Origin of the sequence: Pseudomonas sp. H11T01 (assembly GCF_048515765.1) — a bacterium.
Taxonomy (GTDB): Bacteria; Pseudomonadota; Gammaproteobacteria; order Pseudomonadales; family Pseudomonadaceae; genus Aquipseudomonas.
Map to the genome: position 1 here is coordinate 110314 of NZ_JBLYED010000010.1, position 112482 is coordinate 222795.

General features: G+C 58.4%; 106 protein-coding genes and 4 tRNA genes (2 of these 110 cut by a window edge). 55 read left to right on the plus strand and 55 right to left on the minus strand.

From position 1 onward, the window contains the following. The 9 genes from mrdA to ACN1C3_RS15475 form a co-directional block, all read left to right on the plus strand. Positions 1 to 1474 carry the 3' portion of a penicillin-binding protein 2 gene (gene mrdA, locus ACN1C3_RS15435; RefSeq protein WP_419116645.1) on the plus strand. Its footprint begins 422 nt before the window's first position, so the window shows 1474 of its 1896 coding nt (coding positions 423-1896); its start codon lies off the left edge, out of view; its stop codon occupies positions 1472 to 1474. Between the two features lie 31 nt (positions 1475 to 1505). Further along, positions 1506 to 2609 (plus strand): rod shape-determining protein RodA, encoded by a 1104-nt coding sequence (gene rodA / locus ACN1C3_RS15440; RefSeq protein ID WP_419116759.1) that lies wholly within the window; start codon positions 1506 to 1508, stop codon positions 2607 to 2609. Between the two features lie 17 nt (positions 2610 to 2626). After that, complete coding sequence (gene mltB / locus ACN1C3_RS15445) at positions 2627 to 3637, plus strand: lytic murein transglycosylase B (protein WP_419116646.1); 1011 nt, start codon at positions 2627 to 2629, stop codon at positions 3635 to 3637. Next, positions 3637 to 4647, plus strand: a complete 1011-nt coding sequence (locus ACN1C3_RS15450) for a septal ring lytic transglycosylase RlpA family protein (protein WP_419116647.1) — start codon at positions 3637 to 3639, stop codon at positions 4645 to 4647. Before mltB ends, ACN1C3_RS15450 begins: the two co-directional genes overlap by 1 nt. Positions 4648 to 4829: 182 nt before the next feature. Beyond that, entirely contained in the window at positions 4830 to 5987 is a 1158-nt protein-coding gene (locus tag ACN1C3_RS15455) for a D-alanyl-D-alanine carboxypeptidase family protein (RefSeq protein WP_419116648.1), read from the plus strand. An 81-nt stretch (positions 5988 to 6068) separates the two neighbouring features. Then, positions 6069 to 6344, plus strand: a complete 276-nt coding sequence (locus ACN1C3_RS15460) for a DUF493 domain-containing protein (RefSeq protein WP_419116649.1) — start codon at positions 6069 to 6071, stop codon at positions 6342 to 6344. Beyond that, positions 6344 to 6991 (plus strand): lipoyl(octanoyl) transferase LipB, encoded by a 648-nt coding sequence (lipB, locus tag ACN1C3_RS15465; RefSeq protein ID WP_419116650.1) that lies wholly within the window; start codon positions 6344 to 6346, stop codon positions 6989 to 6991. The genes ACN1C3_RS15460 and lipB overlap by 1 nt, the downstream gene beginning before the upstream one ends. Before the next feature lies 1 nt (position 6992). Next, complete coding sequence (gene lipA / locus ACN1C3_RS15470) at positions 6993 to 8015, plus strand: lipoyl synthase (protein WP_419116651.1); 1023 nt, start codon at positions 6993 to 6995, stop codon at positions 8013 to 8015. A gap of 181 nt (positions 8016 to 8196) precedes the next feature. Next, complete coding sequence (locus ACN1C3_RS15475) at positions 8197 to 9144, plus strand: S66 peptidase family protein (RefSeq protein ID WP_419116652.1); 948 nt, start codon at positions 8197 to 8199, stop codon at positions 9142 to 9144. A 40-nt stretch (positions 9145 to 9184) separates the two neighbouring features. On the opposite strand, the gene ACN1C3_RS15480 is transcribed toward ACN1C3_RS15475, so the two are convergent. The 5 genes from ACN1C3_RS15480 to leuS all read right to left on the minus strand — a co-directional run bounded on the left by ACN1C3_RS15480 (position 9185) and on the right by leuS (position 15218). Continuing rightward, positions 9185 to 10507 carry a lytic murein transglycosylase gene (locus ACN1C3_RS15480; RefSeq protein WP_419116653.1) on the minus strand — a complete coding sequence of 441 codons (1323 nt, stop codon included), beginning with the start codon at positions 10505 to 10507 and terminating at the stop codon, positions 9185 to 9187. Between the two features lie 61 nt (positions 10508 to 10568). Next, positions 10569 to 10733: an alternative ribosome rescue factor ArfA gene (gene arfA, locus ACN1C3_RS15485; protein WP_419116654.1), complete on the minus strand. Its 165-nt coding sequence runs from the start codon at positions 10731 to 10733 to the stop codon at positions 10569 to 10571. A gap of 105 nt (positions 10734 to 10838) precedes the next feature. After that, positions 10839 to 11876 (minus strand): DNA polymerase III subunit delta, encoded by a 1038-nt coding sequence (gene holA, locus ACN1C3_RS15490; protein ID WP_419116655.1) that lies wholly within the window; start codon positions 11874 to 11876, stop codon positions 10839 to 10841. 39 nt (positions 11877 to 11915) lie between these two features. Continuing rightward, the gene (gene lptE / locus ACN1C3_RS15495; RefSeq protein WP_419116656.1) at positions 11916 to 12521 is read right to left on the minus strand and encodes an LPS assembly lipoprotein LptE; all 606 of its coding nucleotides are present in this window, start codon (positions 12519 to 12521) and stop codon (positions 11916 to 11918) included. A gap of 90 nt (positions 12522 to 12611) precedes the next feature. Next, positions 12612 to 15218: a leucine--tRNA ligase gene (gene leuS / locus ACN1C3_RS15500; protein ID WP_419116657.1), complete on the minus strand. Its 2607-nt coding sequence runs from the start codon at positions 15216 to 15218 to the stop codon at positions 12612 to 12614. 270 nt (positions 15219 to 15488) lie between these two features. Between leuS and ACN1C3_RS15505 the strand changes: the two genes are divergently transcribed. Next, positions 15489 to 15809 (plus strand): hypothetical protein, encoded by a 321-nt coding sequence (locus tag ACN1C3_RS15505; RefSeq protein ID WP_419116658.1) that lies wholly within the window; start codon positions 15489 to 15491, stop codon positions 15807 to 15809. A gap of 130 nt (positions 15810 to 15939) precedes the next feature. Continuing rightward, a complete protein-coding gene (locus ACN1C3_RS15510; RefSeq protein WP_419116659.1) occupies positions 15940 to 16701 on the plus strand; it encodes a YdcF family protein in 762 nt (253 codons plus the stop codon). A 43-nt stretch (positions 16702 to 16744) separates the two neighbouring features. Here ACN1C3_RS15510 and lnt read toward each other — a convergent pair whose 3' ends face one another. The 5 genes from lnt to miaB all read right to left on the minus strand — a co-directional run bounded on the left by lnt (position 16745) and on the right by miaB (position 22180). Beyond that, positions 16745 to 18268: an apolipoprotein N-acyltransferase gene (gene lnt / locus ACN1C3_RS15515; RefSeq protein ID WP_419116660.1), complete on the minus strand. Its 1524-nt coding sequence runs from the start codon at positions 18266 to 18268 to the stop codon at positions 16745 to 16747. A gap of 8 nt (positions 18269 to 18276) precedes the next feature. Continuing rightward, positions 18277 to 19116 (minus strand): HlyC/CorC family transporter, encoded by an 840-nt coding sequence (locus ACN1C3_RS15520; protein WP_419116661.1) that lies wholly within the window; start codon positions 19114 to 19116, stop codon positions 18277 to 18279. A gap of 5 nt (positions 19117 to 19121) precedes the next feature. Beyond that, complete coding sequence (gene ybeY, locus ACN1C3_RS15525) at positions 19122 to 19616, minus strand: rRNA maturation RNase YbeY (protein ID WP_419116662.1); 495 nt, start codon at positions 19614 to 19616, stop codon at positions 19122 to 19124. Continuing rightward, entirely contained in the window at positions 19609 to 20625 is a 1017-nt protein-coding gene (locus tag ACN1C3_RS15530; protein WP_419116663.1) for a PhoH family protein, read from the minus strand. The genes ybeY and ACN1C3_RS15530 overlap by 8 nt, the downstream gene beginning before the upstream one ends. 226 nt (positions 20626 to 20851) lie before the next feature. Continuing rightward, complete coding sequence (miaB, locus tag ACN1C3_RS15535) at positions 20852 to 22180, minus strand: tRNA (N6-isopentenyl adenosine(37)-C2)-methylthiotransferase MiaB (RefSeq protein ID WP_419116664.1); 1329 nt, start codon at positions 22178 to 22180, stop codon at positions 20852 to 20854. A 132-nt stretch (positions 22181 to 22312) separates the two neighbouring features. Here miaB and ACN1C3_RS15540 point away from each other — a divergent pair, with 132 nt between their 5' ends. Then, positions 22313 to 22639, plus strand: a complete 327-nt coding sequence (locus ACN1C3_RS15540; RefSeq protein WP_419116665.1) for a DUF1820 family protein — start codon at positions 22313 to 22315, stop codon at positions 22637 to 22639. A gap of 188 nt (positions 22640 to 22827) precedes the next feature. On the opposite strand, the gene ACN1C3_RS15545 is transcribed toward ACN1C3_RS15540, so the two are convergent. The 4 genes from ACN1C3_RS15545 to ACN1C3_RS15560 form a co-directional block, all read right to left on the minus strand. Further along, positions 22828 to 23382, minus strand: a complete 555-nt coding sequence (locus ACN1C3_RS15545; protein ID WP_419116666.1) for a tetratricopeptide repeat protein — start codon at positions 23380 to 23382, stop codon at positions 22828 to 22830. 225 nt (positions 23383 to 23607) lie between these two features. Beyond that, on the minus strand, positions 23608 to 24891 hold the full coding sequence (gene hemL, locus ACN1C3_RS15550; RefSeq protein ID WP_419116667.1) for a glutamate-1-semialdehyde 2,1-aminomutase: 1284 nt from the start codon (positions 24889 to 24891) through the stop codon (positions 23608 to 23610). Positions 24892 to 24922: 31 nt separating this feature from the next. Beyond that, positions 24923 to 25546 (minus strand): thiamine phosphate synthase, encoded by a 624-nt coding sequence (thiE, locus tag ACN1C3_RS15555; protein ID WP_419116668.1) that lies wholly within the window; start codon positions 25544 to 25546, stop codon positions 24923 to 24925. 18 nt (positions 25547 to 25564) lie between these two features. Next, the gene (locus tag ACN1C3_RS15560) at positions 25565 to 26362 is read right to left on the minus strand and encodes a hydroxymethylpyrimidine/phosphomethylpyrimidine kinase (protein WP_419116669.1); all 798 of its coding nucleotides are present in this window, start codon (positions 26360 to 26362) and stop codon (positions 25565 to 25567) included. A gap of 290 nt (positions 26363 to 26652) precedes the next feature. Here ACN1C3_RS15560 and ACN1C3_RS15565 point away from each other — a divergent pair, with 290 nt between their 5' ends. The 4 genes from ACN1C3_RS15565 (at position 26653) to ACN1C3_RS15580 (ending at position 33001) form a co-directional block, all read left to right on the plus strand. Continuing rightward, entirely contained in the window at positions 26653 to 29043 is a 2391-nt protein-coding gene (locus tag ACN1C3_RS15565; RefSeq protein WP_419116670.1) for a 7TM diverse intracellular signaling domain-containing protein, read from the plus strand. 74 nt (positions 29044 to 29117) lie between these two features. Continuing rightward, entirely contained in the window at positions 29118 to 30767 is a 1650-nt protein-coding gene (locus ACN1C3_RS15570; protein ID WP_419116671.1) for an acyl-CoA dehydrogenase family protein, read from the plus strand. A 21-nt stretch (positions 30768 to 30788) separates the two neighbouring features. Then, on the plus strand, positions 30789 to 32288 hold the full coding sequence (gene amn / locus ACN1C3_RS15575) for an AMP nucleosidase (protein ID WP_419116672.1): 1500 nt from the start codon (positions 30789 to 30791) through the stop codon (positions 32286 to 32288). A gap of 71 nt (positions 32289 to 32359) precedes the next feature. Further along, on the plus strand, positions 32360 to 33001 hold the full coding sequence (locus ACN1C3_RS15580) for a pseudouridine synthase (protein WP_419116673.1): 642 nt from the start codon (positions 32360 to 32362) through the stop codon (positions 32999 to 33001). On the opposite strand, the gene ACN1C3_RS15585 is transcribed toward ACN1C3_RS15580, so the two are convergent. The 5 genes from ACN1C3_RS15585 to ACN1C3_RS15605 all read right to left on the minus strand — a co-directional run bounded on the left by ACN1C3_RS15585 (position 32996) and on the right by ACN1C3_RS15605 (position 37345). Beyond that, a complete protein-coding gene (locus ACN1C3_RS15585; RefSeq protein WP_419116674.1) occupies positions 32996 to 33205 on the minus strand; it encodes a DUF2788 domain-containing protein in 210 nt (69 codons plus the stop codon). The genes ACN1C3_RS15580 and ACN1C3_RS15585 overlap by 6 nt on opposite strands. Positions 33206 to 33464: 259 nt before the next feature. Further along, positions 33465 to 33944, minus strand: coding sequence for an Lrp/AsnC family transcriptional regulator (locus tag ACN1C3_RS15590; RefSeq protein ID WP_419116675.1), 480 nt, complete (start codon positions 33942 to 33944; stop codon positions 33465 to 33467). A gap of 353 nt (positions 33945 to 34297) precedes the next feature. Next, a complete protein-coding gene (locus ACN1C3_RS15595) occupies positions 34298 to 34792 on the minus strand; it encodes a GreA/GreB family elongation factor (RefSeq protein ID WP_419116676.1) in 495 nt (164 codons plus the stop codon). A 118-nt stretch (positions 34793 to 34910) separates the two neighbouring features. Then, the gene (locus tag ACN1C3_RS15600) at positions 34911 to 36764 is read right to left on the minus strand and encodes a DUF4105 domain-containing protein (RefSeq protein WP_419116677.1); all 1854 of its coding nucleotides are present in this window, start codon (positions 36762 to 36764) and stop codon (positions 34911 to 34913) included. Between the two features lie 92 nt (positions 36765 to 36856). After that, positions 36857 to 37345 (minus strand): DUF3015 domain-containing protein, encoded by a 489-nt coding sequence (locus tag ACN1C3_RS15605; RefSeq protein WP_419116678.1) that lies wholly within the window; start codon positions 37343 to 37345, stop codon positions 36857 to 36859. 278 nt (positions 37346 to 37623) lie between these two features. Here ACN1C3_RS15605 and ACN1C3_RS15610 point away from each other — a divergent pair, with 278 nt between their 5' ends. Both ACN1C3_RS15610 and ACN1C3_RS15615 read left to right on the plus strand, forming a co-directional pair. Next, on the plus strand, positions 37624 to 40074 hold the full coding sequence (locus ACN1C3_RS15610; protein ID WP_419116679.1) for a Lon protease family protein: 2451 nt from the start codon (positions 37624 to 37626) through the stop codon (positions 40072 to 40074). Positions 40075 to 40279: 205 nt separating this feature from the next. Beyond that, positions 40280 to 40603, plus strand: a complete 324-nt coding sequence (locus tag ACN1C3_RS15615) for a hypothetical protein (protein WP_419116760.1) — start codon at positions 40280 to 40282, stop codon at positions 40601 to 40603. Between the two features lie 24 nt (positions 40604 to 40627). On the opposite strand, the gene ACN1C3_RS15620 is transcribed toward ACN1C3_RS15615, so the two are convergent. Continuing rightward, entirely contained in the window at positions 40628 to 42460 is a 1833-nt protein-coding gene (locus ACN1C3_RS15620) for a hypothetical protein (RefSeq protein WP_419116680.1), read from the minus strand. 161 nt (positions 42461 to 42621) lie between these two features. Between ACN1C3_RS15620 and ACN1C3_RS15625 the strand changes: the two genes are divergently transcribed. The 3 genes from ACN1C3_RS15625 (at position 42622) to ACN1C3_RS15635 (ending at position 44295) form a co-directional block, all read left to right on the plus strand. After that, positions 42622 to 43110, plus strand: a complete 489-nt coding sequence (locus ACN1C3_RS15625) for a TIGR00645 family protein (protein ID WP_419116681.1) — start codon at positions 42622 to 42624, stop codon at positions 43108 to 43110. A gap of 133 nt (positions 43111 to 43243) precedes the next feature. Continuing rightward, positions 43244 to 43546, plus strand: coding sequence for a DUF6482 family protein (locus ACN1C3_RS15630; RefSeq protein ID WP_419116682.1), 303 nt, complete (start codon positions 43244 to 43246; stop codon positions 43544 to 43546). 131 nt (positions 43547 to 43677) lie between these two features. Then, positions 43678 to 44295 (plus strand): FKBP-type peptidyl-prolyl cis-trans isomerase, encoded by a 618-nt coding sequence (locus tag ACN1C3_RS15635; protein WP_419116683.1) that lies wholly within the window; start codon positions 43678 to 43680, stop codon positions 44293 to 44295. Between the two features lie 134 nt (positions 44296 to 44429). Here ACN1C3_RS15635 and ACN1C3_RS15640 read toward each other — a convergent pair whose 3' ends face one another. From ACN1C3_RS15640 to ACN1C3_RS15650, 3 genes are all read right to left on the minus strand, one after another. Continuing rightward, positions 44430 to 44687: a hypothetical protein gene (locus ACN1C3_RS15640; RefSeq protein ID WP_419116684.1), complete on the minus strand. Its 258-nt coding sequence runs from the start codon at positions 44685 to 44687 to the stop codon at positions 44430 to 44432. A gap of 209 nt (positions 44688 to 44896) precedes the next feature. Continuing rightward, positions 44897 to 45238, minus strand: coding sequence for a zinc ribbon domain-containing protein YjdM (locus ACN1C3_RS15645; RefSeq protein ID WP_419116685.1), 342 nt, complete (start codon positions 45236 to 45238; stop codon positions 44897 to 44899). Positions 45239 to 45415: 177 nt separating this feature from the next. Continuing rightward, positions 45416 to 46384 (minus strand): polyprenyl synthetase family protein, encoded by a 969-nt coding sequence (locus ACN1C3_RS15650; protein WP_419116686.1) that lies wholly within the window; start codon positions 46382 to 46384, stop codon positions 45416 to 45418. A 241-nt stretch (positions 46385 to 46625) separates the two neighbouring features. Between ACN1C3_RS15650 and rplU the strand changes: the two genes are divergently transcribed. The 5 genes from rplU (at position 46626) to ACN1C3_RS15675 (ending at position 50421) form a co-directional block, all read left to right on the plus strand. Beyond that, entirely contained in the window at positions 46626 to 46940 is a 315-nt protein-coding gene (rplU, locus tag ACN1C3_RS15655; protein WP_003443915.1) for a 50S ribosomal protein L21, read from the plus strand. 35 nt (positions 46941 to 46975) lie between these two features. Further along, the gene (gene rpmA, locus ACN1C3_RS15660; RefSeq protein ID WP_150641122.1) at positions 46976 to 47251 is read left to right on the plus strand and encodes a 50S ribosomal protein L27; all 276 of its coding nucleotides are present in this window, start codon (positions 46976 to 46978) and stop codon (positions 47249 to 47251) included. Positions 47252 to 47446: 195 nt separating this feature from the next. After that, positions 47447 to 48670 (plus strand): Obg family GTPase CgtA, encoded by a 1224-nt coding sequence (cgtA, locus tag ACN1C3_RS15665; protein ID WP_419116687.1) that lies wholly within the window; start codon positions 47447 to 47449, stop codon positions 48668 to 48670. A 123-nt stretch (positions 48671 to 48793) separates the two neighbouring features. Further along, entirely contained in the window at positions 48794 to 49912 is a 1119-nt protein-coding gene (gene proB, locus ACN1C3_RS15670; protein ID WP_419116688.1) for a glutamate 5-kinase, read from the plus strand. A gap of 44 nt (positions 49913 to 49956) precedes the next feature. Next, a complete protein-coding gene (locus ACN1C3_RS15675; RefSeq protein ID WP_419116689.1) occupies positions 49957 to 50421 on the plus strand; it encodes a CreA family protein in 465 nt (154 codons plus the stop codon). A gap of 181 nt (positions 50422 to 50602) precedes the next feature. Here the strand turns inward: ACN1C3_RS15675 and rpsT are convergent, their stop codons facing one another. Continuing rightward, positions 50603 to 50881: a 30S ribosomal protein S20 gene (gene rpsT, locus ACN1C3_RS15680; protein WP_003215870.1), complete on the minus strand. Its 279-nt coding sequence runs from the start codon at positions 50879 to 50881 to the stop codon at positions 50603 to 50605. 250 nt (positions 50882 to 51131) lie between these two features. Here rpsT and murJ point away from each other — a divergent pair, with 250 nt between their 5' ends. Beyond that, a complete protein-coding gene (gene murJ / locus ACN1C3_RS15685; protein ID WP_419116690.1) occupies positions 51132 to 52670 on the plus strand; it encodes a murein biosynthesis integral membrane protein MurJ in 1539 nt (512 codons plus the stop codon). A gap of 24 nt (positions 52671 to 52694) precedes the next feature. Here murJ and ACN1C3_RS15690 read toward each other — a convergent pair whose 3' ends face one another. Beyond that, positions 52695 to 52892, minus strand: a complete 198-nt coding sequence (locus ACN1C3_RS15690; protein WP_419116764.1) for a hypothetical protein — start codon at positions 52890 to 52892, stop codon at positions 52695 to 52697. On the opposite strand from ACN1C3_RS15690, the gene ribF reads away from it, so the two are divergent. The 5 genes from ribF to ispH all read left to right on the plus strand — a co-directional run bounded on the left by ribF (position 52800) and on the right by ispH (position 58644). Then, the gene (ribF, locus tag ACN1C3_RS15695; protein ID WP_419116691.1) at positions 52800 to 53738 is read left to right on the plus strand and encodes a bifunctional riboflavin kinase/FAD synthetase; all 939 of its coding nucleotides are present in this window, start codon (positions 52800 to 52802) and stop codon (positions 53736 to 53738) included. The two genes, ACN1C3_RS15690 and ribF, sit on opposite strands and share 93 nt — an antisense overlap. Positions 53739 to 53751: 13 nt before the next feature. Continuing rightward, positions 53752 to 56583 (plus strand): isoleucine--tRNA ligase, encoded by a 2832-nt coding sequence (ileS, locus tag ACN1C3_RS15700; protein WP_419116692.1) that lies wholly within the window; start codon positions 53752 to 53754, stop codon positions 56581 to 56583. Further along, positions 56576 to 57088, plus strand: a complete 513-nt coding sequence (gene lspA, locus ACN1C3_RS15705; protein WP_419116693.1) for a signal peptidase II — start codon at positions 56576 to 56578, stop codon at positions 57086 to 57088. The genes ileS and lspA overlap by 8 nt, the downstream gene beginning before the upstream one ends. A 7-nt stretch (positions 57089 to 57095) precedes the next feature. After that, entirely contained in the window at positions 57096 to 57533 is a 438-nt protein-coding gene (locus tag ACN1C3_RS15710) for an FKBP-type peptidyl-prolyl cis-trans isomerase (RefSeq protein ID WP_419116761.1), read from the plus strand. Between the two features lie 163 nt (positions 57534 to 57696). Continuing rightward, on the plus strand, positions 57697 to 58644 hold the full coding sequence (gene ispH, locus ACN1C3_RS15715; RefSeq protein WP_419116694.1) for a 4-hydroxy-3-methylbut-2-enyl diphosphate reductase: 948 nt from the start codon (positions 57697 to 57699) through the stop codon (positions 58642 to 58644). On the opposite strand, the gene ACN1C3_RS15720 is transcribed toward ispH, so the two are convergent. Continuing rightward, a complete protein-coding gene (locus ACN1C3_RS15720; protein ID WP_419116695.1) occupies positions 58621 to 59169 on the minus strand; it encodes a GspH/FimT family pseudopilin in 549 nt (182 codons plus the stop codon). The genes ispH and ACN1C3_RS15720 overlap by 24 nt on opposite strands. A 135-nt stretch (positions 59170 to 59304) precedes the next feature. Between ACN1C3_RS15720 and ACN1C3_RS15725 the strand changes: the two genes are divergently transcribed. From ACN1C3_RS15725 to thiO, 7 genes are read left to right on the plus strand one after another with little or no spacing between them, the layout of a single operon-like run. After that, positions 59305 to 59778 carry a GspH/FimT family pseudopilin gene (locus ACN1C3_RS15725; protein ID WP_419116696.1) on the plus strand — a complete coding sequence of 158 codons (474 nt, stop codon included), beginning with the start codon at positions 59305 to 59307 and terminating at the stop codon, positions 59776 to 59778. Beyond that, positions 59775 to 60242 (plus strand): type IV pilus modification protein PilV, encoded by a 468-nt coding sequence (gene pilV, locus ACN1C3_RS15730; protein WP_419116697.1) that lies wholly within the window; start codon positions 59775 to 59777, stop codon positions 60240 to 60242. The genes ACN1C3_RS15725 and pilV overlap by 4 nt, the downstream gene beginning before the upstream one ends. Next, positions 60239 to 60952 (plus strand): PilW family protein, encoded by a 714-nt coding sequence (locus ACN1C3_RS15735; RefSeq protein ID WP_419116698.1) that lies wholly within the window; start codon positions 60239 to 60241, stop codon positions 60950 to 60952. Before pilV ends, ACN1C3_RS15735 begins: the two co-directional genes overlap by 4 nt. Positions 60953 to 60963: 11 nt before the next feature. Continuing rightward, on the plus strand, positions 60964 to 61440 hold the full coding sequence (locus ACN1C3_RS15740) for a pilus assembly PilX family protein (protein WP_419116699.1): 477 nt from the start codon (positions 60964 to 60966) through the stop codon (positions 61438 to 61440). Beyond that, entirely contained in the window at positions 61427 to 64558 is a 3132-nt protein-coding gene (locus ACN1C3_RS15745; RefSeq protein ID WP_419116700.1) for a pilus assembly protein, read from the plus strand. Before ACN1C3_RS15740 ends, ACN1C3_RS15745 begins: the two co-directional genes overlap by 14 nt. A 14-nt stretch (positions 64559 to 64572) precedes the next feature. Continuing rightward, positions 64573 to 64974 (plus strand): type IV pilin protein, encoded by a 402-nt coding sequence (locus ACN1C3_RS15750; RefSeq protein ID WP_419116701.1) that lies wholly within the window; start codon positions 64573 to 64575, stop codon positions 64972 to 64974. Between the two features lie 54 nt (positions 64975 to 65028). Beyond that, positions 65029 to 66129 carry a glycine oxidase ThiO gene (gene thiO, locus ACN1C3_RS15755; RefSeq protein WP_419116702.1) on the plus strand — a complete coding sequence of 367 codons (1101 nt, stop codon included), beginning with the start codon at positions 65029 to 65031 and terminating at the stop codon, positions 66127 to 66129. Between the two features lie 4 nt (positions 66130 to 66133). Here thiO and ACN1C3_RS15760 read toward each other — a convergent pair whose 3' ends face one another. The 4 genes from ACN1C3_RS15760 to ACN1C3_RS15775 all read right to left on the minus strand — a co-directional run bounded on the left by ACN1C3_RS15760 (position 66134) and on the right by ACN1C3_RS15775 (position 70439). Beyond that, complete coding sequence (locus ACN1C3_RS15760; RefSeq protein WP_419116703.1) at positions 66134 to 67480, minus strand: sigma-54-dependent transcriptional regulator; 1347 nt, start codon at positions 67478 to 67480, stop codon at positions 66134 to 66136. Then, positions 67477 to 69066 (minus strand): sensor histidine kinase, encoded by a 1590-nt coding sequence (locus ACN1C3_RS15765; protein ID WP_419116704.1) that lies wholly within the window; start codon positions 69064 to 69066, stop codon positions 67477 to 67479. The genes ACN1C3_RS15760 and ACN1C3_RS15765 overlap by 4 nt, the downstream gene beginning before the upstream one ends. Beyond that, positions 69056 to 69292 (minus strand): PP0621 family protein, encoded by a 237-nt coding sequence (locus tag ACN1C3_RS15770; protein ID WP_419116705.1) that lies wholly within the window; start codon positions 69290 to 69292, stop codon positions 69056 to 69058. The genes ACN1C3_RS15765 and ACN1C3_RS15770 overlap by 11 nt, the downstream gene beginning before the upstream one ends. 124 nt (positions 69293 to 69416) lie before the next feature. Then, positions 69417 to 70439 (minus strand): outer membrane protein assembly factor BamD, encoded by a 1023-nt coding sequence (locus tag ACN1C3_RS15775; protein ID WP_419116706.1) that lies wholly within the window; start codon positions 70437 to 70439, stop codon positions 69417 to 69419. Positions 70440 to 70589: 150 nt separating this feature from the next. Here ACN1C3_RS15775 and rluD point away from each other — a divergent pair, with 150 nt between their 5' ends. The 7 genes from rluD to ACN1C3_RS15810 all read left to right on the plus strand — a co-directional run bounded on the left by rluD (position 70590) and on the right by ACN1C3_RS15810 (position 75683). Next, positions 70590 to 71552: a 23S rRNA pseudouridine(1911/1915/1917) synthase RluD gene (gene rluD, locus ACN1C3_RS15780; RefSeq protein ID WP_419116707.1), complete on the plus strand. Its 963-nt coding sequence runs from the start codon at positions 70590 to 70592 to the stop codon at positions 71550 to 71552. Then, positions 71549 to 72274, plus strand: coding sequence for a peptidoglycan editing factor PgeF (gene pgeF / locus ACN1C3_RS15785; protein ID WP_419116708.1), 726 nt, complete (start codon positions 71549 to 71551; stop codon positions 72272 to 72274). Before rluD ends, pgeF begins: the two co-directional genes overlap by 4 nt. 131 nt (positions 72275 to 72405) lie before the next feature. Further along, entirely contained in the window at positions 72406 to 74970 is a 2565-nt protein-coding gene (gene clpB, locus ACN1C3_RS15790; protein ID WP_419116709.1) for an ATP-dependent chaperone ClpB, read from the plus strand. Positions 74971 to 75269: 299 nt separating this feature from the next. Further along, positions 75270 to 75345: transfer RNA gene (locus ACN1C3_RS15795), tRNA-Asn, on the plus strand. Between the two features lie 9 nt (positions 75346 to 75354). Continuing rightward, positions 75355 to 75431: transfer RNA gene (locus ACN1C3_RS15800), tRNA-Pro, on the plus strand. A 5-nt stretch (positions 75432 to 75436) separates the two neighbouring features. Beyond that, a tRNA-Lys gene (locus tag ACN1C3_RS15805) sits at positions 75437 to 75512 on the plus strand. 94 nt (positions 75513 to 75606) lie between these two features. Next, positions 75607 to 75683: transfer RNA gene (locus tag ACN1C3_RS15810), tRNA-Pro, on the plus strand. Positions 75684 to 75833: 150 nt separating this feature from the next. Here the strand turns inward: ACN1C3_RS15810 and ACN1C3_RS15815 are convergent. The 4 genes from ACN1C3_RS15815 to ACN1C3_RS15830 all read right to left on the minus strand — a co-directional run bounded on the left by ACN1C3_RS15815 (position 75834) and on the right by ACN1C3_RS15830 (position 78823). Beyond that, entirely contained in the window at positions 75834 to 76241 is a 408-nt protein-coding gene (locus ACN1C3_RS15815) for an EF-hand domain-containing protein (RefSeq protein ID WP_419116710.1), read from the minus strand. 337 nt (positions 76242 to 76578) lie between these two features. Continuing rightward, a complete protein-coding gene (locus ACN1C3_RS15820; RefSeq protein WP_419116711.1) occupies positions 76579 to 77877 on the minus strand; it encodes an NAD(P)/FAD-dependent oxidoreductase in 1299 nt (432 codons plus the stop codon). A gap of 60 nt (positions 77878 to 77937) precedes the next feature. Next, a complete protein-coding gene (locus ACN1C3_RS15825) occupies positions 77938 to 78111 on the minus strand; it encodes a DUF3094 family protein (RefSeq protein ID WP_419116712.1) in 174 nt (57 codons plus the stop codon). 85 nt (positions 78112 to 78196) lie between these two features. Beyond that, positions 78197 to 78823, minus strand: coding sequence for a DUF1780 domain-containing protein (locus ACN1C3_RS15830; protein ID WP_419116713.1), 627 nt, complete (start codon positions 78821 to 78823; stop codon positions 78197 to 78199). Positions 78824 to 79071: 248 nt separating this feature from the next. Between ACN1C3_RS15830 and ACN1C3_RS15835 the strand changes: the two genes are divergently transcribed. The 3 genes from ACN1C3_RS15835 to ACN1C3_RS15845 all read left to right on the plus strand — a co-directional run bounded on the left by ACN1C3_RS15835 (position 79072) and on the right by ACN1C3_RS15845 (position 83111). After that, entirely contained in the window at positions 79072 to 80415 is a 1344-nt protein-coding gene (locus tag ACN1C3_RS15835) for an aromatic acid/H+ symport family MFS transporter (protein ID WP_419116714.1), read from the plus strand. A gap of 137 nt (positions 80416 to 80552) precedes the next feature. Then, complete coding sequence (locus ACN1C3_RS15840; protein WP_419116715.1) at positions 80553 to 81764, plus strand: benzoate/H(+) symporter BenE family transporter; 1212 nt, start codon at positions 80553 to 80555, stop codon at positions 81762 to 81764. A gap of 78 nt (positions 81765 to 81842) precedes the next feature. Beyond that, entirely contained in the window at positions 81843 to 83111 is a 1269-nt protein-coding gene (locus tag ACN1C3_RS15845) for an OprD family porin (RefSeq protein WP_419116716.1), read from the plus strand. 116 nt (positions 83112 to 83227) lie between these two features. Here the strand turns inward: ACN1C3_RS15845 and ACN1C3_RS15850 are convergent, their stop codons facing one another. Further along, the gene (locus tag ACN1C3_RS15850; protein WP_419116717.1) at positions 83228 to 83473 is read right to left on the minus strand and encodes a DUF2790 domain-containing protein; all 246 of its coding nucleotides are present in this window, start codon (positions 83471 to 83473) and stop codon (positions 83228 to 83230) included. Between the two features lie 121 nt (positions 83474 to 83594). On the opposite strand from ACN1C3_RS15850, the gene ACN1C3_RS15855 reads away from it, so the two are divergent. From ACN1C3_RS15855 to ACN1C3_RS15865, 3 genes are all read left to right on the plus strand, one after another. Next, positions 83595 to 84527, plus strand: coding sequence for a LysR family transcriptional regulator (locus ACN1C3_RS15855; protein WP_419116718.1), 933 nt, complete (start codon positions 83595 to 83597; stop codon positions 84525 to 84527). Positions 84528 to 84689: 162 nt separating this feature from the next. Further along, on the plus strand, positions 84690 to 85382 hold the full coding sequence (locus ACN1C3_RS15860; RefSeq protein WP_419116762.1) for an energy-coupling factor ABC transporter permease: 693 nt from the start codon (positions 84690 to 84692) through the stop codon (positions 85380 to 85382). 95 nt (positions 85383 to 85477) lie between these two features. Next, positions 85478 to 85693: a hypothetical protein gene (locus tag ACN1C3_RS15865; RefSeq protein ID WP_419116719.1), complete on the plus strand. Its 216-nt coding sequence runs from the start codon at positions 85478 to 85480 to the stop codon at positions 85691 to 85693. Between the two features lie 8 nt (positions 85694 to 85701). Here ACN1C3_RS15865 and yacG read toward each other — a convergent pair whose 3' ends face one another. Genes yacG through pilB form a run of 5 tightly spaced genes read right to left on the minus strand, consistent with a single transcriptional unit; the run spans position 85702 to position 90318 of the window. After that, positions 85702 to 85905, minus strand: a complete 204-nt coding sequence (gene yacG, locus ACN1C3_RS15870; RefSeq protein WP_419116720.1) for a DNA gyrase inhibitor YacG — start codon at positions 85903 to 85905, stop codon at positions 85702 to 85704. Further along, the gene (gene coaE, locus ACN1C3_RS15875; RefSeq protein ID WP_419116721.1) at positions 85902 to 86525 is read right to left on the minus strand and encodes a dephospho-CoA kinase; all 624 of its coding nucleotides are present in this window, start codon (positions 86523 to 86525) and stop codon (positions 85902 to 85904) included. The genes yacG and coaE overlap by 4 nt, the downstream gene beginning before the upstream one ends. Beyond that, complete coding sequence (locus ACN1C3_RS15880) at positions 86522 to 87394, minus strand: prepilin peptidase (RefSeq protein ID WP_419116722.1); 873 nt, start codon at positions 87392 to 87394, stop codon at positions 86522 to 86524. The genes coaE and ACN1C3_RS15880 overlap by 4 nt, the downstream gene beginning before the upstream one ends. 2 nt (positions 87395 to 87396) lie before the next feature. After that, positions 87397 to 88614, minus strand: a complete 1218-nt coding sequence (locus tag ACN1C3_RS15885) for a type II secretion system F family protein (RefSeq protein WP_419116723.1) — start codon at positions 88612 to 88614, stop codon at positions 87397 to 87399. Between the two features lie 3 nt (positions 88615 to 88617). Continuing rightward, positions 88618 to 90318 (minus strand): type IV-A pilus assembly ATPase PilB, encoded by a 1701-nt coding sequence (gene pilB / locus ACN1C3_RS15890; protein ID WP_419116724.1) that lies wholly within the window; start codon positions 90316 to 90318, stop codon positions 88618 to 88620. A 227-nt stretch (positions 90319 to 90545) separates the two neighbouring features. Between pilB and ACN1C3_RS15895 the strand changes: the two genes are divergently transcribed. From ACN1C3_RS15895 to ACN1C3_RS15905, 3 genes are all read left to right on the plus strand, one after another. Beyond that, positions 90546 to 90962 (plus strand): pilin, encoded by a 417-nt coding sequence (locus ACN1C3_RS15895; protein WP_419116725.1) that lies wholly within the window; start codon positions 90546 to 90548, stop codon positions 90960 to 90962. A 363-nt stretch (positions 90963 to 91325) separates the two neighbouring features. Continuing rightward, on the plus strand, positions 91326 to 91682 hold the full coding sequence (locus ACN1C3_RS15900) for a BON domain-containing protein (protein WP_419116726.1): 357 nt from the start codon (positions 91326 to 91328) through the stop codon (positions 91680 to 91682). Positions 91683 to 91943: 261 nt separating this feature from the next. Beyond that, the gene (locus ACN1C3_RS15905; protein WP_419116727.1) at positions 91944 to 92300 is read left to right on the plus strand and encodes a BON domain-containing protein; all 357 of its coding nucleotides are present in this window, start codon (positions 91944 to 91946) and stop codon (positions 92298 to 92300) included. Positions 92301 to 92479: 179 nt separating this feature from the next. Here ACN1C3_RS15905 and ACN1C3_RS15910 read toward each other — a convergent pair whose 3' ends face one another. The 15 genes from ACN1C3_RS15910 to gluQRS form a co-directional block, all read right to left on the minus strand. Then, positions 92480 to 92782, minus strand: a complete 303-nt coding sequence (locus tag ACN1C3_RS15910; RefSeq protein ID WP_419116728.1) for a DUF2845 domain-containing protein — start codon at positions 92780 to 92782, stop codon at positions 92480 to 92482. Further along, a complete protein-coding gene (locus ACN1C3_RS15915) occupies positions 92779 to 95697 on the minus strand; it encodes a DUF748 domain-containing protein (RefSeq protein ID WP_419116729.1) in 2919 nt (972 codons plus the stop codon). The genes ACN1C3_RS15910 and ACN1C3_RS15915 overlap by 4 nt, the downstream gene beginning before the upstream one ends. A 98-nt stretch (positions 95698 to 95795) precedes the next feature. Beyond that, complete coding sequence (locus ACN1C3_RS15920; protein ID WP_419116730.1) at positions 95796 to 96809, minus strand: class I SAM-dependent rRNA methyltransferase; 1014 nt, start codon at positions 96807 to 96809, stop codon at positions 95796 to 95798. 90 nt (positions 96810 to 96899) lie between these two features. Then, positions 96900 to 97772, minus strand: a complete 873-nt coding sequence (locus ACN1C3_RS15925) for an oxygenase MpaB family protein (RefSeq protein ID WP_419116731.1) — start codon at positions 97770 to 97772, stop codon at positions 96900 to 96902. 38 nt (positions 97773 to 97810) lie between these two features. Then, the gene (gene acs, locus ACN1C3_RS15930; protein ID WP_419116732.1) at positions 97811 to 99748 is read right to left on the minus strand and encodes an acetate--CoA ligase; all 1938 of its coding nucleotides are present in this window, start codon (positions 99746 to 99748) and stop codon (positions 97811 to 97813) included. 187 nt (positions 99749 to 99935) lie between these two features. Then, positions 99936 to 101600: a glucose-6-phosphate isomerase gene (pgi, locus tag ACN1C3_RS15935; RefSeq protein WP_419116733.1), complete on the minus strand. Its 1665-nt coding sequence runs from the start codon at positions 101598 to 101600 to the stop codon at positions 99936 to 99938. Positions 101601 to 101842: 242 nt separating this feature from the next. Further along, on the minus strand, positions 101843 to 102223 hold the full coding sequence (gene panD / locus ACN1C3_RS15940) for an aspartate 1-decarboxylase (RefSeq protein ID WP_003228271.1): 381 nt from the start codon (positions 102221 to 102223) through the stop codon (positions 101843 to 101845). 214 nt (positions 102224 to 102437) lie between these two features. After that, positions 102438 to 103292, minus strand: a complete 855-nt coding sequence (gene panC / locus ACN1C3_RS15945) for a pantoate--beta-alanine ligase (RefSeq protein WP_419116734.1) — start codon at positions 103290 to 103292, stop codon at positions 102438 to 102440. Beyond that, a complete protein-coding gene (gene panB, locus ACN1C3_RS15950; RefSeq protein WP_419116735.1) occupies positions 103289 to 104089 on the minus strand; it encodes a 3-methyl-2-oxobutanoate hydroxymethyltransferase in 801 nt (266 codons plus the stop codon). Before panB ends, panC begins: the two co-directional genes overlap by 4 nt. Positions 104090 to 104429: 340 nt before the next feature. Continuing rightward, positions 104430 to 104915, minus strand: coding sequence for a 2-amino-4-hydroxy-6-hydroxymethyldihydropteridine diphosphokinase (gene folK, locus ACN1C3_RS15955; RefSeq protein ID WP_419116736.1), 486 nt, complete (start codon positions 104913 to 104915; stop codon positions 104430 to 104432). A gap of 4 nt (positions 104916 to 104919) precedes the next feature. Continuing rightward, positions 104920 to 106323: a polynucleotide adenylyltransferase PcnB gene (locus ACN1C3_RS15960; RefSeq protein WP_419116737.1), complete on the minus strand. Its 1404-nt coding sequence runs from the start codon at positions 106321 to 106323 to the stop codon at positions 104920 to 104922. Positions 106324 to 107155: 832 nt separating this feature from the next. Then, positions 107156 to 108592, minus strand: coding sequence for a sigma-54-dependent transcriptional regulator (locus ACN1C3_RS15965; RefSeq protein ID WP_419116738.1), 1437 nt, complete (start codon positions 108590 to 108592; stop codon positions 107156 to 107158). Between the two features lie 22 nt (positions 108593 to 108614). Next, on the minus strand, positions 108615 to 111569 hold the full coding sequence (locus tag ACN1C3_RS15970; RefSeq protein ID WP_419116739.1) for a sensor histidine kinase: 2955 nt from the start codon (positions 111567 to 111569) through the stop codon (positions 108615 to 108617). Continuing rightward, the gene (locus tag ACN1C3_RS15975) at positions 111553 to 111729 is read right to left on the minus strand and encodes a hypothetical protein (protein ID WP_003176118.1); all 177 of its coding nucleotides are present in this window, start codon (positions 111727 to 111729) and stop codon (positions 111553 to 111555) included. Before ACN1C3_RS15975 ends, ACN1C3_RS15970 begins: the two co-directional genes overlap by 17 nt. Positions 111730 to 111806: 77 nt before the next feature. After that, positions 111807 to 112482, minus strand: partial view of a tRNA glutamyl-Q(34) synthetase GluQRS gene (gluQRS, locus tag ACN1C3_RS15980; RefSeq protein ID WP_419116740.1) — the 3' portion only. Its footprint extends 221 nt past the window's final position; 676 of the gene's 897 nt are visible here — the last part of the coding sequence; its start codon lies off the right edge, out of view; it ends in the stop codon at positions 111807 to 111809.

The window sequence follows — 112482 nt, forward strand, 5'->3', positions numbered from 1 at the left end:
AGAGCAAATTGCCCGGATCGCTGTCAACCAGTTCCGCTTGCCAGGGGTGGAAGTAGTCGCGCAACTGGTGCGTCACTACCCGCAGGGCGCGCATTTCGCGCACTCGGTGGGGTACATGGGGCGGATCAACGAGAAAGAGCTCAAGACTCTGGATCCGGTGGGTTACAGCGGCACCCATCAAATCGGCAAAACCGGTATCGAGCGCTTCTACGAGCCGGAGTTGCATGGTCAGGTGGGTTACGAAGAAGTCGAGACCAACGCTCGGGGCCGCGTGCTGCGGGTGCTCAAGCGTACTGATCCGGTTCCCGGCAAGGACATTGTCCTGAGCCTGGACATCAAATTGCAGGAAGCTGCCGAGCTTGCGCTGGGTGGCCGACGCGGCGCGGTGGTGGCACTGGACCCAAACACCGGCGAGGTTCTGGCGATGGTCAGTCAGCCGAGTTTCGATCCGAATCTGTTCGTCACCGGCATCAGCTTCAAGGCTTATGCCGAGTTGCGTGACTCCATCGATCGCCCTCTGTTCAACCGGGTCTTGCGTGGCCTGTATCCTCCGGGTTCGACGATCAAACCGGCCGTGGCGATTGCCGGGCTGGACTCCGGAGTGGTGACTGCCTCGAGCCGTGTGTTCGATCCCGGATACTACCAACTGCCCAACTATGATCACAAATACCGCAACTGGAACCGTACCGGCGACGGTTATGTGGATCTGGACACGGCAATCATGCGGTCCAACGACACCTACTTCTATGACCTGGCGCATAAGCTGGGGATCGATCGGCTGTCGGCGTACCTGGGCAAGTTCGGCATCGGCCAGAAGGTTTCGCTGGACATGTTCGAAGAGTCGCCGGGGCTGATGCCGACGCGTGAATGGAAGCGGGCGACTCGTCGCCAGGCCTGGTTCCCGGGCGAGACGCTGATTTTGGGGATCGGTCAGGGCTACATGCAGTCGACGCCATTGCAATTGGCTCAGGCCACAGCGTTGGTGGCCAACAAGGGCAAGTGGAATCGCCCGCATCTGGCGAAAACCATCGAAGGTGAGAAACCGGTCGATGCGAACCCGATGGCGGATATCATCCTGCGCGATCCGTCCGATTGGATGAAGGTCAATCACGGCATGCAGCAGGTAATGCACGGGGCCCGCGGCACTGCGCGCAAGGCGGCCATCGGCTCGCCATACCGGATTGCCGGCAAAAGCGGTACAGCCCAGGTCGTGGCGATCAAGCAGGGCGAGAAGTACGACCGTTCCAAGGTTCAGGAGCGCCACCGTGACCACGCCTTGTTCGTTGGTTTTGCTCCGGCCGATAACCCGAAAATCACAGTGGCGGTCATGGTCGAGAACGGCGAGTCCGGCTCCGGCGTCGCCGCACCAGTAGTGCGTCAGGTGATGGATGCCTGGCTATTGGGCCAGAACGGCCAACTCAAGCCTGAGTTCGCCAGCCCTATCAGCGCGGAGGCTACGGCCCGTGAAGAGTAATTTTGATCGCATCCTCTCCAGTGAGGATGTGATGCGTCGCCGCGCGACACTGTTGCAGCGCATGCACATCGATGGCCCATTGCTGATCCTGCTGCTGACGCTCGCGGCGGGTAGCCTGTTCGTGTTGTATTCGGCCAGTGGCAAGAGCTGGGATCTGCTGATCAAACAGGCCACCTCGTTTGGTATCGGCCTGGTGTCGATGGTCGTCATCGCTCAGCTCGAACCCCGTTTCATGGCGCGCTGGGTGCCACTGGCCTATGTGCTGGGCGTGGTGCTGTTGGTGGTGGTGGATGTCATGGGGCACAACGCCATGGGCGCCACGCGCTGGATTAACATTCCCGGGGTGATCCGCTTTCAGCCCTCGGAATTCATGAAGATCATCATGCCGGCGACCATCGCATGGTACCTGGCCAAGCGCACCTTGCCACCGCAGCTCAAGCATGTGGGGATCAGTCTGATGTTGATCGGGATTCCATTCATCCTGATCGTGCGCCAGCCCGACCTCGGCACCTCGTTGCTGATTCTCGCGGGCGGCGCATTCGTGCTGTTTATGGGTGGCCTGCGTTGGCGATGGATCCTCAGCGTGATCGCCGCTGCCGTTCCCGTGGCGGTCGCCATGTGGTTCTTCATCATGCATGACTACCAGAAGCAGCGGATTTTGACCTTCCTCGATCCAGAGAGCGACCCGCTCGGCACCGGCTGGAACATCATTCAGTCCAAGGCCGCCATTGGCTCAGGCGGGGTGTTCGGCAAAGGCTGGTTACTTGGTACCCAGTCCCATCTGGACTTTTTGCCGGAAAGCCACACCGACTTCATCATCGCGGTCTTGGGCGAAGAATTCGGCCTGGTGGGCATCTGCGCGTTGTTGCTGATTTACCTGCTGTTGATCGGTCGTGGATTGGTGATTACCGCCCAGGCGCAGACGCTGTTCGGCAAATTGCTCGCCGGCAGCCTGACCATGACGTTTTTTGTTTACGTTTTCGTCAACATCGGTATGGTCAGTGGCCTGTTGCCGGTAGTAGGGGTGCCCTTGCCGTTCATTAGCTATGGCGGAACTTCGCTGGTGACGCTGCTGTCAGCGTTTGGGGTTTTGATGTCGATCCATACCCATCGTAAGTGGATCGCTCAGGTTTGAATAAGGTGAAGATTTCAATGCAAGTAATGCGTGGCTGGGCTACTCGATACGCTCCGTGGGTCGGCCTGGTAGGCATCCTTGGCGCGGCGCAGGAAGCACTGGCCGGTGATTATGAAGGCTCGCCGCAAGTAGCCGAATTCGTGGGTGAAATGACCCGCGACTATGGTTTCGCCGGGGAACAGCTGATGGGCGTGTTCCGCGAAGCCGAGCGCAAACAATCGATCCTCGACGCGATTTCCAAGCCTGCCGAGCGGGTCAAACTATGGAAAGAATACCGCCCGATGTTCATCACCGACGCGCGCATCGCCCGCGGTGTGGATTTCTGGCGTCAGCACGAGGCCGTTCTGGCCCGCGCCGAACAGGAATATGGGGTTCCGGCTCAAGTCATCGTGTCGATCATCGGCATTGAAACCTTCTTCGGCCGCAACACCGGCAACTATCGGGTGATCGATGCTCTGTCGACCCTGGGCTTCGACTACCCGCCGCGCGCCGAATTCTTCCGCAAGGAACTGCGTGAGTTCCTGCTGCTGGCCCGTGAAGAGCAGGTCGATCCGCTGACCCTCAAGGGTTCTTACGCCGGAGCCATGGGCTTGCCGCAGTTCATGCCGAGCAGCTTTCGCGCCTATGCTGTGGATTTCGACGGTGACGGCCACATCAATATCTGGACCAACCCGGACGACGCCATTGGCAGTGTCGCCAGCTACTTCAAGCGTCACGGCTGGGTGGCCGGCGAGCCGGTGGTCAGCCAGGCCACGGTGCGTGGCGATCAGGTCGATGAGGGGTTGACCCCGGGAATCGAGCCGGTCAAAACGGTCGGGGAGTTGCGGGCGCTGGGCTGGTCGAGTCATGATGCGCTGCGCGATGATATGCCGGTCACGGCTTTTCGCCTGGACGGCGATAATGGTCCAGAATACTGGATGGGTTTGAATAATTTTTACGCGATCACGCGCTATAACCGCAGCGTGATGTACGCCATGGCCGTGCATCAACTGTCTGATTTGCTGGTCCAAGCACGGGGCGTCAAGTAATGCGGGCAATGCCGATTCGTAAACCCCTGAAGCTGATGGCTTTCGCCGCGCTGTCGCTGCTGATGGTCAGCTGTTCGACCAGCCGCGCGCCGCAACAGAAATCATCGACCGCCGTTCGCGCAATGCCTGGTCTGGATGTCAACCGCGCCCACAAAGACGGTGCGCCGTGGTGGGACGTCGACGTCTCGCGGATCCCGGACGCCACCCCGACCCTGCACCAAGGTCCCTACAAGGCCAACCCGTACACGGTATTGGGCAAAAACTACTTCCCGTTGAGCGAGTCGAAGAACTACGTCGCTTCGGGCACGGCATCCTGGTATGGCACCAAGTTTCATGGTCAGAACACGGCCAACGGCGAAGTCTATGACCTGTACGGCATGAGTGCCGCGCACAAGACCCTGCCGCTACCGAGTTATGTCCGGGTGACTAACCTGGACAACAACAAGAGCGTGATTCTGCGCGTCAACGACCGTGGGCCGTTCTACTCTGACCGGATTATCGATTTGTCCTACGCTGCAGCCAAGAAACTCGGTTATGCCGAAATCGGCACCGCGCGGGTCAAGGTCGAGGGTATCGACCCACAAGAGTGGTGGGCCCAGCGTGGCCGGCCGGCACCGTTGATGCTTAACGAACCGCAAGTGGCGCAAAATGCTGCTCCCATGCTGACGGCTTCGGCCGGCAAGGTCGAGCAGTGGACGCCGCCGCCGCAGCAACACGCCGCGGCCGTTGTGCCTGTACAGATGGATGCAAAAAAAAACGCTTCTGCACAAGCCTCTGGCCAGTATCTTCAGGTGGGCGCCTTCGCCAACCCGGACGCTGCAGAACTGCTGAGGTCGAAGCTGAGCGGGATGGTGCAGGCCCCGGTCTTCATCAGCTCGATCGTGCGCAATCAACAGACGCTACATCGGGTACGGATGGGTCCGATCGGCACGCCGGGTGAAATCCAGCAAGTGCAAAATAGCGTGCGATTGGCCAATCTGGGCCAGCCGAGCGTAGTAACAGCAGAATAGTGACATCAGATTGAGGGCCTGACCTCGTTCGCGAGGTCGGGTTCCGGTTGTTGGTTCGTCAAAGAACAAAAGCCCGGTGAAGGGCCATAGAGTCAGCAACTGAACACGCGACAACCGGGGGCCGGTTGTCAGATTAGTTTTGCCCGTGAGGGCAAGTTTCCATTAGCAATTTCGAGAGACGGATGAACATCACCACCTTTGCCAAACGCCTGTGCCTGCTTGTCCCGCTGATCATCACACCTGCTGCCTGGGCGGCAGAGATGATGCCGTCGCCACCGCAACTGGCTGCCAAGGCCTATGTGCTCATGGACGCCAGCAGCGGTAACGTTCTGGTCGAGAACAATGGGGACCAGCGCCTGCCACCGGCTAGCCTGACCAAACTGATGACAGCCTACATCGCGACCCTGGAAATTCGTCGCGGTCAGATCGGTGAAAACGATCCGGTGACCGTCAGCGAGAACGCCTGGCGTACCGGCGGTTCGCGGATGTTCATCAAGGTTGGCACTCAGGTCACTGTCAGCGACCTGCTGCACGGCATCATCATTCAGTCGGGTAACGACGCCAGTGTTGCGCTCTCCGAGCACATCGCCGGTAGCGAAGACGCGTTCGCGGACATGATGAACAAAACCGTTGCCGATCTGGGCATGACCAACAGCCACTTCATGAACCCGACCGGTCTTCCGAACCCGGAGCACTACTCGTCGGCCCATGACATGGCGCTGCTGGCCCGCGCGATCATCCACGAAGACCCGGCTCACTATGCGATCTACTCGCAGAAAGAGTTCTTCTGGAACGGCATCAAGCAACCCAACCGTAACCTGCTGCTGTGGCGCGACAAGACCGTTGATGGTCTGAAAACGGGTCACACCGATGAAGCCGGCTACTGCATGGTGTCTTCGGCAGTGCGTGACGGCCAGCGCCTGATCGCCGTGGTCTTCGGCACCAACAGCGAAACGGCTCGTGCGGCTGAAACCCAGAAACTGCTGACCTACGGTTTCCGCTTCTTCGAAACCCAGACCTTCTACCAGAAGGGCACCGAGCTGGCTCAGGCCCCTGTCTGGAAAGGCACCACCAATCAAGTCAAGGCCGGCCTGGCTGAAGACCTGACCATGACCCTGCCAAAAGGCCAGCTGAAGAAACTGGCGGCCAGCATGAGCATGAATCCGCACCTGGTCGCACCGATCGCCAAGGGCGACGTGATTGGTAAAGTCGAAGTGAAGCTGGACGACAAAGTCGTGCACAGCGCCGACCTGATCGCTCTGGATGCGGTCGACGAGGGTGGTATCTTCCGCCGCATGTGGGATAGCATCCGTCTATTCTTCTACGGCTTGTTCAACTGATTATTGTGGTCCAGCGTGCCTCTCGCTCTGACATAGAGCGGGGGGTATGTCCGTCGCCACGGCTTACGAGGCCGTTTCGCCATGACAGATACTGAAGTAAAGCCGCCAAAGATCGAATTTCCTTGCGCCGACTATCCGATCAAAGTGATCGGCGACACTGGCGCGGGTTTCAGTGCCCTGGTTATCTCGATCCTCGAGAAACACGCCGAGGTCGATCACGCGACTCTGGCGGAGCGCCAGAGCACCAATGGCAAGTACACCACCATCCAGTTGCATATCATCGCCACTGGCCAGGACCAGCTGTACGACATCAACAGTGAGTTGCGTGCAACCGGTCAAGTACACATGGTGCTGTGATGCCGCAAATACTCGGCTTTCGCGAGCTCGGCCAGATGGCTTACGAGCCGGTTTGGCAGGCCATGCAGCGCTTCACTAATGAGCGTGGCACTGAGGCTGCCGATGAGATCTGGCTGGTCCAGCATCCGCCGGTCTTCACTCAAGGCCAGGCGGGCAAGGCCGAACATTTGCTGCTTCCCGGAGATATTCCGGTGGTGCAAGTGGACCGCGGCGGTCAAGTGACGTATCACGGCCCAGGTCAGTTGGTGGCTTATCTGCTGCTGGACGTGCGCAAGCTGGGGTTTGGCGTGCGCGATCTGGTCAGCCGGATGGAGCTGTGCCTGATCGAGTTGTTGGCCAGTTATGGTGTTACGGCTGTGGCTAAAGCCGATGCGCCGGGTGTCTATGTCGACGGTGCGAAAATCGCTTCTCTGGGTTTACGGATCCGCCACGGTTGTTCGTTTCACGGCCTGGCCCTGAACGTGGAGATGGATCTGGAGCCGTTTCGACGTATTAATCCCTGTGGCTACGCGGGGCTGGCGATGACCCAGCTGAGCGATCACACAGGACCGATTGAATTTGCCGAGGTAAGTGCCCGGCTGCGCGCGCAGCTCGTCAAGCACCTCGACTATGCTGAGCAGACGACCCTAACGGGCGGAATCGATTGATATGACTACTGCGCAAGACGCTGTGCAAACCCTGATCCCGACGCTGGATGTATCCGAGCGCGTCGCCCGTCCGAAAGTTGAAGCCGGCGTTAAATTGCGCGGAGCCGAAAAGGTCGCGCGCATCCCGGTGAAGATTATTCCGACCACCGAACTGCCGAAAAAACCAGACTGGATTCGCGTGCGCATCCCGGTTTCGCCGGAAGTCGACCGTATCAAGGCGCTGCTGCGCAAACACAAGCTGCACAGTGTCTGCGAAGAGGCCTCCTGCCCGAACCTGGGTGAGTGCTTCTCCGGCGGCACCGCGACCTTCATGATCATGGGTGATATCTGTACCCGTCGCTGCCCGTTCTGCGACGTCGGCCACGGCCGGCCGAAGCCACTGGACGTCAACGAACCAGAAAGTCTGGCCATCGCCATTGCGGACCTGAAGCTCAAGTACGTGGTGATTACCTCAGTAGACCGTGACGACCTGCGTGACGGCGGTGCCCAGCACTTCGCCGACTGTATCCGCGAGATCCGCAAGCTGTCACCGAATGTGCAGCTCGAAACCCTGGTCCCGGACTACCGTGGCCGGATGGACGTGGCGCTGGAAATCACTGCTGCCGAGCCGCCGGATGTGTTCAACCACAACCTGGAAACCGTGCCGCGCCTGTACAAGGCTGCGCGTCCGGGTTCGGATTACCAGTGGTCGCTGACCTTGCTGCAGAAGTTCAAGCAAATGATGCCGCATATTCCGACCAAATCCGGTCTGATGCTCGGCCTGGGCGAGACGGACGAAGAAGTCATCGAAGTCATGAAGCGCATGCGCGAACACGACATCGATATGCTGACCCTCGGCCAGTACCTGCAGCCGTCGCGTAGCCACTTGCCGGTACAGCGCTTCGTGCACCCGGACGTGTTCGCCTGGTTCGCCGAAGAAGGCTACAAAATGGGCTTCAAAAACGTTGCATCCGGTCCGCTGGTGCGTTCTTCGTACCACGCTGACGAACAGGCAAAACTGGTTAAAGCCAGCTTGATGTCCTGATCCAGACCCGCCCGCAGGAATCTTCATTCCTGCGGGCGGTTTGGTTTTTCAGCGGTGCAAAACAGCGCGCTACTGAACTCAGCACCTTTTCCTTCACGTCCTGTGACTGTTCGCCCCCCCTTCTATTTGCAAGCGTTCGTGTCTACTGTGCGTTGAAGAATTCACGCAGGGAGAACCATGGATGACGATTCGATCAACAGATAAGACCTGCGCTCACGTGCCAGTGCCCGCATTGCCATCCAACGGAGTGATCGGCTTGATCGCGCCAGCAGGTCCGGCGGCGCTGGACACCGGGAAGGCTGCTCAATGGATGCAGGCCAGGGGTTACACGCTGCGTATCTTTCCCGGCGTTGAACAGAAAGACGGCTACCTTGCCGGAAGCGATGACGTTCGGCTGAACGACCTGCACGCGGCGTTTGCTGACAGCACCATTGACGCGATCCTGTGCCTGCGTGGTGGTTACGGAAGCCCGCGCTTGCTGGACCGGATCGATTTCGACCTGCTGCGCTGCAACGCAAAGCCCTTGGTGGGTTACAGCGATATCACGGCGTTGCACCTGGCGATCAGTCGTTATGCAGGCTTTGTGACCTTCCATGGTCCGATGCTCAACGCCGATCTGCTGGGCGATAAACAGCAGCCTACAGAATCTTCGTTGCTCAGCATGCTCAGAGGAGAGTTAAAGTCCGGGAGCGCGCTGAGCCACCCGCAGGCTTATCCATTGACTACGATCGTGCCGGGCATCGCGCACGGCCGCTTGCTGGGAGGCAATCTCTCATTGATTGCCGGCACCTTGGGCACGCCTTACGAGATCGATGCCGACGGTATCATTCTGTTCTTTGAGGACATCAACGAGCCGCTTTACCGCATCGACCGGCTACTGACCCATCTAAGGCTGGCCGGCAAGCTGAGCAAGCTCTGTGGGGTCTTGGTGGGGGATATTGCGGGGGTGGACGAGCCGGCGCTGGCGGTGTTGCTCAAGCAAACCTTCGAGCCGCTACAGATTCCGGTGCTCGCCGGCTGGCGCAGCGGGCACTGTGACCCGAACCTGACCCTGCCGATGGGGGCGATGGTCAGGCTGGATGCAGAGGCTCAAGAGCTGGTACTGGAGCAGGATGTGGTGATCAAGTAGCAGATCGCTCCCACGTGGGAGCGTGGGAGCGATCATAGCCTCAGCGGTTACGCAAACTCTCCAGCAGCTTATGCGTCGGATAGCCATCCGCCGGCCAGCCAAAATATTGCTGTGCGGTGCGAATAGCCTTACGAGTATTGGCGCCGATAATACCGTCGGCAGTACCCGCGTCGTAGTTGCTGGCGCTCAGCAGGTTTTGCAGCTCAATCCGCTCGGAGCGGCTTAAGGGCAGGTCATCTTTCGGCCATTCACCACTAATCTGGCCGGTACCACTAAAGCGTTCGGACAACAGGCTCACAGCCAAGGCATAGGACGACGAGTTGTTGTACTTGAGAATGGCGCGGAAGTTGTCGAGGACCAGGAACGCTGGGCCGCGATAGCCGGCTGGCAGCAGCAGGGCCGCAGAGAGTTGTTCGGAACCCGCCGGTACGCTCGCACCGTTGGGCAGTTTGAGGCCTAGCTGCAGCCACTCGGCAACAGTCTTGCGGATTGAGCCATCGGCCAGTGCATAGTCGAAACCGTCCGCCAGTTGCACCTCGAAGCCCCAAGGCTGACCCTTCTGCCAGCCGGAGCTTTGCAGATAGTGTGCAGTCGAGGCCAGCGCGTCGGCGGGACTGCCCCAGATATCGCGACGACCGTCACCATCGAAGTCCACCGCGTGGGTGTTATAGGTCGTCGGAATGAACTGGGTCTGGCCCATGGCGCCGGCCCAGGAGCCGAGCATCTTCTCGGGCTCGATATCGCCTTGCTGGAGAATCTGCAGCGCGGCCAGCAATTGGCTGTGGGCAAAGTCCGGACGCCGGCCTTCATAGGCCAGGGTCGCCAGCGACTGAATGACCGATTTGTCGCCCTGGAAACTGCCGAAGTTACTTTCCATGCCCCAAACCGCTACCAGCGCCTGGCGATCAACGCCATAGCGCTGTTCGATGCTTTGCAGGATATCGGCATATTGGTAGAGCAGCCCTTGGCCCTTGCGTACACGCATGGCGGACAGGGCTCCATCGAGGTATTCCCATACTGGCCGGGTAAACTCAGGTTGGCTGCGGTCGGCGCGAATCACGCTCATGTCCGGTGTGACATTGGCAAACACACGGTCGAAAAGCTCTGGGTTGATGCCCGCAGCCAGTGCGTCTTTGCGAAAGGCGGCCAGCCATTCGGCGAAAGTCTGCGTCGGTTGGATGTCCAGGTTGTCGCCGGTCGGGACCACAGGGCGGACAACGGCCGGGGCGGGCACGGTGGGCATGGTCTGGAGCGGTTGGGCGTCGGCGGCGGTTGGTTTTTCCGCGCAAGCGACTAACAGAATAAGGCTGGAGGCAGCGATCAGTTGGCGTAAGTGCCTACGACGGGAAATACAAAAGGGCATGCACGGGTCCAGAGAATACGAATCAGGTGCCGACCTTACCATGTCAGCGGATTCTCTGCTTTCAGGCGACCAGAATGAAAGAAGCCTCCCAGCTTTTAGACTGGAAGGCTTCGCGGCGGTAGCTGCCTTTGCCCTTGCCGGCTGGTTCCTGACGGCTGCGGAACAGTGGCTGGGCGATGATGGATTTGGCCTTGTTGGGGCCACGCGTTGATGGCTTCTTGCTCATGATGAGGTCTCGCTCGTGGGTGGGTTTTGCGGTGCAGATCATCGGGCAGGGTAGGGATTCTGTCCAGCCCCTGCAGTGTGTAGGACTATTCGCCACAATTTCCGCTTACTCCGCCGGTAATGCCAACCGTTGCCCAGCCATCAACAGCGACAAGCGGCTAAGGCTGCTCCACGGCGAACCCGCTGCCTGGCCTTTGATCTGTGCATCGATACGCTGGGCATCGAGCAGCAGTTGTCCCCAGCGCTGGGCTGAGTGGCGTTGCAGGGCTTTGCTCATGAGCGGTTTGCGTTTGTCCCAGACCGGCGGGCGGGCTAGGCTGAAGGCTTTGTCCAACGGTATGCCCTGGCTGTATTGCAGTGACAGGTTGGCCAGCAGACGCAGCTCCCGGGCCAGCGCCCAGAGAATCACCGGCGGTTCGACGCCCTCTCCACGCAGGCCTACGAGCATGCGCAGGGCGTGGGCGGCTTCGCCGTTGAGAATCGCATCTACCAGCCCGAAAACGTCGAAACGCGCACTGTCGGCGACCGCGGCTTGCACCGTATCGACCGTGATCTGACCACCTTCGGCCATCAGTTTGAGCTTTTCGATTTCCTGAGCCGCTGCCAGCAGGTTGCCTTCCACGCGTGCCGCAATCAGTTCGACAGCGTCCTGGCTGGCTGAAAGGCCAGACTGAGACAAGCGCTGACGAATCCATTGGGGCAGTTGATTGGCATCCACCGGCCAGATTTGCACGAACTGGGTCTGCTGACCTTCGATCAGTGCTTTGCCCCACTTGGTTTTCTGGGCGCTGCCGTCGAGCTTGGGCAGGCTGATCAGCAGCAGGGTATCTTCGGCAGGACGTGAGCAGTATTCGATGAACGCCGCAGCACCTTTGTCACCGGGCTTGCCCGAGGGCAGGCGCAGTTCCAGTAAGCGCTTTTCGGCGAACAACGACATGCTGGCACCGGCTTGCAGCAGCGTCCCCCAATCGAAGCTGGCGTCGGCGCTGAACACCTGGCGCTCATCGAAGCCTTGCTGGCGGGCAGCAGAGCGGATGGCATCGGCGGCTTCCTGGCACAGCAACGGGTCGTCGCCACTGATGATGTACACCGGCGCAAGGTTTCCTTGCAGGTGTTTGGCGAGTTGGGCGGGGGCGAGTTTCATAAGAAGAGGCGAACGGGGCGCTTGAGCGCCCCGTAAGGCTTACTGGTTCTGTAGCTGCAAAGGCGATTGGCGAGGCGTGTTCGCTTCGGCCTTTTGTGCTGCGTCCAGTGCGTCGGCTTCAGCCTTGGCCCTGGCATCAGCGGTTTGCTGCAGTTGATCCAGCTGTGTCAGGCTCAGCTGTTGCAAACGCAGCATCATGCGTTGCACGAGGTCACGGCGCATTTCTTTGCGAGCCTGCTCTGCTTCCAGATCGGAACCTGTCAGGTTGTTGCCGTCGTGCATGTAGACCTTCTGCACCTGAAGTTTGTCATCGAGCAGAGAAAGGCTGTTGTGGCCCACGATTTCATAGTTCAGTACGTTGGTCAGCTCATACTCAGCCGATTTGTTGCCACCGACGTAACTAAGGGTACGCTGGCTTTCCTGCTCATTGGTGAGCACCAGCTTGTAAGGCGCGCCGGTGTAGACTTTGACGCCACTGCTTTCCAGCACCTGACGCATCAGCACTACGGTATCGCCATAGGCGTTGCGGGCACTCAAGTCGAGCTCTTTGATAGCGAGCTCGGTGGTGCCGGTACCGCGCAGCTGGAAGCCGCAGGCGCTCAGCAGTACAGCGAGGCCCATAACCAGCAGATTGCGTTTGATCATCTTGATGCTCCCCTTGAAACCATGTGGGCCGACTGTGCGGCCCCGGAGGTTTTGTTCGGCGCCAGGTCAGAGACCTGGCGCATGATCCAATTAGCTAGCGACAATATTGACCAATTTGCCGGGCACTACGATCACTTTACGAATGGTCAGACCTTCAGTGAAACGCAGCACGTTTTCATTGGTCCGAGCGGCGGCTTCGACTTCTTCGCGGCTGGCGCTGGCTGGCATTTCGATATGACCGCGCAGCTTGCCGTTGACCTGAATCACCAGTTGCAGGCTGTCCTGCACCAGTGCGCTGTCATCCAGCGCGGGCCAGTTGGCGTCGATGACTGCGCCGATGTGGCCCAGCTGGTTCCACAGTTCATGGCTGATGTGTGGGGTAATCGGCGCCAGCAGCAGGGCAACGGTTTCCAGGCCTTCGTGCAGCAATGCGCGATCCTGATCGGTGCCTTGAGGGGCTTTTTCCAGCACGTTCATCAGCGTCATGACCTGAGCGATGGCGGTGTTGAATTTGTGGTACTGACCGACGTCTTGGCTGGCTTGTTTGATGGCCAGGTGGATAGCACGGCGAATGACTTTTTGCTCGTCGTTCAGCATGCCAAGATCCAGCGCTCCAGGCAGGCCTTGGCCAACATGGGCCTGAGCCAGACGCCAGACACGCTTGAGGAAGCGATGGGAGCCTTCAACGCCGGAATCGGACCATTCCAGGCTCATGTCTGGTGGCGAAGCGAACATCATGAACAGGCGGCAGGTGTCGGCGCCGTACTGGTCGATCATCGATTGCGGGTCAACGCCATTGTTCTTCGACTTGGCCATCTTCTCGGTGCCGCCGATTTCCACCGGCAGCCCGTCGCTGATCAGCTTGGCGCCAATGATCTTGGCTTTGCTGTCGCGTTCCAGCTCGACATCTGCCGGGTTGAACCAGGTCAGGCTACCGTTGGCTTCGCGACGGTAGTAAGTCTCGGCGATCACCATGCCTTGGGTGAGCAGGTTCTTGAACGGCTCGTTGGAGCTGACCAGGCCTTCGTCACGCATAAGCTTGTGGAAGAAGCGCGCGTAAAGCAGGTGAAGAATCGCGTGTTCGATACCGCCGATGTATTGATCGACCGGCAGCCAGTGGTTGGCTGCAACCGGGTCGACCAGGCCGCCTTCGTAATGCGGTGAGGCGTAGCGGGCGTAGTACCACGACGACTCGACGAAGGTGTCCATGGTGTCGGTTTCACGCTTGGCTGGCTGGCCGCATTTCGGGCAGCTGCATTCGTAGAACTCAGGCATGCGCGCCAATGGCGAACCGGCGCCGTCGGGTACGACGTCTTCAGGCAGTACGACGGGCAGTTGGTCTTCCGGTACCGGCACGTCACCACAGCTGTCGCAGTGGACAATCGGGATCGGGCAGCCCCAGTAGCGTTGACGGCTTATGCCCCAGTCGCGCAGACGGAACTGGGTGCGGGAGGCGCCAAGATTTTTCTTGATCAGGGCGACTTCGATCGCATCGAAAGCACCGGCGAAGTCCAGACCGTCGAATTCACCGGAATTGATCAGTTGGCCGTGTTCGTTGTAAGCGTCCTGCCACGGAGCCGGGGTTTCGTCGCCGGCGCTGGTGCGCACGACAGACTTGATCGGCAGGTTGTATTTGGTGGCGAATTCGAAATCACGTTCGTCGTGCGCCGGGACGGCCATTACCGCGCCATCGCCGTAGTGCATCAGCACGTAGTTGGCGACCCACACCGGGAGTTTCTCACCGGTCAGCGGGTGCTCGACGAACAGCGAAGTCCGCAGGCCTTTTTTCTCTTGAGTGGCGACGTCGGCTTCGGCGACGCTGCCGCCCTTGCATTCAGCGATGAACGCTTGCAGCTCAGGATTGTTCTGCGCGGCCAGGGTAGCCAAATGGTGTTCGGCGGCCACGGCGACGTAGGTCGCGCCCATCAGGGTGTCCGGACGGGTGGTGAAAACTTTCAGTACGCCGGCTTCCCCAATGGAGGCCTGGTCGTAAGGGAACTGCACTTCCATGCCGCGGGATTTGCCAATCCAGTTGCGTTGCATGGTTTTGACTTGCTCGGGCCAGCCCGGCAAATCGTCAAGACTCTCCAGCAGCTCATCCGCGTAGGCGGTGATCTTGAAGTAGTACATCGGGATTTCGCGCTTCTCGATCAGCGCACCGGAACGCCAGCCGCGACCGTCGATCACTTGTTCGTTGGCCAGAACGGTCTGGTCCACCGGGTCCCAGTTGACGGTGCCGTTCTTGCGGTAGATCACGCCTTTTTCGAACAGGCGAGTGAACAGCCATTGTTCCCAGCGGTAGTAATCAGGTTTGCAGGTGGTGACTTCGCGTGACCAGTCGACGGCCAGGCCCAGGCTTCGCAGCTGGGTTTTCATGTAGGCGATGTTTTCGTAGGTCCACTTGGCTGGCGCGACGTTGTTTTTCATCGCGGCGTTTTCCGCCGGCATGCCAAAGGCGTCCCAGCCCATAGGTTGCAGGACGTTTTTGCCTTGCATGCGCTGATAGCGGGAGATCACGTCGCCGATGGTGTAGTTGCGCACATGCCCCATGTGTAGCTTGCCGCTGGGGTAAGGGAACATCGACAGGCAGTAGAACGTCTCCTTGCCTGGCTGTTCACTGACTTCAAAGGACTTTTGCTCGTCCCAGAACGACTGGGCGGCGGCTTCGATTTCACGGGGCTGATATTGTTCGTGCATGGCTACTTTTGAACTGAATAGGGGTGGCCTAATCCTCTTCAATGCGACGCTGGACGGTGACGACGCCTAATGTGGCGTTTTCGGTGCCCAGTCGAGCTGGAAGTGGAGTTACAGGAAGCGCCGTAGCATACATGACCGCGCTCTACCGAGGGAAACCCTGATTGCACCCAGCGGCGCCCCGGGGGCCGTTGGTCGCGGCAGCAGGCCGGTTTCTTCAGTGGGGCTAAGCTCTAAAAGGGGAGTGAGTCTTATCTTCAATGAGGTGAGCGGATGGTTGAGTCGCAGCGAAAAGTAACAAAACCCGAGTTGTATGAACGGCTGATCGACCGTCTTGGTATGGCCTTGGATGCGGCAAAAACCGCAGGCCGGTTGCGCGATGAGCGTCCTGTCGAGTTGGAGTTACGTGGTTTGAGTCACGCTGAGTTTGAGTTGATCAAGGCTTATCTGGACCGCAGTGAACGTGAAGCATATTCAAACGTGCTGGAAGCCGTAAAACATAAAGAAGCGCCACGTTCGGCCAAGATAATATGGTTGAGAGGCAAGCCCCCTGCCGGGGACGCGGTAAAGGTCCGGTCCCAGCAGTTCAAATAAGTGTAAGCGGCCCCAGTCGGGGCACCCTGCATGACGTTACACGTCCAGGCGTTTCCATTGAAATGCCTTCAACATCTGTTGTTGCTTTGCTTCAACCCACTTAGGCTTCGGGCATCTTTGGAGATGCCCGATGCCTTTTCGCTATTTCGTTAAACAACTTCTGTTGCCGCCCGGCATTCTTTTGCTGCTGCTCCTGTGTGCCTGGTGGTTTCGTCGGTCCCGGCCGCGCTTGGCGGGCGCGTGCTTTGCGCTAGGCGTTGGCGGCTTCTGGCTGATGAGTTTGCCGATTGTCGTGGAGTGGAGTGCCCATGCGATTGAGCGCGTGCCGCCGCTGGGTCGTAGTGAATGGGCAACGCTGGCCGAGCGCGCGGATGCGATTGTGGTATTGGGCTCGGGCCGAGAGCGAGGCGATCCGGCCTGGGGCTCTGATCAGCCGACCGGCGTGGGGTTGGAGCGCGAGCGTTATGCGGCGCGCCTGGCCAAGGCCTCAGGCTTGCCGGTGTTAACCAGTGGCGGACTGCATTACGGAACACCACCTACCGAGGCGGCGCTGATGGCCGAGTCTCTGCGGGATGATTTTGCTGTGACGGTCAGTTGGCAGGAAGGGCGTAGTCGCACGACCTGGGAGAACGCTCAGTTCACCGCTGAAGTGCTTCAGCCGCTGGGCATCAAACGAGTCGTTGTGGTGACCCAGGCCGCGCATATGCCGCGTTCGGTGTGGAGTTTCGAACGGGCAGGTTTCACCGTTGTAGCCGCGCCGGTGGGGTTTTTAGGGGGAGATAATGCTCGGCCACTGGGTGGCTGGATGCCGGAGTTCAAGTCGATCTGGCAAAGCGGGCAGTTGCTTAATGAGGCGGTGGGGCAGGTCGGTTACTCGTTGTTTTACCGCTGAAAGTCAAAAGATCGTCCGAGCGCGGACGATCTTTTTGCGACAGTTAAACCGTCTTGGCCATCCGGCTGGCCAGTAATGCCCAACCGAACAGCAGCACGCACAGAATGATCAGCGGCCACGAACGCCATTGCAGGTACGGCGTCAGGTTGTGCATCGGCACTACTTCACCGTAGAGGATGCCGCGTTCGAACTGTGGGATCTGCGCGGTGATTTTGCCGAACGGGTCGATCAGGCCAGTGACGCCGTTGTTGGTGGCGCGAATCATCCAGCGTCCGGCCTCCAGGGCGCGCATCTGCGCCATCTGCAAGTGTTGCAGCGGGCCGATGGAGGTGCCGAACCAGGTGTCGTTGCTGATGGTCAGCAGCAGGTCGCTGCGGGCCGAAAGGCTGGCGGCGAATTCCGGGTAAACCACTTCATAGCAGATGAACGGTGCAATCTGATAACCCTTGGCTTGCAGCAATGGCTGATCGGCCGAGCCGCGGGCGAAGTCCGACATCGGCAGGTCGAAGAAGGCGATAAGCCCGCGCAGCAGATCCTGCAACGGCACGTACTCGCCAAATGGCACCAGTTTCTGCTTCAGGTAGGTGCCATCGCCTTCGCCGACTACGGTGATGCCGTTGAAGTAGCGCTTCACATGGCGTACTTCCTCACGGATCGGTACGCCGGTAATCAGTGCGGAATTACGTTCTGCGGCGAAGTTGCCGAGCATGTTCAGATAACCTTCGGCCGATTCCTTCAGAACCGGGATCGCAGTTTCTGGCCAGATGAGCAAGTCCACGCGCTTGGAGCTGAAGCTCATGTCGCGGTACAGCGCCAGTTGCGCGTTCAGCTGCTCCGGGTCCCACTTCATGCTTTGTTCGACATTACCCTGAATCGCCGCAACCGACAGCGGCGCTCCCGATGGGCTGGTCCAGGCGTGGCCTTTGAGCGCCATGCCAATCCCCCAAGGGGCGACCAGTAACAGCAGACCGGCGGCGATAAACACTTTGCGCCCGGTCTTGATCAGGCGCGGCAGGTTGTACAGTAGCGCGGCGGTCAGGGCCAAGGTGAAGGAGATCAACCACATGCCGCCCAGTGGTGCGAGTCCGGCCAGTGGGCCGTCGAGTTGACTGTAGCCGGAATATAGCCATGGAAAGCCGGTCAGGAACCAGCCGCGGAACGCTTCCTGGGCCAGCCACAGCGCGGCAAAGGCCAGGGCGTCAGCCAGAGGTGCTTCGTTACGGCGGATCCAGCGCGCCCAAATCCAGGCGGGCAGGGCAAAGAACCAGGCAATCGCAGCGGTGAAGGCGAGCATCAGCAAGCCGGCCAGCAGCACCGAAGCACCGCCAAAGTTGTGAATGCTGTAGTAGATCCAGCTGGTGCCGGCGCCAAACAGGCCGAAACCGAAACACCAGCCACGGCCCAAGGCCTGACGTGGGCTCAGTTCACGCAAACCGGCATAGAAAAATCCGACGGCCAGCAGCGCCAGTGGCCAGATGTCGAACGGCGCGAGCGCCAGGGTGGTGAGTGCACCAGCCGCCACGGCCAGCAGATTACCGGGCCAGCCGGGACGGGTTAAGCGGAGCATTTCAATCCTTAGCGTGCAATTGGAGTCAAGCGCAGCAGGTGAATCCGGCGGCTGTCTGCATTCAAAATGCGGAAACGATAGGCGCCAATTTCGGTGATTTCGTTACGTTTAGGCAGGTGCCCGAACGCGCTCATCACCAGGCCTCCGACCGTATCGAACTCATCGTCGGAGAACTCGCAGTCGAAAAACTCGTTGAAGTTCTCGATCGGGGTCAGCGCCTTGATCAGGAAGTCACCGCTAGGCAGCGGCTTGATGTAGCTGTCTTCCTCGACATCGTGCTCGTCCTCGATGTCGCCGACGATCTGTTCCAGTACGTCCTCAATGGTCACCAGACCGGCCACGCCGCCGTATTCGTCGATGACGATGGCCATGTGGTTATGGTTGGCGCGGAACTCGCGCAGCAGCACGTTCAGGCGCTTGGACTCGGGGACGAAGGTCGCCGGACGCAGCAAATCCTTGACGTTGAAGCTGTCGCCGTTTTCCTGAAGGATCAGCGGCAGCAAATCCTTGGCCAGCAGAACGCCCATGACGTCGTCGTGGCTTTCGCCAATCACCGGATAGCGCGAGTGCGCGGAATCGATGACGGCCGGGAGGAATTCGCGGGGTGTCTGGGTCGCCTTGATGCTGATCATCTGCGAGCGCGGAACCATGATGTCCCGTACTTGCAGGTCAGCGACCTGGATGGCGCCTTCGACGATGGCCAGCGCTTCGCTGTCCAGCAACTTGTTCTGATGGGCTTCACGCAGCAGCTCCAGCAGCTCCTGACGGTTTTTCGGCTCGTGGGCAAAAGCTTGGGTCAGTTTACCCAGCCAGGACTTTTGCCCGCTGCTCGATCGGTCTTCGCTCATAGCGATTACTCTAAATCCTTTGTTGTTACGATTGGAGTGTCTTCGGTTTCGTCATCTGCATACGGATCAGGATGACCCAGTTCAGCAAGCAACGTTCGTTCCAGCGCTTCCATTTCTTCGGCTTCGTCGTCATCTATGTGGTCGTAACCCAGTAGATGCAAGCAGCCGTGAATGACCAGATGCGCCCAGTGGGCGTCGAGTTCCTTGCCCTGTTCGGCTGCTTCACGTACCACCACGGGCACGCAAATTACCAGATCGCCGAGCAGTGGAATATCCAGCAGCTCGTCCGGCACATCGGCCGGGAAGGACAGCACGTTAGTGGCGTAATCCTTCTGCCGCCAGGTGTGATTCAGCTCCCGGCCTTCTGGCTCGTCGACCAAGCGAATGGTCAGTTCCGAATCGGCGGTGCGTTGGCGCAAAGCCAGCTCACACCATTGGCGGAACTCAGCTTCGCTGGGGGCTGGCGCCTCGGTTGCGAGTTGCAGATCAAGCTCAAGCATCGCGGTGGCTGTCCTTCGGGGAGGCAAATTTGGCCGACTCGTTTTCGGCGCGATGTTCGAAACGCTCGTAGGCTTCGACGATGCGTTGCACCAACGGATGGCGCACCACGTCTCTGGAGGTGAAGTGCGTAAAGCTGATGCCCGGCACTTCCTTGAGCACGTCGATCACATGGATCAGTCCGGACTTGGTGCCTTTGGGCAAGTCGATCTGGGTGATGTCGCCGGTGATGACCGCGGTGGAGCCAAAGCCGATCCGCGTCAGGAACATCTTCATTTGTTCGACGGTAGTGTTCTGGCTTTCGTCGAGAATGATGAAGCTGTTGTTCAGCGTTCGTCCACGCATATAGGCCAGAGGCGCGATCTCGATCACTTGCCGCTCGATTAGCTTGGCAACGTGTTCGAAGCCGAGCATTTCGTACAGTGCGTCATACAGCGGGCGCAGGTACGGGTCGATTTTTTGCGCCAGGTCGCCAGGCAGGAAGCCGAGTTTTTCGCCGGCTTCAACCGCTGGACGCACCAGCAGGATGCGGCGAACTTGCTCGCGCTCCAAAGCGTCCACCGCACAGGCAACCGCCAGATAGGTCTTGCCGGTACCGGCCGGGCCGATGCCGAAGTTGATGTCGTTGCCGAGAATCTCCTTCACATAGCGCAGTTGATTCGTGCCGCGAGGGCGAATCATGCCTTTTTTGGTGCGCAGTGCGACGGGTTCGGCGGACGGATGGTTGTCCATCTCTTGCACGGCGGATTCCTGCAGGAACAGGTGAACCACGTCCGGCGACAGCTCGGTAGCCTTGGTTTCCCGGTACAGGCGGCGCAGGAGGTTTTCCGCGGAGGTGGTGTGTTTGGGTTCGCCGATCAGCTCGAACTGGTTTCCACGGTTGCGGATTTCGATGCTCAGGCGCTGTTCGATCAAGCGCAAATGCTCGTCGAATTGCCCGCACAGATTGGCGAAGCGGCGAGCCTCAACGGGCTCGAGAATGAAACGATGTGGTTCTATGGGTGCGTTCAAGGTCGCTTTTAGCCGCCCTAAGGCAATTGAGATGAAACCAAGGATAGCGCCAGTGGCCTGGGTGCGAAAGCACTTAGTAGATGAGCGCGCGCTCAAGAATAACGCAGTTACAATGTGGGAGCGGGCTTGCTCGCGATAGCAGTGTGTCAGGCAACACCAATGTTGAATGAAAGTCCGCTATCGCGAGCAAGCCCGCTCCCACATTTGATCTCCAGTGTCTTAAAGATTACTGCAGTAGCGAACCACGCAGCGAGTGCGGTTGTGCAGCATCGATGCGCACGTCGGCGAACTGGCCGATCAGCGTGGGATTGTCGCAGCGGAAGTTGACGATACGGTTGTTCTCGGTACGCCCTTGCAGTTCACCCGGGTCTTTCTTCGAATAATCGGTCACCAGAATGCGCTGAGTGGAGCCGACCATTTGTCGGCTGATCTCGAAGCCTTGCTGATTAAGGCGATGTTGCAGGGCGTTCAGGCGCTCTTTTTTCAGCTCTTCCGGAGTTTCGTCGGCCAGATCGGCTGCCGGTGTGCCTGGACGCTGGCTGTAAACGAACGAGTAGGAAAAGTCGAAACCGACGTCTTCGATCAGCTTCATGGTCTGCTCGAAGTCTTTTTCGGTCTCGCCGGGGAAGCCGACGATGAAATCCGAACTGATGCAGATGCCCGGCACGGCGGCGCGCAGCTTGCGCAGTTTGGATTTGTACTCCAGCGCGGTGTGGTTGCGCTTCATCGCCGCGAGGATGCGATCCGAGCCCGATTGCACAGGCAAATGCAGGTGTTTGACCAGCTCCGGCACTTCGGCGTGGGCCTGGATCAGGCTGTCGGAGAACTCCAGCGGGTGCGAAGTGGTGTAGCGAATACGCTCGATACCGTCGACGGCGGCGACCACACGGATCAGCTCGGCGAGGTCCGCCAGGCGACCGTCATGGGTCTTGCCGCGATAGCCGTTAACGTTCTGTCCCAGCAAGGTGACTTCACGTACACCGTTTTCCGCCAGGTGGATGATTTCGGCCAGCACATCGTCGAACGGTCGGCTGACTTCTTCACCACGGGTATAAGGCACCACGCAGAACGTGCAGTACTTACTGCAACCTTCCATGACCGAGACGTAAGCGCTTGGGCCATCGATACGTGGCTCTGGCAGGTGATCGAATTTCTCGATTTCCGGGAACGAGACGTCGACTTGCGGCAGCTTGGTGAGGCGCGCGGCGTCGATCATTTCCGGCAGGCGGTGCAGGGTCTGCGGGCCGAAGACTACGTCGACATAGGGTGCGCGGTCGCGGATTGCCGCACCTTCCTGGCTGGCCACGCAACCGCCGACGGCGATCACCATGTCCGGGTTGGCCAGTTTCAGTTCGCGCCAGCGGCCGAGTTGGGAGTACACCCGGTCCTGGGCGCGCTCGCGGATCGAGCAGGTGTTGAGCAGGATGACGTCTGCGTCTTCGGCGCGGGCGGTGACTTCCAGGGCCTGATGTTCACCCAGCAGATCGACCATGCGCGAGCTGTCGTACTCGTTCATTTGGCAACCGTGGGTTTCGATATAAAGCTTCTTGGCCATGGGGGTTCATCAAGTGGTTCAAAGAACCGCGCATTATAGTGGTCATGTCCGCAGGTTCCTAGCGTTGCGCGTCCGGTGGCTATGCTATAGTTTGCGCCCTCTTTTATATCCCCGATGTGTTACCCGCCCACCATGACCAAACGTGAAGCTCCAATCTACAAGGTGATTTTCCTCAACCAGGGCCAAGTGTTCGAAATGTACGCCAAGCAGATCTATCAAAGTGATCTGTGGGGCTTCCTGGAAGTGGAAGAGTTCGTCTTTGGCGAGCGCACACAGCTGGTCGTCGACCCTGGCGAAGAGAAGCTCAAAGCGCAGTTCGAAGGTGTGGTACGCAGTTTTGTGCCAATGCATTCGATCGTGCGCATCGACGAAGTCGAGCGCCTGGGTACGCCGAAGATTACCGAAGCCCGCGGCATGAGCAATGTCATGCCGTTTCCGATGCCGATGCCGGAGAAGTAAATCGCGGTACCCTGTGGCGAGGGAGCTTGCTCCCGCCGGCCGGTCCGCGCTCGGGCGTAGCAGTCGTAAACCCGACCAATGCTTTCTTACTGGCAGAATGTGGTTGCTGATTTTAGGACCGTTTCGCGATCCAGCGGGAGCAAGCTCCCTCGCCACAAAAGCCCGCCAGGCGTTCGATCAAGCAGGATTCAGGGCAGCGGTGAGAAAGGCGAACGCCCGTCGGCGCTTTGCAGTTCCAGCAGGTATTTGCGGAAAATCTGCCCCAGCACTTGGGTCGCGACTTCCAGTTCATCACGCTTCATGTGTCCGGCGACTTCGTCGGCAGTGTCCAGCGCATCTTCGGCGCCATTGACCGCCGCCATTTTCAGCACGATATACGCCTGAATGTTATTGGCCGGAACGCCTTCACCGTGGAAAAACATGGTGCCGAGCTTGAATTGCGCCTGAGCATGGCCTTGCAGGGAGGCTTTCTCGAAGTAACTCAGGGCTTGATTGAGGTCACGCGGCGCACGTTTGCCTTCGTAATAGAATTCACCCAACTCGTATTGTGCTTCTGCATCCCCGGCATCCGATGCTTTCTGGCAGGCGGCAAGCGCCTCGGACACGTCTTGCGACTGGGTATTGAGGGTGCAGCGACCCATCGCTGGGATCAACAATGAGTTGCCGCCTGCTTGTGCATGCGCGAGCAGGGGCTGAAGGAGCAACAGGCAGCCCAATGCAAGGGTGCGGCCGGTGCGGTTCATGGGAATCGACTTACCTCTGAAGGGCGCGCGGACCCGCAGTGGGGGATCCAATAAGCGCGCATTATGAAATAAGCAGGGCCAACCTTACAAAGTCTTTACTCGTTTTTCTGCTGCACGGCCCGATATCTCCCGGTTTGTAGGAGATTTCGTGCTTTGAGCGGAGGAAAAGAGACGTAAAGACCTGAATAAAACCGACGCCGCCTAAGCAGCGTCAGGCCGATCAGCTTATTTCAACGCAGCAAAAGCACGCTCGGCAGCGTCCAGAGTCAGCTTCAGCTCGGCATCGCCATGGGCGATCGAGGTGAAACCGGCTTCGAAAGCGCTCGGCGCCAGGTAAACGCCGCCTTCGAGCATCAGGTGGAAGAAGCGTTTGAACAGGCTGGCGTCGCTGCTCATGACGTCATCGAATGTCACGATGTCGTCAGCGCCGCTGAAGTACAGGCCGAACATGCCGCCGGCCTGAGTGGTGACGAACGGAATACCGGCTGCGTCGGCACGCTGTTGCAGGCCATCGAGCAGGCGACTGGTGTAGTCGCTCAGTTCAGCATGGAAGCCCGGACGGCTGATCAGGCGCAAGGTGGTCAGGCCCGCAGCCATGGCCAGCGGGTTGCCGGACAGGGTGCCTGCCTGATAGACCGGGCCCAGCGGAGCGATGTGCGACATGATTTCGCGCTTGCCGCCGAAGCAGCCCACTGGCATGCCGCCGCCAATGATTTTGCCGAAGGTGCTCAGGTCGGGAGTCACGCCGTAATGTGCCTGGGCGCCGCCGAGGGCGACGCGGAAACCGGTCATCACTTCGTCGAAAATCAGCACCACACCGTGTTTGTCGCATAGTGTGCGCAGGCCTTCGAGGAAGCCCGGCGCTGGTGGCACGCAGTTCATGTTGCCAGCCACGGGTTCAACGATGATGCACGCCACTTCCTGACCGACTTCGCTGAGCATTTGCTCGACGGCATCGATGTCGTTGAACGGCAAGGTCAGGGTGTGTTTGGCGAAGGCGGCGGGTACACCCGCAGAGCTTGGAACGCCTTGAGTCAGTGCGCCGGAGCCGGCCTTGACCAGCAGGCTGTCGGAGTGGCCGTGGTAGCAGCCTTCGAACTTGATGATGCTGTCGCGGCCGGTGAAACCACGGGCCAGACGAATCGCACTCATGGTCGCTTCGGTGCCGGAACTGACCATGCGGACCATTTCCATCGATGGCACGATGGAGCAGACCAGGTCCGCCATCTGCGTTTCCATTTCGGTCGGGGCGCCATAGGACAGCCCGTGTTCGAGCTGCTTGCGCACGGCATCAAGCACGTCCGGGTGGCTGTGGCCGAGGATCATCGGGCCCCACGAACCTACGTAGTCGACATAGCGTTTGTCATCTTCGTCCGTCACATAGGCGCCTTCGGCGTGCTTGAAGAACAACGGCGTGCCGCCGACGCTCTTGAAGGCACGAACGGGTGAGTTTACGCCGCCGGGAATGTGTTTCTGGGCATTGGCAAACAGCGTTTCGGAACGAGACATGATCGGGCTCTCTAAATCAGGATTCGGCTATTTAGATATCAAACAGGGCTTTGAAGGCGCGCGCTCGGCGTGTCACTTCCTGGGTATTCTCGGCGCCGAACAGGCCGTGGACCACGGCCAGCAGGTCGGCACCATGGGCCACCAGCGGGGCGGCGTTTTCCAGGGTGATGCCACCAATCACGCAGATCGGCAGGTGCAATTTGGTGCGGGCCTGGTCGAGCAAATCGAGGGTGGCCGCCGGCGCGCCGGGCTTGGTGTTGGAGTTGAAGAAGCGACCGAAGGCGACATAGCTGGCGCCCTCTTTGGCGGCTTGTTCGGCGAGTTCGAGTTGACCGTGGCAGGTCGAGCCGATGATCGCATTGCGCCCGAGCAGAGCGCGGGCGGGTGTCAGCGGGCCATCGGTTTGACCCAAATGAACGCCGACCCCAAGGCGCGCGGCCAATTCGGCATCGTCATTGATGATCAAGTGGGCGTTGTATCGCTCGCACAGCGTACGCAGGGTTTCGGCTTCGCGCAGGCGACGGGCTTCGTCGGTGCTCTTGTCGCGGTACTGCAGCAGCGTGACGCCGCCATCGAGTGCCGCTTCCACATAGGGCAGGAATTTGCCGGCCAACAGTTGGCTGTCAGTAATAGCGTACAGGCCTCGTAGTTTCATCGAACAAGCCTCATGGCGTTACGAGCAAAAATCCAGTGGTAGACGACGCGGGACGAACTGGCCTTTGCCAAGTTGTTCGGCATCACGCAGCGTGCGCCAAGTGTAATTGAGTGCTGATTGCACGGCGCTGGCGAGGTTTTCGCCCAGGGCCAGACGACCGGCCAGTGCGCTGGCCAAGGTGCAACCGGAGCCGTGATAACTGCCCGGCAAACGTTGGCAAGTATAGGTCTGGCGGCTGCCGTCGCGGCTGTAGAGGCGATTATGGACTTCATGCTCATCGCCATGGCCGCCAGTGATCAACAGGTGTTTGCAGTAGGGCAGGAGTTTTTCTGCGCACTCGTCAGGGGTGCCTTCAGGCAGTTCAGCGAGTATGCGGGCTTCGGGAAGGTTAGGGGTGGCGATGGTCGCCAGCGGTAGTAGTCGTTCGCGCATGGCGTAGCCGACTTCGTCTTTGCCCAGTCGACCGCCACCACCGGCACGCAACACCGGGTCGCAGACCAGCGGCAGATGTGGATGCGCCTGGAGCAGTTCGACCACGGTGTCGACCATTTCCAGAGACCCGAGCATGCCCAGCTTGACTGCCGCGACGGTCGAATCGTTGAGCACGGCGTTGGCCTGAGCCAATACCCACTCGCGATCGAGCACGCGGAAATCGCTGACATTGACGGTGTCTTGCACGGTCAGAGCGGTGATTGCAGGAGCTGCATGACAACCCTGAGCGAGCAGGGCTTCGATATCTGCCTGCAAGCCGGCGCCACCACTTGGGTCGTGGCCGGAGAGACAGAGGACAACGGGGCGAGAGCTGTAGATATTCATGGTGCGCGAGCTTACCACCAAACGCTTTTTTTCGGGGCTGTCCGCGTGGTGTTGAATTTCCTTTTGTGAGCCTTTGACACGCGTTGACTGGCCAAACAGCTCTAGATCAACAGATTGCGCTGAGACGCCCGTTCTAGAGCCTTTAAACTAAAATTTAAGATGGTGCTCAATGGCCATCTACGGCTATGCTAGAGTGGATCCAAACCAATAACAGGTAATGCCGGTTTTACGTCTACTCAAAGGGAATGGGGGGCTTCCTGACTCAACCGGACAGGCCACGCTGGGGCTCTATGCGCTATTTGCTGATGTTGCTGTTGAGCTTGCCGATGCTGGCTGGCGCGGCCGAGTTTAACGAGTTCACTCAAAGCCTCCCTTTAGGCCGAGTGATGCAGGTGTTTGAAGACGTCGGTGGCGAGGCAAGTATTGCCGATGTCAGTTCGCAGGCCTTGGCGGGTAGCTTCAAGGCTCACGATAAAGCCACCCTCAATGCCGGTTACTCGCGCTCGGTGTTCTGGCTGAAAGTCGACCTGCATTACCGCCCGAGCAACCCGGCCGCTCAGCGCAGCTGGTTGCTGGAACTGGCCTATCCGCCTCTCGATCACCTCGACTTGTACCTGCCCGATGCCGCTGGCCACTATCAATTGGCCCAGCGTACGGGCGACGCCTTGCCGTTCGCCAGTCGACAGATCCGCCAGAACAACTATCTATTCAACCTGGACTTTGCCCCGGATCAGCGCCAAACCGTTTATCTACGCCTGCAAAGCCAAGGCTCGATCCAGGCCCCGCTGACCCTGTGGTCGAGTACGGCCTATCTTGAAGACCAACCGTTGCGTCTGTATGTGCTGGGTCTGATCTATGGCGTACTGCTGGGCATGCTGGTTTACAACCTGTTTATCTACCTCGCTGTGCGCGACACCAGCTATCTCTATTACATCTTCTACATAGCCTCGTTCGGTTTGTACCAACTGTCAGTGAACGGTGCTGCGGTCGAGTATTTCTGGCCGAACAACCCTTGGTGGGCCAACGCTTCGACACCTTTCTTCATCGGTGCTGCGGGTTTGTTTGGCAGCCAGTTCGCCCGCAGCTTTCTGCAGACGGCCAGTTATAGTCGCTGGCTCGATCGCCTGCTGTTGCTGCTGATCGCGTGCAGCGCGGTGGTGGTGGCACTGTCGTTGATGACCAGCTACGCCCTGGCCTTGCGCCTGGCGACGGCCTTGGCGCTGGCTTTTACGGTGACGATTTTTGCGGCAGGGATTTTCGCCTGGTGGCGCGGTCTGCGGGTGGCCCGGTATTTCATCATTGCCTGGTCGGCGTTTTTGCTCGGTGGTGTGGTTAACACGCTGATGGTGTTGGGCTACCTGCCAAACGTGTTCTTGACCATGTACGCCAGCCAGATCGGTTCGGCGATTGAAGTGGCGTTGCTGTCGCTGGCGTTGGCCGATCGCATCAACTCGATGCGCGAGCAGCAAGCCCAGACCTTGTTCGATGCGGGTCAGAAACTCGAGGTGTTGAACCAGGAACTGGCCCACAGCAACCGGCTCAAGGACGAATTCCTCTCGACCTTGACCCACGAATTGCGCACGCCGATGAATGGGGTGATCGGTTCGCTGGAACTCATGCAGACCCTGGATCTGGACCCGGAGCTCGAGCAGTATCAACAGACCGCCGCCGGGTCGGCGCGGGACATGATGCGCATGGTCAATGGCATCCTGACGTTGACGGAGTTGCAAGCCGGCAGGCTCAAGGTGCAACGGGAAGATTTCAGCCTGCGCGGCGTGCTCGACAGGCTGCAAACGCAGTTCGCCGCCAACGCTATGAGCAAGGCGCTGGATTTTGAAGTCGAGGTGGCGACGGGTCTGCCAGACCGTCTGCAAGGTGACAGCACAAAACTTATTCAATGCCTGGAGTGCTTGCTGGACAACGCCATCAAGTTCACTCGCGAGGGTGGGCTGGTGCTGCGAGTGACCGGTAAATCGGCGGGCGAGGGCCGGATGGCGCTGTCCTTCGCGGTGATCGATACCGGTATCGGTTTTACGGATCTGGATGAAGCCACCCTGTACCAACGGTTCTTCCAGGTCGATGGTTCGATGACCCGTGAGTACGGCGGGCTGGGTGTCGGGTTGGCCATTTGCCGGCAACTGATTGAGTTGATCGGGGGGCGTTTGACCCATCAATCGGAGCCGGGGCGCGGCAGTCGTTTCCAGTTGGACGTCGAGTTCGATGTTCGTAGTGTGCCGCCGCCCCCAGCTGAGCAAACCTTAAAAGGGTATACACCGATAAGCCGTCGGGTGCCTCAGGAGTGCACCGTGTTGTTGGTCGATGACAACGGCATCAATCAACTGGTGGTGCGCGGCATGCTGCTCAAATTGGGCTATCGGGTGCACACGGCGGACAGTGGTCGGTTGACGCTGGAACTACTGCGGCGTGAATCCTTCGATGCGGTGTTGCTCGATTGCCAGCTGCCACCACTCGATGGCGTCTCGATTGGTTGCCAGGTACGCGCTCTGCCAGGTTGCGCGCAGTTGCCGATACTTGCGGTGACTCAGGGTGCCGAACGCGAGCGTTGCCAGGCGGCCGGAATGACGGACTATTTGAGCAAACCAGTGAAATTCGAAGAGTTGCAGGCGGTTTTGTATCGGCGAGTGTTGTGTCCTAAACAAGGTGAAAGCGCCGATATTTAGGCGTATATGCCACTTTGTTCGGGCGGGGTGCGGTGATTAACTGAAGTTCTGGTCCACCCCAAAGGAGCCCCGTCATGAACCTGCATCAGTTCGCCGAAACCCATGAGGTCACCAATCAGCCACCCTCGCTGGATGGCACCAACCTCTATCGCATCGACCTGCCATTGCAGGAGTGGGCCCGGCGCTTTGGTGCGGGTTGGGCCGAATCTCGCATTGATGGCTACGGCGCGCTGGCCGGTGGACCGTTGATGGCGGCCGGTTTTTTGGCCAATCAGAACAAACCGGTGTTCTCGAGTCATGACCGTTATGGTCATCGCATCGACCTGGTTGAATTTCATCCGGCCTACCATGAGTTGATGCGAACCGCAGTCGAGCATGGTTTGACCTCATTACCCTGGACCGATCCGCAGTCCGGTGCACACGTGGCCCGAGCGGCCATGAGTTACCTGCACAGCCAGGCCGAAGCGGGCAGTGGTTGCCCGCTGACCATGACCTTCGCCTCTGTGCCGGCGCTTCGACTGCAACCGGACATCGCTGAGCAATGGCTGCCGAAAATTCTTGCCACCGAGTACGACCCTCGCAATGTCGGCATCGCCCATAAGGCCGGCGCCACCATCGGTATGGCCATGACCGAGAAACAAGGCGGTACCGATGTGCGGGCCAACACCACCAAGGCTTTTCCGGTAGGGGCTGCAGGTCCGGGCCAAGCCTATGAGTTGATCGGGCACAAGTGGTTCTGTTCGGCGCCGATGTGCGATGCCTTCCTGACTCTGGCTCAGACCGACAAGGGTTTGACCTGTTTCCTGCTGCCGCGCCATCGCCCGGATGACACCCGCAACCAGTTCTATATCCAACGCCTGAAAAACAAACTCGGCAATTGTTCCAACGCCTCCAGCGAAGTGGAGTTCCGCGGCGCTCTGGCCTGGATGGTCGGCGAGGAAGGTCGCGGTGTGCCGACCATCATCGAGATGGTCGCCATGACCCGTTTCGATTGCATGGTCGGTTCCAGCGCACTGATGCGTCAGGCGCTGACTCAAGCCGCTCATCATTGTGCGCATCGTAGGGTCGGCGGTCGTTTGCTCAGCGAACAGCCCTTGATGCAAAACGTACTGGCCGATCTGGCGCTGGAAAGTGAAGCCGCACTGGCGCTGAGCATGCGCATGGGCCGAGCGCTGGATCATCTCGACGATTCACAAGAAGCCAAATTCGCCCGGCTGGTGACGGCGGTGGGCAAGTATTGGATCTGCAAACGTGCACCAGCCATGATCAATGAAGCCGCTGAGTGCATGGGCGGCGCCGGTTATGTCGAAGACAGCATCCTGCCGCGTCTGTACCGTGAGGCACCGGTGAACTCGACGTGGGAAGGTTCCGGTAACGTGCAATGCCTCGACGTGCTGCGGGCCTTGTCAAAAGAGCCGGGCGTGCTCGACATGCTGTTTGCCGAGTTGGGCGATGGTCATGGCGATAAACGTCTGGCCGCGCACATCAGCCAGTTGCAGGCGGCGATCAAGGACACCGACGACATTCAATACCGCGCCCGGCAACTGACCGAAGACATCGCACTAGGCTTGCAGGCCAAGCTATTGCTGGAAGCGGGCAATGCCAGTGTCAGTGATGCCTTCATCGCCAGTCGCTTGGGTACTGCCGGTCGAGTCTATGGCACGTTGCCGCGCGGCCTGGATGTGGAAGCGATTGTTGCGCGTTCGACACCACAGGGCTTCTGATCGCGCTGACTTGCAGGCAAGATGAAGGCCTGCACGTCAGAACACAGGATGCTTATCGTGACCGAAGCTTTTATTGTCGTTCAAACCGCCGAGCAAGCCGTAGACCGGCTTGCCACTCTGCACGAGCGTGCCACCACTGCGCTGAGCCAGGCCCTCAAGCGCTACCTGAAGGATCGGGTCGAGCCAGACGCCGAGCAGCGCGCTTTATTTCGCTATCCTGAGTTGCGCCTGACCTACCTCTGCCAGGGCGAAGTCCCGCAGACCACTCGGGCTTACGCCAAAGTCCAGTTACCGGGCACTTACAGCGTCACCGTCACCCATCCTTCAGCCTTCCGTAATTATTTACTGGAGCAACTGGTGCCGCTGATGCACGACTTCACCGTGACGGTGGAAGTAGGCGTCAGCGAGCAGAACATTCCTTATCCATACGTGGTTGAGCAGGGCGATGAACTCGGCGGCTCCGGTGTCACCGCTGCGGCGCTGGCGCGGGTGTTCCCGAGTACCGATCTGTCGGCCGCCACCGACGGCATCGCCGATGGCCTTTACGATTGGGAAAATACCGATCCGCTGCCGTTGGCGCTGTTTGATGCGGCGCGGGTCGACTTCTCGCTGCGTCGTCTGGTGCACTACACCGGTAGCGACTGGCGACATGTGCAGCCATGGATCTTGCTGACCAACTATCACCGCTACGTCGACCAGTTCATCGTTCACGGCCTCGAGCAATTGCGCACCGATCCGCGCTTCGTGCGCATGGTATTGCCCGGCAACGTGATCATCGAAAAGAGCATGGACCACGGCGAAGCCTCGGCCATTGCTGCCGGTGTGGTCTGGCATCGTTATCAAATGCCGGCTTACCACCTACAGGCCAGTGACGGCCATGGCGTGACGCTGGTGAATATTGGCGTCGGTCCGTCCAACGCGAAAAACATCACCGACCATTTGGCCGTGCTGCGTCCGCACTGCTGGCTGATGATCGGCCACTGCGGCGGTTTGCGTCAGTCGCAGACCATTGGCGACTACGTGCTGGCGCACGCCTATATGCGTCGCGACGGGATTCTTGATCGAGTTGTGCCGCCGAACATTCCGATTCCGGCCCTGGCCGAAGTGCAGCTGGCGCTTCAGCAAGCGGCGGCCAACGTCACGGGCGAGAAGGGCGACGATCTGAAAAAACGCCTGCGCACCGGCACCGTGCTGACCTACGACGACCGTAACTGGGAACTGCGTTGGGCTCAGGAGCGTCCGCTGATCAACCTGTCGCGAGCCGTGGCGGTGGACATGGAAAGCGGCACCATTGCTGCCCAGGGTTATCGCCTGCGAGTGCCTTACGGCACCTTGCTGTGTGTGTCGGACAAACCGCTGCACAGCGAAATCAAACTACCGGGTTCGGCCAACGCGTTCTACGAACGTGCGGTCAGCCAGCATTTGAAGATCGGCATCGCTGCGGTGGATTTATTACGTACTGAACTCAACTCACTGCACTCACGCAAACTGCGCAGCTTCGACGAACCGCCGTTCCGCTGATTGTTGCGATGGTTATTTAGCGATCAGGGCACTAGCATTGGCAGCCCTGATCGTTAGATGTTCTTTTTGCCATGCCGCGTCCACCTCGTCCCGCTTCCCGCCGTCCAGGCGCGAACAAACCGCAAACCTCATTAGCACCGCGCCGTGTCGCCAAAGCGCCACCGGCGGAGCCGAAGCTGATTCTGTTCAACAAGCCATTTGATGTGCTGACTCAATTCAGCGACGGCGAAGGGCGGGCCACGCTCAAGGACTTTATCGACATCCCCGGCATCTACCCGGCGGGCCGGCTGGACCGTGACAGCGAAGGTTTGCTGCTGCTGACCAACGACGGCCAGCTACAGGCGCGGATCGCTGACCCCAAGCACAAGTTGGCCAAGACCTATTGGGTGCAGGTTGAGGGTGAGCCTAGCGCTGAGCAATTGCAGCGTTTGCGCGACGGTGTGGAGCTCAATGACGGCATGACCTTGCCCGCCGAGGCGCGCCAGATTGAAGAACCGCAGCTGTGGCCGCGCAATCCGCCGGTGCGTTTTCGCATGAGTGTGCCGACCAGTTGGCTGGAGCTGGTGATTCGCGAAGGTCGCAACCGCCAGGTGCGACGCATGACGGCCGCAGTGGGCTTGCCGACGCTGCGCCTGGTGCGCGTGCGAATCGGCGACTGGTCTATCGAAGGGCTTGATCAGGGGCAATGGCGGGAAGTGCCGGCCAGCCTATGAGGAAGTGTTCTCGATATAAGCGATGACGACGCTTTTGATGATGAACGCGAAAATACCCAGGCCCAGCACGAAGAACAGGATAAGAGTGCCGAACTTGCCGGCCTTGGATTTTTTCGCCAGATCCCAGACGATGAAACCCATGAAAATGATCAGGATGGTCACCAGACCGGTCATCATCCACTCTTCGAATACTGCAGGATCCATTGAAACTCTCCAGCGCGGGCGGGGCAAAAAAAGGCCGGGGGAGTATACGCCAAGGGTGATTGTTGGCGCATTGACCTGTGTCGGTCTGTCGCAGTCCTGTGGACGAACTCATAAGTGTGGCGAGGGAGCTTGCTCCCGTTCGAGCGCGAAGCGGTCGCAAAACTGGCTGGCGAGTTCTGTCTGAATAACCTGATTGGATGATTTTAGGGCCGCTTCGCAGCCCAGCGGGAGCAAGCTCCCTCGCCACAGGGAGTCGCATTCAGCTGCGAAGGTGAGTCAACGGCAACTCAGTGCTGTTGAGCACCTGATTGAGCACAAAGCTCGACCTCACGCTGGTCACGCCTTCGATGCGGGTCAGGTGGCCGAGCAGTAGTTTCTGATAGTGATCCATGTCCGGAACGACCACTTTGAGCTGATAGTCGGCGTCCATTCCAGTCACCAGGCTGCATTCGAGTACTTGCGGCAGGCTGCGAATCGCCGCCTCGAAGTTTTCGAAGCGCTCGGGTGTGTGCCGGTCCATGCCGATCAGTACGTAGGCGGTCAGGCTCAGCCCAAGCTTCTTGCGATCGAGCAGCGCGACCTGGCGGGAAATATAACCGTCGTCCTCCAGCTGCTTGACCCGCCGTGAGCAGGGCGATGGCGACAAGCCGATGCGTTCGGCGAGCTCTTGGTTAGAGATGCGGGCATCACGCTGCAATTCCGCCAAAATGCTCAGGTCGTATCGGTCGAGTTTGCTCATGGATCAGGCCTTTGTCATAACTATTGCGGTTAATTATCTATCCGTAGTTAAAAATTGCGCAAGCTATGTTTATTTGAGCAATCTTCGCAATCCTCTGCCGGGGCCTCAGGCCTATTCTTATTACCAGAATCACTGCCCGGACAAACAGTCCAGTGCGGCTCGCCGAATCAGGCAAGCTGCGGTCGCCAATCCCACAGGGTTGAGTCGGCCCCCGGGCTACACACTGTCCAGAAGACGGAGTGAGGTGAGCCGGCGTCATAAGCGTCGAGCACGGACGAAGTTCTCAAAGGGAGGCCGACGGGTCTCCCTTTTTTATTGTGGGTCAGAAATGGCCAAACTCTCTGGGGTGTCGCTTAAGCTGGCTCGATGCGGATTATTTCGATCAGCTGATCGCCGGCCGGTCGCTTCCACTGCACTTCATCGCCCAGTTGCGCCCCAAGCAGCGCACCCCCCAGCGGTGAGCCCCAATTGATCAGGCCATGGGCGGCATCGGCCTGGTCTTCGCCGACCAATTGCACACGTTGTTCCACGCTGTGTTCGTCGGCAAAGGTTACCCAACTGCCAATCTGCACTTTCTTGGTTGAAGTCGCCGGTGTGACCACTTGGGCGCTTTGCAGGCGCTGATTGAAGTAGCGCAGATCACGTTCGATATCGGCCTGGCGCTGCTTGTCTGCCTGTTCACCTTGGGCCGATTGTTCGCTGTGCTGCGTCTGCAGTTCAGCGACTTTGGCCTGAAGTTGAGCAAGGCCTGCGGGGGTGACGTAATTGGGCTGCGCGCTGACCTGCCGTTCTACCGGTTGGTCGGTTTGCGCAGCGGCGAGATCTTCATTGACGAAGGCGCGGCTCATGGTATTTCTCCCTTGATGGAGTTAGGGCCATGGTCGCAGCCATTTGGTTTCGACGATTGCCCGAAAGCGACTTATTACGAGCGATAAGCCCGCGCCGGGCTACGCTGCAAATCCCAAGTCAATAGTGATACCACTTAAACTCCAGCATCACCTCATTCTCCGCTGACGCCAACTGGCTGAACTCACGCTGTGCGCTCAGGCGCAAGCCGAGGTTGCGGGACAGCTCCCACTGCTGGTTAAGGCTCAGGCTGCGGCGCACTTCGCCGTTGGTGAAGTAATCCCCTTTGGCTTCCAGGCTGAGATTTCCCAGCGGATTGCGCCAGAGCAGACCGGTGTTGAACCCTGCTGCCGGGGCGATGAACCCGGCGAAGTCGGCATTGTGCTCGATGCGCACAGTGCCGAGGGCGAAGCCAAGCATCTGGTCGCTGAGCTGCCAGGTGCCGCCGGCACCGCCATTGACGTGGCTGACCAGAGTTTCATCGTCATGCTTGCCCGGCACTCGCTCCAGGCCGCCCGTGACTTGCCAGGACAAAGGTTGCAGCAACTCGTTACGTGGGGTCAGCGAGCGGATGGTCGCCAGGTCCAATTGCTGTAACTGCCAGTGATTGCCTTCGTACTGGCGCAGCTTCATCTGGAGGATTTCGATCTGCGCACCGAGGGGGAAGCCCTCGGCATTGTCGTTAAGGTCGTGATAGGCCATGCGCAGGCCATATTCGCCAAAGGCTTTGTCGCCCCGAGTACCGATGCCGGCTTGCCAGGTACGTGATTCGTGACCGTTCTCGGGGAGGCCTGGACGCTCTATCTGCAACTCCGGCGCCGGGTTTTGACTGATTGCCCTCAACAATTCAAAGCTGCGTTGTGAACGCTGTGGATCGCGCTCCTGGCCATTAGCGCGATAGCGCTCAAGACGGTAGGCGGCGTCAATAATCAGCGCCTGACGGGCCCGTGGCTGGGCCTTGAAAGCCGGACCCTGCAATTGCGTCTGGTCGGCGCTGACCTTCAGCACCCAATCCTGTTCTTCGTCGGTCAATGGTTCGGCGCGACTCAGCAGTTCGCGCTCGCGGGACGGCCGATAATCAATCTTCTCCACCAGCCCGGCTTCCTTGACCGCTTTCACCGTGTCGGTGGGGATGGCGGTCAGCGGAAATTGTTCAGTCAGCTTCAGGCTCGGACGTGCCACTTGCAGCAATTCCAGCAAACGGTAGGAACAGTTTTCGTCGAAGAAGAAGTAGTCGAACTGGATCTGCTTGAGCTCCCAGACGTGCTCGACCATACGCTCGGTTTCTTCCGGGCTCAGGTTCAGTTGGTACTCCCACAGATCGCGGTTTTCCAGGCTCCGGTATTCCGAGAGTTTTTCCTGATAGGGCACCAGCGCGAACAGGCCGGGATAGCCGCCCATCAGGCCTTTCCAGGCGTAGAGAATGCTGTTGTCCGAGCCTTCGATATAGGCGCCGAAGTTGATCGCGTAGCTGAGCAGGGCAGTGTGGTCTCTCTGTACGTCGGCCTGGTCGATACGCAGCAAGGTGTGGCCGAACATCGATGACGGGCTGTTCAAATAAGCCGCCGGGAAAATCAATACGGCGCTGTGGGGTGCGACGTCCTTGAACCACTGCTTGAATTCAGCGCAGTCCACGGCGGGTAAGTCGTTCAGATTCAGCTGCGCTTTCAGCCAGCGGGTGCGTGCCGGGTAAACGCATTGCGCGTGTTTTTCACCGGCGCTGACCGGGGCGTACAGTGCTTGCAGGGTTGCGCTCAACTCGGCGTCGGGATGATGGGCACCATCGGCTGCGAGGAAAAACTTCGGATCGCTGACATAGCTGCGCCAGCCCCCAAGCTTGGCGGTTTCGTAGTGACCCAGGGAAATCCAGAAAGTGTCGTTGGCCAGTTGCTGTAAACGTTGATTGTCGATATGAGGCGCGGCGGACAGCGGGGCGCAGACACAGAGCGCCAAGTAGGCAAGGCGTTTGAGCATGGTGGGCAACTTAGAATTCAAAAACAAAAGACCCAAAGCGGGACAGGTCTAAAAACAAATCCCGCCCCTGGATAGGAGCGGGTGGGTCGAGCTTAAGCCGGGGTGGCGTATTTGGCCAGACGAGCATCGCCTTTCAGTACGGCCAAAGTATTGGTGTGCACATCCTCAGCCGTCACATCGGCTTTGCTGAAAATCTGCTGGAAGTGTTCGTGAGTGACAGTAGCGAAGTACGCGCGGTCTTCAGGGGCGACACCCAGCACTACTGCGTAGGTCGTCAGCGCTTCGCCCTGACCCTTGGCCATGTCTTCGGACAGTTCGTTCATCATGCCATTCATGGCAATCCAGGATTTGCCACCATAGGTCAGCTCAGCGTTGGTCGCACAGCCGTTGGTGCCGGAAGTCATGCCGAAGGTTGCGTTGCCGGAGGTGCCGTTGGTGGTAGATGCCAGGAAGTGCGCCGGGGTACCACGCTGACCTTTGAACAGCATATTGCCCCAGCCGCAATCCGGGCCGCCTGGTGCTTGGGCCATCGCATTGAGGGATACAACAGTGAAAAGAGTACCGAGAAGAATCCGTTTCATAGCTATGTTCTCTTTATGTGCAAACCAATGGACAAGGGGTTTTGGCCCATGCCGGCGCCAGTTGGGCCGGTTATTAGTCCAGCCGCGCAGTTTGGAGTTTAGGCACGATCCAGGGGTTCCGTGATTTTTCGCAATACACACCTCGAAATGGCCTCTTTTCCCCCGTCCCGGCAGGTGTTTGTCTCTTGTCTATGCTTTGCCTTACAGCGCGCCTTGCCAGCCGGGTATACCCGGCGCCAGAATGCGGCAATCTGCCCCGCCTGATGTAAGGAAGCCCGATGCCTGATCCTGTTGCTGCCAGCTTGCGTTTAGCGCCCGAAGCGCTGACCCGTCCGTTTTCCGCTGAACAGTTCAGCTTCTCTACAACCAATGATCTGGAGCCTTTTCGCGGTGTGCTTGGCCAGGAACGTGCGGTCGAAGCGTTGCAGTTCGGCGTGGCAATGCCGCGCCCCGGTTACAACGTGTTTGTCATGGGCGAGCCCGGCACCGGCCGGTTTTCTTTCGTTAAACGCTACCTCAAGGCCGAAGCCAAGCGCCTGCAGACCCCGGCGGATTGGGTCTACGTCAATAATTTCGATGAACCGCGTGAGCCGCGTGCGCTGGAACTGCCTTCGGGTGCGGCCGGTGCGTTCATTACGGATATCAACGGTCTGATCGACAACCTGCTGGCGACCTTCCCGGCGGTGTTCGAGCATCCGTCCTACCAGCAAAAGAAAAGCGCCATCGACCGTGCTTTCAACCAGCGTTATGACCGCGCCCTGGATGTGATCGAGCGCCTGGCGCTGGAAAAGGAAGTGGCTCTTTACCGCGATAGCACCAACATCGCCTTCACCCCGATGAGCGAAGGCAAGGCGCTGGACGAAGCCGAGTTTGCGCAACTGCCGGAAGTTGATCGCGAACGTTTCCACGTCGATATCGCTATGCTCGAAGAGCGCCTCAACGAAGAGCTGGCGAGCCTGCCGCAGTGGAAGCGCGAATCCAGCAACCAGATGCGCCAACTCAACGAAGAAACCATCACCTTGGCTTTGCAGCCGTTGCTGGCGCCGCTGTCGGAGAAGTACGCGGAAAACGCTGGGGTGTGCGGTTATCTGCAAGCCATGCAGGTTTACCTGTTGAAAACCGTTGTCGAGCAATTGGTCGACGACAGCAAAACCGACGCGGTGGCGCGCAAGCTGCTGGAAGAGCAGTACGGCCCCAGTCTTGTCGTTGGGCATCACGCCAGCGGCGGTGCGCCCGTGGTGTTCGAGCCGCACCCGACCTATGACAACCTGTTCGGTCGCATCGAGTACAGCACTGATCAGGGCGCGCTGTACACCACCTACCGACAACTGCGCCCGGGAGCTTTGCATCGGGCCAACGGCGGTTTCCTGATCCTCGAAGCCGATAAAATGCTCAGCGAGCCGTTCGTTTGGGATGCGCTGAAGCGTGCATTGCAGTCGCGCAAACTGAAAATGGAATCTCCGCTGGGTGAACTGGGTCGGCTGGCCACACAGACGCTGTCACCCCAGGTGATTCCGTTGCAGGTCAAGGTCATCATCATTGGCGCCCGGCAGCTGTACTACACGCTGCAAGACCTGGATCCGGACTTCCAGGAGATGTTCCGGGTACTGGTGGACTTCGACGAAGACATCCCGATGTTCGATGAAACCCTTGAACAGTTCGCTCAGTTGCTGAAAACCCGTACCTCGGAAGAAGGCATGGCACCGCTGACCGCCGATGCGGTGGCGCGCCTGGCGACCTACAGTGCACGGCTGGCCGAGCATCAGGGGCGGTTGTCGGCACGTATCGGTGATTTGTTCCAGTTGGTCAGCGAAGCGGATTTCATCCGTGATCTGGCCGGCGACGAGATGACGGATGCCGGGCACATCGAACGTGCCTTGAAAGCCAAGGCGACTCGCACTGGACGCGTTTCAGCGCGGATTCTCGACGACATGCTGGCGGGGATCATTCTGATCGATACCACGGGCGCGGCAGTGGGCAAGTGCAACGGTCTGACCGTGCTTGAAGTCGGTGACTCGGCGTTCGGTGTGCCGGCGCGGATTTCCGCCACGGTCTACCCGGGCGGCAGCGGCATTGTCGATATCGAGCGCGAGGTCAACCTTGGGCAGCCGATCCACTCCAAAGGTGTGATGATCCTCACCGGGTATCTGGGCAGCCGTTATGCCCAGGAATTCCCGTTGGCGATCTCCGCGAGCATCGCCCTGGAGCAATCCTACGGCTATGTCGATGGCGACAGTGCCTCCTTGGGCGAAGCCTGCACCTTGATCTCGGCCCTGTCGAAAACGCCGCTCAAGCAGTGCTTTGCGATCACTGGTTCCATCAACCAGTTCGGTGAGGTGCAAGCGGTTGGTGGGGTCAACGAGAAGATCGAAGGCTTCTTCCGTCTCTGCGAAGCTCGTGGTTTGACTGGCGAACAGGGGGCGATCATTCCGCAGGCCAACGTCGCGACCTTGATGCTCGATGAGCGCGTGCTGTCGGCCGTGCGAGCCGGGCAGTTCCACGTCTACGCGGTGCGCCAGGCTGATGAAGCACTGAGTCTGCTGGTCGGTGAACCTGCCGGTGAGCCGGATGCAGAGGGTCAATTCCCCGAGGGTAGCGTCAACGCGCGGGTGGTTGAACGCCTGCGAGTGATCGCGGAAATGGTCAGCGAAGAAGACCTCAAGGAAGCAGAAAAGGAAGCAGAAAAAGAGGCGATCCAGGAGGCGTTGGTAGCGGCCAAACCGGTCTGAGGCTGACCTGTGGCAAGGGGGCGATCCCCTTCGCCACAAAGCTGGCGTCAGTGTTCGAAAAATGACCATTCAGCGCCGCTGGTCTTTGCAGGCTTTGCAGTTCGGACTTTTACTCTATTCTCAGGGCAAGGATATCGACAGTAATCACTGGATCGAGACAGCCTTCCTGTGGAGGTTGAAACCGGATCTACCGAGGGTCGCCGCCATGTCGCGCAACCTCTGCCTTACACGCCAGTGCCTTGGCCTGGTCACCCGTATCGAATGCAGCATTCGCCCGCTTGCGGGAGATACCGGTATGTGGACCTTACTCTTCGCCGCCGGAATGGCCGGTGAACAACCTTCCGCTATCAAAGCTCAGGGCCCGTTTCATGGGCCGTTCGTGGCCGAAGAAATCCTTGAAACCATCGTTGAAAGCCTGACCTTGCATGGCTACGAACTGGCCGATGATCCGCAGATCTGGTGCCTGCATTTACAGGCGCAACTGCGGGAAATCAACGGCGGACGTAGTCGCCCCTCCAGCGACTTTTGACGGCATCCTGAACACTTAAGATCGTTATTCGACAGGGTTTTCTGGTTCCGCCTTGTCGAGCTTGACCTCGAAGCCATATTCGACGGTGTTCAGTTCGGTGCGTTGGTAAGTTTCCAGATGAGTTGGCTGGCCGTAGAAGTAATGCACCTCCAATAACGCCGGCCCGTCTGTGGTTGCGCTATGACTGACTGCAAGAATCTCTTTCAAGTAATTGCCGCTGTCGTCTTTGGCATAAAAACGCCAGTCCTGCGACGGGAACAGCTTTTGGTCGACAATCAGGGCGTTACCCTTGAACTCCAGGCCTTTAGGTAGATGGCGAACGTCGACAGTGTTTTTTTCGATGCTGGCGAAAAATAACGGCATCGAACCAATGGCGTAGGCAGGGGTTTCTGGAAACAGATTCAGGTCATAGGTGATGGTGGCGTGGAGCGGATCGATCCGGAAGGCTTCGGGTGGCAGCTCTATGGGACCATCGCGTTTGCCGGTTTCATCTTGAGTGAAGAAGGTCACGGGCGTGTCGCCGGCATTGAAAGAGGAACCCAGCAGTTCATCATTGAAGGTTTTCGGGTGACCGAACTCAATGCGCGCGGCGCTAGCGTCTTCGACGGATTGGCTGATGGTGATGCTCTTTTTCAGCTTGTCCTTGTCGAGGGTTGCATCCTTCAGATAAGTCGCCGCTGAATCGTCATACACCACCACGGGCAATGACAGGCTCTGAATGGCTTTCTCGGTGGTGTTTCTGTCGAACCGACGCACTGGCAGCTCTAGATCCTTGCGAGTGACCGTGACGGTCGAGAAGTCGAGCACGCTGACGTCCAGGTGCTCGATCGCGCCGTTGAAATACACCTTGGTGTAGTGGCTGGTCTGCTGGCGTTCAAAAGTCTTCTGCTCGTCCTCAAGTTGTTTCTCGAAGGTCTCGCTCCAGGCCTCTTGTTTTTGCATCTCGGCCAATTGTTTTTCATAGAACGCAATTTGTTCGGCGTTCTCGTTGATCGAGCCCGAGCGCGTGAGGAATTGCCCTGTCGTATCCCTGGCTTGAACAATCAGCGGATTGAGCGGGGTTTCACCGACTTCAGGCGCCAACGGCGCGCTGTTGCTCAGTTCGATTTCCGCGTAGTTCTTTTCGAGGCTCAATAGCGTGACGGTGATGTTTTCATCCGTGCGTTTTTTACCCACGTCCTGTTTGGTCAGGTCGAAGGTGAATACTTTGCGCGGCGCGATGACTTCCACCTTGCCCTGCAGTGCCAACGGTTGAGGCTGATTTTTGTTGTCGACTGCCAGCCCTTCGATGAAGGGGTAGGTCACCGTCAGATCATCGGGATTGGTCAGGTTGGAGCTCGAAGGACTCAACTGAATGCCGGGATCGGTTTCCGACCATTCGGGCTGAAAGGGGACGACCTTTTTGTTACTCAACGTTACCGACTGCCATTCCAGCCCATGAGGAAATGGAAACTCTGCTGCCATGCTGAAGTTGAAAGGGAACACCGGTTGCAGGTCGGTCAGGTAGTCGGAACTGGACGACTTGCGCAGCACGAACAGGCCATTGATGTAGGTATCGACCAAGGCTTGCGGGCTTGGATAGTGCTTGAGCAAGGCCATGGCATCATCGCCATATTCGGTTTCGACAGGCTTGCTCTTGAGCTTGAGTTGGGCACGCTCCAGCAGCAGCAAAGAGCCGCCGAGATTGGCCACGGCGTCCTTGAGCTTCGGGTCCTGGATAGCGTCCAGCGATTTTTCGAACTGCGCGGTCTTGTCTTCGAGACTGGTCTGGCGCTTCTCATCACTGGGCGAGCAACCACTGCTGATGAGTAGCGCGATGCACAGGCCGACACTGGTTAAAGAGAATCGCACATCCATTTTTCAGTCTTCCTGTCCGACGTCAGTGAGCTGCGTGAATGCTTTCGACACTAGCAGAAAAACTCTTTCTCAGACGCGCATGTCATGGATTTCTCTGCGGTTTATGGGTTTTGGGTCGGCTGATATACTCGCCGCCGTTTTCAGACCTGATGTGAGATTTAATGGAACGCTTTATCGAAAATGCGATGTACGCCTCGCGCTGGCTGCTGGCGCCGATCTACTTTGGCCTGTCCCTTGGCCTGCTTGCCCTGGCCCTGAAGTTTTTCCAGGAAGTCTTTCACGTTATCCCCAACGTTTTCTCGATGGCCGAGACGGACCTGATTCTGGTGTTGCTGTCGTTGATCGACATGGCGCTGGTGGGTGGCTTGCTGGTAATGGTGATGATTTCCGGTTACGAGAACTTCGTCTCCCAGCTGGACATTGATGAAGACAAGGAAAAGCTCAACTGGCTGGGCACGATGGACTCCTCTTCATTGAAAATGAAGGTGGCCGCCTCGATCGTGGCGATTTCTTCCATTCACCTGCTGCGCATATTCATGGATGCGAAGAACATCGATCCTGAGCACCTGAAGTGGTATGTGATCATTCACATGACCTTCGTGATCTCGGCGTTTGCCATGGGTTATCTGGACAAGCTGACCAAGCACTGATTGCTCAGGACCGCTGTACCGAGCCGCCCGGCCGTTGTGAAACGGACGGGCGGCGGCGTTTCTGGCTTGTGCTTTTTCACGGCGAGGCATATGCCTGTAACTGTCTTGGGTTTGAATTGCGTGAGGTGCGCTCATGAATCTGCAAGAGTTGAATGCTTATGCCATCGCCGGGAAGGTCGACGAGCTGAACCTGATCTCTCTTGAAGGCGGTATTTACCTGATCGAGGCACGGATGCACGGTGCGGCTTACCCTTTGAGCGACACTCGTGGACAGATGATGCATGTGCGTTCTGTGGAGCATGCCCGCGAGGTGCTGCACGCGTTTCCGAAGCTACCGATGAACCTGATCCAAACCCCGGTTGACGATGAAATGTGCGGGATGGCAGGCGGCGCCGAGGAAAGCTCGCGGGTGCCGATCGCTTTCCGTTATACCTGACAGGTCGGACGCGCGCTCATCACGGCCTCGACTTGTGTGCTAGTCTGCTCGCCCTTTTGGTTCCGGGCGCCCCGGAATGCGCTGTGCACGCACGGCAATTTCCCGAGCCGTCCGCACAGCGGAGCAGTGTTATGTCTGAAGTAAATCTGTCCACCGACGAAACCCGCGTCAGCTACGGTATTGGCCGTCAGCTGGGCGACCAACTGCGTGACAACCCGCCACCAGGCGTTAGCCTTGACGCGATCCTGGCAGGTCTGACTGACGCCTTCGCCGGCAAGGAAAGCCGTGTTGGTCAGGAAGAAATGTCCGCCAGCTTCAAGGTTATCCGTGAAATCATGCAAGCTGAAGCGGCTGCCAAGGCTGAAGCGGCTGCTGGCGCTGGTCTGCAATTCCTGGCTGAAAACGCCAAGCGTGACGGCATTACCACTCTGGCTTCCGGCCTGCAATTCGAAGTACTGACTGCCGGTGAAGGCGCCAAGCCATCGCGCGAAGACAGCGTGCGTACTCACTACCACGGCACTCTGATCGACGGCACTGTGTTCGACAGTTCCTATGATCGTGGTCAGCCTGCAGAATTCCCGGTGGGTGGCGTGATCGCTGGCTGGACCGAAGCTCTGCAACTGATGAACGCCGGTAGCAAATGGCGTCTGTACGTGCCGAGCGAACTGGCTTACGGCGCGCAAGGTGTTGGTAGCATTCCGCCGCACAGCGTACTGGTATTCGACGTCGAACTGCTCGACGTTCTGTAAGACCCGATCCAATGTGAATGCGAGCCCTGTGGGAGCGGGCTTGCTCGCGATAGCGGTTTGTCAGTCAACATCACTGTTGAATGTGCCGGCCTCATCGCGAGCAAGCTCGCTCCCACAGTTTTTTACGGTGATCTTCATATCTGGAGCCTGGTACTCAGATCCCCCGCTGGCCGCAACGCCCGGGCGTAGCAGAACAAAAACAGGTTGCGCACCAGCTCCTTGAGCACCACGGGTTCGCTGGAACTCAGGCCATTGACGTCCAGGTCGCCCTGATCCTGCAGCTCATTCAATGCTTCTTCTTCCAATACCGCACAGACTTCCCCGGTTTCCCGATGCAGGATCCTGAGGTAAGGGTGTGGGCGGTCCAGCCAGGCATCAATCAAATAAGTCATGGTTCTCATCTCCTTTGAAGGGTTCAATGAGAATAATTCTTATTCAGTTAATAGCAAGTACCTATTGGCAGTTTCTATTTTTTCTGTGAGGGAATTGCTATCGGTCAAAAGGACTGGCCTTTTGCTATGGAGGTGGAGATTGTCAGGGGGATCAGCGGGGGGAGGGAGGTGCCATCCCGCACAGCGCACGGGATGGAAAAGCCGCAGGTTCAGACCTTTCTGACGAACTCGGATTTGAGCTTCATCGGGCCGATGCCATCGATCTTGCAGTCGATGTCGTGGTCGCCATCGCACAGACGGATGTTTTTGACCTTGGTGCCGACCTTGACCACCAGTGACGTGCCTTTGACCTTGAGGTCTTTGATCACGGTGATGGTGTCGCCATCTTGCAGGACATTGCCAACCGAATCCTTTTTCACGGATTCGTCGGACGCAGCCTCGGCTTCGCCGCTTGCGGACCACTCATGGGCACATTCCGGACAGATCAGTTGAGCGCCGTCTTCATAGGTGAATTCGGAATTGCATTTTGGGCAGGGTGGCAACGTGCTCACTAAAGCTCCTTGAGTTCAGGTTGGCTAAAAGGCACGCATTATATAGGGTTTTAGGCAGGAGAGGGCGCATGTGGTATGGCGGAGAAAAAATCGCAGCCTTCGGCAGCTCCTACAAAGAAATGCGTATCCCTGTAGGAGCTGCCGATAGGCTGCGATCTTTTGATCTTGCTTTTGCGATTAATGCGTACGAGCTACCGCAAACTCACTCAACTCCACCAGCGCATCACGGTATTCGCTGGCTGGTAGCGCTTCGAGGCAGGTGATGGCACGAGCCACGTAGTCACGGGCCAGTTGCGCGGTGTAATCCAGCGAGCCGGAGGCTTCCACGGCAGCGCGGATGCTTTCCAGGTCTTCGATGCCGCCTTTCTGGATCGCCTGGCGCACCAGCGCGGCTTGCTCCGGAGTGCCTTCGCGCATGGTGTAGATCAGCGGCAGGGTCGGCTTGCCTTCGGCCAGATCGTCGCCGACGTTCTTGCCCAGAGTTTCGGCGTCGCCGCGGTAATCCAGCAAGTCATCGACCAGTTGGAAGGCTACACCCAGGTGATCGCCAAAGGTGCGCAGCGCCTCAGCCTGTTCAGGTGTGGCACCGGCCAGGACCGCAGCACTGTGGGTCGAAGCCTCGAAGAGCATCGCGGTTTTGCCGCGGATGACTTCCATGTAGGTTTCTTCGGTGGTGCTGGCGTCCCGAACCTTCGACAACTGCAACACTTCACCTTCAGCGATGATTCGTGTGGCTTGCGAAAGGATCTTCATCACTGGCATCGAGCCCAGTTCGACCATCATCTCGAAGGAGCGCGAGTACAGGAAGTCGCCGACCAGCACGCTCGGGGCGTTGCCCCACATGGCGTTGGCCGTCGAGCGGCCACGGCGCATGCCGGACATGTCGACCACGTCGTCGTGCAGCAGGGTGGCGGTGTGCAGGAACTCGATGGTCGCGGCGAGCAGGCGCATGTCATCGCCTTCGCGACCCAGGGCCTTGCCACACAGCAACACTAATAACGGACGCAGGCGTTTACCGCCGGCCGAGGTAATGTAATCGCCGATTTTCGATACCAGCGGCACTCGGGAAGTCAGCTGCTTCTTGATGATGCCGTCGACGGCGCTAAAATCGTCCGCCACCGTGCGGTAGAAAGCTTGGGGTTGCATCAGCGACAGGTGCTCCAGAAGGGTTGCGCGGCATGCTAGGACTCAGGTCGGCAGGTGTCAAGGCGCTATGCTCAGGCACTTGCATCGTCTTCGCCGCTTGCGTACAATCGCGCACCCTGAACTTCCTGGGCAGCACCTGCCTTACGCAATTGCATCTGGGCCGTTCCAGCCTCATGCAGCCATGCCAGCCAATACCTCTTCTTATAAAGAGCTGGGTGAGCAGGATTATCGGAGAAATACCATGTCTTACGCAGTAATCGTTACAGGCGGCAAGCAGTACAAAGTCGCCCCAGGTGAATACCTGAAGATCGAAAAGCTGGAAATCGCTACCGGCGAATCCGTAACTTTTGATCGCGTTCTGTTGGTTGCCAATGGCGACGACGTGAATATCGGTGCTCCAGTTGTTCCTGGCGCTACCGTTGTTGCTGAAGTGATTTCCCAAGGTCGTCACGATAAAATCCGCATCATCAAGTTCCGTCGCCGTAAGCACCACATGAAGCGTATGGGCCACCGCCAGTGGTACACCGAGATCAAAATCACCGGTATTCAGGCTTAATTTCAGCCTAATTCCTCACTAGGAGAATTGAACTCATGGCACACAAAAAAGCTGGTGGTAGTACCCGTAACGGTCGCGACTCAGAAGCCAAACGCCTTGGCGTGAAGATGTATGGCGGCCAGGTTATCATTCCGGGCAACATCATCGTGCGTCAGCGCGGCACCCAATTCCACGCCGGTTACGGTGTTGGCATGGGTAAAGATCACACTCTCTTCGCTAAAATCGAAGGCGTGATCAAGTTCCAGGTTAAAGGCGCCTTCGGTCGTCGTTACGTAAGCATCGTCCCGAAGACTGAAGTCGTCGCGGCGTAATTACGTAGTTGCTGGAAAAGCCCTGTCTTGCGACGGGGCTTTTTCGTTTGTGGGGTGAGTCTCTTGCAAAACTGTTTGTATGGGCTGCCAGCGCTGGATTTTGCGGTCGTTGATTGAGGTCGCTGCGCTCATTTTTGCAAGAGTCTTATGTCTTAGTGCTTTTCAGCTCGCCCATGCGGCGAGGGGCGTTTTGTTATGAAGTTTGTTGATGAAGTTTCGATTCGAGTAAAAGCTGGTGACGGCGGCAATGGTTGCATGAGTTTCCGTCGGGAAAAATTCATCGAGAATGGTGGTCCGAACGGTGGTGATGGTGGTGATGGCGGCTCGATCTACATGATCGCCGACGAAAACCTCAACACCCTGGTGGACTACCGTTACACCCGGCATTTCGATGCTGAGCGTGGCGCCAACGGCGGCAGCACCGACTGCACCGGCAAAAAAGGTGAAGAGATGGTTCTTCGGGTTCCGGTCGGCACTACGGTGATCGACGCGAGCACCCAGGAAATCATCGGTGATCTGACCAAGGCTGGTCAGCGCCTGCTGGTGGCCAGCGGTGGCTGGCACGGTTTGGGTAACACCCGTTTCAAATCCAGCACCAACCGTGCGCCGCGCCAGACTTCTCCGGGTAAGCCGGGTGAGGCGCGTGATCTCAAGCTGGAATTGAAAGTGCTGGCGGACGTCGGTCTGCTGGGTTTGCCGAACGCCGGCAAAAGTACTCTCATTCGCTCGGTGTCCGCGGCCAAGCCGAAAGTGGCTGACTATCCGTTCACGACCCTGGTGCCGAACCTGGGTGTGGTCAGTGTCGATCGCTGGAAGAGCTTCGTGGTGGCCGACATTCCGGGGTTGATCGAAGGTGCTTCGGATGGCGCGGGTCTGGGGATTCGCTTCCTCAAGCACTTGGCGCGTACCCGTCTGTTGTTGCACCTCGTCGACATGGCGCCGCTGGATGAAACCAGTGCGCCGGATGCGGCTGAGGTTATCGTCAGCGAATTGACCAAGTTCAGCCCATCCCTGGCGGAGCGTGATCGCTGGTTGGTGCTGAACAAGTGCGACCAGATCCTTGAAGAGGAGCACGAAGCTCGGGTCAAGGAAATTGTCGATCGCCTGGAATGGACTGGTCCGGTTTATGTGGTCTCGGCCATCGCCAAAGAAGGTACCGAACAGCTCTGCCGCGATATCATGCGTTACTTGGAAGATCGTGCTGATCGTCTGGCTAACGACCCGGCCTACAAGGAAGAGCTGGCTGAGCTCGATCAGCGTATCGAAGACGAGGCGCGTGCTCAGTTGCAAGCGCTGGATGATCAGCGTGCTCTGCGTCGCAGCGGCGTGAAGAGTGTCCACGACATCGGTGATGATGACTGGGATGAAGAAGATGTGGATGATGAAGATGGTCCGGAAATCATTTACGTCCGCGACTGATTCATTGCAGTAAACTAAAACGCCGCTCATCGAAGCGGCGTTTTAGTGTCCAAGAAACGGTAATCACGAATAATTTTATGGGCGGCGCTCGGTCGCGCGGCTCTCAAGCCAAGGTTGAAGAAGATGCGGAGCAAGGTGGCAGGTGCGCAGCGCTGGGTCGTGAAGATCGGCAGCGCTTTGCTGACGGCGGACGGCAAAGGTCTGGATCGCGCGGCAATGGGTGTCTGGGTCGAGCAGATGGTGGCTTTGCATGAGGCTGGTGTCGAGCTGGTGCTGGTTTCCTCGGGTGCGGTGGCGGCGGGTATGAGTCGCCTTGGCTGGACTGTGCGACCCAGTGCCATGCATGAGTTGCAGGCTGCTGCTGCGATCGGCCAGATGGGATTGGTGCAAGCCTGGGAGTCGAGCTTCGCTGAGCATGGTCGGCACACCGCGCAGATCCTGTTGACCCATGACGACCTGTCTGACCGCAAGCGCTACCTCAATGCTCGCAGCACCTTGCGCGCGCTGGTCGAGCTCAAGGTGATCCCGGTGATCAATGAAAACGACACCGTGGTGACTGACGAAATCCGTTTCGGCGACAACGACACATTGGCGGCGTTGGTGGCCAACCTGGTCGAGGCTGATTTGCTGGTGATTCTCACGGATCGCGATGGCATGTTCGATGCGGACCCGCGCAATAATCCCGATGCTCAACTGATTTACGAAGCGCGCGCCGATGATCCGGCCCTCGATGCGGTGGCGGGCGGCACGGGTGGTGCTCTTGGTCGTGGTGGCATGCAGACCAAGCTGCGAGCTGCGCGTCTGGCTGCTCGTTCCGGTGCTCACACGATCATCGTGGGTGGGCGTCTGGAGCGCGTGCTGGATCGGCTAAAGGCTGGCGAGCGCATCGGCACTTTGCTGTCGCCTGAGCGCGGCATGCTGGCGGCGCGCAAGCAGTGGTTGGCTGGGCATTTGCAGACACGCGGCACTTTGGTGCTGGATGCGGGTGCGGTTGCGGCACTGTCCCAAGGCAACAAGAGCTTGCTGCCGGTTGGCGTCAAACTGGTTCAGGGCAGTTTCCGTCGTGGCGAAATGGTTGTTTGTGTGGCGTCGGATGGTCGTGAGATTGCCCGTGGCCTGGCCAACTACAGTGCTCTGGAGGCGCAAAAGATCATAGGTCAGTCGTCTGAGGCGATTGTTGGTCTGCTAGGTTATATGGCTGAGCCGGAGCTGGTTCACCGGGATAATCTTATTTTGGTTTAAAGAGCGGTTTAAGACGCGGTTTGATTGGCGTAAGGAAAACCTGAATGCGCTTGGTAAAAGGATTGTTGGGCTTGCTGTTGGCTTTGCCGCTGCTGGCTTCGGCCGAAGAGATCGGTCAGGTGTCGACGGTGTTCAAATTCGTCGGCCCAAATGACCGTATCGTCATCGAGGCCTTCGACGATCCGAAAGTTGAAGGTGTGACCTGTTACCTCTCGCGGGCCAAGACCGGTGGCGTGAAAGGTGGATTGGGGTTGGCTGAGGACCGTGCCGAGGCGTCTATCGCTTGTCGTCAGGTCGGGCCGATTAGTTTCAAAGGTGAGCTGAAGGATGGCGAGGAGGTGTTCAAAGAGCGCACCTCGTTGGTGTTCAAGACCATGCAGGTGGTGCGCTTCCTCGACAAGAAGCGTAATACCCTGGTTTATCTGGTCTACAGCGATCGCCTGATCGAGGGCAGTCCGCAGAATGCGGTGACCGCAATCCCGATTCTGCCGTGGGCGCACAATCAGTAATCTGACGCAGATCCAATGTGGGAGCGAGCTTGCTCGCGATGAGGGGCTGACATTCAATATCTGTGTTGGCTGAAAGTACGCTATCGCGAGCAAGCTCGCTCTCACATTTTTACGTAGTGCCTGCTAAATCGCAGACAATAAAAAACCGACCCTAGGGTCGGTTTTTTAACAAGCGTGTCGCTTAGGCTGCAGCAGCAAGGTTCAGAGCCTTGATGTGGCCGTTCAAGCGACCTTTATGGCGAGCAGCTTTGTTCTTGTGGATGATGCCTTTATCGGCCATACGGTCGATAACTGGCACGGCCAGAACGTAAGCAGCTTGCGCTTTTTCAGCGTCTTTTGCGTCGATGGCTTTAACTACATTCTTGATGTAGGTACGAACCATGGAACGCAGGCTGGCGTTGTGGCTGCGACGCTTCTCAGCCTGTTTTGCACGTTTTTTGGCGGAAGGTGTGTTGGCCACCGTCGAGCTCCTCGAAAGACTTTGGGAAATAGCAAACAAAATAGGCCGCGAATCATGCCGATGAGTTGAAGTCTTGTCAAGGGCAGGTGATGCGTTCCGCTGAGTGGTAGATGAAGAACGCCGGGATATTTCTTTCCGGCGCTTGACCTGTAAACTCGCGAGCTTTGGCTCTGTGCTGTTGCGGCGCGGAGTATCGCATATGTGGGCGCTTTGTTCGCCTGCTCTTTATCTACAGGCAAAAACTCTTTCAATGAATCTGCTCAAGTCGTTGGCCGCCGTCAGCTCTATCACGATGCTTTCCCGGGTTTTGGGGTTTGTGCGTGACACCATCATCGCGCGCGCATTTGGCGCTGGGATGGCCACGGATGCGTTCTTTATTGCGTTTAAATTGCCCAATCTGCTGCGCAGGATCTTTGCCGAGGGGGCGTTTTCCCAGGCCTTCGTGCCGATTTTGGCGGAATACAAGAGTCAGCAGGGCGAAGAGGCGACGCGTACTTTTATTGCCTACGTCTCGGGTTTGCTGACGCTGGTTCTGGCTGTGGTCACGATAGCGGGAATGCTCGCCGCGCCCTGGGTGATTTGGGCTACTGCGCCGGGCTTCGCCAATACGCCGGAAAAGTTTGCGCTGACGTCCGATCTACTGCGGGTGACCTTCCCCTACATATTGCTGATTTCCCTGTCTTCGCTGGCCGGGGCGATCCTCAATACCTGGAACCGTTTCTCTGTACCGGCCTTCGTGCCGACCCTGCTTAACGTCAGCATGATCATCTTTGCGGTGTTTCTGACGCCGTACTTCGATCCGCCGGTCATGGCGTTGGGCTGGGCGGTGTTGGCCGGAGGTCTGGCGCAACTGCTCTATCAACTGCCGCATCTGAATAAAATCGGCATGCTGGTTTTGCCGCGTCTGAACCTGCGCGATACCGGTGTCTGGCGAGTGATGAAGCAGATGTTGCCGGCGATTCTCGGGGTTTCGGTCAGTCAAATTTCCTTGATCATTAACACCATTTTTGCCTCGTTCCTGGTAGCGGGCTCGGTGTCCTGGATGTATTACGCCGACCGTTTGATGGAGCTGCCGTCCGGGGTGCTGGGCGTAGCGCTGGGGACGATTCTGTTGCCGACGCTGGCCAAGACCTACGCCAGCAGGGATCGCCACGAGTACTCTCGGATTCTCGATTGGGGTCTGCGTTTGTGTTTCATGCTGGTGCTGCCGTGCTCCCTGGCGCTGGGAATTCTTGCCGAGCCGCTGACCGTTTCGCTGTTCCAATACGGCCAATTCAGTGCGTTTGACGCGTCCATGACCCAGCGTGCGTTGATCGCTTATTCCGTGGGCCTGCTCGGGATTATCGTGATCAAGGTGCTGGCTCCCGGCTTTTATGCGCAGCAGAACATCCGCACGCCGGTCAAAATCGCCATCTTCACGCTGATCGTCACGCAGTTGCTCAACCTTGCCTTTATCGGACCGCTGAAACATGCGGGGCTGGCGTTGGCGATCAGTGTCGGTGCCTGCATCAATGCCGGTCTGCTGTTTTATCAACTGCGCAAGCAGCAAATGTTTGAGCCGCAACCGGGCTGGGGAAAGTTTGGCCTGAAGCTGGTGGTCGCCGTGGCGGTAATGTCCGCGGTGTTGCTGGGCTTGATGCAGTTCATGCCGGCTTGGGATCAGGGGCACATGCTTGAGCGCTTACTGCGTTTGGGGGCTTTGGTCGTAGCGGGTGTGGTGGCATATTTCGGCATGTTGGCGCTGATGGGGTTCCGTTTGAAGGACTTCGATCGCAAAGCACGGGGCTGAAGACTGCTCATCGAGAAGTGCGGGTCAAACGTCGGTTTTATCGATTCGATCACTTTGGGTTACGGTGTTGCCTGTCGTCGGCCGCCGGGTGTGGTTATAATCGACCACTTTATGAGCAAGAAGCGCGTTATGCAGCTGGTTAGAGGCCTCCACAATTTGCGCCCCCAGCATCGGGGCTGCGTCGCCACTATTGGCAACTTTGACGGTGTTCACCGTGGTCACCAGGCTATCCTGGCTCGGCTGCGTGAGCGTGCGCTCGAGTTGGGCGTGCCCAGCTGCGTGGTGATTTTCGAGCCTCAGCCGCGCGAATTCTTCGCCCCGGACACGGCACCAGCCCGTTTGGCGCGCTTGCGCGACAAGCTGCAGCTGCTGGCCCTCGAGGGGGTCGACCGGGTCTTGTGCCTGGCCTTCAATCAGCGCTTGAGCAAGCTCAGCGCCGCGGAGTTCGTCGATACCATTTTGGTCGACGGCCTCGGAGTGCAGCATCTGGAGGTCGGTGACGACTTCCGTTTCGGCTGCGACCGGGTAGGGGATTTCGATTTCCTGCAACAGGCCGGGGTCCTTCAAGGGTTTACCGTCGAAGCGGCACAGACCGTCGAACTGGACGGTATTCGCGTCAGCAGCACCCAGGTCCGTAATGCCCTGGCCGCTGCTGATTTTGCTTTGGCCGAGCGTTTGCTCGGTCGTCCGTTCCAGATTGCCGGGCGGATACTGCATGGGCAGAAGCTGGCGCGCCAATTGGGCACGCCAACGGCCAACGTGCAACTCAAACGCCGTCGTGTGCCGCTGACCGGGGTTTACCTGGTGAGTGTCGAACTCGACGGTCAAAATTGGCCCGGTGTCGCTAATATCGGCGTTCGGCCAACGGTAGCAGGTGACGGCAAAGCCCACCTGGAAGTCCATCTTTTAGATTTTGCCGGCGATCTGTATGACCGGCGTTTGACGGTGGTTTTCCACCACAAGCTGCGCGAAGAGCAGCGTTTCGCCTCTCTGGAGGCGCTTAAGACGGCGATCAATGCGGATGTCGCCGCCGCCCGTGCCTATGCCGCACCTAGCGCCAATCGCTAATGAAGAGCCTTAAATGACCGACTATAAAGCCACGCTAAACCTTCCGGACACCGCCTTCCCAATGAAGGCCGGCCTGCCTCAGCGCGAACCGCAGATTCTGCAGCGCTGGGACAGCATTGGCCTGTACCAGAAGTTGCGTGAGATTGGTAAGGATCGTCCGAAGTTCGTTCTGCACGACGGTCCTCCGTACGCCAACGGCACTATTCACATCGGTCATGCGCTGAACAAAATTCTCAAGGACATGATCGTCCGTTCGAAAACCCTTTCGGGTTTCGACGCGCCTTATGTTCCAGGCTGGGACTGCCACGGTCTGCCGATCGAACACAAAATCGAAGTGACTCACGGCAAGAACCTGTCCGCTGACGAAACCCGCGAGCTGTGCCGTGCTTATGCCACCGAGCAGATCGAAGGGCAGAAGTCCGAATTCATTCGCCTCGGCGTGCTCGGCGACTTCGCCAATCCCTACAAAACCATGAATTTTGCCAACGAAGCCGGTGAAATCCGCGCCCTGGCAGAAATGGTCAAGGGCGGTTTCGTATTCAAGGGCCTCAAGCCTGTGAACTGGTGCTTCGATTGCGGCTCGGCGTTGGCTGAAGCCGAAGTCGAATATCAGGACAAAAAATCCTCGACCATCGACGTGGCCTTCCCGATTGTTGACGAAGCCGAATTGGCGACCGCTTTCGGCCTGGCAACGCTGAGCAAACCCGCCTCGATCGTGATCTGGACCACCACTCCGTGGACCATCCCGGCCAACCAGGCGCTGAACGTTCACCCAGAGTTCAACTACGCCCTGGTCGATGTCGGCGACAAACTGCTGGTGCTGGCTGAAGAACTGGTCGAATCCTGCCTGGCTCGCTACAACCTGGAAGGTTCGGTCATCTCCACCGTTCCGGGCGCGGCGCTGGAACTGATCAATTTCCGTCACCCGTTCTACGATCGTCTGTCGCCGGTTTACCTGGCCGAGTACGTCGAATTGGGCGCTGGCACCGGTGTGGTTCACTCCGCGCCAGCCTACGGTGAAGACGACTTCGTGACCTGCAAGCGTTACGGCATGGTCAACGACGACATCCTCACTCCCGTGCAGAGCAACGGCGTGTACGCTACTTCGCTGGAGTTCTTCGGCGGCCAGTTCATCTGGAAAGCCAACCCGGCCATCGTCGACAAACTTGCTGAAGTCGGTGCATTGCTGCACACCGAAACCATCAGCCACAGCTACATGCACTGCTGGCGCCACAAGACTCCGCTGATCTACCGCGCCACCGCGCAGTGGTTCGTCGGCATGGACAAAGAGCCTGCGACCGGCGAGACCCTGCGCAAGCGTGCAATCAAGGCTATCGAAGACACCGCATTCATTCCGGCCTGGGGTCAGGCGCGTCTGCACTCGATGATCGCCAACCGTCCGGACTGGTGCATCTCCCGCCAGCGTAACTGGGGCGTGCCGATCCCGTTCTTCCTGAACAAGGAAAGCGGTGAGTTGCACCCACGTACCGTCGAGCTGATGGAAGAAGTTGCCAAGCGCGTCGAAGTCGAAGGCATCGAAGCCTGGTTCAAGATGGATGCTGCCGAGTTGCTCGGTGACGAAGCGCCGCTCTACGACAAAATCAGCGATACCCTGGACGTCTGGTTCGACTCGGGCACCACTCACTGGCACGTGCTGCGCGGTTCGCACCCGATGGGCCACGAGACCGGCCCGCGTGCCGATCTGTACCTGGAAGGTTCGGACCAACACCGTGGCTGGTTCCACTCGTCGCTGTTGACCGGTTGCGCCATCGACAACCACGCGCCGTACCGCGAGTTGCTGACCCACGGTTTCACCGTCGACGAAAGCGGCCGCAAGATGTCCAAGTCCTTGGGCAACGTGATCGCACCGCAGAAGGTCAACGACACCCTGGGCGCAGACATCATGCGTCTGTGGGTCGCGTCCACCGACTACTCGGGCGAGATCGCGGTTTCCGAGCAGATCCTGCAACGCAGTGCGGACGCCTACCGGCGGATCCGTAACACCGCGCGCTTCCTGCTTTCCAATCTGAGCGGTTTCAACCCGGCTACCGACATCCTGCCGGCTGAAGAAATGCTCGCGCTGGACCGTTGGGCGGTGGATCGCACATTGTTGCTGCAGCGCGAGTTGCAAGAGCATTACGGTGAGTACCGTTTCTGGAACGTCTATTCCAAGGTGCACAACTTCTGCGTGCAGGAGCTGGGCGGTTTCTACCTGGACATCATCAAGGACCGTCAGTACACCACTGGCACCGACAGCAAGGCCCGGCGCTCCTGCCAGACCGCACTGTTCCACATCTCCGAAGCGCTGGTTCGCTGGATCGCACCGATCCTGGCCTTCACCGCCGACGAGCTGTGGCAGTACCTGCCGGGTGAGCGTAACGAATCGGTCATGCTCAACACCTGGTACGAAGGCCTCAGCGAGCTGCCGGAAGGCATCGAGCTGGACCGCGCCTACTGGGAGCGGATCATGGCGGTCAAGGTTGCGGTCAACAAGGAAATGGAAATCCAGCGTGCGGCCAAGGCTGTCGGTGGCAACCTGCAGGCTGAAGTGACGCTGTTCGCCGAAGAAGCGCTGTCGGCTGATCTGGCCAAACTGAGCAATGAACTGCGTTTCGTCCTGATCACCTCGACCGCCAGCGTAGCGCCATTCGTACAAGCGCCGGCCGATGCGGTGGAAACCGAGGTGGCTGGCCTGAAGCTGAAAGTGGTCAAGTCCGCTTTCGTCAAATGCGCCCGTTGCTGGCATTGCCGCGAGGACGTCGGGATTAATCCTGAGCATCCGGAAATCTGCGGTCGCTGCGTCGACAACATCAGTGGTGCTGGCGAGGTTCGTCACTATGCCTAATGCTGCTAGCCGTTTCGGACGGCTGAGCTGGCTCTGGTTGAGCGTGCTGGTACTGGTCATTGACCAGGCCAGCAAGTTCTACTTCGAAGGCTCGCTGACGATGTATCAGCAAATTGTGGTAATCCCGGATTACTTCAGCTGGACGTTGGCCTACAACACCGGTGCTGCGTTCAGCTTCCTGGCTGACAGCTCTGGCTGGCAGCGCTGGCTGTTTGCGTTGATCGCGATTGTGGTCAGTGCGGTGCTGGTGGTGTGGCTCAAGCGTCTGGGGCGCAACGAAACCTGGCTGGCGATTGCGCTGGCACTGGTGCTCGGTGGCGCTCTGGGTAACCTGTACGATCGTATTGCCTTGGGCCATGTGATCGATTTTATTCTGGTGCATTGGCAGAACCGCTGGTATTTCCCGGCGTTCAACTTTGCCGACAGTGCCATCAGCGTGGGCGCAGTGATGCTCGCGCTGGATATGTTCAAAAGTAAAAAAACCGGAGAAACCGTTCATGACTGAACAGGTATTGGCTGAGCAACGCATCGGCCAGAACACGGAAGTCACCTTGCATTTCGCATTGCGCCTGGAGAACGGCGACACTGTCGACAGTACCTTCGACAAGGCCCCGGCGACCTTCAAGGTCGGTGATGGCAACCTGTTGCCAGGTTTCGAAGTCGCACTGTTCGGTTTCAAGGCTGGCGACAAGCGCAACCTGCAGATCCTGCCGGAAAACGCTTTCGGTCAGCCTAACCCGCAAAACGTGCAGATCATCCCGCGTTCGCAGTTCCAGGATATGGAACTGTCCGAAGGCCTGTTGGTGATCTTCAACGATGCGGCGAATACCGAGCTGCCCGGTGTGGTCAAAGCCTTCGATGACGCTCAGGTGACCATCGACTTCAACCACCCGCTGGCGGGTAAAACCTTGACCTTTGATGTCGAGATCATCGACGTCAAAGCGCTGTAACTGACCCAATGCGGTCAAAATGTGGGAGCGAGCCTGCTCGCGATGAGTACCTGACATTCAGCATTGATGTTGACTGACACTCCGCCATCGCGAGCAGGCTCGCTCCCACAGTAGTTTTTCACTGTTTTCGCTATTTTCTTACGCGCAAGCCACGAGGCACAGTATGCAAATCAAACTCGCCAACCCCCGTGGCTTCTGCGCCGGTGTAGACCGGGCGATTGAAATCGTCAATCGCGCCCTGGAAGTCTTCGGGCCGCCAATCTATGTGCGCCACGAAGTGGTCCACAACAAATTTGTCGTCGAAGACCTGCGCGCTCGTGGAGCAATCTTCGTCGAAGAGCTGGATCAGGTGCCGGACGACGTCATCGTGATCTTCAGTGCCCACGGTGTTTCCCAGGCGGTGCGTACCGAAGCGGCGGGCCGAGGCCTGAAAGTCTTTGATGCGACCTGTCCGTTGGTGACCAAGGTTCACATTGAAGTCGCGCGTTACAGCCGCGACGGCCGCGAGTGCATCCTTATCGGTCACGCCGGTCACCCGGAAGTCGAGGGCACCATGGGCCAGTACGACGGCAGCAATGGCGGCGCGATCTACCTGGTCGAAGATGAAAAGGACGTCGCCGCGTTGCACGTACGCAACCCGGAGAAACTGGCGTTCGTGACCCAGACTACCTTGTCCATGGACGACACCAGCCGCGTCATCGACGCACTGCGCAATCGCTTCCCGGCGATTGGCGGTCCGCGCAAGGACGACATCTGCTACGCCACGCAAAACCGTCAGGACGCAGTCAAGCAACTGGCGGACGAGTGCGATGTGGTGTTGGTGGTCGGCAGCCCGAACAGCTCCAACTCCAACCGTCTACGCGAGCTGGCCGAGCGCATGTCCACCCCGGCCTATCTGATTGACGGTGCTGAAGACCTGCAGCGCAGCTGGTTCGATGGCGTCGAGCGGATTGGCATTACCGCTGGGGCGTCGGCACCGGAAGTGCTGGTGCGTGGCGTGATTCAGCAATTGCAGGCCTGGGGCGCAACCGGCGCCGATGAGCTGGCCGGTCGCGAGGAGAACATCACGTTCTCCATGCCCAAAGAGCTACGCGTTCGCTCGCTGCTGTGAGTCTTCTCCTCCCACGCACAGTTTTTGCTCGGTTTTATCGCTGCGCAGGCTGATGCGCCCGGATTTGGCCAGTACCACTTGATGGTGGCTAATGCTCTGGTCCATGGCGCAGACATGCACGGTCCCGGCGCGAAAGCCACCACCAGGCAGCAACGCTTCGCCCAAACCGGTGAATCGAACATAGGTTTTCACCGGTCTATTCCCGACAATCGTCACCCGCCCGCTCTCCTGGCGCTCGAGCAGCACCGGGTTATCGCTGTCCTCATGACCCTTGCCACTGATATCCAGAATGATCCTCCAACCCAGGCCCCAGTTGTCATCCACTGCATGGATGACGATGGTCTGGTTGCGCAGGATGGCTTCGGTGCGGGCATTGCGCAGGCCACTGGCGAGCATCTGAGCGGCATTCTCTCGGCGCACCGATTCGATCAGCCCCTTAAAGTGCGGGCCGACAAACTGCAAGAGAGTGGCGGCAATCGCCAGCCCTGTGAGCAGTTCAATCAGGCTGAAACCTTTTTGATGCATAGCGTCTCCCTCCATGGAGATGGTGTGAGCGTGGGCAATCCGTGCGCGCGCCTTGGCAAATCAACCGTACATTCAGTTGTCGAATGTTCTAGGTTGTAGAGCTAGTTATAGACGACGGCAGTTGAGGAGCGTGCGATGCGTCACCGCGTAAAGGGTTTTACGCTGATCGAGCTGATGGTCACGCTGGCGGTTTTTGTGATTCTGGTGACGATAGCCATTCCGGCATTTACCCGTTCGGTACAGAGCGCCAAAGCCGATACCGAGGTCAGCGATCTGGTGCGCGGGCTCAATTACGCACGTTTGGAGGCGATCGACCGAGGCATCACTACGCGGCTCAGGCCGACCGCGGGTGGCAGCCTCTGGACCGCGGAACTGACGGTTTACGACGGCACCGGCACTCCAGCGAATGTATTGCGGGTTGTTCCAGCCATGAGCAGCGGCGCCACGTTGACGCTAACCTCAGGTGTAACCACCATCGATTTCAACAATCTGGGCGGCTTGTCAGCATCTGCCACAGCCGTGACCATTAATTATGTGTTGGGTGCGCAAACAAGGACGATCAATGTGTGTCTGAATGGACGAGTTGTTTTAGGCGGAAATTGCGGATGACGGGATCGGACAGGCGTGCACAGGACGGCATGACACTGATTGAAGTATTGGTTGCAGTACTGATCCTCGGCGTGGGCCTGTTGGGCGCGGCGGTGGTTCAGTTGAATGCGCTGAAGTACACCGACAGTTCACTGATGACCAGCCAGGCCAGTTTTATCGCCTATGACATGCTGGACCGGATCCGCGCCAACTCCGGCGCCGATTACACCGTCACGCCTCCTGGTTCGAGCAACCTTAACGTCGCCCGGGATCAGGACCTCTATGACTTCACCACCAATATCGTCGCCTTTGGCGGCCCCACCGCGACTGGCAGCGTTACGGTGAACCAGCGAGTGTTCACGATCACCATCAATTGGAGCGATTCACGGGCGGTGGGCGCGGCCAGCCCCACTCAGGGCGATCCACCCCAGCGGACTTTTGTCCTGACCAGCCGCGTTGCCGTCGACCCTGCGGTGACGCCATGAACAGACGTGTCAGAGGTTTTGGCCTGATCGAGTTGATGGTGTCGCTGGCGTTGGGCCTGATTGTGGTACTGGGCGTTGCGCAGATATTCATTTCCGCGAAAAACACCTACGTCAGCCAGAACGCGTCAGCCAGCATGCAGGAGGATGCGCGTTTCGTCCTGAGCAAAATGCTTCAGGAAATCCGCATGGTCGGCATGTTCGGTTGCCTTGGATCGATCACCGATTCGAGCTCGGCCGCGGACTTCGCTGCCAGCTCGGTAACGCCCATCAGCTGGGACAACGCCAATCTCAAGCTGACCCTGGTGACCGCCGATGTCGGCAATAATGGCGGTGCGCCGACCTGGACCGTTATCTCCGACTGTCGAAACACAGCAACGGCTTATTCCGGCCTCCGTGTAGCCCCGACCGGGTATTTGGCGTTCCCGATTCGTCGGCTGACCTACACCTTCAGCAACAATCAATTGCTTATGAGCACCGGCCCTGCCACCAGTGCTAGCCAGGTGCTGGTGGACCACGTCAACGCTTTTGCGGTGACCTTCGGCATGGCCAGTTCGGCCACCGATATCGCCGCCTCCAGCTACACCAGCAACCCGTCCGATCCCGCGCGTATACGAAGTGTGCGCTTGACCTTGACCCTGACGGACCCAAACAACCGAGTCCGCAACCAGACCTACAACGTGGCTGCCGCTTTGCGTAACCGGTTGATGTAGGTGGAGTGCCGATGAGTAATCGCCGAATGACGACCAAATCCGAGCGCGGCATGGCGCTGCTGGTCAGCCTGGTGTTTCTCCTCCTGCTGACGCTGATCGGCATTTCGTCGATGCAGAACGCAACCTTGCAGGAAAAAATGGCCGGCAGCGTGACCCTGCGTAATCAGTCTTTTCAAGTGGCCGAGGCGGCATTGCGGATCGGTGAAAGCGCGGTGCAGCTGGATGCCTACTCACTGCCAGTTTGTTCAGGTACTCAATGCCTGCCGCCTGCTGAATCGTCGTCGGTGAGCGCAACAGGGTTCAATTCCACCTCCGGCGTGACCTGGATCGCCGCCGGTAGCGGCTTCTATGGGGTACAGAACATCGGCACCACGGTGACTGCCGTCAATGTACCGAGCGGCACCTCCGCGACGCTGTACCGGGTCACATCGGTAGCCCAGGTGGGTACTTCGCGCAGCGTACTGGAGAGTATTTATGCGAAGTTTTGAGGCCCGCACAGGCTGGCGGCGCTGGCTACTGCAGCTGGTCTGCGGCGCCGTGTTAAGTCTGTACCTGACGGCGCCGGCTTACGCCTTTACACCTTCGGACTCACCGCTATTGAGCGCCGCAGCAGTGGCGCCCAATGTGATGCTGTTGATCGATGATTCGGGGAGTATGAACAATATTATTTGGGCTGCAGGTTTCGACCCTGCGGTCAACCGCCCTCAAGTGGCTATATGCAGTGCTGATAGCCTTTGTATCGCGGGCCAGTACCTTGATATGAGTAATGACAATATCCTTTTGTCGAGCTTGAATCGGGGAGGGTGTTCCACAAATTCCACCAATGGCAGGTGGTATGGCTTCTATCGCGGTTTTTTAGGGTTAACCCCCGTTTGCTTGAAGCTTCCTGACCCGGTGGGTAACGAGAATACTCGTTACACGGCCAATTACCTGGCCTACCTGCTTGCACTGGCCAATGGATCCGACAGAGACTTCACGACGGGCGTTGGCGCTATCCCCAATGACTACCGAATAAGCGTGGCGCGCGATGTGTCCACTGCATTGGTGACCAGCAACCGCTCGTTGCGCATCGGCCTGGCGACGTTCAATCCGCCGACCAGCAACAACGCAGGTCCCGGCGGTTTTATTGCCCTCCCGGTCAGTGATTTGACAGTGGTCAGTGGCACGGTGACTCAGTCTAAAGCGGATGCCAATTACAAGGCACTGACCGACGCAATCAGCGGGCTGGACGCGGTGGCCAATACACCGCTGGCCGAAACCTATTACGAGATCACCCGCTATTTCCGTGGCATGGCACCGTTCTACAACTCGACACCCACCAGCTACACCAGCCCGATCCAGTATCGCTGCCAGAAAAACTACGGCGTAGTGATCACCGACGGTTTGCCAACCTATGACAGAACGTTCCCCACCAACGACCCTCTGGGTGGCAGCAAGCTGCCCAATTGGGATGGCGTGAACAATGACGGCGATAATTTGAACGGCGATGGCGAAGGCGACACGCTGTATCTGGATGACATTGCCAAGTTCGCCTTTGACATTGACATGCGTTCAACCGGGACCGATCTCGCGGGCAAAAGCTGGGCGTCCGCGGATTTTCCCAAGCAGTACATGAACACCTACACCGTGGGGTTTACCGCGACGAATCAGATGCTATCCGATGCGGCTAACTACGGATCGGGCAAGTACTACCAGGCCACTGACAGTGCCGGTCTGAGCAGCGCTCTATCATCAGCCTTGAACGACATCACCTCCAAGGCCGGCTCGGGTGGCAGTGGCGCGACCAGCAGCACGATCCTGGTCAGCGGCTCGAGTTACTACCAGACCAGCTATGACCCCAAGGATTGGCGAGGCACGATCAAGTCCTATGGCTTTACTTCAAGCGGTGCGGTCAATACCGCGTCGGTGCTCTGGAACACCGACACGACCATCGTGCCAACCGCTACGGCGCCGACCTTCCAGTCGTGGAACACCGCGAGCAACGCGGCCGTTACCCTGGCGTACAGCAACTTTTCCAGCATTCAGCAAACTGCGCTGAGTCAGAGCCTGCCGACCGGCATCACCGGAAATGACCTGGTGGAGTGGAGTAAAGGTACCAACAAAACCGGGTTGAAGGTTCGCACGGTTCTGCTCGGGGACATCATCAACTCACCGTTGGTGCTTGCGGCGCCCACAGACAAAACGGCCTCTGACCTGGTGGGCGATACGACTTACAGCGCTTATTTGACCACCAAGGCTGCAAACATGACTGCCAGTCTGGTGGTGAATGCCAACGATGGCTTTCTCAGCGTCATTAACGCCGCCAGTGGTACTCGACGTTATGCCTACATGCCTTCCAGTGTGTTGGTATCGCTGCATTACATCGCCGATAGCGGCTACATCAACGGCCTTAGTCACAAGTTTCTCGATGACGGTCAGCTCGGGGTCTTTGATGCCCAACTCAACAGCGCCTGGAAAACCCTGGTCCTTGGCGGGGTAGGGGCAGGCGGCAAAACCTTCTATGCGGTACAGCTTTTCGATGCTTCGGCGGGGAACGTCACCAAAGCGTTGTGGGAAATCAGTGCGCCGGCGACGGCCAATACAGCCAACACATTCAATGATCTGGGTTATGCCTACGCCCGCCCGGAAGTGGCACGCTTGGCGGATGGCCGGTGGGCGGCGTTCATTTCCAACGGCTATGGCAGCAACTCGGGGGTGGCGGCGTTGTATGTGGTGGATATTCGCGATGGTTCGTTGATCAAGAAAATCGTCATCGACAGCACTGAAACGACCAATGGGCTCTCCTCAGTGAAGCTCAAGGTCAATTCGCAGAACGTGGTACAGGCTGCGTATGGCGGAGACCTGAAGGGCCGGCTATGGAAGTTTGATTTGAGCAGTTCCTCCACCGACAGCTGGGGTGTGGCCTTTTCCGGAAAACCGTTGTTTACCACGCCCGGTGGCGCGACCCAGCCGATTACCGCGCAACCCTTGCTGGCGGACCATCCCACCAACGGCAAAGTGGTGTTTTTCGGGACGGGTAAATTCAATGAGACTGCGGACAAATTGAACAAGGATCTGCAGGCGTTCTATGCCGTATGGGATGCAGATGGCGGTGCGGGGCAGATCACGGTTTCCAGTTTGCAGGCCCAGGCGATAACGGGAGTGTTTGCGGGGAGTGCGGGGCAATTTATCACCACGACCCAGAATGATGTGACCTATCCGGCGGAGAAGGGCTGGTACCTGCCGTTGGTTTACAACAGCGTGCTGACCGGTGAACGCGTCATCAATCAGGCCAGCCTGGTGTTGGGGCGCATTGTGTTTACCAGCGCCAGTGTAGACACCGCTGATCCCTGTTCCAGCTTCGGTACCGGCAAACTGGTCGAACTGGAGGCGTTCAGCGGTAAGATGCTCAACTACGCGGTACTCGATAACAACGGTGATGGGGTAATTGACAGCACGGACCTACCGTCCAGTGGCGTCATCTTTACCGGCGGTATTCCAACGTTGAACGCCATCGTCAACGGCGCTACCCGCAAAATTGTCAACGACTCCAGCGGTAGCGTTGCAACGCTGGTCGAAAAACCGGGCGGCGGAAGCCGACGGATCATGTGGCGACAAATACAGTAAGTGAGAGTTGATGCATGCGCAGATTCAACCAAGGTTTTACCCTGATCGAAATAATGATCGTGATTGCGATCATCGGGATTGTGGTGACCATCGGCTACCCGGGCATTACCGAGTACGTGAAAAAAACCCACCGCACTGAAATCGCCGGACTGCTCTCCGAACAGGCGCAAAATCTGGAACGGTTCTATTCGAAAAACAGCGTGTACACCAACGCCACCGGCCTCAGTGCGGGCAACGACTACTACACCATTACTCCGACGCTGACCGATCAGACTTTCTCGCTGACGGCGGCACGTAAAAGCGGATCAATGATGGCGAGCGACAAGTGCGGGGATTTTACCATCACCAATACCGGCCTCAGAACTATTACCAATGCGACTACCGGTCTGACCACCAAAGATTGCTGGGGTCGTTGAGTTCATTTTCGGGCGCGCTTTGTGCCCTTAGTCTTTTTATTGTTGGATCAGAAGATGGCTAAGCAACAGCAAGTGGTGATTGTCGGCGGTGGGGTTATCGGCCTGCTGACCGCGTTTAATCTGGCTTCTGAAGTGCAGAGTGTGATCCTGCTGGATCGCTCGAATGTGGGGCAGGAATCGTCCTGGGCGGGTGGCGGGATTGTTTCGCCGCTGTACCCGTGGCGCTACAGCCCGGCGGTCACCGCGCTGGCCCATTGGTCGCAGGATTTTTATCCACAGCTCGCCGAGCGCCTGTTTGCAGCAACGGGGGTTGATCCTGAAGTGCACAAGACCGGCCTGTACTGGCTTGATCTGGATGACGAAGCCGAAGCGCTGGCCTGGGCCGTGCGGGAAAATCGTCCGCTGAGCAGGGTGGATATCTCGGCCGCCCACGATGCGGTGCCTGTGCTGGGCACCGGGTTCTCGCGGGCGATCTACATGGCGGATGTGGCCAACGTGCGTAATCCGCGGCTGGTGAAGTCGCTCAAGGCCGCGTTACTGGCGTTACCCAATGTCACGGTCCATGAGCAATGCGAAGTCAGCGGTTTTATTCGCAAGGGTGAGCGTATCGTTGGTGTCGAGACGTCAGCGGGCGAGATTCAGGCTGATCAGGTCGTGCTGTCGGCGGGTGCCTGGAGCGGCGATTTGTTGCAGAGTCTCGGTCTTGAGTTGCCGGTCGAACCGGTGAAAGGTCAGATGATCCTCTACAAGTGCGCGTCGGACTTTCTTTCGAGCATGGTCCTGGCCAAGGGGCGCTACGCGATTCCACGCCGTGACGGCCATGTGTTGATAGGCAGTACGCTGGAGCATGAAGGTTTCGACAAAACACCTACTCAATCTGCACTGGAAAGCCTGAAGGCCTCGGCCGTCGAGCTGATTCCGGCGCTGGTGGATGCCGAAGTGGTGGGGCATTGGGCAGGCCTGCGACCGGGATCGCCGGAAGGGATTCCCTATATCGGTAGGGTTCCGGGTTTTGAAGGGTTGTGGCTCAACTGCGGGCACTACCGCAATGGTCTGGTGCTGGCGCCGGCCTCCTGCCAGTTGTTCGCGGACTTGATGCTCGGCCGCGAACCGGTCATTGATCCTGCGCCGTATGCACCGCAAGGCCGGATTTAGCGGCTCAATCCAGCCCCAGCTTCTTCAAGCGATACCGCATCGAACGAAACGACAGATTCAAACGCTGAGCCGCCGCCGTGCGGTTCCAGCGGGTCTCTTCGAGGGCCTGGAGAATCAGTTTGCGTTCGACGTTTTCCAGATAGTTTTCCAGATTGTCGATGTGCGCCAGATCCGGCGCGCCGGGTTCGACTGCGCAACTGCTTTCTGACAGACGCAGGTCGCTCGCTTGGATCTGTTTGTTTTCGCAGAGGGTATATGCCCGTTCGAGCATGTTCTCCAACTCGCGCACGTTGCCGGGAAAGCGATAGCTTTTGAGCGTGTCCAGGGCTTGCGGGTGGAGCTTCGCCGCTGGCAAGCCGCTGTTCGCTGCCAGTCGCTTGAGGACATTGCTGGCCAGACACTCGATATCGTCGCGCCGCTCACGCAGGGGCGGCACGCGCAGTTCGATCACATTCAACCGATAGTAAAGGTCCTGGCGAAAGCGTTCTGCAGCGACTTCGGCGTCCAGATCCTTGTGCGTGGCACACAAAATACGCACATCTACCACGACTTCCTGTTGCCCGCCGATGCTACGAATGGCTTTCTCCTGAATCGCGCGCAACAGTTTGACCTGCATCGCCAACGGCAGGTCGGCCACTTCATCCAGGAACAGCGTGCCACCATTGGCCGCCTGAAACAGCCCGGGCTTGTCTTCGATAGCGCCGGTGAAGCTGCCTTTACGATGGCCGAAGAATTCGCTCTCCATTAATTCGGACGGAATCGCGCCACAGTTGACCGGCACGAAGGGGCCGCTGGCGCGTGGGCCTTGTTCATGAATCAGCTTGGCCACCAGTTCTTTGCCGCTGCCAGATTCGCCGCTGATGTACACCGGCGCCTGGCTGCGGGCCAATTTATCAATGTGTTTGCGCAAGCCGCGCATGGGCAGCGAATCGCCGAGCAGACGATTGTCGATGGACGGCGGCTGGCTGCTCGATGCCGGCAGCAGCAAGGCGCTTGTCACCAACTCTCGCAGGCGGGTGAGGTCCACCGGTTTGGTCAGAAAGTCGAAGGCGCCGGCCTTCAGGGCACTAATCGCCGTCTCCAGACTGCCGTAGGCGGTGATCATCGCCACTGGAACCTGCGGATGACGCTGCTGGATGTGCTGTACCAGTTCAAGCCCGGTGCCATCGGGCAGACGCATGTCTGTCAGGCACAGGTCAAACGGCTCCTGAGCCAGCCAGCTACGAGCCTCGCTGACATCGCGAGCGCTCTGAGTGTCGAGTTTCATCCGGCCTAAAGTGATTTCCAGGAGTTCGCGAATATCCGGTTCATCATCGACGATCAGGACTTTTTGCCGTGAGCTTATGTTCAACACTGTTTCCGTCCGTGAGCAAAAGTGATGCGAAAGCATCCGCCGCCTTGGCGTGGTTTGAAGTCTAGGCGGGCTTGGTTGCTTTCGCACAGCTCACGGGACAGATAGAGACCCAGGCCAGTGCCTTGGGTCTCGGTGGTGAAGAAGGGTTCGAACAAGCGTGGCAGTTGTTCATCGGCCACACCGGGGCCGTTATCCAGCACTTCCAGTGTCGGCAGCTCGCGATCGGGTTCGATAAACAGCTTGAGCCAGACTTCGGCGTGCTCATGAACCTGAGCGCTATGGCGCAAGGCATTTTGTAGCAAGTTGTTTAGCACCTGGGCCAGTTGATCCGGGTCCATCAACGTTTCGAAAGAGCCCGCAGCGATTTCCAGATGAATCTGTTGTTTGTCAGCAATGTCTCTACGCGTATCACTGATGTAACGCTCCAGCCACGGTTTCAGATTGAGTCGTTGTGGCTCGGTTTGCTGGCGGCGAGACAGTTGCAGAACGTTTTCTATTACCCGATTCATTCGCTTGGAGTGGTCTTGAATAATCTGGGTCAGACGTCGATCAGCGCCGATCAGTTCCTCGGACTCGTGTAACAACTGCGCGGCGTGGCTGATAGCGCCTAGCGGATTGCGGATTTCATGGGCGATCCCGGCGGTCAGGCGGCCGAGGGCTGCGAGTTTGAGTTGTTGGGCTTGTTGGGTGACTCGCGCGATGTCTTCGAGAAACACCAGCGTCTGGCGTTGCTCGTCTGGGCCCAGAGCGATGAAACTTGGCTGTAGCACCAAACCGTTGCCTGCGACTTTCAGGCTTTGTGGCCGCAAGGTGGGATTGTTGAACCATATCTGTAAGCGCTCGACCAATTGCGGCGAGTAAATGTCGATCAACTCAGCCTCCAGGCTTTTCTGGCCCAGGAGGGTTAATGCACTCTGATTCGCCAGCAAGGTGCGGCGTTGGGCGTCGAGCACCAGAATGCCGGTGCGCATACGTTGCAGAATCAGCGCGTTGAGGGCTTCAAGGCTGGTGACTTCACTGGCGCGCTGCTGCGACAACATCTCGCTGACCTCCAGTAGGCGGGTCAAACCCTGTACCAGAAACGCCGCGGCGAAGCACAAGACGCCAAGGGCGCCTGCCTGCAAGTAATAGTTGGCGAGCATCGGGCGGCTGAGGCCCAGGTAAAAGGTCAGGGAAATGATACTGATGGCAGCGGTCGCCGCAATCACCAGGCCGATGCGCCCGCGCAACAACACGTTGCTGATGGCCACTGAGGCGATCAGCAGGTTACCAATAGCACTCGGCGTTCCACCGGCGGCATAGAACAAGCCTGAAAGCAGCACGACGTCTGCCAAGGCCAGGCTGAAGACTTCAGCGGGCCGTTTGGGGTTCTCCAGGAGGACAACCGCCAGAATGTTCAGAATCAGATACAACCAGCTGCCGGCGCGAAACAACTCGTTGTTTGCGAGCTCCAGAAGCTGGTTGTCCATGTCGCTGGAGATCAGCAACACCAGTGTGATGCCGATACTTAAACGGTAAAGATGATAGAGCCGCAGCAAGCGCTGGGCCTGTTTACCGCCGGGACTTAAGGTCTCAGCGGTCACGTGAACCCGGGCCTTGCTCCAGGTGAGCCTGGCTGCAATACCACTGCTGTTGAAGGCTTAGTGCCCGATCACGGGGCAAATGCACACCGCAGTGGGCGCAGCGGACCATGGGCGGCGCGCTTTGCTCGCTTGGCGTGTTGGCCACAGAAGCCGGGCCCGCCTTGAACTTGCGCCAGAACCATACCGCAGCAGCAATCAGAGCGATCCAGAACAGTAAACGAAGCATGGTGATCAGCTATTTGATGAATAATCTGGCAGTTTAGCCAAGGACATGACAGGCGCACAGCGCAATAAAATGCGGACATAAAAAAGGGAGACTCGAAAGTCTCCCTTTTGGCACCACGCTGGCGTCAGTCGAACACGCCAAAGGTCATGTAGCTGAACCACGAACGGTCGCTGTTGTTGCCTTGCGCTTCGTGTTGTTCTTCTTTGACGGCATCGCCGTTTGTATCTTTAGGCTTGAGGTCGGCCGGGATCGCGTCTTTGGCATCCTGGAACTGCTTCTGCACGTCCTGGTTGGCGCGGGTCTCGCCCGGCGGCAGCGGTGGGCGGGATTCGATCAGACCCAGGGTCGCCTTGCTCAGCCACGAACGGTTGTCGGCTTCGGCAACCCGCGGCACGAACTGACCGTCCACCAGCGTTGGGTGGTTCGGGTAGTTGAGCTTGAGGGTTTCCAGGCTGGTATTGGCCAGTTCGTCCAGGTGCAGACGCTGGTAGGCCTCGACCATCACCGCCAGACCGTCACCGACCGAAGGGGTTTCCTGGAAGTTTTCCACTACATAACGACCACGGTTGGCAGCGGCTACATAGGCCTGACGGGTCAGGTAGTAGTCGGCTACGTGGATTTCGTAGGATGCCAGCAGGTTGCGCAGGTAAATCATGCGCTGCTTGGCGTCTGGCGCGTAGCGGCTGTTCGGGTAGCGACTGGTGAGCTGTGCGAACTCGTTGTAAGAGTCTCGAGCGGCACCCGGGTCACGTTTGGTCATGTCCAGTGGCAGGAAGCGCGCCAGCAGGCCGACGTCCTGGTCAAAAGAGGTCAAACCCTTGAGGTAGTACGCGTAATCCACGTTCGGATGCTGCGGGTGCAGCCGGATGAAACGCTCGGCGGCGGACTTGGCAGCTTCCGGCTCGGTGTTCTTGTAGTTGGCGTAGATCAGCTCAAGTTGAGCCTGATCGGCGTAACGACCGAATGGGTAGCGAGACTCCAGGGCCTTCAGTTTGGCTGTGGCGCTGGTGTAGTTGTGGTTGTCCAGATCGGCCTGCGCCTGCTGGTACAGCTCGACCTCGCTCAGGTTTTCATCGACGACTTCCTTCGATGAGCAAGCAGCGGTCAATGCGAGGATGGCGATCAGCAGCAGGTGTTTCACTTGCATGGCGGCTTGCGTCCCTATGACGGCCGCTGTCTTGGGCGTGGCCGTCCTGTTATGATGAGCGCCCCGTTGGAAGCCTCGGGGCAAAAGACGCCGTATTTAACCACAAGCGCGCAGCCGAAACCAAAAGCTGTGCCGACGCCTAGTCTGAGCATGTCCGATAAAATTGAACTTCGCGCAGAGGTGCCGTCCGAATTGGGCGGCCAACGCCTCGATCAAGTCGCCGCACAATTATTCGCTGAGCACTCGCGCTCGCGCCTTTCCGCCTGGATCAAAGACGGCCGCCTGACTGTGGATGGAGCGGTTATCCGCCCGCGAGACATAGTCCATGGTGGCGCCATTCTTGAGCTGACTGCCGAGCAGGAAGCCCAAGGAGAATGGATCGCTCAAGACATCAAGCTCGATATCGTCTATGAAGATGACGACATCCTGGTGATCAACAAGCCCGCGGGCCTGGTGGTGCACCCGGCTGCCGGTCATGCTGATGGCACCTTGCTCAACGCCCTGCTGCACCACGTGCCGGACATTATTAATGTGCCGCGCGCGGGTATCGTGCACCGTCTCGACAAGGACACCACCGGTTTGATGGTGGTGGCCAAGACGATTCAGGCGCAGACCCAGCTGGTCACCCAGCTGCAGAGCCGCAGCGTCAGCCGGATCTACGAGTGCATCGTGATTGGTGTGGTCACCGCCGGCGGCAAGATCAACGCGCCGATCGGTCGTCACGGCCAGCAGCGTCAGCGCATGGCGGTGATGGAAGGTGGCAAGCAGGCGGTCAGTCATTACCGCGTGCTCGAGCGTTTCCGCTCCCACACTCACGTGCGGGTCAAGCTGGAAACCGGTCGTACGCACCAGATTCGCGTGCATATGGCTCACATCAACTACCCGCTGGTCGGAGATCCTGCCTACGGCGGACGTTTCCGCATTCCGCCGGCAGCCAGCATGACCATGGTCGAATCGCTGAAAACCTTCCCGCGTCAGGCTCTGCACGCACGCTTCCTCGAGTTGGATCATCCGACGACCGGTAAGCGTATGAGCTGGGAATCGCCGCTGCCGGACGACTTCGTCTGGTTGCTGTCGCTGCTCAAGCAGGATCGTGAGGCGTTCATCGGATGACCCACTGGCTGATTCCTGACTGGCCTGCGCCTGCCGGGGTGAGAGCCTGCGTCACCACCCGAGCGGGCGGCGTCAGTCTGGCGCCGTTCGACAGCCTCAACCTTGGCGACCATGTCGAAGACAGCCCTGAGGCTGTTGCCGAGAATCGCCGTCGGTTGACCGATCACTTTTCTATTCAGCCGGCCTGGTTGCAGCAAGTTCACGGCATTGCCGTGGCGCATGCCGATCCGGGGTTGATCGCGACCGCCGACGCCAGTTGGTCCGCGACGCCGGGTATTGCCTGCGCGGTCATGACGGCGGACTGCCTGTCTGCACTCTTCTGCGACCGCGCCGGTACTCGCGTCGCCGCAGCCCATGCCGGCTGGCGCGGGCTCGCTGCTGGCGTGCTTGAAGCTACGCTGGACAGTCTCGCCGTGCCGCCTTCCGAGGTGCTGGTCTGGCTGGGGCCCGCCATCGGCCCACAAGCGTTTGAAGTCGGCCCGGAAGTCCGTGAAGCCTTTGTTCAGCATCTTGCGCAAGCGGCCCAGGCCTTTGTGCCAAGTCTCAACGCCGGGCGTTTTATGGCTGACATCTATTCGCTGGCGCGCCTGCGTCTGGCCGAATGCGGTGTAACAGCGGTGTATGGCGGCGGTTTCTGCACCGTGACCGACCCGCGCTTTTATTCTTACCGCCGCAGTCCGCGCACCGGTCGGTTTGCCTCCCTTATCTGGCTTGAACGCTAGACTCCCCTGATCTGCGTCAACCCTGCGCCGCTTGAATCTTCCAGAATCGACCGCATCTAGTGAGGTATCTGGCAGGTTTCTTCATTTAGGTGTGTCCATCGCTCCGGCCTGCTCAACTAGGAAGGTGACCCATGCGTATAGACCGTTTAACCAGCAAGTTACAGTTAGCTTTATCTGATGCCCAGTCACTGGCAGTCGGCCTTGATCATCCGGGCATTGAGCCAGCGCACCTGATGCAGGCTCTGCTTGAACAACAGGGTGGTTCGATCAAACCCCTGTTGATGCAGGTAGGCTTTGACGTCACCAGCTTGCGCAAAGAGCTGACCAAAGAGCTCGACCATCTGCCAAAAATCCAGAACCCCACTGGCGACGTGAACATGTCGCAGGATCTGGCGCGCCTGCTCAACCAGGCAGATCGCCTGGCCCAGCAGAAAGGTGACCAATTCATTTCCAGCGAGCTGGTGCTGCTCGCCGCCATGGACGAGAACAGCAAACTCGGCAAATTGCTGCTGGGGCAGGGCGTCAGCAAGAAAGCCCTGGAGAACGCGATCAACAACCTGCGCGGTGGTGAGGCGGTCAATGACCCCAACCACGAAGAGTCGCGCCAGGCCCTGGACAAATACACCGTCGACCTGACCAAGCGCGCCGAGGAAGGCAAGCTTGACCCGGTGATCGGCCGTGACGACGAAATTCGCCGGACCATCCAGGTGCTGCAACGCCGCACCAAGAACAACCCGGTGCTGATCGGCGAGCCTGGCGTGGGTAAAACCGCCATCGCCGAAGGCCTGGCGCAACGGATCATCAACGGTGAGGTGCCGGATGGCCTGAAAGGCAAGCGCCTGCTCTCACTGGACATGGGGTCGCTGATCGCCGGTGCCAAGTTCCGTGGTGAGTTCGAAGAACGCATGAAGTCGTTGCTCAATGAGCTGTCGAAGCAGGAAGGGCAGATCATTCTGTTCATCGACGAACTGCACACCATGGTCGGCGCCGGTAAGGGCGAAGGCTCGATGGATGCTGGCAATATGCTCAAGCCGGCTCTGGCACGAGGTGAGCTGCATTGCGTTGGCGCGACCACCCTCAATGAGTACCGTCAATATATAGAGAAGGACGCGGCGCTCGAGCGGCGTTTCCAGAAGGTTTTGGTAGACGAGCCGAGCGAAGAAGACACCATTGCCATTCTGCGCGGCTTGAAAGAGCGTTATGAGGTCCACCACAAGGTGGCGATCACCGACGGCGCGATCATCGCAGCGGCCAAGCTGAGTCATCGCTACATCACGGATCGCCAGCTGCCGGACAAGGCCATTGACCTGATCGACGAAGCGGCCAGCCGCATTCGTATGGAAATCGACTCCAAGCCAGAAGTGCTTGATCGTCTGGAGCGGCGTTTGATTCAACTGAAGGTTGAAGCCCAGGCACTGAAGAAAGAAGACGACGAAGCGGCGAAGAAGCGTCTTGAAAAGCTGCAGGAAGAAATTGCCCGGCACGAGCGTGAGTATTCGGATCTGGAAGAAATCTGGACCTCGGAAAAAGCCGAAGTACAGGGCTCGGCGCAGATCCAGCAGAAAATCGAACAGTCCCGTCAGGAACTGGAAACTGCGCGCCGCAAAGGCGACCTCAATCGCATGGCTGAGCTGCAATACGGGGTGATCCCCGACCTGGAGCGCAGCTTGCAGATGGTCGATCAGCACGGCAAAAGCGAAAATCAGTTGCTGCGCAGCAAGGTGACCGAAGAAGAGATCGCCGAAGTCGTTTCGAAGTGGACCGGTATTCCTGTGTCGAAAATGCTCGAAGGCGAGCGCGACAAACTGTTGAAGATGGAAAGCTTGTTGCACCAGCGCGTTATTGGTCAGAACGAGGCCGTGGTGGCGGTAGCCAACGCGGTGCGGCGTTCCCGTGCGGGGTTGTCCGATCCGAATCGCCCAAGTGGTTCGTTCATGTTCCTGGGCCCTACCGGTGTGGGTAAAACCGAGCTGTGCAAGGCACTGGCTGAATTCCTCTTTGATACTGAAGAGGCCATGGTGCGGATCGATATGTCCGAGTTCATGGAGAAACACTCGGTGGCGCGTCTGATTGGTGCTCCACCGGGCTACGTGGGCTACGAGGAGGGCGGTTACCTGACTGAGGCGGTGCGTCGCAAGCCTTACTCGGTGATCCTCCTGGACGAGGTCGAGAAGGCCCATCCGGACGTGTTTAACGTGCTGCTGCAAGTCCTGGAAGATGGCCGATTGACTGACAGCCACGGGCGGACCGTGGATTTCCGCAATACGGTGATCGTGATGACCTCCAACCTGGGGTCCGTGCAGATTCAGGAGTTGGTGGGGGATCGTGAAGCGCAGCGGGCTGCGGTGATGGATGCGGTATCCAGTCACTTCCGTCCGGAGTTCATCAACCGGATCGATGAAGTAGTGATCTTCGAGCCTCTGGCCCGGGATCAGATTGCCGGCATCACCGAAATCCAGCTGGGTCGTCTGCGCAGCCGTCTGGCTGAGCGCGATCTGAAGCTGGAGCTGAACAGCGACGCGCTGGATAAGTTGATCGCGGTAGGTTACGACCCGGTCTACGGCGCACGGCCGCTCAAACGGGCGATCCAGCGCTGGATCGAGAACCCGTTGGCGCAGTTGATCCTGTCTGGGCAATTTATGCCCGGGACCACTGTGAAGGGGACTGTAGAAAGCGACGAAATCGTGTTCGCCTGATCGTTTACTACGTTGCTATAGAAGAGGCCTCGCACTGCGAGGCCTTTTTTTTTCGATAGGGCGTTGAACTGTAAGGCAAAGGCTTGTAAAGTGCGCCCCGCAGTATGTCAGCCCAAGGGTTTCTTCTCCCCAAGAAGAAATCTGAAACAAGACGCAAATCATTGTCTTGAAAGCAATTTAAAGGGTTGACAGGGGTTTTTAAAATTGTAGAATAGCGCGCCTCAGACACACGAACGCAGCGATGCGAACGGGTCGAAGAGAGCGAAGTAGCGGTAAATGTTGTAATTGAAATATGTAGTTCCGTGATAGCTCAGTCGGTAGAGCAAATGACTGTTAATCATTGGGTCCCAGGTTCGAGTCCTGGTCACGGAGCCAATTTCAAGCCGGGGTATAGCGCAGTCCGGTAGCGCGCCTGCTTTGGGAGCAGGATGTCAGGAGTTCGAATCCCCTTACCCCGACCATTTTTGGGTCGTTAGCTCAGTTGGTAGAGCAGTTGGCTTTTAACCAATTGGTCGTAGGTTCGAATCCCACACGACCCACCATTTTTGATACCAGTTCGCTGGGATTAAATCTTAAGATCCAAGGCCAAAAGCCTGGATCGCAGAAGGCGCCTTTTAAAGGGTGCCTTTTTTTTACCGGGGTATAGCGCAGTCCGGTAGCGCGCCTGCTTTGGGAGCAGGATGTCAGGAGTTCGAATCCCCTTACCCCGACCATATTAAAAATCCTCGTATCGAAAGATACGGGGATTTTTTTTGTCTGCCGACTTTTTGTCTGCCGACTTTTTGTTTGCCGAAACATGCAAAAAAAAGCCCTGCTTCTCGGTGGGGGCGAGAGGCAGGGCGTGGGTTGCGTTGCTTTAGGTCTTAGCTTTTGTCTTGCAGGTGCTCGAACAAGTTATTTGGCATTTTTTTGCCATTGGCTTCGTAGGTAGATTTCACGTTATCAAAAGCCTCTTGTTCCGAGATTTGACCATCGTGGTTGACGTCGATCTTGTCGAAGTCGGCAGCGTGCGTGGGTGCAACTTTCAAGAATTCCGCACGGGACACCTGGCCATCGCCGTCGGTGTCAGTCTTGGCCATCGATGCATCACCGCACTTGCCTTCGCCACATTTGCCTTCAGGCGTCTTCACGACCTGTTCGGCCGACGCCAGCATGTAGCCTTGGGTCAGGGGCTGCGAGGCAAACACGGAGCCGGACAACATCATGCCACCGGCCAGGACAGCGCCGAGCAGGCCAATGGTGTTTTTGCTGAGAGTAGTGGTACGGGACATTACATTCTCCTGGGTTGCACGACACAACCGCTCGATAAAGGACACCGCGTGAGTGCGGTGGTAACCGAAGCAGGCGGGGCCTTGCTCGGGTGTGGCCATTTAGCGGGGGCGGTGTATCGCTACTGTGTCGTGCACGGGGGGAGTTTGTAAGCGAAGGGTTGAATTGGGGGCGGGGATACAGTGAGACACAGTTAGTCGGGGCAATGAAAATCAAATGTGGGCGCGGGCTTGCTCGCGATACAGGCGACGCGGTCATTCAGATACACCGCGCCGATGCAATCGCGAGCAAGCCCGCTCCCACACTGGACCGAGTTGTTTCAGGTCCAGCATTGGACCTTTAATGCAGCTTCAAGCGCGGCTCAGTCCCGCGTCCGATCTTGCTGCCAAGCATCAACATCGCCGTGCGGAACGCCCCGTACAGCGCCATCTGGTGCATGCGGTACAGCGACACATAGAACATCCGCGCCAGCCACCCCTCCAGCATCACGCTGCCAGTCAGATTGCCCATCAAGTTGCCCACAGCCGAAAAACGCGACAGCGAGATCAGTGAGCCGTAATCGGTGTAGCGGTACTCGGGTAATGTCTGGCCTTCGATGCGCAGTTTCAGCGATTTGGCCAGCAGTGAAGCCTGCTGATGCGCAGCTTGTGCCCGTGGCGGCACGTTGCGATCAGTCCCCGGCTGCGGGCAGGCCGCGCAATCACCGAAGGCGAAGATATTCTCATCGCGGGTGGTTTGCAGGGTTGGGAGTACGTGTAGCTGATTGATACGATTGGTCTCCAGGCCGGCAATATCCTTGAGGAATCCTGGCGCACGAATCCCGGCAGCCCAGACTTTCAGGCTGGCAGCAATCACCTGGCCGCTGCTGGTGATCAGGCTGTCAGCGGTGACTTCACTGACCGCCGCATTGGTCAGCACTGTGACCCCGAGCTTTTCCAGGGTTTTATGCACCGGGCCACCGATACGCTCCGGCAGGGCTGGCAATACCCGTGGGCCGGCTTCGATCAAGGTGATATGCATGTTTTCCGGTTTGATTCGGCCAAGACCATAAGCTGCCAGTTCATGGGCGGCGTTATGCAGCTCGGCTGCCAGTTCAACGCCCGTGGCGCCGGCACCAACAATAGCCACGCTGATCTGTTCGACCGCGTCGGTTTGCCCGGCGTGGGCGCGCAGGTAGTGATTGAGCAATTGCTGATGGAAACGCTCGGCCTGTTTGCGGGTGTCGAGGAACAGGCAGTGCTGCGCGGCGCCTTGGGTGCCGAAGTCGTTGGTGGTACTGCCGACGGCAATCACCAGCGAGTCGTAGGCCAGCTCACGGGCAGGAACTAGCTCTTCGCCTTTTTCGTCCAGTGTCGCCGCGAGCTGGATTTTCTTCTGTTCGCGATCAAGCCCGCTCATACTTCCTAGCTGGAACTCGAAGTGGTTCCATTTTGCCTGGGCAACATAATTGAGTTCGTCTTCAGAAGAGTTCAGAGAACCGGCTGCGACTTCGTGCAACAGCGGTTTCCAAATGTGGGTCAGGTTCGCGTCGACCAGTACCACGCTGGCCGTACCACGCTTACCCAGGGTCTTACCCAGACGGGTAGCCAACTCCAGGCCGCCGGCGCCGCCGCCAACGATGACAATACGATGGGTCATAGGGATATCTCGCAAGGCTAAAAGAAATCGGTGCAGTTATCCGAGCGAGCGCCACGCAGCTCATAGCGTCAGATAACTCAAAAGTCGGCTCAGCAGGCCCAAACCAATTGTCACTGCCAATACCACCAGGAGGAGCATCCAGGGCCGGAATGGCCGGCGCTCGACTCGGTGCTGGGACAGTTGCAGGTACTCTTCGACATGCTTTTGATCGTCGGGGTTCAGGCGGCTGGTCATAAAGGCCTCGTCAGGTAGACGTTGCGAAATGTGTAGAAGCTACACGGATTCATCCGGCGCTGACGGAGCATAGCCGCTCGCGGGCTCACAGGCTGATACCAACGTCAAAGACGATGCTGCGTCCCAGGTTATTGCGCAGAAAATCGGGGGCTTCCGGGTGGGCGAACAGCACGCGGGCGAAGGTCGGACCCACCAGCGACAGCGAACGCCAACCCTGGCGCAAGTATTCGGTGGGCGGCGGGAAATGGCTGTTGAGGTCGAGCACTTCACGCTTGAGGCTGGCAAAGGCAATGATGTCCAGCTCGCCCAGGTCCATGCCGCGCTCTTTGTAGTTGTGAGCTTTTTTGCGCAAGGTCGGCGCCAATCGCAGCAAGAACTCGTTGGCGGGAATGCGTCGGGGTTTGGCTTCGCGGCGCACCAGTTGGCTCAATGAAAAGGCGCTGCGACGGCGTTGCAGCTCGTCGCGCCATTCATCGTTCAAGCGTCGACCTTCATCGAGCACGAAGAACACCTCGAAACTCGCGTCACGAAACAACACGTCCGGTGGTTCGCCGGCGGGAGCGAATTCGTCGGCACGATAGGGAATGTTCAGGCCTTGCAGCAGGCGCTGGCAGACCCAACGCTCACGCTCCCATTTGCGGGCATTGGACAGGAACGCGTTGGCTTGCTCGGCCGCGATGGTGAGCAGGCGCAAATAATCTGAGTCATCCATACGCCAAGCTTAGCGTCCAAATGTGATCCGAAAGAAGAACTTCTCTCGCACAAGAGTAAAGGCTGTCATGCCTTTGATGCGAGCTATTGGACCTTGGGCACCCTGAAGTCACCTCTGCACAAAACGGATAGCGATCTGCACAGGGCGGATATTGCGTTCCTTTTCGCCTCCATAACCTCACATGGCCTCAACAAAAACGATGGAGTTCTCGTCCGCCGTTCTAAAAACAACAACAAGAGACAGATGCCATGCGCAATATCGACGTACATGAGGTTATCGACAACGCCCGCTTCAACCGCTTCCACTGGATGGTGTTGTTCTGGTGTGCCCTGATCATCATCTTCGATGGCTACGACTTGGTGATCTACGGCGTGGTTCTGCCGATGCTGATGAAGGAGTGGGGGCTGAGCCCTGTTGAAGCGGGTGCGTTGGGCAGTTATGCGTTGTTCGGCATGATGTTCGGGGCGCTGTTTTTCGGTCCGCTCTCGGACAAGATCGGCCGAAAAAAAGCCATCACTATTTGCGTCATGCTCTTCAGTGGTTTCACCGTGCTCAATGGTTTTGCCAGTAGTCCCACGGAGTTTGGTATTTGCCGTTTCATTGCCGGGCTCGGCATTGGCGGTGTGATGCCCAATGTGGTGGCGCTGATGAATGAATACGCGCCGAAAAAAATCCGCAGCACGCTGGTGGCCATCATGTTCAGCGGTTACTCGGTGGGTGGCATGCTCTCCGCCGGGCTGGGCATTGTGCTGATCCCCAACTTCGGTTGGCAGGCGGTGTTTTATGTAGCGGCGCTGCCGTTGCTGCTGTTGCCACTGATCATGTACTTCCTGCCCGAGTCGGTGGGTTTCATGCTGCGCCAGGGGCGTAATGAAGAGGCACGCAAGGTCCTCGAACGGATCGACCCGGGTTATGTGGCACAGGCCACTGATCATTTGCACATGGCGCAAGTAATAGGCATTGGCACTCCGGTTCTGCAACTGTTCCGCGAAGGGCGTGCGATGCGCACGCTGATGCTCTGGGCGGCATTTTTCTGCTGCCTGCTGATGGTCTACGCCTTGAGTTCCTGGCTGCCGAAGCTGATGGCCAATGCCGGCTACAGCCTGGGTTCAAGTCTGTCCTTCCTGCTGGTACTCAATTTCGGCGCGATCTTCGGTGCGATAGGCGGCGGGGTATTGGGCGATAAACATAATCTGCCGCGGGTACTGGCGGTGTTTTTCACCCTTGCCGCCGTGTCGATCACCTTGCTCGGTTTCAAGAGCCCGACGCCCGTGCTGTACCTGCTGATCGCCATTGCCGGCGCCACCACCATCGGATCGCAAATTCTGCTGTATGCCTGTGCTGCGCAGTTTTACTCCATGAGCATTCGTTCCACCGGCCTGGGCTGGGCCTCAGGCATTGGTCGCAACGGTGCCATCGTCGGCCCACTGCTAGGCGGCGCTCTGCTGGGTATCAACCTGCCGCTGCAGCTCAACTTCATGGCCTTCGCCGTGCCGGGCGCCATCGCCGCCATCGCCATGACCTTGTTCGCCATCAGCAGTCAGCGCTCCGCCAATGGCGTTGCGTCGGCGCTGGAGACAACCGGGGCCTGAATCAAAAACAAGCCTGAGGACTGGAGGAGCGGCGTTCTGCCGTGCCTCCGGTCGCTCCTGAACAAATCGATTTTCCCCTGACAAGAGCATCCGGGCCGCGCGCCATGGATGCCTGATGAGCCTTGCGATGAGGTCCCATGAAAGCGTTATTCCACGACTTTTCCCTGTCCGCCGCGGTCGCCGGGTTTATCGCCACGGTGATTTCCTATGCAGGTCCCTTGGTGATCATTTTTCAGGCTGCCGAAACCGCCCATCTATCCCGTGAAGTGCTGTCGTCCTGGGTGTGGGCCATTTCCATTGGCAGTGCATTGCTTGGCATAGGCCTGAGCCTGCGTTATCGGGCTCCGGTGATCATCGCCTGGTCGGCACCCGGTTCAGCACTGCTGGTGGCACTCCTGCCGGGTATTTCCATGAACGAGGCAGTGGGCGCCTATCTGATCAGCAGTCTGATCATTTTTCTGGTCGGGGTATCAGGGGCTTTCGACCGCATCATCAGCAAGCTGCCAGCGGCGATCGCCGCGGCGATGCTGGCGGGCATTCTGTTCAGCTTTGGTACCGGGTTGTTTGTTTCCTTGCAGAGCAAGCCGCTACTGGTTCTGACGATGTTCGTCACCTATCTGGTGTGCAAGCGTGTGATACCGCGTTACGCGGTGTTGGTGGTGCTACTGGTCGGTTGCTCCATCGCCTTGCTCGCGGGCGATTTGCATCGCGAGGCGCTGGTGATCGGTCTGGCCACACCGATGTGGATCACGCCGCATTTCAGCCTGAGCGCAGCCCTGAATATCGCCTTGCCACTGGTGATGGTGGCACTGACCGGTCAGTTCGTGCCGGGCATGGCGGTGCTGCGTGCCAGCGGTTATGCCACGCCGGCCAGCCCCATCATCGCCAGCAGCGCGTTGGGCACTGCGCTATTGGCACCCTTCGGTTGCCATGGTCTGAACCTGGCGGCCATTACCGCCGCCATCTGCACCGGGCGTGAAGCTCATGAAGATCCCGGAAAACGTTATATCGCCGGGGTAGTGGGTGGCCTCTGCTACCTGCTGCTGGGCATCTTCGGCGCCACGTTGGTCTCACTGTTTTCCGCCTTTCCCAAAGAGCTGATAGCGGCCTTGGCCGGGCTAGCACTGTTCGCCGCGATTGCCGGCAGCCTGGCTGGCGCCATGGCGGTACCGAATGACCGCGAGGCGGCGCTGGTGACCTTTCTCACCACGGCATCGGGTATGTCCCTGTTCGGTTTGTCCGCGGCCTTTTGGGGGCTGATTTTCGGCATGGCCACGCACCTGTTGCTGAGTGCCCGGCGACCCGCCCCCGTTACTCAGGCAGCCAGCGGCCAGGAGGTGGCGCGCTGACGTCCATCACACCCGTATCGAAACTCGGTGCGGGTGGAGCACTGCAACCTGTCGATTAATAACAATAAGAGCAAAACGATGAAACAGACTTTTCCAGCAACTCGTTCAGTGTTGTCCCTGGCGCTCGCCTTGAGTTTTTCCAGCGGCCTGATGGCCGCCGAGGGCGGTTTCATCGAGGACGCCAGTGCCACCTTGCAGGCACGCAATTACTACTTCAGCCGCGATTTTTCCGACATCGTCGGGGCCAACAAACAGTCGAAGGCCGAAGAGTGGGCGCAAGGTTTTATCCTCAATTTCAAGTCGGGTTATACCCAAGGGCCAATCGGGGTAGGTGTGGACGCTTTAGGGCTAATGGGCATCAAGCTCGACAGCAGCCCGGACCGGGCCAACACCGGGCTGTTGCCGGTGCAGAGCGATGGTCGTGCGCCGAATGAGTACAGCCGTCTGGAGGCTGCACTGAAGCTGCGTTACTCGAAGACCGAACTGCGGGTCGGTGAGTTGCAACCCAATCTTCCGGTGCTGGCCTTCAGCGATATCCGGCTGCTACCCCCCAGCTATCAGGGTGTGAGCATCAGCTCCGCCGAGATCAATGGCCTGACCTTGCAGGGCGGTCATTTGAGTTCAACCAGCCTGCGTAACGAGGCCGGTGACGAAAAAATGCAGGCGATGCTCGGTCATGTGCCGCAACGCCAGGTCAGCAGTGATGGCTTCAACTATGCCGGTGCAGATTACGCCTTCAATGACAAACGCACGTCAGTCAGTGCCTGGTATGGGCAACTGGAAGATATCTATAACCAGCGCTTCCTTGGCCTCAAACACAGCGAACCGTTCGGTGATTGGACCTTGGGCGCGAACCTGGGTTACTACGACTCCAAAGAGGACGGGAAAAAGCTGCTGGGCACGATCGATAACCGGACGTTTTTCTCCTTGCTGTCGGCCAAACACGGTGGCCATACCTTCTACCTCGGTTATCAGGGAATGTATGGCGATAGCGCCTTCCCACGGGTATTCGCCAACATCACACCGCTGGGCAACGAGGTACCGACCTACGAGTTCGCCTTCACCGATGAGCGTTCCTGGCAAGTGCGTTACGACTACGACTATGCGGCCCTGGGGTTGCCCGGTCTGACGAGCACGGTGCGTTACATCACGGGCAATAACGTCGATACCGGCAAGGGCTTCGAAGGCAAGGATCGCGAGCGCGATCTCGATCTCGGCTACGTGGTACAGAGCGGAACCCTGAAGGGGCTTGGGGTGCGGGTGCGCAACGCCATGGCGCGTTCCAACTACCGCAGCGATATCGACGAGAACCGGCTGATCCTCAGTTACACCTGGACGCTGCTTTGATCGGCATGGAGGCTCATATGGCACGCAAAGTCTGGGCGGGACTGCTGTTGATGATTGCAGGCGTGAGCGCTGTGGTGTTGGCCTGGTGTCGCGTGAGCCGTGCTGCCCGGGTTTGATCAAGCGTTACCCGAGCAGCCGCCCATTACCTGATAAACCAGGCGATGGGTTTCACCCTGGTGATCGACATACACCATAGTCGCTGGCACCAGTTCGCAGGCGTTTGCAGTGGGTGTTACCGATATCACCTTGGCGATATCGAGCGGCTGCGCGGGGTTGTACTGAGTCGCCGGGATTTGTTCGTTGCCGGCCGCGATGGCCGAGGTGGCGATGACTGCCAGAAACAGACTGATCAACGTTTTCATTTCATTTTTCTCCGTGGTGATCCTGATGTCTAAAGTCTATTCCTCGCCTGTTTTGGATAAAGAGCGGTTCGCTTGATGCAGCCTTACATGAAACGCAACAGTTGCTGCGCCTGGAGGGCTTATGGACCTGCTCAATAGCTTGCGGGTGTTCGTCCGCGTGGTGGACAGCGGCAGTTTTACCGCAGCCGCGCAGGCGCTCGACTTGTCGACTGCGCAAGTTTCGCGGTTGGTAGCCGACCTGGAGCAGCACGTGCAAGCGCGCCTGCTGCAACGCACCACCCGGCGACTGGTATTGACCGAAGCCGGCGAACGATTTCTGTTGCGTGGTCGGCAGATACTCGAGGAAATGAACGAGGCCACCGCTGAAGCCCGCGGCGCCCATCTCAAACCCAGTGGTCGGCTACGGGTACACAGCATGAACGGCCTGGGCGTGTTGATCACGCCGCTGATCGCTCGATATGGAGAGCTCTACCCCGACGTGGTGTTCGAGCTGACCCTGTCGCAGCGCAATCCAGACCCGTTGGAAGAAGGCCATGATGTAGTCATCTCGATTGCTCAGGAATTAGCCGATACGCAATTTGTCGCACAGTCCATCGGACAGATTTACAGCGTGCCGTGTGCCTCCAGGGATTACCTGGAACGCCATGGCGTGCCCGGCAACCCTTTGGACCTCAATGAGCATCGCTGTCTGCGAATGCTCGACCCTTTGTACAGTGATGAATGGGTATTTCACGACGAGCAGGGCGAGCATCGCGTCATCCCCGGCAAGACCTTTCAGTGCAATGTCGCTGAGTCCATGGTCAAAGCCTCTGAGGCCGGTATGGGCATCAGTCTGCTGCCGTTCTATACCGCGACGCGGCCGATGAACGAAGGCAAGTTGCTGCGCCTGCTGGCGGCCTATCGTCTACGGGAGCGCAATGTCTATGCGCTCTACCCATCACGGCGCTTTCTCGATGCCAAAGTCAGGACCTGGGTTGATTTTCTCAAGGCCGAGTTGCCCAAACTGTTCGCCGAACATGAGAGCGCTTTAAAAGATCCACGGCACTGGGCCTGATGGTTTTAAGAGCGGCGAGCGTTGAGCGAAGGGGGTGAAAAGGGCGGTGTAGACTGGTTACTTGTGACATCGAGCCCTGTTGCGCAAGGAGTCTGAAGTGAAGGTTTGGTCAGTGATGTTATTGAGTCTTGTGCCGAAGTGGGCGCCGGAGAAGGTCCAGCGATGATCAGTGCCGCGGTGCTGTCGCCGGAAACCCTCACGGTCGGCTGGCTGATCTATGTGCCGGTGCTGGTCTGGGCGATTGCGCGCGCGCCGTGGGTCGAGCTGTTCACCGACAGCCGTCGTCAGCACCTGCTGTTCGGTACGGTGTTCACGCTGTTTGTGCTGTGGCTGGTGCGGCAGGACTTCGATACTGGTGTGTCCTATCACCTCATCGGCATGACAGCGGTGACCTTGCTGCTGGACTGGCCATTGGCAATTGTCGGCGGCCTGGTGGCGCAACTCGGGCTGGTGGCTCTGGGTCGTCAGGATTTGGCGGCGGTCGGGGTCAATGGCGCTTTACTGATAGTGCTGCCAGTGCTGATCACCGAATGCTGCGCGATCCTCGTGGAGCGGGCGCAGCCACGTAATCCCTTTGTGTATATCTTTTGTTCCGGCTTTTTTGCGGCGGCGCTTTCGGCGTTGTTGTGTCTGTTGCTGGCGCTTGGCTTGCTGTGGTTCGACGGGCGTTTTGCCATGCCGGAATGGCTGGAGGACTTTGTGGGCTATCTGTGGCTGATCATTTTCCCCGAGGCCTTCATCAACGGCATGATCGTCAGTGCGTTGGTAGTGTTCTGCCCCGAGTGGCTGGAGACCTTCAATCGCACGCGCTACCTATCTGCACCGTGGAAGGACGATGAGCCGCCGCGATCTTGATCCGCGATCTTGATCGGTAGTGAGGACCTTGATCCACATCAAGGTCTCAAATCATGAGGCCCTGCATGCTTTGGGAAATCTTCAGGAGCATGGTCATGAGTGTCTACGAATGGGCAAGGCAGGAACTGCGTCAGAGTCTGGATGCGGCGCAAGAAGTGGGTTTTGACCCGGGTTTGAGTCTGCGCGCCTTACTCAGTGCGGTGGTGCAGCAGAGCAAGGGCGTACGCAGTGTCGAGGATCTGGCGGATGAATTGCAGTATCTGGCCGAGAACCTCGACGACGGGCAGGATTACGGTTTTATGCGGCCGTGATTTTTTAATTAGTGCCTACGAGGATCGAAGTCCTCGGAGAACATCTCGTCTTCGGCATCCGGGCTGACGGGGATCTTGTGCTCTTCAGACGCCCAGGCGCCCAGGTCGATCAGTTTGCAGCGGTCCGAGCAGAACGGCCGGTTGGGATTGGTTGCGCTCCATTCCACAGGGGCGCCGCAGGTTGGGCATTCGACGGTCAAGGGTTGGCTCATGACTGGCCTCCACGCAAAGTAAGATAAAAGTGATGCAAGCGTTCGACCTCGCTATGTAACCAGTTTAGATCGCGGTCATTGACCAGCACATCGTTGGCATGACGCAAGCGTTCTTCACGGCTGGCCTGGACTTTGAGAATCGCCTGGACCTGTTGCTCGCTGGTCTGGTCGCGCAGTAGGGTTCGCTCGATTTGCAGTTGCTCTGGCGCATCGATTACCAGGATGCGTTGAGTCTGTGCGTACTGCCCGGACTCGATCAACAGCGGCGAGACCAGAATCGCGTATGGCGACTGAGCCTTGGCCAAATGACTGGCGATCTCCTGTCCGATCAGTGGGTGCAACAGGGACTCGAGCCAGCGCCGCTCTTCAGGCACTTCAAAGATCAGCTTGCGCAGCGCCGCGCGATCCAGTTGACCGTCTGCCTGAAGCACGCCTGCACCGAAGTGCTCCGCGATCTTCGCCAGTGCCGGACGCCCTGGCTCGACCACCCAGCGGGCGGCATGATCGGCATCGACCAAGTGCACACCGAGGTCGATGAAGTGCTGGGCAGCGGCGCTTTTTCCGCTACCGATTCCGCCGGTCAGACCAAGAATCCAGGGTTTGAGATCAGAGGTATTCATTTGAAACCGACAAGCTGCAAATAGGAGTCGGTTATTTGACCACCCCAGAGCAACGCAATCCAGCCGGCAATCGCCAGATAAGGGCCGAAAGGGATGGGCGTCGAGGTTTGTGCGTTACGCACACGCAACCAAATCAGCCCGAGCACGGCGCCGATCAGGGAGGACAGCAGGATCGTCAGCGGCAGAATTTGCCAGCCCCCCCAGGCACCGAGCATCGCCAGGAGCTTGAAGTCACCAAAGCCCATGCCGTCCTTGCCAGTGAGCAACTTGAACAGCCAATACACCGACCACAGGCTCATGTAACCGGCCACTGCGCCCCACAACGCGTCATGCAAGGGCACGAACAGACCGAAGCTGTTGACGATCAACCCCAGCCAGAGCAACGGCAGCACCAGTACATCTGGCAGCAGCTGATGATCGGCATCGATCAGGCTCATCGCCAGCAAGCCCCAACTCAAGATCACCACCAGCCCCGCCTGCCAGCCAAAACCGAAATGCCAGGCAACGAAGGCCGTGAGCAGGCCACAGGCCAGTTCGGTGATCGGGTAGCGCTTGCTGATCGGTGCCTTGCACTTCGAACAGCGGCCTCTGAGCAGCAGATAGCTGAGGACCGGGATATTTTCCCAGGCGCGGATCGGGTGAGCGCAGTGCGGACAATGAGAGTGCGGCAGTAAGAGGTTGTAGGTCGGGACCGACTGCTCTGGCGGTAAACCCAGCACATCGTGAGCCTCTACCCGCCATTCGCGTTCGAGCATCTTTGGCAGGCGCCAGACCAACACATTGAGGAAGCTGCCGACAATCAGGCCAAGGGCCAGCGCCGATAAAACAAAGGCCAGCGGATAGCTGATCAAAAAATCACTCAAGGACATGTTCAGATCGCAGAGCCAAGTTGGAAGATGGGCAGGTACATGGCAACCACCAGACCGCCGACGACGACGCCAAGAATCACCATGATGAATGGCTCCATCAGGCTGGTCAGGTTGTCGACCATATTGTCGACTTCGCCCTCATAGTAAGTCGCGACCTTTTCCAGCATATCGTCCAGCACACCGGATTCTTCTCCGATGGCGGTCATCTGGATCGCCATGTTCGGGAAGATCCCGGAGCTGCGCATGGAAAAATTCAGCTGCATGCCGGTCGAAACATCCTGCTTGATACGGTTGACCGCGTTCCTGAAGACGATATTGCCGGTGGCGCCGGCCACCGAGTCCAGGGCTTCCACCAGGGGTACACCGGCAGCAAAGGTGGTGGACAGCGTACGGGCATAGCGGGCCACGGATGATTTGTACATCAGCGAGCCGACCAGCGGCAGTTTCAGCAGGCTGATGTCCAGCCAGTCGCGAAAGCGTTGAGAGCGTTTGCGTGCGTGGCGGAAACCGAACACGGCGGCGGCGATACCGATCAGTATCAGCCACCACCACTCCTGCATGAATTCGGAGAGGGCGATGACCATCAGGGTGAAGGCCGGGAGGTCCGCGCCAAAACCGGAAAATACCGTCTTGAACTGTGGGACCACTTTGACCAGCAGAATGCCGGCCACGATGATCGCGACGAAGATCACCGCCAAGGGATAAGTCATGGCCTTCTTGATCTTGGCTTTGAGGCTTTCGCTCTTTTCTTTGTAGGTCGCCACCCGCTCCAGCAAGGTTTCCAGGGCACCAGCTTGTTCACCGGCGTCCACCAGATTGCAGTACAGGTCATCGAAATACTGCGGCTTTTTACGCAACGCAGCGGCGAAGCTGTTACCGGCCGCGACTTCCTGTTTTATCTCGTCCACCAGCTTGCGCATGTTCGGGTTATCGAACCCCTCGCCGATGATGTCGAAGGACTGAAGCAACGGCACCCCGGCTTTCATCATGGTCGCCATCTGGCGGGTGAACAGGGCGATATCGAGGGGTTTTATGCGTTTGCCGACGCTGAATAGCGGGACGCTTTTCTTGCGTACCTTGCCCGGCGTAATACCTTGTTTGCGCAATTGCGCCTTGATCAGCGCCGGGCTATGACCGTTTAATTCGCCGGTCATTTTGGTGCCTTTCTTATCGGTGCCTTCCCAAGCGTAAACACTGACTTTGACTGCTTTGACCGCCATCGTTTAGTCCTTGGTGACCCGGTTGATTTCCTCAAGGCTGGTAATGCCCTGCATGACCTTGAGCAGGCCGGAGGTACGCAAGTCGTTGAAACCGTCCTTGCGCATCTGAATGTCAATCTCCAGTGAATTGCCTTCTGCCATGATCAGACGTTGAAGATCCGGCGTATTTTTCACCACTTCATAGATCCCGACTCGCCCCTTGTAACCACCATTGCAGAGATCGCAACCGACCGGCTCATAGATCTTGAATGAGCCGATATGTTCCTCGGCGAAGCCTTCCTTGTGCTGCGTTTCGTGAGGGACGTCGATTTCTTTTTTGCAGTGGCTGCACAGCTTGCGGGCCAGACGCTGGGCGATAATCAGGTTCACCGAGGTGGCGATGTTGAAGCCCGGGATACCCATGTTGTGCAGACGGGTCAGGGTTTGCGCGGCGCTGTTGGTGTGCAGGGTTGAAAGCACCATGTGCCCGGTCTGTGCCGCTTTGATGGCGATCTCGGCGGTTTCCAGGTCGCGGATTTCGCCGACCATGATCACGTCCGGGTCCTGGCGCAGGAACGAGCGCAAGGCCTGGGCAAAATCCAGCCCCTGTTTGGGATTGACGTTGACCTGGTTGATGCCTTCCATGTTGATTTCCACCGGGTCTTCGACGGTGGAAATATTGATGTCGACGGTGTTGAGGATATTCAGGCCGGTGTACAGCGAAATGGTTTTGCCTGAACCGGTCGGCCCGGTCACCAGAATCAGTCCCTGGGGCTGCTTGAGCGCCGCCAGGTACAGGTCTTTCTGCTCGGGCTCATAGCCCAGGGCATCAATGCCCATTTGTGCACTGGCGGGATCGAGAATTCGCATTACGACCTTTTCGCCCCACAGTGTCGGCAAGGTATTGACCCGCAAGTCGATGGATTTGCTCTTCGATATGCGCATCTTGATCCGCCCGTCCTGCGGCTTGCGGCGCTCAGAGATATCCAGGCTGGCCATGACCTTCAGGCGCGCGGCGATCCTGCCAGCGAGATGGAGTGGCGGTCTGGCGACCTCGCAAAGAATGCCATCGGTGCGCACTCGGACCCGATACATCTTTTCATAGGGTTCGAAGTGCAGGTCTGAAGAACCGCCCTTGATCGCGTCCAGCAGCATCTTGTGGACGAAGCGCACCACGGGTGCATCGTCAGCGTCTTGCCCTGCAATGGCGTCGTTTTTTTTATCGTCGATGGACTCGATGTCCAGACCATCCAGATCGACATCGGCCAGGTCTTCCAGGCCGTTGGACTGGGTGTCGAAGAACTTGTCGATGGCGTCGCTGAGCTTGTCGTCTTCCACCAGGATGGCTTCGGTGGTCAGCCCGGTGCTGAACTGGATATCGTTGATGGCTTGGTGATTGGTCGGGTCGGAAATACCGACAAACAACTTGTTGCCACGACGCCAGAGGGGCAGGGCGTGGTGTTGGCGGATCAGCTTCTCGCTGACCAGACCGCGAGGCTGCGTTTCTTTATCGAGGCAACTGAGGTCAAGAAAGGCCACGCCAAAATGTTCAGAAGCGATTTGCGCCACTTGCCGGCTTTTGACCAGTTTGTTCTGGACCAGGTAGGTCACTAGAGAAACGCGGTTGCGTTGGGATTGTTGATACGCCTGTTGCGCGCTTTGGTCCGTGAGCAGCTCGGCCAGCACCAATTGCTTGGCCAGGCCGGTGAGGGCGATGTCATTCATTCGAGCACCAAACGCAAATCAGTCAGAGACTTATAGCGTAGTCGGTCGGATCAGCCTAATCAGGGACGGGCGGGTGACAAAAAGTGTCAGATTGTGCAGCTTCTGAGGATAAAGGCGATGCGCCAGCACCGATGTGGGCCCAATGACATGGGCTCAAAGGGGTTGGCATGTGCTGTGCTTTAACCTGTTAAGGTCATGAGACTTCACTTAATGCTTGGAGCTTATCTATGAATAGTCAGAAGGGTTTTACCTTGATCGAGCTGCTGATCGTGGTCGCGATCATCGGTATTTTGGCAACGTTTGCGATACCGGCTTATTCGAAGTACCAAGCCAGAGCCAAGGTTACCGCCGGATTGGCGGAGATCTCGGCGCTGAAAGTTCCTTTTGAAGACATTATGAATCAGGGCACCGATCCCACATTAGCCCTGGTAGGAGGCGTCGCGACAACGGGTAATTGTACGGTTACCGCATCAGGTACCTCCTCGACGGGGGTAGGCTCAATCGGTTGCACAATCTTGAATGCTCCGGGTCCAGTGCTAAACAAAACCATCACTCTTTCTCGCACACTTGCCGGGGGCTGGTCTTGCGCAACCACCGTAGCGCCTGACTACTCTCCAAAAGGTTGCACCGCCTCTGGCACGTAGTCTTCTGGCAATCCAGTAAAAAGTGCCCCGTCTGGTGAAGTCGGGGCATTTTTTATGGGAAAAACTCAAGATGAACCCTGTGTAAACAGTGACGCCGTTTGAATCTTCGTCATACAGGGGCAGATAAATACGGAAATGATCAGCAATTCAGGGTCTTGGAAACTTTCTGAAACCTGCAACTTGCATGCAAATTACGTATGGGTCATGCAATCTGCACGATTCCGGTTTTTTGCGTTTTTCATAAATTATTGATTTATAGGTTTTTATATTCTGATCGTCAGTTGGCATAGCGCCTGCAATATCTCTGGTAACCCTGCCCCAATGATACGGCGCAGACTTTCTGGCAGAACAGGAGTTACTCGTATGAAGACGTTCGCGATCGCTGCCGCAACTGCTACCGCGCTGACCCTGACCATGGCCAACGCTGCATTTGCGCAGACTACTCAAACCACCCAGTCGCCTATGGTTGTGGCGGCCGGTGAAATGACCAAGGCCAAGGAAGTGACTTCCGATACCTGGATCACTACCAAAGTGAAGACTGAACTGATGGCCAAAAAAGGCGTTCCTGGCATTGGCGTTGAAGTAGATACCAAGGAAGGTGTTGTAACCCTGTCTTCGAGTAATCCAGTGACTCAAGCAGAGAAAGACAAGGCAATCTCCATCGCCAAGCATATTAAAGGTGTCAAAGCCGTTATGGCTGACGGCCTGAAAACCCAATGATGTTCAAGCTTCTCGCCTGGACAGGGAGAAGAGGGACGATAGGCTCCGGCACTTTGTGTCGGAGCCAAAAACCGCAACTTGCATGCGAACGCTGCAGTAGTCATGCAATCTGCACGATTAAGAATTTTTATATCTTACATAACTTATTGATTTTAAACGGTTTATTTTTAACTGGAGAGTTGGCACAACGCCTGCAACCTATCCAGTACCCCTGCTCCAATGACACGGTGCAGAATTTCTAGAAAAACAGGAGTTACTCGTATGAAGAAGTTCGCTATTGCTGCCGCAACTGCAACCGCGCTGACCCTGACTATGGCCAACGCTGCATTTGCCCAGACTACTCAAACTACCCAGTCGCCAATGGTTGTGGCGGCCGGTGAAATGACCAAGGCCAAGGAAGCGACTTCCGACACCTGGATCACTACCAAAGTGAAAAGCGATCTGGTCACCGAGAAAGGCATTCCTGGCACCGACATCAAAGTTGAAACCAACAAAGGCGTGGTTTCCTTGTCCTCGACTGTTGCTGTAACTGAGGCACAGAAGAAAGTGGCAGTAGATATCACCAAAAAAATCAAAGGCGTCAAAGCGGTATCGGCTGACGGTTTGAAAGCCGAATAAGGTTCAAGCTTCTCGCCTGGACGGGAGAAGGGGACGACAGGGCGATCCAGCAATACGCCTGTCCTTCCTTCAAGGTTCATGCGAAAGACCACAGGGATGTGGTCATTACAGGCTCCGGCACTTTGTGTCGGAGCCTGTTCTATTTGGGACGGGAAATTTATCGGCGAAGGGGAAAGGTGTCAGTTGCCGCGCTTGCTGTCGATGCGCACCAGACGATTGCCTTCAAAGCGTAGGAATTGATACATGCCGCTATTGGGCCCGTACACCCACTCCTCGACCTGAAACTCTTCGCGTCGGTTAGCACTGCGCTTATAGCCCAAAAAGTCGCGGGAAGCAGGTTCTCCGCATTTTTGCAGAACTTCGCCGGAACGGTCTCCCACACTGATCAATTGACTGCCACAGCGCAGCGTATCGGCGGCTTGAGCCTGGCTGGCAGCAACGGCCAATGCCAGGCTGAGCAAAAAGCGTGTCTGCAGGTTCATTCGCTGTCCAGATGAAGCTGCGTGATCACCCGACCATCGCTCTGCGCTTGCCCCAAATTAGCGTCGATGAAGTAAACCCGATCGTCAGCCAGCTGTCCTTTGTCCACCAGGAAGTCCTTGATGCTGCTGGCCCGATCTTGTCCCAATTGACGCAGGAGCACGTCGCTTTCGCTCCAGAATTTGATCAGCCCTTCACGCAATTTTGCTGTGCGTTCGTCGCGGCTCAGTTGTGCCCATTCGGCCGGTGGCTGTGTTTTCAGGCGGGTGCGGTAGATGCCTTCGAGCAGTGGCGCCTTTTCGCTGTCCGGAACCTCTAACAGGGACGCTTGTGCAGGGACCTTGTCACCGCGGCGCTGGAGCATTTTGTAGTAGTTGTATTGATATTCGCGTTCAAGCCGCTGTTCGGCGATCGGTGGGCCGTCGCTGCTTTGCGCGCTGGTGCCTTCAATCTCCAGGCGCAGGGCGGGACGCTCTTTGAGAGCCTTGGCCAGTTTGATCAACGTCGATTCGGAGTCTTTATTCAGGTCACTGGAGCCTGGCGCGAACGACACGCTTCCAAGGTCTTCCGAGCCCCCACCGCTGACCAGACCGCCAATGAACTTGAAGGGCGCTTCAGCCGCACGCAGCACCAGATTGCGCAGGGTTTGCCAGATGATCGGCATCACGCTGAACTGTGGATTATTCAAGTCGCCGGAGATTGGGAGCTCGATGGAGATTTTGCCATCCGAGTCTTTGAGCAGTGCGATCGCCAGGCGAATCGGCAGGTCCACGGCATCGGGGCTGTCGACTTTTTCCCCCAGTTGCAGTTGCTCGACCACCATTTTGTTCTCGGCTTTCAACTGGCCCTTGGTGATCATGTAATGCAGGTCGAGATTGAGCCGGCCTTTACGAATGCGGTAGCCGGCGAACTTGCCGGAGTAGGGCGTCAGGGTGGTCAGCTCGACGCGTTTGAAGCTGGTGGCGATATCCAGCGCCGCCATTGGGTCGAACGGGTTCACGCTGCCTTTGATAGTGACCGGTGCATAACGGTCGACTTTGCCCTTGATATCGACGCTGGCCGGTTTTGCCTGGCGGCTGTCGATGGTGCCGATCGATCCGTTGAGCTCTTGAACGGCGGTGGCGAAGTTCGGCGTCAGGCTGAAGTCGGCGAAGTTGGCCGATCCATCGTTGATAGCGATTGCGCCGATGTGAATGCCCAGCGCTTTGTCTTTGCTGGCCACGGGTTTTGCAGCGGATTTTGCGCCGCCGTCGGCTGCCTGCGGGATCAGCAGGTCATCAATGTTGGTGGTGCGGTCTTCGTTGATCATGAAGCGCACATAGGGCTGCAACAGGTTGACCTTGGTGATCGACAGGCTGTCACCATGTTGATAATTCAACCCTTCGAGCACCAATTGTTGCCACTTGAGAAAGTCGCGGGTCTTCAAGGTGTCCAGGGTGTGCAGTTGATCGACCTGGGCCCGACCGGTGACATTGAACGCCAGCGGCTCAGTGCTTTTAAGATCGACCGCCAGATCACTGCCGAGCATGCCGCTGCGCAGCTCCAGGCGAATGAACGGACTGATGTAGGACTGGGCGACGCGCAAGTCGATGTCTTTGGTCTGCACCTGCAGCTTGGCACTGACCGGTTTCAGATTGACTTCGCCGCTTGCCAGGATCTTGCCTTGCTTGCCCAGCCCGGTATCGAGCTTGAGGGTGAAAGGCGATTGATTGAGGCTGTCGAAGTTTTGCAGATCCAGGTTCAGCGGGCCGAGTTCCAGCGCCACTGCCGGTTGCGCCTGGCGGTCTGCCAAATGGACCTGGTAATCGCGCAGTTGCACGTCCTTCACCAGCACTTGCCAGGGTTTGCTTGGGGCTGTCGTTTCTGGTTTGGGCGAGCCAGCGGCTGGAGCGGTTTCCGGCGTGGGTTTGGCCGGTTGGCTGGCGAATAGCTTCTGCCAGTCGAGCTGACCGTCGGCTTCGCGAGCGGCCCAGGTTTCCAGTTTCTGACTGCGGATCTTGCCGACCACCACTTGCTGCTTGGCCAGATCGACCGTGGTCTCGCTGACGTCCAGCCGTTCGAGACGCGCCAGCGGCCGACCATCCGGTGCCTTGATGGCGAACGGAGCGACGCTCAGCGAGGCGTTGCTCAGGAGCAGTTCGGTTTCTTTGGAGAGATTGAATTTGTAATCAGTACTCAGGTTCAGAACGCCGTTTTCCAGCACCAGCGGCACGGCATCACGCACATAGGGCCAAAAGGCTTTCATCTGGCCGTTGGTGACTTTGAGCCTGCCTTCGGAAGCAATCGGCACCAGACTGAAGTTACCGGTCCAGTCAAGCTGCCCACCGTTGGGGCCGACGGCGACCAGAGTCATGTCGGCGTTATCGTCGGGCAAGGTACTGAGGTTCTTCAGCTCGAAGTCGAGCTTGTCGTAGAGGAATTCGATCGGCTCGCTGGGACGTACATCCTGAAAGTGCACATAGCCGCCAGCCAGCTTGATCCGTTCGATGCGCAGTGGAAATGGCTTGCTGTCCGGATTGGGCGGGGTCGGCTCGCTGGCTGGCAGCTTGAACAGCTGAAGCAGGTTGAGTTTGCCGTCTTTGGCGAAGAGGATTTCGCTCTTTGGGTTGAGCAATTCGACATCGGCCAGGTGCAGGGCACGGGTCCACAGGCTGTCGAGCTCCAGGTTGGCGTAAAGGCGCTCGAAGGCCACTTGCTCCTTGCCCGGCTCACCGATTTTCAACCCCCACAGGGTCAGTTCAAGGCTGAAGGGGTTGAGTTCGATCCGCTCGATTCGCGCCGGCACCGTTGCGTAGTTGGCCAATTGTTGATTAGCAACCCGCAAAGCGATGCCTGGCAATATCAGAAACCCCAGCAAGCTATAAAGGGCGAGAGCGGTCAACAAGACGCCAATGGCGCGGATCAATCCTTTGGGCATGTGAGGCTTCATCTATCTGATATCGGAAGTGCCTTGGAGTATGGCACGCGATTCCGGTTCCGAAGCAATTGCCTTTATTCGCCCAGCACTTGCCTGGCTCAGAGTTGCAGGATCAAGGTTTTCAGCGGCGGTTGTTGATCCATGGACGGAAAATCACTGCCTGGAGTCAACACTTGCCAGTCGCGCACCGGTCGCCCGGCCTTTTCGGCGCAGCGCAGAACCTGTTCACGCCAGTCGTCCATGCTGACCTTTGCGAGATTGTTGCAGCAGATCAGTACGCCATTTTCGGCGGTGGTCAGCAGAGCCGGTTTGAGCAGGCTTTGATAGTCGCGCAACAGGTCAACGGTGCCGAAAGCACTTTTGGCCCAGGCGGGAGGATCGAGCAGGACCAGGTCGTATTGGCGCTGTTCCAGGCGTGGGTAGCTCGGCAATTTGTGACGACGTTGAATGATTGGCAAACCGGCCAGTTGACGGATCGCCGCAAAGTAGTCGGACTGGATGAACTGCATCTTTGGCAACTGCGGATTGAGCTGGCCGTTCTCACGGCCGACCGACAGATTGCCTTCGGCAAAGTCCAGATTGCACACTTCGCTGGCGCCGCCGGCGGCTGCGCTCAAGCCAACACCGCAGGTGTACGCAAACAGGTTCAGCACGCTTTTACCGACGCTGTGGTCTTTGACCCAACCGCGAGCGTTGCGCAGGTCAAGGAACAGCAATGGATCCTGCCCGGCGTGGCGACCCCGTACGCGATAGTTCAGACCCCATTCATGGCCGATCATGTCTTCCAGAGCCGCGTCTTCGGCACGGTAGACCGAGTCTTCCCGGTCAATGCGCGAATTGCCCCGGGAGCGGTCGTTGTAGACCAGCAGAGTGTTCAGGTCGAGGTGCTGATTGATGGCTTCATGCAGTTGCAGCAGCGCGTCGCGTTCCAGCGATTGGTGAAAGCTTTGCACCAGCAGTTGCGGACCATAACGGTCGATGGTCAGGCCACCGGCACCTTCCTGGCTGCCATGGAACAACCGATAGCAGTCGGTGCCTTGCTGATGCAGCTCGGTGAGCAGGTCTTGGCGATGATCGAGGGCGGCGCGCAGCGCCTGATTCAAGGAAGACATGCTGGGCGCCTTGCAGGGGAATTTGGCGCGAGAGTTTAACAGCTAAGGGCCGCTGCGTGATCGTTCCCACGCGGAGCGTGGGAGCGATCTTCAGGTCAGCAACCCCATGCGTCGTTTGGCACGCTGTACCGAGCCATTGCGTACCGCCCAGCGCAGCACCGGCGCACTACGGTTGACGCTGGCGCGGATCAATTGTCGTTGCAACGGACCCTGGCTGACACCCAGCATGTCGCTGGCCCAGTCCGGTAACAAGTCGATACCGGCCTGCATCATCAGCGCCCCAAAAGGCTTGGCCATGCGGCTGGGTGAGGGAGCGGCCAGCAGCAGACGCAGCACTTCGCGGCTGCGCTCGTCACACACCAGTCGCGGTCGGATTCTTACAAGGTAGTCGGCTATTTCCTGTCGTGAGCGCGGCACATCCCGGGCGCCCAGTCGCTCGGCGACCAGGGCGATTTCCGCGTAATAGCGATCCTGATCGGCCGGCGACAGATTCGGGTTGCGGTAACGCAGGTGGGCGGCGAGGAAATTGCTGACCTCGGCCACATGGACCCAGGTCAGCAGATCCGGGTCGCTGGCCGCATAAGGCTGGCCATCGGGCGCGGTGCCGGTCACTTGCAGGTGAATGGTGCGAACCTTGTCGATCAGCCACTCGGCGTCCTGACGCGAGCCAAAGGTGGTGCCGGAAATGAACTGTCCGGTGCGGCGCAGCCGGCCAAGCATGTCTTCACGAAAATTTGAATGATCCCAGACGCCGGCAAGCACCAGCGGATGCAGGGATTGCAGCATCAGAGCGCAGATGCCGCCGATCAACATACTGCTGAAGTCGCCATGCACTTGCCAACTGACCGAGTCCGGCCCGAACAGGCCGGGATCGCCTTTGGGGTTCTCCAGATCAAGCTTGCCGAGGGACAGGCCGCTCAGGCTCATGATCTGGGTTTCGATACGACTACGAATGAATTTCATGACGGCTCAGGCGAAGGCACGGCATCGGCCGCGCAGGTTTATGTGTTCAGGCGTTTGTCGATCAGACCCTCGACCACGCTCGGATCGGCCAGGGTTGAAGTATCGCCCAGGCTGTCCAATTCATTACAGGCAATCTTTCGCAGAATCCGTCGCATGATCTTGCCCGAACGGGTTTTCGGCAAGGCCGGTGCCCATTGGATCAAATCCGGTTTAGCGAAGCTGCCGATTTCCTTGCTGACATGTGCCAGCAGTTCTTTCTTCAACGCGTCAGTTGGATCGACGCCATTCATCGGCGTAACGAAGGCGTAGATTCCCTGACCTTTGACGTCATGGGGATAACCGACCACCGCAGCTTCGGCAATGCTGTCGTGCAATACCAACGCGCTTTCTACTTCAGCCGTTCCGATGCGATGCCCGGACACGTTGATCACGTCATCGATACGCCCGGTGATCCAGTAATCGCCGTCTTCATCGCGACGGGCGCCGTCGCCGGTGAAGTAATAACCAGGGAAGGGTTTGAAGTAGGTTTCGAGCATACGTTTGGGGTCGCCGTAGACGCTACGAATCTGCGCCGGCCAGCTGGCCTTGATCGCCAGTATGCCGCTGCCGGCACCGCTGATTTCCTTGCCCTGTTCGTCCAGTAACACTGGTTGCACGCCGAACATCGGTTGGGTGGCGCAGCCGGGTTTGATTCGGGTTGCGCTGACCAGCGGGCTGAGCATGATGCCGCCAGTCTCAGTCTGCCACCAGGTGTCGACGATCGGGCAACGTTGCTCGCCGACGGCATTGAAATACCATTCCCAGGCTTCCGGGTTGATCGGCTCACCCACGCTGCCCAGCAGGCGCAGACTGCTGCGCGATGTCGCTTGCAACGGCTCCAGACCTTCGCGCATCAGCGCGCGTAAGGCGGTAGGCGCGGTGTAGAAGATGTTGACGTGATGCTTGTCGATTACCTGCCAGAACCGCGAACTGCTCGGGTAGCTCGGTACACCTTCGAAGATCAGCGTGGTCGCGCCATTGGCCAGCGGACCGTAGACGATGTAGCTGTGGCCGGTGACCCAGCCGACATCGGCGGTGCACCAGAAGACTTCGCCGTCACGGTAGTCGAACACGTATTTGAAGGTCATCGCCGCTTGCAGCAAATAGCCGCCGGTGCTGTGCAGTACGCCTTTGGGTTTGCCGGTGCTGCCGGAGGTGTAAAGGATGAACAGCGGGTCTTCGGCGCCCATTGGCTCGGGCGGGCAGTCGTCGCTCATGCTGCGCAGGGCCTGGTGATACCAGAGGTCACGGCCTTCGACCCAGTTGACCTCACCTTGGGTGCGCTCGACCACCAGCACGGTGCTGACGTCCGGGCAGCTGAGCAGGGCTTTGTCGACGTTCTGCTTGAGCGCAATGTATTTGCCACCGCGTACACCTTCATCTGCGGTGATCACGGTGCGGCAGTCGGCGTCGAGAATACGGTCGCGCAGGGAGTCAGGGGAAAAGCCGCCGAACACCACCGAGTGCACCGCACCAATTCGCGAGCAGGCAAGCATGGCGTAGGCCGCTTCGGGGACCATCGGCATGTAGATACAGACCCGATCGCCTTTCTTGACACCGCGACTTTTCAGCACATTGGCCAGACGGCAGACGTTGTGATGAAGTTTTTTGTAGGTGATCTGCGCCGACTCGGCGGGGTCGTCGCCTTCCCAGATGATAGCGATCTGGTCGCCGCGTTGTTCAAGATGGCGGTCGATGCAGTTGTAACTGACGTTCAGTTGACCGCCGGCAAACCAGCTCGCCGCACCGGTCTTCAGATCTGCGTGTTGAACGCTTTGCCACGGTGTTGACCAGTCGAGAAAACGCTTGGCCTGTTCGGCCCAGAAAATATCGGGTTGCTCGATGGATTGGCGGTACAGGCGATGGTAGTCGTCCTGACTCAGTTGTGCAGCCCGGCGGACGGCATCGGCTTTCGGAAAGTGGCTGATATCGAACATGACGGTTCCTTATTCTTGTTTTTGCGACAAGAGATAAAGATGCGCCGAGTGACGGGAGGGTTCAAGAGGGGAGGGGCGACTCGTGGGAGCGGGCTTGCCCGCGAAGCTTTTTGCGGCTTTGAGGGCCCCTTCGCGGGCAAGCCCGCTCCCACAGGTTCGGCGCTGACCTGTGGGAGCGAAGATCACATCAACCGCGGTGACGACCGCGGAAATAGTTGATCAGACCTTGAGTCGAGGCATCGTCGGCCGGCTCTTCGTCGCTGCCGGTCAGGCGATTGTAGACGCCCTTGCCGAGTTCCTTGCCCAGCTCCACGCCCCATTGGTCGAAGGCGTTGATGCCCCAGATCACGCTCTGCACGAAGACTTTGTGTTCGTACATTGCCACCAGTGCGCCGAGGCGACGTGGGCTGATGCGTTCGACCACCAGGGTGTTGCTCGGACGGTTGCCCGGGATCACCTTGTGCGCAGCAAGCTTCTGCACTTCGTCCTCGCTCATGCCTTTGTCGCGCAGCTCTGCTTCGGCCTCGGCGCGGGTCTTGCCGAGCATCAGTGCCTGGCTTTGCGACAGGCAGTTGGCGTACAGCCACTGGTGGTGATCGGACACCGGGTTGAAGCTGACGATCGGCACGATGAAGTCGGCCGGAATCAGTTGGGTGCCCTGGTGCAGCAATTGGTGGTAGGCATGCTGACCGTTGCAACCCACGCCGCCCCAGATGACCGGGCCCGTGTCGGTGGACACCGGTGTACCGTCCTGGCGCACGCTCTTGCCGTTGGATTCCATGTCCAGCTGTTGCAAGTGCTTGGTGATGTTACGCAGGTAGTGGTCGTACGGCAGGATCGCGTGGCTTTGCGCCCCCCAGAAATTGCCGTACCAGACACCGAGCAACGCCAGCAGCACCGGCATGTTATTTTCGAATGGTGCGCTCTGGAAGTGCTGGTCCATGGTGTAGGCACCGGACAGCAGCTCCTTGAAGTTGGACATGCCGATAGCCAGGGCGATCGGCAAACCGATGGCCGACCACAGCGAGTAACGCCCGCCAACCCAGTCCCACATCGGGAAGATGTTCTCTTCGCGGATACCGAACGCTACGGCGGCGGCATTGTTGCTCGAGACCGCAATGAAGTGGCGATACAGCTCGGCTTCAGAGCCGCCCTGGGCCAGGTACCAGGCGCGAGCGGCCTGGGCATTTTTCAGGGTTTCCAGGGTGTTGAAGGATTTCGACGAGACGATGAAGAGTGTGGTCTCGGCACGAAGCTTCATCGTCAGTTCGTGGAACTCACTGCCGTCGATGTTCGCCAGGTAGTGGCAGCGCACGCCTTTCTGGGCGTAGGACAGCAGTGCTTCGGAGACCAGCTCAGGGCCGAGGAACGAGCCACCGATGCCAATGTTCACCACGTCGGTGATCGGCTTCTCGGTGTAACCGCGCCAAAGACCGTCATGGATGCGGCCCACCAGGTCGGTGATCTGGTTCAAAACCTTGTGTACTTCCGGCATCACGTTGACGCCGTTCACCGACAGCTTGTCGCCCACTGGACGGCGCAGAGCGGTGTGCAGGGCGGGACGGCCTTCCGAGGAGTTCACCAGCTCGCCGGCGAACAGTGCTTTGATTGCGTCCTGTAAACCGGCTTCTTTACCCAGCCCGACCAGCAGGTCGCGGGTTTCTTTGTTGATCAGGTTTTTCGAATAATCGAGAAAAAGCCCACAGCTGCTGAGGGTGAATTCATTGAAGCGCTGAGGGTCGGCATTGAACGCTTCACGCATGCTGAAGTCTTGCATGGCTTCGCGGTGTTGATTCAACGCTTCCCAGGCGGGCAGAGCGGTAACGTCGTGAGGAGTGCGGTAGTACGCCATCGCTGCGGATTTCCTTTTACTTGAACTGCCTTTTGGACACTAAAAAGCCCGGAATGTCCTGTTCAGTCACAAGACAATATCCAGTCAACCTGCGTTGATACGATTCAATAGCGCAGGGCGAATACAGTAAACCTCGCGTCTTGATCTGTCTTGGCTTTGTCTGACCTGCGACCGGTACTTTTTTATAACATCGCGAATGGACATAACAGCCAGGCTTTCAATGCAAAGAGATGCGCGGTCGATCAGGCGACCTGGACCGGGATGGCATTACTGGTGTGGCTCAGTTCATTGCCCGGTGCCATATAGAGCATGCGCGGTTTGAAGTTGAGCAGTTCAGCTTCGCTGTAATGGGCATAGGCGCAGATGATGACGCGATCGCCGACCTTGGCCTTGTGCGCAGCCGCACCGTTGACCGAAATCATCCGCGAGCCTTCTTCGCCACGGATCGCGTACGTGGTGAAGCGTTCACCATTGTCGACGTTGTAGATCTGGATCTGTTCGTACTCACGAATTCCGGACAAGTCCAGCCATTCGCCATCGATGGCGCAAGAGCCTTCGTAGTCGAGTACAGCGTGGGTGACTTCGGCGCGATGCAGCTTGGCTTTGAGCATGATGGCGTGCATGAATGTTTCCTTGGTCAGATCCGAACGGCGGGCAGTTTGCCCGAAGCCTTCGGCGTGGGCAATATGACGCTTTTGATCAGCAGAGTTCTCTGTGCGGCCTAAAAGATCGTCCGAACGCGGCCCGATCCTCCGGCAGCTCCTATGGGATTTGCATACATCTGCTGATCCGCGGATGTACTCGATTGGCGTAGGAGCTGGCGCAGCCTGCGATCTCTTAAGCGTCGAGGTTCAAATGCAGGTTGTCGATCAGCCGGGTGGCACCCAGATAGGCCGCAACGAGGATCACCAGATCGCGGTCATCCGGGGTAGCCGGACGCAGGCTTAGTGCGTGGCGGACTTCCAGATAATCGGGCCGGAAACCGACGGCTTTGAGCTGCTGGTTATGCGCTGACAGCAGCTTGGGGTAATCGCGCTCGCCCTGTTCGATGGCTTCGGCAATCTGGCACAGACTGCGGTACAACGCTGGTGCGATGGCGAGTTGTTCTTCAGTGAGGTAGCCATTGCGCGAGGACAGCGCCAGACCATCAGCGGCGCGTACGGTCGGCTCGCCAATAATCTGGATTGGCAGGTTCAGGTCGTGGACCAGGGCGCGAATGACCGCCAGCTGCTGGAAGTCTTTCTGGCCAAAGATCGCCAGATCTGGCTGGACCATATTGAACAGCTTGCAGACCACCGTCGCCACGCCCTCGAAGTGACCGGGACGGCTAGCTCCACACAGTCCTTCGGACAATTGCGGAACGCTGACGCGAGTCTGGCCGGCCATGCCGCCCGGGTACATTTCTTCAACGCTGGGGGCGAACAGCAGATGGCAGCCGGCCTGGAGCAGTTTTTCCTGGTCGGCGGCCAGGGTACGCGGGTATTTGTCGAGGTCTTCGCCGGCACCGAATTGCAGCGGATTGACGAAAATGCTCGCCACCACGAAGTCCACCCTTTGGGCTGCTTTGGTCACCAGTGCCGCGTGGCCACTGTGCAGGTTGCCCATGGTCGGCACGAAGCCGATACGTTTGCCTTCGCTGCGGGCTCGGGCTACAGCGGCGCGCAGCTCGCGTACGGTCTTGACAGTATTCATGCAGAGAATCCGTGTTCAGCGCCAGGAAAAGTCACGGCTTTGACGTCGGCGACATAAGCGCTCAAAGCAGATTGAATGCTGTCCTGACCGGCCATGAAGTTCTTCACGAACTTCGGTGCACGGCCAGTGAGGGACAAACCGAGCATGTCGTGCAGCACCAACACCTGACCGTCGGTGGCGCTGCCGGCGCCGATCCCGATCACCGGGATTTTCACCGCTTGGGTGATTTCATGTGCCAGTTCGCTTGGTACGCACTCGAGCAGCAACATCGCTGCGCCAGCCTGCTCCAGAGCAATAGCGTCGGCGCGCATCTGCCGGGCCTGGTTTTCATTCCGGCCCTGGACTTTATAGCCACCGAGGATGTTCACCGACTGCGGGGTCAGCCCCATGTGTGCGCAGACCGGCACGCCGCGCTCGGCCAATAGTCGGATCGAATCCGCCAGCCATAGCGCGCCCTCGACTTTGACCATGTGCGCACCCGCCTGCATCAGCAGGGCGCTGTTGTTCATAGCCTGTTCGGTGGTGGCGTAGGCCATGAACGGCAGGTCTGCGAGGATCAGCGCCCCCGTGTTACCGCGTTTGACGGCCGCAACGTGGTAAGCCATCTCGGCAGTGGTGACTGGCAGTGTGCTGTCATGCCCTTGCAGCACCATGCCGAGGGAGTCGCCCACCAGCAGCACTTCGACGCCAGCCTGACAGCAGGCGTGGGCGAAGGTCGCGTCATAGCAGGTCAGCATGGTGATTTTTTCACCTTTCTGCTTGAGGCTTTGCAGGGTGGTCAGGGTGATGTCTGGCATGAAAAGTGTCCTCATTCAGGCGCTGTGGAAACTACTGCGAGTAACGCGCGTGATTCATCATTTATACAGGCGCACGTTCTTTTGCCGTGCTTATAAGGCCTGGATTGCGCCCTTTAGTGCCGGGTTGGCGGCAGCGGGACGCCTATAGTCGTGAGGAGAACTCTGGAAGTCAATTGTGTGTGTTACCGCATTGTTACGCCGGTGGTGTTACCCATGTTACTGATGCGATTCAGCAACGCTGTACCCTGTAGGAGCCGAGCTTGCTCGCGATAGGGGCGACGCGGTCTATCTGGAGCACGCGTTATCGTTCATCGCGAGCAAGCTTGGCTCCTACAAAAAATCAAACCTGCGCCAGACGTTCGAGCCCGATAAATGGACAGTCGGCGAGCAGTTCGCTGAGAAGGCGGCCGTCTGCCAGTTGCAGCGAGGGGGCGGCCAGCTCAGCCAAGGGATAGAGCACGAAGGCTCGGGCCTGCATGTGGTAGTGGGGGACTTTGAGGCGCGGTTCGTCAATCAACCGGTCACCGAACAGCAGAATGTCCAGGTCCAACGTGCGCGGTCCCCAGCGTTCATTGCGCTCGCGGCCTTGATCGTTTTCGATGGCTTGTAGCGCATCGAGCAACTCCAGCGGCGCAAGACTGCTGTCCAGCACGGCCACAGCGTTGGTGTAACGCGGCTGACCGGGGAGCAGAGAGTCACTTTGATAAAAGGCTGATACTCCGACCAGTTCGGTCTGAGCCAACTGCGCCAACGCATCGACTGCGTTGCGCAATTGTTCTGCTGGGGCTGCCAGATTGCTGCCCATGCCGATGTAGATGCGTTCCATGAACTTACTCGCCCGACGGGCTCGGTGCAGTGGCGCTGCGTTTGCGTTTGCTGGCACCACTGCGGCGACGTTTGCGCGGAGCACCGCTGGCGCCGTCGTCCTTGCTACTGAGGTCGCGGATCATGTCGCGGCGCTCGCTGTCGTTACTGTCCTGATAATCGGTCCACCATTCGCCCAGGCCATCGGTCTGTTCGCCAGCACTTTCGCGAAGCAGCAAGAAGTCATAACCAGCACGAAAACGCGGGTTGTCCAGCAGCAGGTCGGCCCGTTTGCCACTGCGCCGCGGCAGGCGTTCCTGCATGTCCCAGATTTCGCGGATCGGCATGGTGAAGCGTTTCGGAATAGCGATACGCTGACACTGTTCGCTGATCAGCTCGTGAGCGGCTTCCTGCATCGCCGGAATCGGCGGCATGCCGCGGGCCTGCAGACGCAACACGCGGGCCGGCAGGGCAGGCCAGAGCAAGGCGGCGAAGAGGAAGGCCGGGGTAACTGGCTTGTTCTGTTTGATGCGCAGGTCAGTATTGACCAAGGCTTCGCTGATCAGTGTATGGGTATACGTCGGGTTGTGCTCCAGTGCTTCGGCGCTGGCCGGGAACAAGGGATCGAACAACTGCAGGTCCACCAGCATTTCGAAGGTGTCTGCGGCGTGTCCGGAAAGGAATAGCTTGAGCACTTCTTCGAACAGTCGGGCCGAGGGGATTTCCCGCAGCATCGGCGCCAGATCGCGAATCGGCGCGGCGGAGTGCTTTTCGATGCCGAAGTCCAGTTTGGCGGCGAAACGCACGGCCCGCAGCATTCGTACCGGGTCTTCCTGGTAACGCTGCTGTGGATCGCCGATCAGACGGATCAGGTGATTGCGAATGTCGTGTACGCCGTTCGCGTAATCGAGAATGCGTTCACTGACCGGATCGTAATACAGGGCATTGATGGTGAAGTCGCGACGTTGAGCGTCTTCCTCCAGCGTGCCATAGACGTTGTCCCGCAGAATGCGCCCGCTTTCGTTACGTGAGGATTGGTTGCTGTCTTCCTCTTCGTCGTTTTGCGGGTGATTGGCGCGGAAGGTGGCGACTTCAATGATTTCGCGACCAAAGTGGATATGCACCAGTTTGAAGCGACGGCCGATGATCCGCGCATTGCGAAATTCGGCGCGAACCTGTTCCGGCGTGGCGCTGGTGGCGACGTCGAAGTCTTTGGGTGTGATGTTGAGCAGCATGTCGCGCACACAGCCACCGACCAGATAAGCCTGGTATCCGGCGTTCTGCAAGCGTTCGACGATGTTGACCGCATAACGGCTGAACTGAGCGCGTTGCAGCGAATGCTGGCTGCTGTTGAGCACTTCAGGCGTGCTGCGGATGTGTTGCGTACGACGCAAGGGAGAACGGAATGACTGGAACAGCTTCTTCAGCATGGGATGCACTGTTTGAAGGAATGTTCGGCCATAACGAAGAATGACCGCATGATGGGCGGGGATTCTAGCATTTAGTCGGGGGATGGTGTAGGAAGCGTGCGCAAGGGGATGAAGCCGATCTCTGTAGCAGCTGGCGAAGCCTGCGTCCGGCTGCGGAGCAGTCGTAAATCTGAGTTCGCGGTATGTCACATGAAACCGGTTGTCCCTATTGCGACGGCTTCGCCGCCGGACGCAGCCTGCGGCAGCTGCTACAGGGGCAAACGCCAGAAACTACAAGGGGAGCCGAAGCTCCCCAAGAAGTAGTTGCATGCTCTATTTTTATTATTGGTGTTGGGCTTCTTGTTTTTGTTGATCGCCCTTGTCACGAGGTTTTGCCTTCGTGACCCTCCCAATCGGGAGCCAAGAGCAAACGGATTGCTTTGGTCGCTGTGTTGCATGATCCAGTGATCCAACCAGTTCAGGCTCTGTCTTAGGACAGTTTTTTGTTGTTCTCAGCCTGGTTGCGGGGCAAGCCCCAAATACAACGCCTCTCCAAAAGAATCAGTTAGCTGCGCCTCCGCCGTGTTGTTTTTATTGTGCGTGAGCCGATACGTCTTATTTTTATTGTCTTTACATTGCTTGTTATTGTTTTTGTATTAAGCATATAGCAGGTGTCGTGCCAACTTTTGTGAGGTCCCGCAAAACAAGGGGTTAGGCCATGATTCAGGTTTTCGGAGGGCCAAAAAAAGCCGGGGCTTCGTTACCGTAAGCCCCGGCTTTTGTTACGCGAAATTGCCGAGGTAACAGTTTCCTCACAAAGTCGAGTGTTACCCACGCTCTAGACAGCTGCCATTCAGCTTTCGCTGGCAACCCCGGTCTTGCGCCGTGGAATACCCAGGCGTTGACGCCGCTCCCATAGGCACTTGCGGCTCACCCCGAGTTTGCGGGCCAGCTCGGTCTCGGTCATGTGGTCTTGATGCTCAAGGACGAAGTGCTGGAAGTAGTCTTCCAGTGACAAGTCTTCGGTAGGCTCGTGGCTGGTGTTGTTGGCGCTACCCTGTTGCGGCGCCAGACCGATGAAGTCGTCATCTTCCAGATCGCTCAGCTCGATATCGATTCCCAGCAGCTCGGCGGAAATCTCCGGGCTCTCGCACAGAATCACTGCACGTTCGACTGCGTTTTCCAGTTCGCGAACGTTACCCGGCCAGGAGTAATGACGAATCGCCTGCTCGGCGTCCGGGGCGAACTTCAGGTCAGTGCGGTTGACCCGAGCACTTTGCCGGGCCAGGAAGGCGGTGGCGATTTCGTTGACGTCGGCCCCGCGCTCGCGCAGGGCCGGTAATTTCAGGGCTATCACGTGAAGGCGGTAATACAAGTCTTCACGGAACTGGCCGATTTTGGCCAGGCTCTTGAGGTCACGGTGAGTCGCGGCAATCAGGCGTACATCGACCTTCTGCGATTGCACCGAGCCAACGCGACGGATTTCGCCTTCTTGCAACACGCGCAGCAAACGCGCCTGAGCTTCCAGTGGCAGCTCGCCGATTTCATCGAGGAACAAGGTGCCGCCGTCAGCGGCCTCCACTAGACCCGCACGGCCAGCGCTGGCACCCGTAAAGGCACCTTTCTCATGGCCGAACAGTTCGGACTCGATCAGGCTTTCCGGAATGGCTGCGCAGTTCACCGAAATCATCGGTGCCTTGGCGCGTCTGGACAGGTTGTGCAGAGCGCGGGCGACCAGCTCTTTACCGGTACCGGACTCGCCCTGGATCAATACGTTGGAGTCGGTCGGGGCAACTTTGCGGATCTTGCTGTACATCTCCAGCATCGGCGGGCAGGAGCCGATGATGCCGATTTCGCCATTACTGTTATCGACACCGGCCTTCTCTGCGCCGTTGACCGCTTTGTCGGCAGGACGTTCGCTCGGGGAAGTCTGAGCCGATTGCCGGTCACGCAGGATGCGTGCGACGGCCTGAAGCATTTCGTCGTGATCGAAAGGCTTGGCGATGTAGTCCACCGCGCCCATCTTCATCGAGTCGACTGCCGAGCGCAGGCTGGCGTAGCTGGTCATGATCAGCACCGGAGTGCCTTGACCAAGCTTGATCAGCTCGGTGCCAGGCGCGCCGGGCAGGCGCAGGTCACTGACGATCAGGTCAAACGTGGGAATGCTGAAACGCTCTTGTGCTTCCTGCACGGAACCGGCTTCGCTGACTTGGTACTGGTTGCGTTCCAGCAGGCGGCGCAAGGCGGAGCGGATAATTGTTTCGTCTTCGACGATCAAAATGTGCGGCATTGATTCGATTCTCTCGACGGTCTCAGTTCACAGCGGACGTCGCTTCGACATGACGCGGTAAGGTCACCCGGATACGGGTGCCGCGTTGGCTTTCGGTGTCAGCCGGGCTGTCGATGGTGATTTGTCCATAATGCTCTTCAACGATGGAATAGACCAGTGCAAGGCCCAGACCGGTGCCTTCGCCAGGATCCTTGGTGGTGAAGAAGGGTTCGAACAATCGGTCCATGATGTTCTTCGGGATACCGCTGCCTTCGTCTTCAACGATCAGATCGACCGTGTGTTCGCCGGCTTCGCTTTTGACCCGTACTGCACTGCCAGCCGGTGAGGCGTCGCGGGCATTGGACAGCAAGTTGATCAGGACCTGGGCGAGCCGCTGCGGATCGCCATCGACCCAGTGCTCAGGGTCGCACAGGTTGAAGAATTGTACTTCGAAGTTGCGTCGGTTCAGTGCCAGCAAACCAATGGCATCCTGCGCCACTTCAGCCAGGCACACCGGCTCGTCACTGTGTTGATGGCTGCCGGCGTGGGCGAAGCTCATCAGCGACTGAACGATGCGTGATACGCGCTTGGTCTGCTCGAGGATCTGGCCGCTGATTTCGGTCAGCTCGCTGTCTTCTTCGCGTTCTTCGCGCAGGTTTTGCGCGAGGCAGGCGATGCCGGTGATCGGGTTGCCGATTTCATGGGCCACGCCGGCAGCCAGTCGACCAATACTGGCCAGCCGCTCGGAATGCACCAGTTTGTCCTCGAGCATCTGGGTTTCAGTCAGGTCTTCCACCAACAGCACCAAGCCGCTGTTACCGGGGGCCAACGGCTCGTCAATGGCGGCTTTGTGCAGGTTCAACCAACGGGTCTGGCCGTCGAGGGCCAGGTGCTGCTTGTGCAAATGTTCGTCCGGCAGGTTGATAAAGCCTTGCAGCAGTTCTTTCCACGGATCGGCAATGGTACTCAGGCGCGAACCCACCACGCGCTGGGCGGCAATGCCGGTCAGCTCCTCCATGGCTTTGTTCCACATGAGGATTTCCTGGTCCTTGGCCAGCGAGCAGACTCCCATCGGCAGCTCCTGCAAGGTCTGTCGGTGATAACGACGCAGAGCATCGAGCTCGGCGGCCAGGCCCGTCAGGCGCGAGTGGTAGTCCTCGAGGCGGCTTTCGATGAAGTGGATATCTTCAGTGACATAGTTCTCGCCGCCGGCCTTATACGGCAGGAAAGTCTCGACCATGTCTTGAGCAACGCTGGGGCCCATCAAGCCGGAGAGGTTGGCCTCAATACGGTCGCGCAGCCGGCGCAAGGCATAAGGGCGGCGTTCATCGAAGGGCAGATACAGGTCGCGCAACGCTTGTTCGACTTCTTTCTGTGCAGCTTTGGCCCCCAGCGGTTTGGCCAGTTGCGTGGCGAACTCCTGGGGCGAGGCAGCGTGCAGTTCCCGGCGTTGCGGGCGACGGACGTTATCTACCGCGCACGCTTCGGCGGCACTGGCTTCTTCGCTGCTGGCGTTGGTGAATAGCGAGATCAGGGTGAACATCAGTACGTTGGCGGCGAGGGAGGCGATGGCCGCCATGTGCCAGCTGGTGTCATCCAGTACGTAGATCATGTTCAACAGCGGAATATAGAAGCCCTGCAGGTTGCCGATCAGCGGCAACAACATGGTCACCAGCCACACCAGAACCCCCGCCAGCAACCCGGCGATAAAGCCGCGACGGTTGGCAGTCGGCCAATACAGCACCGACAGCACGCCCGGCAAGAATTGCAACGTGGCGACGAAGGCGACGATGCCGAGGTTGGCCAGATCCTGCTCGGCCCCCAGCAGTAGATAGAACCCGTAGCCGGCCATGATGATCGCAACGATCAATGCACGGCGGGTCCACTTCAGCCAACGGTAGATATTGCCTTCGGCCGGCGGCTGATAGAGCGGCAACACCAGGTGGTTCAAGGCCATCCCGGACAGTGCCAGGGTGGTGACGATGATCAGCCCGCTGGCGGCCGACAGCCCGCCGACATAGGCCAGTAGCGCCAGTGCCTTGCTGTTGGCAGCGATGCCGACGCCGAGGGTGAAGTATTCCGGATTGGTGGTGGCGCCTAGTTTCAGACCGGCCCAGAGGATCAGCGGTACCGCGAGGCTCATCAACAACAGAAAAAGCGGCAGACCCCAGCTTGCACTCACTAAAGAGCGCGGGTTGAGGTTTTCAGTGAAGGTCATGTGGTACATGTGCGGCATGACGATCGCTGAGGCGAAGAACACCAGCAACAGGGTGCGCCATGGACCTTCTTGCAGCGGTGTGTGCAGGGCGGCGAGGGCGGTCTGGTTCTGCAATAGCCACAGTTCCAGCTGTTGCGGGCCATCGAACACGCCGTACAGGGCATACAGGCCGACGCCGCCGATGGCGATCAGTTTGATCACGGACTCAAAAGCAATCGCGAACACCAGGCCTTCGTGCTTTTCCCGAGTAGCGATATGCCGCGAGCCGAAGAAGATGGTGAAGAGGGTGATCAGTGCACAGAAGCTCAGGGCCACGCGATGCTGCACTGGCTCTCGGGTGAGGATACCGATGGAGTCGGCGACCGCCTGAATCTGCAACGCCAGCAGCGGCAAGACGCCGATCAGCATGAAAATCGTCGTCAACGCACCGGCCCAGGTACTGCGGAAGCGGAACGCGAACAGGTCGGCCAAGGACGATAGCTGGTAGGTGCGGGTGATTTTCAGAATCGGATAGAGCAGCACCGGCGCGAGCAGGAAAGCCCCGGAAACCCCGAGGTAACTGGACAGAAAACCGTAACCGTACTGATAGGCCAAGCCAACGGTGCCATAAAACGCCCAGGCGCTGGCATACACACCCAGAGACAAGGTGTAGGTCAGCGGGTGGCGAATGATCGAACGCGGGATCATCCCGCGTTCACTGATCCAGGCCACTCCGAACAGCACCGCCAGGTAGGCGGCGCTGATCAGGATCATCTGGGTCAGGCTAAAGCTCATCGGCATCTTTTTGGCTCTGCAGAATGAAGGTCACGACGATCAGAATCAGCCAGAGCAGATAAGGGCGATACCAGGCGCCAGTGGCGTCGATCCACCAATCCATGATGGCCGGGGAGAACAGATAGATCCCGACTACCAGGAGCAGGACCAAACGATAGATGTACATCCTGGCCTCTCTTTATTGTGCGCGTGCCCGAAAACGTGCGGCGATGGTAACGGATGGGCGCCAAGCTGCAAGCGCCGTCAGTGTATTTGCGCTTCGGGCAAGGTCAGTGTGCGCGGGATCAGCGCTGCATCCCAGTGCCGGATGCCCCAATTCAGCACTTCCCGGGGGCTTGCATAGTCGAGTTCGTTACCGGGTTTCTGGCCCAGAGCACGCAGCGCGCGAAGCAACAATGGAGTGGCTTGATCGTTGGCCAGCGGTGGTGAGCGGTAGGATTTGCCCAGCTTGTGGCCGTCGGGTTGAGTGATCAGCGGCACGTGCAGATAGCGCGGTTGCGGCAGGCCGAGTAATTCTTGCAGGTATAGCTGACGCGGTGTGGAGTCCAGTAGATCGGCACCGCGGACGATATCGGTCACACCTTGCCAGGCGTCATCGAGCACCACCGCCAGTTGATAGGCGTACAGCCCGTCGCGGCGACGAATAACGAAATCACCAACGTCGCGACCCAGATGCTGACGAAACTCGCCCTGCACCCGGTCTTCGAAGTGGTATTCCAGTTCCGGTACCCGCAGGCGGATTGCGGCACCTTCAATGGCGTGCCCGGCATTGCGACACAACCCGGGATAGACGCCGTGATAGGGCGCCAGCTGTTTGCGCGAGCAGGTGCAGGCGTAGGCCAAGCCATGATTGAACAGGCGATTGAGCACTTCGGCGTAGGCGTCGTGGCGCTCACTCTGGCGGACCATTTCACCATCC

Excerpts from the sequence above, each read along its gene's own strand:
- ACN1C3_RS15585 (WP_419116674.1), bottom strand. The coding sequence starts at position 33,205 with ATGGATCCTGCAGTATTCGAAGAGTGGATGATGACCGGTCTGGTGACC.
- ACN1C3_RS15450 (WP_419116647.1), top strand. The coding sequence starts at position 3,637 with ATGCGGGCAATGCCGATTCGTAAACCCCTGAAGCTGATGGCTTTCGCC.
- ACN1C3_RS15750 (WP_419116701.1), top strand. The coding sequence starts at position 64,573 with ATGCGCAGATTCAACCAAGGTTTTACCCTGATCGAAATAATGATCGTG.
- hemL (WP_419116667.1), bottom strand. The coding sequence starts at position 24,891 with ATGTCTCGTTCCGAAACGCTGTTTGCCAATGCCCAGAAACACATTCCC.
- ACN1C3_RS15650 (WP_419116686.1), bottom strand. The coding sequence starts at position 46,384 with ATGCAACCCCAAGCTTTCTACCGCACGGTGGCGGACGATTTTAGCGCC.
- ACN1C3_RS15925 (WP_419116731.1), bottom strand. The coding sequence starts at position 97,772 with ATGAAATTCATTCGTAGTCGTATCGAAACCCAGATCATGAGCCTGAGC.
- ACN1C3_RS15510 (WP_419116659.1), top strand. The coding sequence starts at position 15,940 with ATGCCTTTTCGCTATTTCGTTAAACAACTTCTGTTGCCGCCCGGCATT.
- ACN1C3_RS15775 (WP_419116706.1), bottom strand. The coding sequence starts at position 70,439 with ATGCAAGTGAAACACCTGCTGCTGATCGCCATCCTCGCATTGACCGCT.
- ACN1C3_RS15975 (WP_003176118.1), bottom strand. The coding sequence starts at position 111,729 with ATGTACATCTATCGTTTGGTCCTGCTCCTGGTAGTCGGGATCTATCTG.
- pilV (WP_419116697.1), top strand. The coding sequence starts at position 59,775 with ATGACGGGATCGGACAGGCGTGCACAGGACGGCATGACACTGATTGAA.
- ACN1C3_RS15860 (WP_419116762.1), top strand. The coding sequence starts at position 84,690 with ATGATCAGTGCCGCGGTGCTGTCGCCGGAAACCCTCACGGTCGGCTGG.
- ACN1C3_RS15815 (WP_419116710.1), bottom strand. The coding sequence starts at position 76,241 with ATGTCCCGTACCACTACTCTCAGCAAAAACACCATTGGCCTGCTCGGC.
- ACN1C3_RS15595 (WP_419116676.1), bottom strand. The coding sequence starts at position 34,792 with ATGAGCCGCGCCTTCGTCAATGAAGATCTCGCCGCTGCGCAAACCGAC.
- ACN1C3_RS15475 (WP_419116652.1), top strand. The coding sequence starts at position 8,197 with ATGACGATTCGATCAACAGATAAGACCTGCGCTCACGTGCCAGTGCCC.
- ACN1C3_RS15735 (WP_419116698.1), top strand. The coding sequence starts at position 60,239 with ATGAACAGACGTGTCAGAGGTTTTGGCCTGATCGAGTTGATGGTGTCG.
- murJ (WP_419116690.1), top strand. The coding sequence starts at position 51,132 with ATGAATCTGCTCAAGTCGTTGGCCGCCGTCAGCTCTATCACGATGCTT.
- ACN1C3_RS15505 (WP_419116658.1), top strand. The coding sequence starts at position 15,489 with ATGGTTGAGTCGCAGCGAAAAGTAACAAAACCCGAGTTGTATGAACGG.
- thiO (WP_419116702.1), top strand. The coding sequence starts at position 65,029 with ATGGCTAAGCAACAGCAAGTGGTGATTGTCGGCGGTGGGGTTATCGGC.
- pgi (WP_419116733.1), bottom strand. The coding sequence starts at position 101,600 with ATGGCGTACTACCGCACTCCTCACGACGTTACCGCTCTGCCCGCCTGG.
- ACN1C3_RS15545 (WP_419116666.1), bottom strand. The coding sequence starts at position 23,382 with ATGAACCGCACCGGCCGCACCCTTGCATTGGGCTGCCTGTTGCTCCTT.
- yacG (WP_419116720.1), bottom strand. The coding sequence starts at position 85,905 with ATGAGCCAACCCTTGACCGTCGAATGCCCAACCTGCGGCGCCCCTGTG.
- thiE (WP_419116668.1), bottom strand. The coding sequence starts at position 25,546 with ATGAAACTACGAGGCCTGTACGCTATTACTGACAGCCAACTGTTGGCC.
- amn (WP_419116672.1), top strand. The coding sequence starts at position 30,789 with ATGAAGGCCTGCACGTCAGAACACAGGATGCTTATCGTGACCGAAGCT.
- ACN1C3_RS15540 (WP_419116665.1), top strand. The coding sequence starts at position 22,313 with ATGACCAAACGTGAAGCTCCAATCTACAAGGTGATTTTCCTCAACCAG.
- ACN1C3_RS15605 (WP_419116678.1), bottom strand. The coding sequence starts at position 37,345 with ATGAAACGGATTCTTCTCGGTACTCTTTTCACTGTTGTATCCCTCAAT.
- panB (WP_419116735.1), bottom strand. The coding sequence starts at position 104,089 with ATGCCAGACATCACCCTGACCACCCTGCAAAGCCTCAAGCAGAAAGGT.
- clpB (WP_419116709.1), top strand. The coding sequence starts at position 72,406 with ATGCGTATAGACCGTTTAACCAGCAAGTTACAGTTAGCTTTATCTGAT.
- ACN1C3_RS15880 (WP_419116722.1), bottom strand. The coding sequence starts at position 87,394 with ATGTCCTTGAGTGATTTTTTGATCAGCTATCCGCTGGCCTTTGTTTTA.
- rplU (WP_003443915.1), top strand. The coding sequence starts at position 46,626 with ATGTCTTACGCAGTAATCGTTACAGGCGGCAAGCAGTACAAAGTCGCC.
- folK (WP_419116736.1), bottom strand. The coding sequence starts at position 104,915 with ATGGAACGCATCTACATCGGCATGGGCAGCAATCTGGCAGCCCCAGCA.
- ACN1C3_RS15845 (WP_419116716.1), top strand. The coding sequence starts at position 81,843 with ATGAAACAGACTTTTCCAGCAACTCGTTCAGTGTTGTCCCTGGCGCTC.
- ACN1C3_RS15565 (WP_419116670.1), top strand. The coding sequence starts at position 26,653 with ATGCGCTATTTGCTGATGTTGCTGTTGAGCTTGCCGATGCTGGCTGGC.
- rodA (WP_419116759.1), top strand. The coding sequence starts at position 1,506 with ATGCGTCGCCGCGCGACACTGTTGCAGCGCATGCACATCGATGGCCCA.
- lspA (WP_419116693.1), top strand. The coding sequence starts at position 56,576 with ATGCCTAATGCTGCTAGCCGTTTCGGACGGCTGAGCTGGCTCTGGTTG.
- ACN1C3_RS15725 (WP_419116696.1), top strand. The coding sequence starts at position 59,305 with ATGCGTCACCGCGTAAAGGGTTTTACGCTGATCGAGCTGATGGTCACG.
- rpmA (WP_150641122.1), top strand. The coding sequence starts at position 46,976 with ATGGCACACAAAAAAGCTGGTGGTAGTACCCGTAACGGTCGCGACTCA.
- ACN1C3_RS15910 (WP_419116728.1), bottom strand. The coding sequence starts at position 92,782 with ATGAACCTGCAGACACGCTTTTTGCTCAGCCTGGCATTGGCCGTTGCT.
- lptE (WP_419116656.1), bottom strand. The coding sequence starts at position 12,521 with ATGATCAAACGCAATCTGCTGGTTATGGGCCTCGCTGTACTGCTGAGC.
- ACN1C3_RS15720 (WP_419116695.1), bottom strand. The coding sequence starts at position 59,169 with ATGCATCAAAAAGGTTTCAGCCTGATTGAACTGCTCACAGGGCTGGCG.
- ACN1C3_RS15895 (WP_419116725.1), top strand. The coding sequence starts at position 90,546 with ATGAATAGTCAGAAGGGTTTTACCTTGATCGAGCTGCTGATCGTGGTC.
- ACN1C3_RS15825 (WP_419116712.1), bottom strand. The coding sequence starts at position 78,111 with ATGACCAGCCGCCTGAACCCCGACGATCAAAAGCATGTCGAAGAGTAC.
- ACN1C3_RS15965 (WP_419116738.1), bottom strand. The coding sequence starts at position 108,592 with ATGCCGCACATTTTGATCGTCGAAGACGAAACAATTATCCGCTCCGCC.
- panC (WP_419116734.1), bottom strand. The coding sequence starts at position 103,292 with ATGAATACTGTCAAGACCGTACGCGAGCTGCGCGCCGCTGTAGCCCGA.
- ACN1C3_RS15820 (WP_419116711.1), bottom strand. The coding sequence starts at position 77,877 with ATGACCCATCGTATTGTCATCGTTGGCGGCGGCGCCGGCGGCCTGGAG.
- ACN1C3_RS15900 (WP_419116726.1), top strand. The coding sequence starts at position 91,326 with ATGAAGACGTTCGCGATCGCTGCCGCAACTGCTACCGCGCTGACCCTG.
- ACN1C3_RS15630 (WP_419116682.1), top strand. The coding sequence starts at position 43,244 with ATGAATCTGCAAGAGTTGAATGCTTATGCCATCGCCGGGAAGGTCGAC.
- ACN1C3_RS15590 (WP_419116675.1), bottom strand. The coding sequence starts at position 33,944 with ATGAGCAAACTCGACCGATACGACCTGAGCATTTTGGCGGAATTGCAG.
- ACN1C3_RS15620 (WP_419116680.1), bottom strand. The coding sequence starts at position 42,460 with ATGGATGTGCGATTCTCTTTAACCAGTGTCGGCCTGTGCATCGCGCTA.
- cgtA (WP_419116687.1), top strand. The coding sequence starts at position 47,447 with ATGAAGTTTGTTGATGAAGTTTCGATTCGAGTAAAAGCTGGTGACGGC.
- ACN1C3_RS15905 (WP_419116727.1), top strand. The coding sequence starts at position 91,944 with ATGAAGAAGTTCGCTATTGCTGCCGCAACTGCAACCGCGCTGACCCTG.
- leuS (WP_419116657.1), bottom strand. The coding sequence starts at position 15,218 with ATGCACGAACAATATCAGCCCCGTGAAATCGAAGCCGCCGCCCAGTCG.
- ACN1C3_RS15635 (WP_419116683.1), top strand. The coding sequence starts at position 43,678 with ATGTCTGAAGTAAATCTGTCCACCGACGAAACCCGCGTCAGCTACGGT.
- pgeF (WP_419116708.1), top strand. The coding sequence starts at position 71,549 with ATGACCCACTGGCTGATTCCTGACTGGCCTGCGCCTGCCGGGGTGAGA.
- mltB (WP_419116646.1), top strand. The coding sequence starts at position 2,627 with ATGCAAGTAATGCGTGGCTGGGCTACTCGATACGCTCCGTGGGTCGGC.
- ACN1C3_RS15770 (WP_419116705.1), bottom strand. The coding sequence starts at position 69,292 with ATGCTTCGTTTACTGTTCTGGATCGCTCTGATTGCTGCTGCGGTATGG.
- ACN1C3_RS15885 (WP_419116723.1), bottom strand. The coding sequence starts at position 88,614 with ATGGCGGTCAAAGCAGTCAAAGTCAGTGTTTACGCTTGGGAAGGCACC.
- ileS (WP_419116692.1), top strand. The coding sequence starts at position 53,752 with ATGACCGACTATAAAGCCACGCTAAACCTTCCGGACACCGCCTTCCCA.
- ACN1C3_RS15580 (WP_419116673.1), top strand. The coding sequence starts at position 32,360 with ATGCCGCGTCCACCTCGTCCCGCTTCCCGCCGTCCAGGCGCGAACAAA.
- ispH (WP_419116694.1), top strand. The coding sequence starts at position 57,697 with ATGCAAATCAAACTCGCCAACCCCCGTGGCTTCTGCGCCGGTGTAGAC.
- ACN1C3_RS15570 (WP_419116671.1), top strand. The coding sequence starts at position 29,118 with ATGAACCTGCATCAGTTCGCCGAAACCCATGAGGTCACCAATCAGCCA.
- ACN1C3_RS15640 (WP_419116684.1), bottom strand. The coding sequence starts at position 44,687 with ATGACTTATTTGATTGATGCCTGGCTGGACCGCCCACACCCTTACCTC.
- ybeY (WP_419116662.1), bottom strand. The coding sequence starts at position 19,616 with ATGCTTGAGCTTGATCTGCAACTCGCAACCGAGGCGCCAGCCCCCAGC.
- ACN1C3_RS15865 (WP_419116719.1), top strand. The coding sequence starts at position 85,478 with ATGAGTGTCTACGAATGGGCAAGGCAGGAACTGCGTCAGAGTCTGGAT.
- ACN1C3_RS15615 (WP_419116760.1), top strand. The coding sequence starts at position 40,280 with ATGTCGCGCAACCTCTGCCTTACACGCCAGTGCCTTGGCCTGGTCACC.
- lipB (WP_419116650.1), top strand. The coding sequence starts at position 6,344 with ATGCCGCAAATACTCGGCTTTCGCGAGCTCGGCCAGATGGCTTACGAG.
- proB (WP_419116688.1), top strand. The coding sequence starts at position 48,794 with ATGCGGAGCAAGGTGGCAGGTGCGCAGCGCTGGGTCGTGAAGATCGGC.
- ACN1C3_RS15675 (WP_419116689.1), top strand. The coding sequence starts at position 49,957 with ATGCGCTTGGTAAAAGGATTGTTGGGCTTGCTGTTGGCTTTGCCGCTG.
- ACN1C3_RS15610 (WP_419116679.1), top strand. The coding sequence starts at position 37,624 with ATGCCTGATCCTGTTGCTGCCAGCTTGCGTTTAGCGCCCGAAGCGCTG.
- ACN1C3_RS15970 (WP_419116739.1), bottom strand. The coding sequence starts at position 111,569 with ATGCCGATGAGCTTTAGCCTGACCCAGATGATCCTGATCAGCGCCGCC.
- coaE (WP_419116721.1), bottom strand. The coding sequence starts at position 86,525 with ATGAATACCTCTGATCTCAAACCCTGGATTCTTGGTCTGACCGGCGGA.
- ACN1C3_RS15830 (WP_419116713.1), bottom strand. The coding sequence starts at position 78,823 with ATGGATGACTCAGATTATTTGCGCCTGCTCACCATCGCGGCCGAGCAA.
- ACN1C3_RS15560 (WP_419116669.1), bottom strand. The coding sequence starts at position 26,362 with ATGAATATCTACAGCTCTCGCCCCGTTGTCCTCTGTCTCTCCGGCCAC.
- ACN1C3_RS15740 (WP_419116699.1), top strand. The coding sequence starts at position 60,964 with ATGAGTAATCGCCGAATGACGACCAAATCCGAGCGCGGCATGGCGCTG.
- lipA (WP_419116651.1), top strand. The coding sequence starts at position 6,993 with ATGACTACTGCGCAAGACGCTGTGCAAACCCTGATCCCGACGCTGGAT.
- rluD (WP_419116707.1), top strand. The coding sequence starts at position 70,590 with ATGTCCGATAAAATTGAACTTCGCGCAGAGGTGCCGTCCGAATTGGGC.
- ribF (WP_419116691.1), top strand. The coding sequence starts at position 52,800 with ATGCAGCTGGTTAGAGGCCTCCACAATTTGCGCCCCCAGCATCGGGGC.
- ACN1C3_RS15920 (WP_419116730.1), bottom strand. The coding sequence starts at position 96,809 with ATGTCTTCCTTGAATCAGGCGCTGCGCGCCGCCCTCGATCATCGCCAA.
- miaB (WP_419116664.1), bottom strand. The coding sequence starts at position 22,180 with ATGGCCAAGAAGCTTTATATCGAAACCCACGGTTGCCAAATGAACGAG.
- ACN1C3_RS15840 (WP_419116715.1), top strand. The coding sequence starts at position 80,553 with ATGAAAGCGTTATTCCACGACTTTTCCCTGTCCGCCGCGGTCGCCGGG.
- ACN1C3_RS15600 (WP_419116677.1), bottom strand. The coding sequence starts at position 36,764 with ATGCTCAAACGCCTTGCCTACTTGGCGCTCTGTGTCTGCGCCCCGCTG.
- lnt (WP_419116660.1), bottom strand. The coding sequence starts at position 18,268 with ATGCTCCGCTTAACCCGTCCCGGCTGGCCCGGTAATCTGCTGGCCGTG.
- pilB (WP_419116724.1), bottom strand. The coding sequence starts at position 90,318 with ATGAATGACATCGCCCTCACCGGCCTGGCCAAGCAATTGGTGCTGGCC.
- ACN1C3_RS15915 (WP_419116729.1), bottom strand. The coding sequence starts at position 95,697 with ATGCCCAAAGGATTGATCCGCGCCATTGGCGTCTTGTTGACCGCTCTC.
- ACN1C3_RS15460 (WP_419116649.1), top strand. The coding sequence starts at position 6,069 with ATGACAGATACTGAAGTAAAGCCGCCAAAGATCGAATTTCCTTGCGCC.
- ACN1C3_RS15455 (WP_419116648.1), top strand. The coding sequence starts at position 4,830 with ATGAACATCACCACCTTTGCCAAACGCCTGTGCCTGCTTGTCCCGCTG.
- holA (WP_419116655.1), bottom strand. The coding sequence starts at position 11,876 with ATGAAACTCGCCCCCGCCCAACTCGCCAAACACCTGCAAGGAAACCTT.
- arfA (WP_419116654.1), bottom strand. The coding sequence starts at position 10,733 with ATGAGCAAGAAGCCATCAACGCGTGGCCCCAACAAGGCCAAATCCATC.
- acs (WP_419116732.1), bottom strand. The coding sequence starts at position 99,748 with ATGTTCGATATCAGCCACTTTCCGAAAGCCGATGCCGTCCGCCGGGCT.
- ACN1C3_RS15520 (WP_419116661.1), bottom strand. The coding sequence starts at position 19,116 with ATGAGCGAAGACCGATCGAGCAGCGGGCAAAAGTCCTGGCTGGGTAAA.
- ACN1C3_RS15835 (WP_419116714.1), top strand. The coding sequence starts at position 79,072 with ATGCGCAATATCGACGTACATGAGGTTATCGACAACGCCCGCTTCAAC.
- ACN1C3_RS15745 (WP_419116700.1), top strand. The coding sequence starts at position 61,427 with ATGCGAAGTTTTGAGGCCCGCACAGGCTGGCGGCGCTGGCTACTGCAG.
- ACN1C3_RS15625 (WP_419116681.1), top strand. The coding sequence starts at position 42,622 with ATGGAACGCTTTATCGAAAATGCGATGTACGCCTCGCGCTGGCTGCTG.
- ACN1C3_RS15960 (WP_419116737.1), bottom strand. The coding sequence starts at position 106,323 with ATGCTGAAGAAGCTGTTCCAGTCATTCCGTTCTCCCTTGCGTCGTACG.
- panD (WP_003228271.1), bottom strand. The coding sequence starts at position 102,223 with ATGCACGCCATCATGCTCAAAGCCAAGCTGCATCGCGCCGAAGTCACC.
- ACN1C3_RS15850 (WP_419116717.1), bottom strand. The coding sequence starts at position 83,473 with ATGAAAACGTTGATCAGTCTGTTTCTGGCAGTCATCGCCACCTCGGCC.
- ACN1C3_RS15855 (WP_419116718.1), top strand. The coding sequence starts at position 83,595 with ATGGACCTGCTCAATAGCTTGCGGGTGTTCGTCCGCGTGGTGGACAGC.
- ACN1C3_RS15480 (WP_419116653.1), bottom strand. The coding sequence starts at position 10,507 with ATGCCCTTTTGTATTTCCCGTCGTAGGCACTTACGCCAACTGATCGCT.